Origin of the sequence: uncultured Paraglaciecola sp. (assembly GCF_937123705.1) — a bacterium.
Taxonomy (GTDB): Bacteria; Pseudomonadota; Gammaproteobacteria; order Enterobacterales; family Alteromonadaceae; genus Paraglaciecola.
This window is the reverse complement of record NZ_CAKZKO010000010.1, coordinates 1-115,343: the sequence shown is the minus strand read 5'-3', so window position 1 is coordinate 115,343 and position 115,343 is coordinate 1. Positions and strand designations below refer to the sequence as shown.

Annotated in this window: 100 protein-coding genes and 1 pseudogene (1 of these 101 running past the window's edge); 33 read left to right on the top strand and 68 right to left on the bottom strand. The window is 42.2% G+C overall.

Annotated elements, in window-relative coordinates; all coding sequences use genetic code 11:
* On the top strand, positions 1-164 hold the final stretch of the coding sequence (locus Q0688_RS01765; protein ID WP_299072337.1) for an EAL domain-containing protein. The gene continues 1,759 nt to the left of window position 1, outside the view; the window shows 164 of its 1,923 coding nt (coding positions 1,760-1,923); the start codon falls outside the window, past its left edge; its stop codon occupies positions 162-164.
* A 21-nt stretch (positions 165-185) separates the two neighbouring features.
* Here the strand turns inward: Q0688_RS01765 and pmbA are convergent, their stop codons facing one another.
* Positions 186-1,511 carry a metalloprotease PmbA gene (gene pmbA / locus Q0688_RS01760; protein WP_299072334.1) on the bottom strand — a complete coding sequence of 442 codons (1,326 nt, stop codon included), beginning with the start codon at positions 1,509-1,511 and terminating at the stop codon, positions 186-188.
* Positions 1,512-1,651: 140 nt separating this feature from the next.
* On the opposite strand from pmbA, the gene yjgA reads away from it, so the two are divergent.
* Together yjgA and Q0688_RS01750 are read left to right on the top strand one after the other, a co-directional pair.
* Positions 1,652-2,191, top strand: a complete 540-nt coding sequence (gene yjgA / locus Q0688_RS01755) for a ribosome biogenesis factor YjgA (protein ID WP_299072329.1) — start codon at positions 1,652-1,654, stop codon at positions 2,189-2,191.
* A gap of 5 nt (positions 2,192-2,196) precedes the next feature.
* Positions 2,197-3,987, top strand: coding sequence for an Ig-like protein, group 1 (locus tag Q0688_RS01750; RefSeq protein WP_299072325.1), 1,791 nt, complete (start codon positions 2,197-2,199; stop codon positions 3,985-3,987).
* 158 nt (positions 3,988-4,145) lie between these two features.
* Here Q0688_RS01750 and tldD read toward each other — a convergent pair whose 3' ends face one another.
* The 26 genes from tldD to Q0688_RS01620 form a co-directional block, all read right to left on the bottom strand.
* The gene (gene tldD / locus Q0688_RS01745) at positions 4,146-5,588 is read right to left on the bottom strand and encodes a metalloprotease TldD (protein ID WP_299072322.1); all 1,443 of its coding nucleotides are present in this window, start codon (positions 5,586-5,588) and stop codon (positions 4,146-4,148) included.
* On the bottom strand, positions 5,581-6,399 hold the full coding sequence (locus tag Q0688_RS01740; RefSeq protein WP_299072459.1) for a carbon-nitrogen hydrolase family protein: 819 nt from the start codon (positions 6,397-6,399) through the stop codon (positions 5,581-5,583). The genes tldD and Q0688_RS01740 overlap by 8 nt, the downstream gene beginning before the upstream one ends.
* Before the next feature lie 28 nt (positions 6,400-6,427).
* Complete coding sequence (locus Q0688_RS01735; protein WP_299072319.1) at positions 6,428-10,336, bottom strand: YhdP family protein; 3,909 nt, start codon at positions 10,334-10,336, stop codon at positions 6,428-6,430.
* Positions 10,337-10,347: 11 nt separating this feature from the next.
* Positions 10,348-11,811 carry a ribonuclease G gene (rng, locus tag Q0688_RS01730; RefSeq protein ID WP_299072316.1) on the bottom strand — a complete coding sequence of 488 codons (1,464 nt, stop codon included), beginning with the start codon at positions 11,809-11,811 and terminating at the stop codon, positions 10,348-10,350.
* Complete coding sequence (locus Q0688_RS01725) at positions 11,801-12,370, bottom strand: nucleoside triphosphate pyrophosphatase (RefSeq protein ID WP_299072312.1); 570 nt, start codon at positions 12,368-12,370, stop codon at positions 11,801-11,803. The genes rng and Q0688_RS01725 overlap by 11 nt, the downstream gene beginning before the upstream one ends.
* A 2-nt stretch (positions 12,371-12,372) precedes the next feature.
* Entirely contained in the window at positions 12,373-12,849 is a 477-nt protein-coding gene (gene mreD / locus Q0688_RS01720; RefSeq protein ID WP_299072309.1) for a rod shape-determining protein MreD, read from the bottom strand.
* On the bottom strand, positions 12,846-13,706 hold the full coding sequence (gene mreC / locus Q0688_RS01715; protein WP_299072306.1) for a rod shape-determining protein MreC: 861 nt from the start codon (positions 13,704-13,706) through the stop codon (positions 12,846-12,848). The genes mreD and mreC overlap by 4 nt, the downstream gene beginning before the upstream one ends.
* A 57-nt stretch (positions 13,707-13,763) precedes the next feature.
* On the bottom strand, positions 13,764-14,810 hold the full coding sequence (locus Q0688_RS01710) for a rod shape-determining protein (RefSeq protein ID WP_299072303.1): 1,047 nt from the start codon (positions 14,808-14,810) through the stop codon (positions 13,764-13,766).
* Positions 14,811-15,040: 230 nt separating this feature from the next.
* Positions 15,041-16,912 (bottom strand): SUMF1/EgtB/PvdO family nonheme iron enzyme, encoded by a 1,872-nt coding sequence (locus Q0688_RS01705; RefSeq protein ID WP_299072300.1) that lies wholly within the window; start codon positions 16,910-16,912, stop codon positions 15,041-15,043.
* Between the two features lie 178 nt (positions 16,913-17,090).
* On the bottom strand, positions 17,091-21,032 hold the full coding sequence (locus Q0688_RS01700; protein ID WP_299072298.1) for a DUF6701 domain-containing protein: 3,942 nt from the start codon (positions 21,030-21,032) through the stop codon (positions 17,091-17,093).
* A complete protein-coding gene (locus Q0688_RS01695) occupies positions 21,025-21,462 on the bottom strand; it encodes an MSHA biogenesis protein MshP (protein ID WP_299072296.1) in 438 nt (145 codons plus the stop codon). The genes Q0688_RS01700 and Q0688_RS01695 overlap by 8 nt, the downstream gene beginning before the upstream one ends.
* On the bottom strand, positions 21,452-22,303 hold the full coding sequence (locus Q0688_RS01690) for a PilW family protein (protein ID WP_299072295.1): 852 nt from the start codon (positions 22,301-22,303) through the stop codon (positions 21,452-21,454). Before Q0688_RS01690 ends, Q0688_RS01695 begins: the two co-directional genes overlap by 11 nt.
* Positions 22,303-22,878 (bottom strand): prepilin-type N-terminal cleavage/methylation domain-containing protein, encoded by a 576-nt coding sequence (locus Q0688_RS01685; protein WP_299072294.1) that lies wholly within the window; start codon positions 22,876-22,878, stop codon positions 22,303-22,305. The genes Q0688_RS01690 and Q0688_RS01685 overlap by 1 nt, the downstream gene beginning before the upstream one ends.
* Positions 22,868-23,398 carry a prepilin-type N-terminal cleavage/methylation domain-containing protein gene (locus Q0688_RS01680; protein WP_299072291.1) on the bottom strand — a complete coding sequence of 177 codons (531 nt, stop codon included), beginning with the start codon at positions 23,396-23,398 and terminating at the stop codon, positions 22,868-22,870. The genes Q0688_RS01685 and Q0688_RS01680 overlap by 11 nt, the downstream gene beginning before the upstream one ends.
* 97 nt (positions 23,399-23,495) lie before the next feature.
* On the bottom strand, positions 23,496-24,020 hold the full coding sequence (locus tag Q0688_RS01675; protein WP_299072288.1) for a prepilin-type N-terminal cleavage/methylation domain-containing protein: 525 nt from the start codon (positions 24,018-24,020) through the stop codon (positions 23,496-23,498).
* Positions 24,021-24,326: 306 nt separating this feature from the next.
* Positions 24,327-24,953 (bottom strand): type II secretion system protein, encoded by a 627-nt coding sequence (locus Q0688_RS01670; protein WP_299072454.1) that lies wholly within the window; start codon positions 24,951-24,953, stop codon positions 24,327-24,329.
* A gap of 80 nt (positions 24,954-25,033) precedes the next feature.
* On the bottom strand, positions 25,034-25,564 hold the full coding sequence (locus Q0688_RS01665; RefSeq protein ID WP_299072285.1) for a hypothetical protein: 531 nt from the start codon (positions 25,562-25,564) through the stop codon (positions 25,034-25,036).
* 4 nt (positions 25,565-25,568) lie between these two features.
* Positions 25,569-26,789, bottom strand: a complete 1,221-nt coding sequence (locus Q0688_RS01660; RefSeq protein WP_299072282.1) for a type II secretion system F family protein — start codon at positions 26,787-26,789, stop codon at positions 25,569-25,571.
* Positions 26,776-28,632: an ATPase, T2SS/T4P/T4SS family gene (locus Q0688_RS01655; protein ID WP_299072280.1), complete on the bottom strand. Its 1,857-nt coding sequence runs from the start codon at positions 28,630-28,632 to the stop codon at positions 26,776-26,778. Before Q0688_RS01655 ends, Q0688_RS01660 begins: the two co-directional genes overlap by 14 nt.
* Positions 28,629-29,744, bottom strand: coding sequence for a tetratricopeptide repeat protein (locus tag Q0688_RS01650; protein ID WP_299072277.1), 1,116 nt, complete (start codon positions 29,742-29,744; stop codon positions 28,629-28,631). The genes Q0688_RS01655 and Q0688_RS01650 overlap by 4 nt, the downstream gene beginning before the upstream one ends.
* Positions 29,741-30,649, bottom strand: coding sequence for an AAA family ATPase (locus Q0688_RS01645; RefSeq protein WP_299072275.1), 909 nt, complete (start codon positions 30,647-30,649; stop codon positions 29,741-29,743). Before Q0688_RS01645 ends, Q0688_RS01650 begins: the two co-directional genes overlap by 4 nt.
* A gap of 3 nt (positions 30,650-30,652) precedes the next feature.
* Complete coding sequence (gene mshL / locus Q0688_RS01640; RefSeq protein WP_299072274.1) at positions 30,653-32,308, bottom strand: pilus (MSHA type) biogenesis protein MshL; 1,656 nt, start codon at positions 32,306-32,308, stop codon at positions 30,653-30,655.
* A complete protein-coding gene (locus Q0688_RS01635) occupies positions 32,298-32,657 on the bottom strand; it encodes a hypothetical protein (RefSeq protein WP_299072272.1) in 360 nt (119 codons plus the stop codon). The genes mshL and Q0688_RS01635 overlap by 11 nt, the downstream gene beginning before the upstream one ends.
* Positions 32,658-33,329, bottom strand: a complete 672-nt coding sequence (gene gspM, locus Q0688_RS01630; RefSeq protein ID WP_299072269.1) for a type II secretion system protein GspM — start codon at positions 33,327-33,329, stop codon at positions 32,658-32,660.
* A complete protein-coding gene (locus Q0688_RS01625; protein ID WP_299072266.1) occupies positions 33,322-33,936 on the bottom strand; it encodes a hypothetical protein in 615 nt (204 codons plus the stop codon). The genes gspM (Q0688_RS01630) and Q0688_RS01625 overlap by 8 nt, the downstream gene beginning before the upstream one ends.
* On the bottom strand, positions 33,936-34,673 hold the full coding sequence (locus tag Q0688_RS01620; protein WP_299072264.1) for an MSHA biogenesis protein MshI: 738 nt from the start codon (positions 34,671-34,673) through the stop codon (positions 33,936-33,938). Before Q0688_RS01620 ends, Q0688_RS01625 begins: the two co-directional genes overlap by 1 nt.
* A gap of 700 nt (positions 34,674-35,373) precedes the next feature.
* Here Q0688_RS01620 and Q0688_RS01615 point away from each other — a divergent pair.
* Positions 35,374-37,401, top strand: a complete 2,028-nt coding sequence (locus tag Q0688_RS01615) for a TonB-dependent receptor (RefSeq protein ID WP_299072261.1) — start codon at positions 35,374-35,376, stop codon at positions 37,399-37,401.
* 366 nt (positions 37,402-37,767) lie between these two features.
* Positions 37,768-38,913, top strand: a complete 1,146-nt coding sequence (locus Q0688_RS01610) for a helix-turn-helix domain-containing protein (RefSeq protein WP_299072258.1) — start codon at positions 37,768-37,770, stop codon at positions 38,911-38,913.
* 82 nt (positions 38,914-38,995) lie between these two features.
* On the opposite strand, the gene Q0688_RS01605 is transcribed toward Q0688_RS01610, so the two are convergent.
* The 4 genes from Q0688_RS01605 to Q0688_RS01590 form a co-directional block, all read right to left on the bottom strand.
* Entirely contained in the window at positions 38,996-39,694 is a 699-nt protein-coding gene (locus tag Q0688_RS01605; RefSeq protein ID WP_299072255.1) for a DUF642 domain-containing protein, read from the bottom strand.
* Between the two features lie 200 nt (positions 39,695-39,894).
* Positions 39,895-40,470 (bottom strand): single-stranded DNA-binding protein, encoded by a 576-nt coding sequence (gene ssb, locus Q0688_RS01600; RefSeq protein ID WP_299072252.1) that lies wholly within the window; start codon positions 40,468-40,470, stop codon positions 39,895-39,897.
* Positions 40,471-40,482: 12 nt separating this feature from the next.
* Positions 40,483-41,820, bottom strand: coding sequence for an MFS transporter (locus Q0688_RS01595; RefSeq protein ID WP_299072249.1), 1,338 nt, complete (start codon positions 41,818-41,820; stop codon positions 40,483-40,485).
* A 137-nt stretch (positions 41,821-41,957) separates the two neighbouring features.
* On the bottom strand, positions 41,958-43,322 hold the full coding sequence (locus Q0688_RS01590) for a DUF1254 domain-containing protein (protein ID WP_299072246.1): 1,365 nt from the start codon (positions 43,320-43,322) through the stop codon (positions 41,958-41,960).
* 184 nt (positions 43,323-43,506) lie between these two features.
* On the opposite strand from Q0688_RS01590, the gene uvrA reads away from it, so the two are divergent.
* Both uvrA and Q0688_RS01580 read left to right on the top strand, forming a co-directional pair.
* Positions 43,507-46,341 carry an excinuclease ABC subunit UvrA gene (gene uvrA / locus Q0688_RS01585; RefSeq protein ID WP_299072243.1) on the top strand — a complete coding sequence of 945 codons (2,835 nt, stop codon included), beginning with the start codon at positions 43,507-43,509 and terminating at the stop codon, positions 46,339-46,341.
* Positions 46,342-46,347: 6 nt separating this feature from the next.
* On the top strand, positions 46,348-46,749 hold the full coding sequence (locus Q0688_RS01580; RefSeq protein ID WP_299072240.1) for a thioesterase family protein: 402 nt from the start codon (positions 46,348-46,350) through the stop codon (positions 46,747-46,749).
* On the opposite strand, the gene Q0688_RS01575 is transcribed toward Q0688_RS01580, so the two are convergent.
* Both Q0688_RS01575 and Q0688_RS01570 read right to left on the bottom strand, forming a co-directional pair.
* Entirely contained in the window at positions 46,746-47,219 is a 474-nt protein-coding gene (locus tag Q0688_RS01575; protein ID WP_299072237.1) for a DUF3299 domain-containing protein, read from the bottom strand. The genes Q0688_RS01580 and Q0688_RS01575 overlap by 4 nt on opposite strands.
* 202 nt (positions 47,220-47,421) lie before the next feature.
* Positions 47,422-48,549 (bottom strand): MFS transporter, encoded by a 1,128-nt coding sequence (locus tag Q0688_RS01570; protein ID WP_299072452.1) that lies wholly within the window; start codon positions 48,547-48,549, stop codon positions 47,422-47,424.
* A 271-nt stretch (positions 48,550-48,820) separates the two neighbouring features.
* Between Q0688_RS01570 and Q0688_RS01565 the strand changes: the two genes are divergently transcribed.
* On the top strand, positions 48,821-51,880 hold the full coding sequence (locus Q0688_RS01565; RefSeq protein ID WP_299072234.1) for an SO2930 family diheme c-type cytochrome: 3,060 nt from the start codon (positions 48,821-48,823) through the stop codon (positions 51,878-51,880).
* Between the two features lie 93 nt (positions 51,881-51,973).
* Here Q0688_RS01565 and ppa read toward each other — a convergent pair whose 3' ends face one another.
* Positions 51,974-52,522, bottom strand: a complete 549-nt coding sequence (ppa, locus tag Q0688_RS01560; RefSeq protein ID WP_299072231.1) for an inorganic diphosphatase — start codon at positions 52,520-52,522, stop codon at positions 51,974-51,976.
* Positions 52,523-52,836: 314 nt separating this feature from the next.
* Here ppa and Q0688_RS01555 point away from each other — a divergent pair, with 314 nt between their 5' ends.
* Together Q0688_RS01555 and Q0688_RS01550 are read left to right on the top strand one after the other, a co-directional pair.
* Complete coding sequence (locus tag Q0688_RS01555; protein WP_299072228.1) at positions 52,837-54,831, top strand: sodium-translocating pyrophosphatase; 1,995 nt, start codon at positions 52,837-52,839, stop codon at positions 54,829-54,831.
* Positions 54,832-54,941: 110 nt separating this feature from the next.
* On the top strand, positions 54,942-56,789 hold the full coding sequence (locus Q0688_RS01550) for a DUF885 family protein (RefSeq protein WP_299072225.1): 1,848 nt from the start codon (positions 54,942-54,944) through the stop codon (positions 56,787-56,789).
* Positions 56,790-56,859: 70 nt separating this feature from the next.
* On the opposite strand, the gene Q0688_RS01545 is transcribed toward Q0688_RS01550, so the two are convergent.
* Positions 56,860-57,828, bottom strand: coding sequence for a class 1 fructose-bisphosphatase (locus Q0688_RS01545; RefSeq protein WP_299072222.1), 969 nt, complete (start codon positions 57,826-57,828; stop codon positions 56,860-56,862).
* Positions 57,829-58,072: 244 nt separating this feature from the next.
* Between Q0688_RS01545 and mpl the strand changes: the two genes are divergently transcribed.
* The 3 genes from mpl to Q0688_RS01530 all read left to right on the top strand — a co-directional run bounded on the left by mpl (position 58,073) and on the right by Q0688_RS01530 (position 62,155).
* Complete coding sequence (gene mpl, locus Q0688_RS01540) at positions 58,073-59,428, top strand: UDP-N-acetylmuramate:L-alanyl-gamma-D-glutamyl-meso-diaminopimelate ligase (RefSeq protein ID WP_299072219.1); 1,356 nt, start codon at positions 58,073-58,075, stop codon at positions 59,426-59,428.
* A 12-nt stretch (positions 59,429-59,440) separates the two neighbouring features.
* The gene (locus tag Q0688_RS01535) at positions 59,441-60,217 is read left to right on the top strand and encodes a S1/P1 nuclease (RefSeq protein WP_299072216.1); all 777 of its coding nucleotides are present in this window, start codon (positions 59,441-59,443) and stop codon (positions 60,215-60,217) included.
* 120 nt (positions 60,218-60,337) lie between these two features.
* Positions 60,338-62,155 carry an alkaline phosphatase family protein gene (locus Q0688_RS01530; protein WP_299072213.1) on the top strand — a complete coding sequence of 606 codons (1,818 nt, stop codon included), beginning with the start codon at positions 60,338-60,340 and terminating at the stop codon, positions 62,153-62,155.
* Positions 62,156-62,167: 12 nt separating this feature from the next.
* Here Q0688_RS01530 and hemE read toward each other — a convergent pair whose 3' ends face one another.
* Entirely contained in the window at positions 62,168-63,232 is a 1,065-nt protein-coding gene (hemE, locus tag Q0688_RS01525; RefSeq protein WP_299072210.1) for a uroporphyrinogen decarboxylase, read from the bottom strand.
* 259 nt (positions 63,233-63,491) lie between these two features.
* Positions 63,492-64,328: an NAD(+) diphosphatase gene (gene nudC, locus Q0688_RS01520; RefSeq protein ID WP_299072208.1), complete on the bottom strand. Its 837-nt coding sequence runs from the start codon at positions 64,326-64,328 to the stop codon at positions 63,492-63,494.
* Positions 64,329-64,468: 140 nt separating this feature from the next.
* On the opposite strand from nudC, the gene Q0688_RS01515 reads away from it, so the two are divergent.
* Both Q0688_RS01515 and Q0688_RS01510 read left to right on the top strand, forming a co-directional pair.
* The gene (locus Q0688_RS01515; RefSeq protein ID WP_299072205.1) at positions 64,469-64,918 is read left to right on the top strand and encodes a transcriptional repressor; all 450 of its coding nucleotides are present in this window, start codon (positions 64,469-64,471) and stop codon (positions 64,916-64,918) included.
* Positions 64,919-65,182: 264 nt separating this feature from the next.
* Positions 65,183-66,364 carry an OmpA family protein gene (locus Q0688_RS01510; RefSeq protein ID WP_299072202.1) on the top strand — a complete coding sequence of 394 codons (1,182 nt, stop codon included), beginning with the start codon at positions 65,183-65,185 and terminating at the stop codon, positions 66,362-66,364.
* A gap of 50 nt (positions 66,365-66,414) precedes the next feature.
* Here the strand turns inward: Q0688_RS01510 and Q0688_RS01505 are convergent, their stop codons facing one another.
* Together Q0688_RS01505 and Q0688_RS01500 are read right to left on the bottom strand one after the other, a co-directional pair.
* Positions 66,415-66,822: a hypothetical protein gene (locus Q0688_RS01505; protein WP_299072197.1), complete on the bottom strand. Its 408-nt coding sequence runs from the start codon at positions 66,820-66,822 to the stop codon at positions 66,415-66,417.
* A 90-nt stretch (positions 66,823-66,912) separates the two neighbouring features.
* Positions 66,913-67,623, bottom strand: coding sequence for a DUF1499 domain-containing protein (locus tag Q0688_RS01500; RefSeq protein WP_299072196.1), 711 nt, complete (start codon positions 67,621-67,623; stop codon positions 66,913-66,915).
* A gap of 101 nt (positions 67,624-67,724) precedes the next feature.
* On the opposite strand from Q0688_RS01500, the gene Q0688_RS01495 reads away from it, so the two are divergent.
* Positions 67,725-68,522 carry a sterol desaturase family protein gene (locus Q0688_RS01495; protein ID WP_299072193.1) on the top strand — a complete coding sequence of 266 codons (798 nt, stop codon included), beginning with the start codon at positions 67,725-67,727 and terminating at the stop codon, positions 68,520-68,522.
* A 14-nt stretch (positions 68,523-68,536) separates the two neighbouring features.
* Here Q0688_RS01495 and Q0688_RS01490 read toward each other — a convergent pair whose 3' ends face one another.
* From Q0688_RS01490 to Q0688_RS01465, 6 genes are read right to left on the bottom strand one after another with little or no spacing between them, the layout of a single operon-like run.
* A complete protein-coding gene (locus Q0688_RS01490; protein ID WP_299072190.1) occupies positions 68,537-69,028 on the bottom strand; it encodes a DUF3617 family protein in 492 nt (163 codons plus the stop codon).
* Between the two features lie 31 nt (positions 69,029-69,059).
* Complete coding sequence (locus tag Q0688_RS01485) at positions 69,060-69,674, bottom strand: CDP-alcohol phosphatidyltransferase family protein (protein WP_299072187.1); 615 nt, start codon at positions 69,672-69,674, stop codon at positions 69,060-69,062.
* A gap of 23 nt (positions 69,675-69,697) precedes the next feature.
* On the bottom strand, positions 69,698-70,351 hold the full coding sequence (locus Q0688_RS01480) for an ATP-binding cassette domain-containing protein (RefSeq protein WP_299072183.1): 654 nt from the start codon (positions 70,349-70,351) through the stop codon (positions 69,698-69,700).
* Entirely contained in the window at positions 70,335-71,951 is a 1,617-nt protein-coding gene (locus tag Q0688_RS01475) for an ABC transporter permease (protein ID WP_299072180.1), read from the bottom strand. The genes Q0688_RS01480 and Q0688_RS01475 overlap by 17 nt, the downstream gene beginning before the upstream one ends.
* The gene (locus Q0688_RS01470; protein ID WP_299072178.1) at positions 71,927-73,090 is read right to left on the bottom strand and encodes an ABC transporter substrate-binding protein; all 1,164 of its coding nucleotides are present in this window, start codon (positions 73,088-73,090) and stop codon (positions 71,927-71,929) included. Before Q0688_RS01470 ends, Q0688_RS01475 begins: the two co-directional genes overlap by 25 nt.
* Positions 73,091-73,102: 12 nt before the next feature.
* Complete coding sequence (locus Q0688_RS01465; RefSeq protein ID WP_299072175.1) at positions 73,103-75,244, bottom strand: FAD-dependent oxidoreductase; 2,142 nt, start codon at positions 75,242-75,244, stop codon at positions 73,103-73,105.
* 306 nt (positions 75,245-75,550) lie between these two features.
* Here Q0688_RS01465 and Q0688_RS01460 point away from each other — a divergent pair, with 306 nt between their 5' ends.
* The 7 genes from Q0688_RS01460 to Q0688_RS01430 all read left to right on the top strand — a co-directional run bounded on the left by Q0688_RS01460 (position 75,551) and on the right by Q0688_RS01430 (position 81,257).
* Positions 75,551-76,453 (top strand): phosphoribulokinase, encoded by a 903-nt coding sequence (locus tag Q0688_RS01460; protein WP_299072169.1) that lies wholly within the window; start codon positions 75,551-75,553, stop codon positions 76,451-76,453.
* Positions 76,454-76,654 carry a hypothetical protein gene (locus Q0688_RS01455; protein ID WP_299072166.1) on the top strand — a complete coding sequence of 67 codons (201 nt, stop codon included), beginning with the start codon at positions 76,454-76,456 and terminating at the stop codon, positions 76,652-76,654.
* A 138-nt stretch (positions 76,655-76,792) separates the two neighbouring features.
* A complete protein-coding gene (gene ompR / locus Q0688_RS01450) occupies positions 76,793-77,518 on the top strand; it encodes a two-component system response regulator OmpR (RefSeq protein ID WP_299072163.1) in 726 nt (241 codons plus the stop codon).
* Positions 77,519-77,532: 14 nt separating this feature from the next.
* The gene (gene envZ / locus Q0688_RS01445) at positions 77,533-78,834 is read left to right on the top strand and encodes a two-component system sensor histidine kinase EnvZ (RefSeq protein WP_299072160.1); all 1,302 of its coding nucleotides are present in this window, start codon (positions 77,533-77,535) and stop codon (positions 78,832-78,834) included.
* A gap of 36 nt (positions 78,835-78,870) precedes the next feature.
* Positions 78,871-79,983: a c-type cytochrome gene (locus tag Q0688_RS01440; protein ID WP_299072158.1), complete on the top strand. Its 1,113-nt coding sequence runs from the start codon at positions 78,871-78,873 to the stop codon at positions 79,981-79,983.
* 72 nt (positions 79,984-80,055) lie between these two features.
* A complete protein-coding gene (locus Q0688_RS01435; RefSeq protein WP_299072157.1) occupies positions 80,056-81,045 on the top strand; it encodes a hypothetical protein in 990 nt (329 codons plus the stop codon).
* Positions 81,045-81,257 (top strand): SlyX family protein, encoded by a 213-nt coding sequence (locus tag Q0688_RS01430; RefSeq protein ID WP_299072155.1) that lies wholly within the window; start codon positions 81,045-81,047, stop codon positions 81,255-81,257. Before Q0688_RS01435 ends, Q0688_RS01430 begins: the two co-directional genes overlap by 1 nt.
* A 136-nt stretch (positions 81,258-81,393) precedes the next feature.
* Here the strand turns inward: Q0688_RS01430 and Q0688_RS01425 are convergent, their stop codons facing one another.
* Positions 81,394-81,600 (bottom strand): YheV family putative zinc ribbon protein, encoded by a 207-nt coding sequence (locus Q0688_RS01425; RefSeq protein ID WP_299072152.1) that lies wholly within the window; start codon positions 81,598-81,600, stop codon positions 81,394-81,396.
* 133 nt (positions 81,601-81,733) lie between these two features.
* Here Q0688_RS01425 and Q0688_RS01420 point away from each other — a divergent pair, with 133 nt between their 5' ends.
* The 4 genes from Q0688_RS01420 (at position 81,734) to Q0688_RS01405 (ending at position 85,457) form a co-directional block, all read left to right on the top strand.
* Complete coding sequence (locus Q0688_RS01420) at positions 81,734-83,644, top strand: ATP-binding cassette domain-containing protein (RefSeq protein ID WP_299072149.1); 1,911 nt, start codon at positions 81,734-81,736, stop codon at positions 83,642-83,644.
* A 25-nt stretch (positions 83,645-83,669) separates the two neighbouring features.
* Entirely contained in the window at positions 83,670-83,876 is a 207-nt protein-coding gene (locus tag Q0688_RS01415; protein ID WP_299072449.1) for a DUF3565 domain-containing protein, read from the top strand.
* Positions 83,877-84,159: 283 nt separating this feature from the next.
* A complete protein-coding gene (locus Q0688_RS01410; RefSeq protein WP_299072146.1) occupies positions 84,160-85,215 on the top strand; it encodes a hydrolase in 1,056 nt (351 codons plus the stop codon).
* The gene (locus tag Q0688_RS01405; protein ID WP_299072143.1) at positions 85,212-85,457 is read left to right on the top strand and encodes a YheU family protein; all 246 of its coding nucleotides are present in this window, start codon (positions 85,212-85,214) and stop codon (positions 85,455-85,457) included. Before Q0688_RS01410 ends, Q0688_RS01405 begins: the two co-directional genes overlap by 4 nt.
* Before the next feature lie 11 nt (positions 85,458-85,468).
* Here the strand turns inward: Q0688_RS01405 and Q0688_RS01400 are convergent, their stop codons facing one another.
* Genes Q0688_RS01400 through nudE form a run of 3 tightly spaced genes read right to left on the bottom strand, consistent with a single transcriptional unit; the run spans position 85,469 to position 87,478 of the window.
* Entirely contained in the window at positions 85,469-86,041 is a 573-nt protein-coding gene (locus Q0688_RS01400) for a YceI family protein (RefSeq protein ID WP_299072140.1), read from the bottom strand.
* A 28-nt stretch (positions 86,042-86,069) separates the two neighbouring features.
* Positions 86,070-86,915, bottom strand: a complete 846-nt coding sequence (gene cysQ, locus Q0688_RS01395; RefSeq protein ID WP_299072137.1) for a 3'(2'),5'-bisphosphate nucleotidase CysQ — start codon at positions 86,913-86,915, stop codon at positions 86,070-86,072.
* The gene (gene nudE, locus Q0688_RS01390) at positions 86,915-87,478 is read right to left on the bottom strand and encodes an ADP compounds hydrolase NudE (protein ID WP_299072134.1); all 564 of its coding nucleotides are present in this window, start codon (positions 87,476-87,478) and stop codon (positions 86,915-86,917) included. Before nudE ends, cysQ begins: the two co-directional genes overlap by 1 nt.
* Before the next feature lie 113 nt (positions 87,479-87,591).
* Between nudE and yrfG the strand changes: the two genes are divergently transcribed.
* On the top strand, positions 87,592-88,275 hold the full coding sequence (gene yrfG, locus Q0688_RS01385; protein ID WP_299072133.1) for a GMP/IMP nucleotidase: 684 nt from the start codon (positions 87,592-87,594) through the stop codon (positions 88,273-88,275).
* 53 nt (positions 88,276-88,328) lie between these two features.
* Here yrfG and Q0688_RS01380 read toward each other — a convergent pair whose 3' ends face one another.
* From Q0688_RS01380 to gspC, 12 genes are read right to left on the bottom strand one after another with little or no spacing between them, the layout of a single operon-like run.
* Positions 88,329-89,072, bottom strand: a complete 744-nt coding sequence (locus Q0688_RS01380; RefSeq protein ID WP_299072130.1) for a type II secretion system protein N — start codon at positions 89,070-89,072, stop codon at positions 88,329-88,331.
* The gene (gene gspM, locus Q0688_RS01375; protein ID WP_299072128.1) at positions 89,069-89,548 is read right to left on the bottom strand and encodes a type II secretion system protein M; all 480 of its coding nucleotides are present in this window, start codon (positions 89,546-89,548) and stop codon (positions 89,069-89,071) included. Before gspM (Q0688_RS01375) ends, Q0688_RS01380 begins: the two co-directional genes overlap by 4 nt.
* Before the next feature lies 1 nt (position 89,549).
* Entirely contained in the window at positions 89,550-90,758 is a 1,209-nt protein-coding gene (gspL, locus tag Q0688_RS01370; protein WP_299072127.1) for a type II secretion system protein GspL, read from the bottom strand.
* Between the two features lie 47 nt (positions 90,759-90,805).
* Complete coding sequence (gene gspK, locus Q0688_RS01365; RefSeq protein ID WP_299072126.1) at positions 90,806-91,819, bottom strand: type II secretion system minor pseudopilin GspK; 1,014 nt, start codon at positions 91,817-91,819, stop codon at positions 90,806-90,808.
* Complete coding sequence (gene gspJ / locus Q0688_RS01360; protein ID WP_299072123.1) at positions 91,816-92,448, bottom strand: type II secretion system minor pseudopilin GspJ; 633 nt, start codon at positions 92,446-92,448, stop codon at positions 91,816-91,818. The genes gspK and gspJ overlap by 4 nt, the downstream gene beginning before the upstream one ends.
* A complete protein-coding gene (gene gspI / locus Q0688_RS01355) occupies positions 92,448-92,849 on the bottom strand; it encodes a type II secretion system minor pseudopilin GspI (RefSeq protein WP_299072121.1) in 402 nt (133 codons plus the stop codon). The genes gspJ and gspI overlap by 1 nt, the downstream gene beginning before the upstream one ends.
* The gene (gene gspH / locus Q0688_RS01350) at positions 92,839-93,465 is read right to left on the bottom strand and encodes a type II secretion system minor pseudopilin GspH (RefSeq protein WP_299072118.1); all 627 of its coding nucleotides are present in this window, start codon (positions 93,463-93,465) and stop codon (positions 92,839-92,841) included. The genes gspI and gspH overlap by 11 nt, the downstream gene beginning before the upstream one ends.
* A gap of 22 nt (positions 93,466-93,487) precedes the next feature.
* Positions 93,488-93,934, bottom strand: coding sequence for a type II secretion system major pseudopilin GspG (gene gspG / locus Q0688_RS01345; RefSeq protein WP_299072116.1), 447 nt, complete (start codon positions 93,932-93,934; stop codon positions 93,488-93,490).
* Positions 93,934-95,154, bottom strand: a complete 1,221-nt coding sequence (gene gspF / locus Q0688_RS01340) for a type II secretion system inner membrane protein GspF (protein ID WP_299072114.1) — start codon at positions 95,152-95,154, stop codon at positions 93,934-93,936. Before gspF ends, gspG begins: the two co-directional genes overlap by 1 nt.
* Positions 95,155-96,717: a type II secretion system ATPase GspE gene (gene gspE / locus Q0688_RS01335; RefSeq protein ID WP_299072112.1), complete on the bottom strand. Its 1,563-nt coding sequence runs from the start codon at positions 96,715-96,717 to the stop codon at positions 95,155-95,157.
* A gap of 2 nt (positions 96,718-96,719) precedes the next feature.
* Positions 96,720-98,777 carry a type II secretion system secretin GspD gene (gene gspD / locus Q0688_RS01330; RefSeq protein ID WP_299072110.1) on the bottom strand — a complete coding sequence of 686 codons (2,058 nt, stop codon included), beginning with the start codon at positions 98,775-98,777 and terminating at the stop codon, positions 96,720-96,722.
* Complete coding sequence (gene gspC, locus Q0688_RS01325) at positions 98,774-99,727, bottom strand: type II secretion system protein GspC (protein WP_299072108.1); 954 nt, start codon at positions 99,725-99,727, stop codon at positions 98,774-98,776. The genes gspD and gspC overlap by 4 nt, the downstream gene beginning before the upstream one ends.
* 116 nt (positions 99,728-99,843) lie before the next feature.
* Here gspC and hslR point away from each other — a divergent pair, with 116 nt between their 5' ends.
* The 4 genes from hslR (at position 99,844) to Q0688_RS01305 (ending at position 104,721) form a co-directional block, all read left to right on the top strand.
* Positions 99,844-100,242, top strand: coding sequence for a ribosome-associated heat shock protein Hsp15 (hslR, locus tag Q0688_RS01320; protein WP_299072106.1), 399 nt, complete (start codon positions 99,844-99,846; stop codon positions 100,240-100,242).
* A 17-nt stretch (positions 100,243-100,259) separates the two neighbouring features.
* Positions 100,260-101,150, top strand: a complete 891-nt coding sequence (gene hslO, locus Q0688_RS01315) for an Hsp33 family molecular chaperone HslO (protein WP_299072104.1) — start codon at positions 100,260-100,262, stop codon at positions 101,148-101,150.
* Positions 101,151-101,809: 659 nt separating this feature from the next.
* Entirely contained in the window at positions 101,810-102,301 is a 492-nt protein-coding gene (greB, locus tag Q0688_RS01310; protein WP_299072102.1) for a transcription elongation factor GreB, read from the top strand.
* 95 nt (positions 102,302-102,396) lie between these two features.
* Complete coding sequence (locus tag Q0688_RS01305; protein WP_299072100.1) at positions 102,397-104,721, top strand: Tex family protein; 2,325 nt, start codon at positions 102,397-102,399, stop codon at positions 104,719-104,721.
* Positions 104,722-104,848: 127 nt separating this feature from the next.
* On the opposite strand, the gene Q0688_RS01300 is transcribed toward Q0688_RS01305, so the two are convergent.
* The 6 genes from Q0688_RS01300 to Q0688_RS01275 all read right to left on the bottom strand — a co-directional run bounded on the left by Q0688_RS01300 (position 104,849) and on the right by Q0688_RS01275 (position 113,112).
* Positions 104,849-105,763 (bottom strand): putative metalloprotease CJM1_0395 family protein, encoded by a 915-nt coding sequence (locus Q0688_RS01300; RefSeq protein ID WP_299072097.1) that lies wholly within the window; start codon positions 105,761-105,763, stop codon positions 104,849-104,851.
* Between the two features lie 18 nt (positions 105,764-105,781).
* Positions 105,782-106,105, bottom strand: coding sequence for a hypothetical protein (locus Q0688_RS01295; protein ID WP_299072094.1), 324 nt, complete (start codon positions 106,103-106,105; stop codon positions 105,782-105,784).
* A 370-nt stretch (positions 106,106-106,475) separates the two neighbouring features.
* A complete protein-coding gene (locus Q0688_RS01290) occupies positions 106,476-108,134 on the bottom strand; it encodes an alkaline phosphatase D family protein (RefSeq protein WP_299072090.1) in 1,659 nt (552 codons plus the stop codon).
* Between the two features lie 95 nt (positions 108,135-108,229).
* A complete protein-coding gene (locus tag Q0688_RS01285; RefSeq protein ID WP_299072087.1) occupies positions 108,230-111,490 on the bottom strand; it encodes a TonB-dependent receptor in 3,261 nt (1,086 codons plus the stop codon).
* Positions 111,491-111,601: 111 nt separating this feature from the next.
* A complete protein-coding gene (locus Q0688_RS01280) occupies positions 111,602-112,552 on the bottom strand; it encodes a FecR family protein (RefSeq protein WP_299072084.1) in 951 nt (316 codons plus the stop codon).
* Entirely contained in the window at positions 112,552-113,112 is a 561-nt protein-coding gene (locus Q0688_RS01275) for an RNA polymerase sigma factor (protein WP_299072082.1), read from the bottom strand. Before Q0688_RS01275 ends, Q0688_RS01280 begins: the two co-directional genes overlap by 1 nt.
* A gap of 214 nt (positions 113,113-113,326) precedes the next feature.
* Between Q0688_RS01275 and Q0688_RS01270 the strand changes: the two genes are divergently transcribed.
* On the top strand, positions 113,327-114,004 hold the full coding sequence (locus Q0688_RS01270; RefSeq protein WP_299072079.1) for a ComF family protein: 678 nt from the start codon (positions 113,327-113,329) through the stop codon (positions 114,002-114,004).
* Between the two features lie 32 nt (positions 114,005-114,036).
* On the opposite strand, the pseudogene Q0688_RS01265 reads toward Q0688_RS01270, so the two are convergent.
* A pseudogene (locus Q0688_RS01265) lies at positions 114,037-115,343 on the bottom strand (peptidase M14); the annotation flags it as partial.

Here is a 115,343-nt window from a genome sequence, read left to right as displayed (position 1 = left end):
AAAGCAACGAAATGTGCCGCGCCTTGATTAATGTTGCCAAAGGCTTAAACATAGACGTGGTTATTACAGGTATTGAAAATCAGGAGCAATTACAGCAATTTAGGTCTCTTAGGGCAGATGGCTACCAAGGTTATATTTCCGCCCCAGAAGATGTTTTACAATAATACATTTTAATGCAAGCGGGGTTATTCACCCGCCACTTGCATATTCTCAATCAGCACTGAACCCGTTTGTATACTGCCGCGGGTTTCTTGCTCTGCACCTATGGCCACAATATTCATCAGCATGTCGGCTAAGTTACCGGCAATAGTGATCTCGTGCACTGGGTATTGAATGACGCCATTTTCTACCCAAAAACCTGCTGCGCCTCTGGAGTAATCACCCGTCACTATATTTACCCCTTGGCCCATTAATTCGGTGACCAATAATCCCGTCCCTAATTTGGCGAGCATTTCTTTATCGGTCTCGCCGGTATGTTGAATAAACCAGTTGTGAATGCCACCAGCATGACCCGTGGTGTTCATCTTCAGTTTACGGGCAGAGTAGCTGGTTAATAGGTAACTATTGAGTATCCCTTGACTTACCACCTTTAGATCCTGGGTTCTCACGCCTTCATGATCGAAAGGTGAGCTGGCCAGTCCTTTTAAAATATGGGGACGCTCACTGATGTTAAACCAACTTGGCAATACTTGCTGCTCTAGCTTGTCTAACAAGAATGATGATTTTCGGTACAAGCTACCACCACTAATGGCACTGATAAAGTGCCCAAATAAACCCGCAGCGATTTCGCGATCAAACAACACCGGCACCTTGCAGGTTTTTACTTTGCGGGCACCTAGTCTGTCTAGGGTAAATTGTGCCGCTTCTTGGCCTAATTGTTCTGGACTGGTTAACAGATTGGCTTGACGGCTTACCGAATAACTATAATCGCGCTGCATATCGCCGTCTTGCTCGCCTATCACCACGCAGCTCATGTTATAGCGACTACTGTTGTAACCGGCTAACATGCCGTGGCTGTTACCATAGACTTTTGCGCCTAAATTGGCGTTATAAGAAGCGCCATCTGAATTAGTGATCCGGGAGTCTACATCTAATGCGCTGGCTTCGGCGGCAATCACTTGCTGTATGGCCTGTTCAGTATCTAGCTCTATGGGATGAAATAAATCTAAATCGGGATATTCAAATGCCATTAGCTCTTTTTCAGCTAAACCAGAGCAATCATCGTCACTGGTGTGCTTGGCAATTTCAATGGCTTTTTCTACGGTTAGAGTTAAGGCTTGAGGTGATAAATCTGCAGTAGAAGCGCTTCCTTTTTTATTACCTTTATAAACAGTAATGCCTAAGCCACCATCATTAGTAAATTCAACGGTTTCCACTTCTTTTAAACGTGAAGACACCGCAATGCCTTCGATTTTAGACATGCTTGCCTCGGCCTGAGTTGCCCCTTTGTCTTTGGCTAATTTTAAAACGTCTTCTACTATGCTTTGAATTTCTGCTAATTGTTGTTGCATAAGGCCTTCATTATTTGACTACACATTACTGCTTAACGACCTAAACATAAGGTACGCCATGCTTCTAGTGATTTTCCGTGTAGTTTATTCTCGCTGTGGAGGTTACAATCTGACAATAGTGTATCACTAAAGATAATGACATGGTCGCCCCGAAAAGAAACAAAGACGTCGAAGATGCATTCGACTTAAATGAAGAGCACGAGTCTCTCAGTAAAACTCAAATTAAAGCGCAAATGCTAGAAATGCAAAAGCTAGGCGAGTCCTTAGTGCATCTTGGACAATCCTCTTTAGCAAAAGTCCCAATGGAGCCAGAATTGCTTGAGGCAGTCATGCTGGCACGTAAGATATTACGCAAGAAAGAAGGCTACCGCCGACAGCTGCAATTAATTGGTAAAATAATGCGCAGTGTCGATATTGAGCCTATCGAGCAGGCCTTAAACAACATTAAGTCTGCTCATAAAAAAATAAATGATGCCTTTCATGAAATTGAAATTCTCAGAGATGACATTTTGCGTGAAGGTAATGACAAAATTGAGGCAACTATTGCCGATTATCCACAGCTTGATAGGCAAAAGTTACGACAATATGTGCGACAGGCCAATAAACAGCAAGCTGAGAACAAACCGACGAAAGCCTCCCGAGAGCTTTTTCAATACTTAAAACAAATCATAAACGGATAATACTTATGGGTATACGTATACTATTTTTTGCCTCTTTTTTGACACTTTTCGGGCTTAGCGGTTGTGGTGGTGTTTCTGGTGAAAATGGTAGCGATCCATTTAATAACGAACAATCAGCAACCAGCAGCATCATAAAAATTGGATTTTTTACACCCTCTGGTGAATTTATAGAGGGCAAAGTTGGGGTATCGATGCCATCTGAAAACGGTGTGTTTGAAATAAGCGCTGGCGGCTCTATCGGTCTCAATATCGCTTTAGTCGATACAGATAATCAGCCTGTGCCTGAGGCTTATGTAGCAAATTTCAGCTCAAATTGCGTGATTGCGCAACAAGCCGTACTCAATACCGACCTTAGTACGGTTAATGGTGAAGCAACCAGCACCTATACCGACCAAGGTTGTGCCGGAGCTTCGGGGGCTATTGATCAAATAACGGTAACAGTTGAAACCACTACCCAAACCTTAACCGCCACGGAACAAATTAGCATTAGACCCGAGGTAATTGGTGGCATCAGCTTTTTATCAGCAATACCCGAAAGCCTAGTATTACAAGGGGCAAGTGACATAAGTGCGTCTCACTCAACAGTGAGCTTTGTTGTAAGTAATGACAGAAACGCCCCTTTAGCCAATCAAGAAGTGGAGTTTTCTATCACTTCAAACGCCGGCAATTTGAGCTTAGAAAGCTACCGCGCTATCAGCGATGAAAACGGCGTAGTTTCAACAAAATTGATGGCGGGCACCGCACCAGTATCAGTAAGGGTCAATGCCAAGGTAGTGGCAGCATCAGGTGAGACTATTCGCACCCAGTCTGAGGCACTCTCTATAACCACAGGTTTACCTAACCAGCGTAGTTTTACCCTTAGCGCCGATGTGCTAAATCCTGAGGCCGGTAATTATAACGGTGAAATTGTGAGTTTGACGGCGCGCTTATCCGACACTTTTAGCAATCCAGTTCCCAACAATACCCTTGTCACTTTTACCGCCGAAGGGGGAACAGTAGAGTCCAACTGTGTCACTACTGATGGGGCCTGCTCGGTTACTTGGATAAGTGGAGAGCCTAGACCCGCAGATGGGCGAGTAACAATATTAGCCACTGCAATAGGCCATGAAACCCTGTTTGATAGTAATGGTAACAATGTATTTGATGATGAAGATGGCGGCGCAATAGCTGAAGATCCTCAAACGGATAGTGGCTTTGGAGTCACCCCAGCCGGTCAAACAGGTTTTGTTGATTACTCAGAGGCTTGGCTCGACGACAATGAAAATCTGCAATGGGATCCCACAGAGCGCTTCTTAGATTACAACAATAACCAGCAATTTGATGAGGCTGATACACTATTTAACGGCACCCAATGCCAAGCCACTGATATATGTGGGCAAGGCGCGGCAGCTACTTTGCAAGTGCGAAAAAGTCTAGTCTTAGTCATGTCAGGCAGCGCGTTATTAGGCAGTGTGTTTGATAATAATGATGACTTGTACGCCAGCAACAACCCAGATTTTAACAACGCCAATGTCAGTATAGCGGCAGATGCAAAGCATAGTTTCACAGCGGTTTTTACCGATAATCACGGTCAAGTTCCAGCATTTGGTTCTAATGTCTCTATCACCAGTAGTGCGGGAACAGTCACAGATATCAGCTCAACTGTTATCCCCAACACCAATAAAGAACAAGCATTTACCCTATCTTTTGCCATTGAAAATACCGAAAGCGCCCCCGTTACGGCAACGGTTAAGGTGAGTATCACATCAGCAAAAGGGATTGTGAGCACAGTAAGCTTTACTGTGGATCTTTTGTAACGTTGCCCGAACTTACAATAGAATAGCTATTACTTCATTCGAGCGCTTTGATTAGGTGCTTTTAAATCTCGCTGAGTAAGCAATTATTAAGATGAATTGGTATAAGATTTGTTGCTAAAGAGCATATGCTCTTTAGCTGCTTGCAGGGTGTTAAGGGATTAAGCCGTGCCGCCTACTGTTAATTCGTCTACCTTAAGGGTAGGCTGGCCAACACCTACCGGTACACTTTGGCCATCTTTACCGCAGACACCCACCCCTTTATCTAAGGCTAAATCATTCCCAATCATAGAAATTTTTTGCATAGCTTCAGGACCGTTACCAATCAGAGTGGCGCCTTTAATGGGCGTAGTAATTTTGCCCTTTTCGATTAAATAGGCTTCCGAAGTAGAAAATACAAACTTACCTGAGGTGATATCAACCTGACCACCACCAAAGTTAGGGGCGTATATACCTTTATCTATGGACGCTATGATCTCTTCTGAAGAATGTTCGCCCCCAAGCATATAAGTATTGGTCATACGGGGCATAGGTAAGTGCGCATAAGATTCGCGGCGGCCATTGCCGGTAGGGGCCACGCCCATTAGTCGGGCATTGAGTTTATCTTGCATATAGCCTTTAAGGATACCGTCTTCGATCAGTACATTGTACTGAGTAGGTGTACCTTCGTCGTCTACCGAAAGCGAGCCTCGTCTGTTATCTAAAGTACCATCGTCTACCACAGTGCAGCCTTTAGCTGCTACTTGCTCACCGATGCGACCTGAGAAGGTCGAAGCGCCTTTACGATTGAAATCGCCTTCTAAACCATGACCTACTGCTTCATGTAACAACACGCCCGGCCAGCCGTTACCTAGCACCACTGGCATCTGACCCGCAGGAGCAGCCACAGCTTGCATATTCACTCTGGCCATATGTATGGCTTCATCGGCTACTTGTTGGAAGCGAGGGCGACCATCGTCATCGGCTAGAAAATATTCATAGGCAAAGCGTCCACCCGCACCTGAGCTACCTCGTTCACGGCGTCCGTCTTTTTCCATCAATACCGAACAGTTAAAGCGGATAAGTGGACGGATATCGGTACAAAAAGTGCCGTCTGTGGCGGCAATGAGTATTTCTTCGTATACACCACTAATACTGATAACCACTTGGCTAAGGGCACTTTCTTGTTGGCGAATATATTCATCTGCTGCCCGTAATAAGGCTATTTTTTCTTGCTCTTGCATGGCTAAAAGTGGGTTTTGGGCACTATAGCGGCTACTAGGGTGGCTTTGCTTGAGCGCAGATATTTTATGTTTACCCCCTAAAGCTGAAATACTCCGAGAAGCTCTGGCCGCTTTTAATAGGGCTTCTGGGGAAATTTCATCTGAATAGGCAAATCCGGTTTTTTCACCACATACCGCCCGTACACCTACACCCCGCTCAATATTGTAACTGCCCTCTTTAATGATGCCGTCTTCTAATACCCAGGTTTCATGTTGGCTTGACTGAAAATACAAGTCGGCAAAGTCGTTGTCGTGTTGATATATGGAATCTAGTGCCGTCTCTAATGTGGCGCGAGTAAGATCTGATGCATCTAGTAAGTTTTCTTCTACCAAATTAGACAAGGTGACTCCTGAATGTGTTGTGCTGATAAACTGGCATATTGGCGCGAATATCGGCGAGTAAGTGGTGATCAATGGGGGCATGTATCATGCCGGTATTTTGGGGCAACTCTAGCAGTTTTTCGCCCCAAGGCGAGATGATACAGGAGTGACCATAAGTTTGCCGCTTATTCCTGTGTGTTCCAGTTTGGTTGGCGGCAACCAGATAACATTGGTTTTCTATGGCGCGGGCAGTCAGCAAGGCCTGCCAATGGGCTTGCCCAGTTTTAAAAGTAAAGGCAGCAGGTAAGGCTAATATATCTAATTGGGCGATTTGTTGCATGGCGGCAAACATGCCAGCAAAACGAATATCGTAACAAACGGCTAAACCAAGGGTGCCAAAAGGCGTATCAATAACGGCTAATTGACTACCGGGATGGGTATAACGGGACTCAAGATAGGTGCCGGTATTATCCGCTATTTGTACATCAAAAAGATGTATTTTTTGGTATTCAGTAACAGTCTCACCTTGGTCATTTATCAACAAACAAGAAGCAGTGAATTTATTAGGATCACGGTTTTCTTTTGAGGAACAAACAATAGGCAAGCTGCCAGCCACAAACCAAATACCATAGTGTTTTGCGAGTTGCTTAAGTTTTTGTTGGATCGGCCCACGCCCCAAAGGTTCGGCAATCTCCAGTAATAATTTGTCGCCACCACCAAAACAGGCGAAACATTCTGGAAGTACCACTAAACAAGGCCTTTGTTTGGGCAATAACGCAAGCTGCTGCTCTACAAATAACAGATTGTCGGCTACCTGAGGTGACGAACTCATTTGCAGTGCGACCACAATAGGATTAGTGCTATCCACTGAGGGGGATCTCGTCAGGTGCTTGAATATCAATGGGTGTGTCTAGTTGTTGATCAATAGGTTGACTTGGTTGCTCGACTTCAGGTTTGACACTGGCAGGTAAAGACACCTCTTTGCTGTTACGGCCGAGTTCTTTAAGCTGGGGATCATCTAAAGAGCCGGTAAGTGAGAATTTAATATTGGATATCACTTTAGCTGAGGTCAACATTTGATCCAGCGCCAATGCAGCCAAAGCCGTTGCGGGATTAACCATCCAAGCGACTATTACCGGTAAGCTAGAGGTGACATTAGGTGAAAACTCGATTTGGTAATTAAGTTGTTGTGCGTTTAGATCGGTATAGCCTTGCATGGTCAATTCGCCTGCCCCGCCATCTACAACAGTATCTTTGGTATGAACAACGCCATTTTCTACCTGAAAACTACCGTCAATTTTGTCGTAGAAAAATCCCTTAGCAAAAATATCTCTAAAATCGAGTTTCAGTTTACGAACTAAAGAATCAAGGCTTAACAAAGTAAATATGCGTGAGCCTTGGTCACTGACTTCAGTTAAGTAACCATCCGACAAGCCCCAGTCAATATGCCCCTTAAGCGTCTCGAAGTTAAACTCGTAAGGTGCCTGATCCCAACTTAAATCAAATTGAGCACTGGCTTTGGAATCTTTTATCCCCGAGTCCAATTTGTAATCTTTCAAAAAAGCCCCAAAATCAGAGCTGTTAAACTCCCCGGTTAAATGGGTACTGCTTTGATTTTTATCTAAAAACCAATCGCCTGAGCCGTAAAAAACACCATGGGCGTTATTGAATCTTAGTTGCTCTATTTTCATTCCCGAAGCTGCGCGAGATAATTTAAAATCCACCTTCCCAAGGTCGTTGTCTAAAAACCGGCAACGGGCACAGGAAAAGTTTATGGGAGGTAAGTTGTCTATGTCAGCTACAAAATGATTAGCATCAGAAACCTGACCGTCAATACCTGTTGGAATATCTTGCCAACTAGCTAAATCAATAAAACTTGCATCAATATTTACACCTTTACTTAACCAATCTTTAGACAAAGCAAGGTTCACCCGAGCTTCTGTTGCGTTGATATCAAACAGCCAACTATCGCTGGTATTTTTAACTACCATCTCAAGCCCCGTCAGTCGTTGCGCCGCTATCACTGCACTATCCGCATTAACAAAAATACGTTTTGGTGCGCTAATCAGCGATTTTTCGCTGTTGTCAGGAAGGTCATCAACCAGGGTATTAATAAAGGTATACCAAGGGCTAACATTCAATTCTGGCAAAGTGGCTGAAATGCTAAATCCTAACCCCATTCCCATTAAATCTGCTTGGCCTATTGCCAAATGGGCCCGAGAAAACTGCATATCTTGGTGGGGTAAATTACCGTTAAATTCTATGTCTTTCCCCAAGGTAATTTTAATCAAAGAGGCTTGTTGATTGCCTTGGCTAGTCACTAATAATGGTAAGGATTGATCAGCGGTTTTAGCAAAAGGCTTAGGTAATTTTGATCCTAAGTGAAGAAGGTCACTCGATACCTCTGCGAAATACTGGTATCCACCTTGAGTGGGAAGCGTCAAGGCAATATTGGCGTTCCAATTACTCGATCCAGACAGATATGTTTTTAAGCCACCAGCAAAAGTCTCAAGTAAAGGGTCTACTTGCCATTGCCCTTTTACATTAATGTCGGTTTGATAACCAATGTCTTGTTGCTCTCCCGTCAAAGAGACGCGTATTGGCTGGCGTAATAATTGCCCTTTAAGGTCGTTTGCTGTGACCTCACTATTAACAAAACTCACCGTACCATTAGTTTGTTGTAACAGAATATCTAAGCTCGGCAGTGCCACAATATTATCGCTTAACTGCACTGAGCCTGTTGCTACTATAGGTTGGTCATAAAGAGGAATATGCAAATTGAGCTTTGTTGCCAAAGAACCACTTACTTGAACTTGTTGCAATGTCTTTCCTAAGGTGTCTGCTAGGCTACTTTGCAACATTAAGTCGGTTACTTGTTGCCCATTGGCTTGGGCATTAATATCTATTGAGAGTAGCGCATTGTTGGTAAGCTCAGTGATACTTGCTGACAACTTAACCAGCTCTACATCCAATAGCCGACCTTTCTGGCTAGTCATAGTCAAGTCGGCGTTTTCGAACAGTAGATTTACATCAAGATTACTCAAAGTGGGCCATTGCTTGTCAAATTTCAGCTCAGCTTCAACCACTTGAAGCTGAGCTTGAAAAACCCCTTGATTCTGATCAAAAGGAAAAGAATCTAATGATCCATGCCATATTAGTTGACCATTGATAACTTGACCTTGTAACAATGAGTCGACCAAATACTTTTTGGTTTTAACCCCCATAAGTTGTGAAGGATAAAGTTGAGGTAATGTTGCCACATCAATCCTATCGACTGTTGTTGCAAATGCTAAAAATTTATCTAGACTTCGGTAAAAAAAATGAGGACGCAGACTAACAACATCGCTCTTAAACAAAATGTCCTCTGCCAAAATACTGAAATTTTCAGAAGCAGTATGGATATACAAATCTGCATAAAAGCGTTGATAATCAATATCATTTTCCAGCAGTTTATCAATCAATAGTCGTCCAGATTTGGCTTTTAAATTTAAACGTCCGTTACCATTATACCAATTTAATTCTGTTGCCAGCCCTGCCATGCCTGGCATAAATTCTGTTTGTTGCCACTGTATATCGCTCAACGAGGCATTGACAGCCACCTCTCCACTAAGGGAGCGGAAGATGTCTATTGAGCGCAATGTTGCTTGGGGGTGCAGTGATTCGAACACCGATACTTGACTAGGCGCCAAGGCAAGGTTCAGCATGGGGAGTACTGGGGCCAATTTTAGCGGCTGTTTATGTTGTAATGTCATGGCTCCTTTTGGGTCAATTTTACCTACCCAGTTTGAAACCAATACATTGTCATTAATCTGCATAGTTAAATTATGAAGATTAAACATCCACTCATTATTTACAGGAATTGCATTGACTTGGCCTCCTAGTATCACTGCGTTTAGGTTATTTTCTGGGGTAGCATTGTCTAGACTTTGCCAATTAAAGTGGCTATTTGACAAATCCAGTTGCAGTGATTGCAAGGAGTTTTCTTTTATGGCTGCCCACATCACAAAACTACCACGACTCTCAACTAGCTGTTTGTCACTTGGTAGCAATTGTTTAATCCAAGGAGATAGATCGACCTCTTCTCCTTTAGCGAAAAAAGTACCATATAAGTTTTCCTGATTACCATATAAATCAAGCACAAAGGATGCTGAATTTCGAGCTATTTCTTCTACCTGTAGCTGTCCAACTCCTTGGTGGTGATCACCTTTATTCACCCATGATACTTGGTCAATAAGTACAACTTGTCGATGCTTGTTTCTAGTGTTGATGATTATTTTGCTTTGACTAATAGAAAACAGCTGTAACTGTTGCAAAAATAATGTTTCTAAGGCGTCGACAATTGGATATTGATTATTCTCTTGTTCCAATGATGCGATATCTATACTGACTTCCATCTGTCGCAAATCAAATTTATTCGCTTGTATTTGCCTAGCTCGAACAGACTCCCAGAAATTGACCTCTATGGCAGTTTCCGCAATATTGAGACTAATAGGGGACTGGGCGTTTTGGATCAACTGGATATCACGAAGTACAATAGCAGGACCTATCCCCTGCCATTTTGCGCTGATTTCTCCTATTTCTATCTGGGCGCCAACTTGCCCTGACAACCATTGTTCTAGATAGCTTTTTTGATCATTCAAATAAGGAAGTGAATAACGCACCACGCTCAAAGTAACGGCCACCACAACCAAGCTCAAGGCAACCAGTGCCCAGAGTTTTTTTATTAGATAAGCGACATAATATGACGCACTTTTGGTTTTGGTATTCACGTTTAGATTACTTACATCATGACAACATCAAATTTGTCTTGGTTGTATAGAAGTTCAGTATGGACCTTAATTTGTTTGGTGACGAATACTTCCAGTTCAGCCAACATATGAGACTCTTCACCCAGCAAAGCTTCCGCTACAGCGGGAGCTGCATAAACGACAAACTTGTCAGCATCATAGGCACGATTAACCCGTACAATTTCGCGCATGATTTCAAAACAGACAGTTTCAACTGTTTTAACCGAACCACGTCCTTTACATACCGGACACTCACCACATAACACATGCTCTAGACTTTCTCGGGTTCTTTTGCGGGTCATTTCAATCAAGCCTAAAACCGTAAAACCATGAATATTGATTTTGGCTCTGTCTTTATTACTTGCCACCTCAAGGCTATGCAACACTCGTCTTTTGTGGTCCTCTACTGTCATATCAATAAAATCGATAAGGATCATCCCACCCAAGTTACGCAATCTAAGTTGACGGGCAATGGCTTGAGTCGCTTCAATATTGGTATTGAAAATGGTTTCTTCTAAGTTGCGATGACCCACAAAGGCACCAGTATTAATGTCGATTGTGGTCATGGCTTCGGTTTGGTCGATGATCAAATAACCACCAGATTTTAAATCGACTCGTCTTTCTAAAGAGCGCTGACACTCATTTTCTACATCGTATAAATCAAAAATGGGACGTTCGCCTGGATAATACTCCAAAAGTTTATGTAACTCCGGTACATACTCCTTAGTAAAATGTTGCAGCTCTTGCAAAGACAATTTTGAATCAATTCTAATTCGATCTAATTCTGTACCTACAAAGTCTCTAAGTACACGGCGTGCTAAAGGCAAGTCTTCATACAAAATATGGGACTTGTTTTTCATACGTGAACGTATTTTTTGCCATAGACGTTTTAAGAAATCCGCATCTTGAGTTAGCTCTTGTTCTTTAACACCTTCGGCCGCTGTACGTAAAATAAACCCCCCATCGTCACTACAAAAGTCTTGAACTATGGATTTAAGGCGATCTCTTTCTGCCTCATCTTCAATGCGTTGCGATACCCCAACGTGCCCGACACTTGGCATAAAAACCAAGTAGCGTGATGGAATGGTTATGTCAGTGGTTAACCGCGCCCCTTTAGTGCCAATTTGATCTTTAACCACTTGCACCACAATATTTTGCCCATCTCTAACCAGCTCTCGAATATCACGTTTTTCAATATGCTGAGGTGAAACATCTTCCTCAACTTCACTGTGCATGGCAATGTCAGATGCATGTAGAAATGCCGCCTTGTCTAACCCAATATCCACAAATGCCGCTTGCATACCAGGTAATACTCGACTGACTTTACCTCGATATATATTCCCCACAAGACCGCGCTTGGTGTGCCTTTCTATATGGATTTCTTGCAAGATCCCATTTTCAATCAAGGCCACGCGTGACTCAGAAGGGGTAACATTGATTAATAGCTCAGCACTCATTCATGACCCCAAATTCAGTTAATAACATTCTTGTTTGATATAAAGGTAGCCCTACTACCGCGCTATAACTACCTTCAATGTATTTCACAAATTGCCCACCTAAGCCTTGAATACCATAACTTCCGGCTTTATCTTGTGGTTCACCCGTTTGCCAATACCATTGCATTTGTTGTGTTGTTAGAGGCCCAAAACAAACTTGAGTTTCAAGCACTATGGATTTTTGTTGTTGGCCATTGGTTATCGTCACAGCGGTGAATACTTGGTGAATGTTATCAGACAACATACTCAGCATACGTATGGCATCCGACTTGTCTTTAGGTTTTCCCAGAATATTACCCTTAGCAACAACTATGGTGTCTGCACCCAAAACCGCCTGAGCACTATTATATTGTTGATAACCTAGAGAGGACTTTTCCTGTGACATACGCCGTACATAATCTATTGGTGCTTCATGATTTTGTACAGTTTCGTCAATATCCACTGAATATTGACTGAACACTACCCCTATTTGGTTAAGTAGTTCAGCCCGCCGCGGAGACTGAGAAGCAAGAACTAGCATGACTAACGTAAACGCAGTTGGCGACGTACTTTACGTAAAAGCCAGAACATCCAAGGCCAAATCACCATAGAACTGGCTACGGGCCAAAGATAATCAAATAAAAAGTAAATATCGGTAATAAGATGTTGCAGCCAAAAAATAATCAAATTAAACAAGGCTGAGATAATGCCAATAATAACGGACTGCTGCCAAACCGAATAATTACGTAAGCGTTTATAGTTTGCCACCAAAACATAAATACATAGGCACATCGCAAAACTATGCACCCCAATACTGGTGCCTAATAGTATATCGAGTATCAGTCCAGTAAAAAAAGCCACACCTACATTGACGCGATTGGGCAATGCCAACGCCCAATAACTCAAAACCAATAAAACCCAATCTGGGCGATACAAATCAGCCCAGGCTGGCATTGGCATAATCTGCAATACCAAAGCGACAATAACGCTAAGGGCGATAGAATAATGGCGTAATCTCATTTTACCGAGATCTCTGCTGGTGACGTTTCCTCAATCACCCGATCTGACCAAAGCAATAATAAGTACTTTAGGCGATCTAGCTGTGCAACAGGTTTAGCCCTGACTTGTGAAAATGGCCTACTTTCGTCTCTTAAAATGGATGAAATTTCGGCAACCGGATAACCCTCGGGAAATACATTGCCTAAGCCTGAGGACAATAAAAGATCCCCTACCTTTAAATCACTACTATGAGCAACATGGGGGATCAAAAGCTCACTTAAACTTCCTGAGCCTGAAACCACCAAACGTACATTGTTACGAGCAACCCGAACAGGGATAGCGTGAGTAACATCAGCAATCAGCAACACTCGACTATTTGTTGAGCTCACCTGCATAACTTGGCCCACAATACCTTTGTCATCTAACACAGGCTGGCCTTCAAAGACGTCGTCAATAGCACCTTTGTTGATAACAATTTGATGACTGTATGGATTGTTATCTACCGCCATAAGCTCAGCAACTACCTTACGGGTACTATGTTGCACAGGAGAATTGAGTAAATTGCGCAACCGTGCATTCTCTTGTTGTAAAAAAGTGAGCAACTGCAAGTCGCCATTCATCAGCACAGCATCATGGGTTAACTTGGCGTTTTCGCTAAACAAACGATCATGGGATACTAAACGACTCGCGCTAGAATTCAGTAATTGGCCGGGTAAATTCGCTAGATATTGTAATGGGCTGACTAAGGAATTAAGAAAAACACGGGTGGTGCCAAAACCATCAAACTTGTGATCAAATACAATCAGAAACACAGAGAGCAATAACGCCAGAGCTAACCTGTTAGGCAGAGAAGGACCGCTTGAAAACATTAAATTCATTATTGTCTGCCTAAAGGCGACTAAGTGCCGCCTTGTTTACTTTAAAGTCGGGTATGGTTATTCGTAACTAAAGAGATCGCCTCCGTGGATATCGATCAGTTCAAACGCTTTACCACCGCCTCTAGCAACACAGGTTAAAGGATCATCGGCAACAACTACGGGAATACCGGTTTCTTCCATAAGCAGACGGTCTAAGTCTTTTAATAAAGCGCCTCCGCCTGTTAACACCATGCCACGTTCGGAAATATCGGACGCCAACTCTGGGGGGGATTGTTCAAGGGCTACCATCACTGCTGAAACAATACCGGTTAACGGTTCTTGTAAAGCTTCAAGAATTTCATTGCTATTAAGAGTAAAACTGCGAGGTACACCTTCCGCTAAATTACGGCCACGTACTTCAATTTCTTTTACTTCTTCACCGGGGTAAGCGGCACCAATTTCATGTTTGATGCGTTCTGCGGTTGCTTCGCCTATTAGCGAGCCAAAGTTACGTCTAATATAAGAAATAATCGCTTCATCAAACTTGTCGCCACCAATTCTAACTGAAGACGAATAAACGATACCGTTAAGAGAAATGATCGCTACTTCTGTGGTACCACCACCTATATCGACCACCATTGAGCCCGTTGCTTCTGATACGGGTAAACCAGCGCCAATAGACGCAGCCATTGGCTCGTCGATTAAGTAAACTTCACGAGCCCCGGCACCTAAGGCCGATTCACGGATGGCACGTCTCTCAACTTGAGTTGAACCACAAGGTACGCACACTAACACTCTGGGGCTAGGGCGCAAAAAATTATTATCGTGCACTTGTTTGATAAAATGCTGTAGCATTTTTTCGGTCACATAAAAGTCTGCAATAACCCCGTCCTTCATTGGACGAATAGCTTTTATATTACCTGGGGTTCTACCTAACATTTGTTTAGCTTCACGCCCGACTGCCGCAACACTTTTGGGGCCTCCTGAACCGCGCTCTTGACGAATAGCAACAACAGATGGTTCGTTAAGGACAATACCTTGATCTTTAATATAGATAAGCGTATTTGCAGTACCGAGGTCGATTGATAAATCGTTGGAAAACATTCCTCGTAGCTTTTTGAACATGTAAAAACCGCACTTTGATTGAAAAGAAAAATATTGCGCTAACTGTACCAATGCACTGAGATTTCGGCAAGTACAGAGCATCAACCAAGCAATAAAAATAGTAGTTTAAGAGGGTTTTTATCTATTAATTGCTAAAACAGACAATCTGTCTTGGTATTAGGCTTGTTATTAGCCCATAAAAAATCCCGATACTAAGTCGGGATTTGTAGAAATCACAGGGGCTGTATAGGTTATTGCTCCCGTACAACTCTAAAACCTATATAGTTAGAGCGAAAACTGCTATCGATCTCCATACGTGTCGAAACACGCGCTAATCGAGGTGCAAAGTTCCAAGCACCGCCTCGCACTACAGAGTGGCCATCCGATTGATTGCTAGTGGTCCATTCCCAGACATTACCTACTGTATCAAAAAGGCCAAAATCATTGCGCTCAAATGAACCCACAGGCGCGGTACTGACATTTGACCATTGGCTGCCACACCAACCACAATTAGCGTTATCGGTACTCACACCCTCTCCCCACCAATAGTCTGTTTCTTTTCCTGCTCTTGCAGCGTATTCCCAACGAGCTTCGCTAGGTAATTTATAGGCTTGGCTGCTGGCTTTAGAGATCCAATCAACATAAGCCTTAGCATCATGCATACTAACGCATACTACTGGATTATCAGCATTTTGGACGAAACCAGGAGAACGCCAATTTCTATCGTCCTTCCACACAGCTTGGCCATCTTCATATGCGGCACAACCTTTTTGTTTTTCAGCTTCGGTAACGTAACTTGTTGCATTAACAAAAGTCTCAAAGGCTTTAACGCTTATTTCTGTTTCACTGATACCGTATGACTGTTTTAGATCTTGCGATTGTACAGGGCGCTCGTTTTCAAGACCTACTCCTGTGATATCACCCATGCGAAAACTGCCTGCTGGGATCACCACTAAATCGGGACCGGCAATGTCTCCGGCTAAAATATCCTGAATTCGCTCACCTTTACTAAAAGTGTACTGTGAACGTGCCAGTTCAATTTTTAAGGTTTTTGACTCAGACAGCGCCACTTTTTGACGTTTTGATTCAAAACCACGTTTTACCACTTCTACGTCATGCTCACCTGAAGGCAACATAACTTGTAGCTTAGTCGAACCATAACTGACTCCATTAATAAAAACTTCATCATCAAATACATTTGAACGTACAGTTAACTCGTACATCACTGATTCATCAGTGGCCATAGGTAAGGTGCTGATGGCTGCAACTTGAATCGCATCATTGGCCTTAAAATTAACACAGTAGCGTCTATCTAATCCCAACAGCTCACAACCTTGAGAGCGTTTTAAATTGCCTTGCAGCTCTAAATTCATTTTAACGTTAAAATTACCTTGGCCGCTAAAGTTGCTCTCAGCCACTTCACTGCGTAACACTTGTACCGAGGCATCAGAGGTTTGTCGTCTTTTTTCTGCTTCTGCAGATTCACTTAATCCACTATAAATACTATCTAAAAATCGCTTTGACGCTTTCTGCTTGGCTAGGGCTTTGCCTCTATCACTACATTTACCAAAAGTTTCGTCTTTGTCACAGCTAATGTTATGGCTAACAGCTACCATTTCTTGACGATTGAACTCTTGGTATAAACGGTCGATTCGTACGCTATTTAGTTGCTCTTTTAGGCCTTCTATGGTGTTGAGTAAGCTATGCTTTGAGACCTGCATTTGCTCTACTTCTTGTAACTCATCTTGCCATTGGTTGTATTTGTCGGTAATAGCATCTTTGATCATTTTATGGGTTCTTACGGCTTGTGCGTAAGTTTTCATAAACTGAGAGATATCCAATTCTGGATCATCAATCACTTTCTCATATTGTAGATTCATTTCAATTAACGATGCCTGCCTATCCGCATCGGCTATTGCTGCATTTTGACGCAGTTCCGAAAGCTCAATTTCTGAGCTCGCTGCACTAGCAATTTGAGCCTCAAGTGAGCTGTTATAATTGTCGTATTCGGTTTGTTTTACAGATATTTTGTTTTCAACGTCTGCAACCGATAAATCGGCGGCCAGAATACTTTGGCTAAACGAAAGAGCTAAGATAAGAGTAAGTTGAGCTATAGGGTTCATTATTCGGTTCCAAACGGGTTGCACAATGGCAACTATTTTTATTGTGATGATATTAATCTGGCATAACCTAAGCAGATCACAACTTTGCGAGGCCTATGCTATTGAGTTACAACAAAAAGCGCAAGCATGTTGAATAGGCAAACGTGATTTTGTTCACATTTACCTCTGATAATTTGAGTTAATTGTAAACTTCTCGCCATTGGATGATACTGTCATTCCCTCTGAACAAGCCAAAGGTAACAGTAGCCTCAGGCGAATCTTCAGAGTCAATAAATCCATCGCCATTCCAGTCATAATTTAGATACTGCGTCCAATCGACATTTAATGCTTCAGGGTCTAAGGATACCTTTACTTGGCCTTGAATACCGGGTCCCAACAGACTTTCACCAGGTGCACTTAGGGCAAATTGATCATCTACCGATTTTCCTGAAAGTAATTCACCTGTACTTTCAATCTCACCCAATAAATTAGTATCATAGCCATCAATAGGCGTAACAATAATTTCCCCTGCAGCTTCAGTAAAAGCAATACTAGTACAATTATCTTCGGTGTTGGTGAGCCATTGCCCATTATCATAGTATTCTGCTTTTATGGGGACATTGAGTTGCTCATTTTCCGGTCCATAGGTACTTTCTAACTTTAATCTTCCATAGCGCATTTGGGTACCGGTGACATCCACAATATCCCAGCCTAAACAAGTGTTGTCGTTATAACTCAGTTGATAACAAATAGCGTCTTGGTCACCGTTTTGATCGGTAAAAGTACTAGTAAAAAATTGCTGAGTGAATGCAACTGTAATATTGGCTTCAAACGGACTTACAGGGACAAAAGCGCTGTTGTCATTGGGGCTAACTTTGTTGTACCGAAAGCGCCCATTGATAATAGAGACGGTTCCAGTGCCATCATAATTATCATTATTGCTCACTATTGGCGCATCGCCTAAATCAATCACACTGGCCGAGTTGTCTGCTGCATAGACTGAGCTGTCGAGGTAACTTACATTGCCCTCTAAAATCAGTTCATCAGGAAAATAATTCCAATGAGCACCACTATAATTATTGGTCTTTGCATCCAGTGCATTGTAGGCACTTAAAGTAAATTCTGGAGCACTTACAAAGCCAATATTTTGCCCTATATAACTAAAGGTGTTATTGCAGGTATGGGCCAATACTGGTTGCTCAGACAACTCAACCTTAAAATAGGCTGGATAAAAATCGCCTAGCAGTAACTTATCTTTTGATGAGATAAGATTCCCTAGATAATCGGCATCTCTTAGGTCGATTTCGATGCGTCCTACTTCAGTATAATAAGCTTGGGTAAAACGGTATTCACCGGCTTCAAAATGCCCATCACCACTTATATCAGCGATATTTGAAAAAGCGCCATTACTTGCTTTTTGCCCTGTGACGGAATATCTAAACCGCCCATTGTCACCTACATTGTTTGGTATGACCCTAGTAACTTGTAGTTGCGGCGTTTCGGCATGATAGTTAGGTAGCAATTGATCATTTACACCATAAGCCCCAACCACAAAAGTAAAGTCTTCACCTGCCACATAGTTATTTTGATTACCTACGCCACTGAAGAGCAATTCGCTTTGGGTTACGCCTAAGGCCAAATAGCTAGGATAAACGTCAACAGGCTCTTGATCTGAGTGATTAAATGTCACGCCATCGACTGTTGCTGCAACACTGATCGTTATGCGGCCGGCATCCGGGTAATTCAGTACATCTAAACTTGCCACGCCAGCGCCATCAAACTCTACTGTTATCAAACCTGAGTTCACGCCTGTGCCATCACCCACAACAGCGATGCCATTAAGGGGCGTAACACATTGGTTAGGCGAAACACAATCATAAGACAGCTCAATTTCCTGCGGGCCTTGCAATAAAGCTTGGCAGACATTTTCAACATTTCGAACCGCACGTACGTTCACATGCACAAAATCAGCAGCGGCTAGTTGATCAGGCAATGGCTCAGAAAAATTTGCTCCGTATATCTCAAAACCATCATTTGAAAAGCTGATGTCGCAAGTTTCATTGTCACCATTGAAACAGTGTAAATCGGCCTCTGGAATTGCACTGACTTTAGATAGAGTGAAAGTGCCTTCATCCGTTATTTTTAAGCTAATGGTATGCTCACCAACAAAAACAAAAGGATTTTCACCTTCCCACCCTAATGGCGACAACTGAATCGCGGTTTCTTGATCATACAGAATGTCACAGTTTTCATCGGCACAGGCTTTTATGATCATTGTTTCTGCTTCGCAGGTAAACCCTTGGGCGTCATGCTCTATTCGATAATGGTGCACACCCGCTTCTTGACCACCACAAAAATCCCCATATTCAGTCGCTGCCATTTCCTCATCTTTATAGGTGATAGTTGACTGGCTTCCTAGGTCAATATTAGCAGCGCTAACCGCACCAAAAGCGTAACTTGATGAACCCATTGATAAATCGCCGGCCACGTATAAGCTGCCGCTAAAAGTACTATTGTTATTAAAATTTACGTCAGAGGAAACATGCATTGCTAATTTGCTGGCGTCACCACTAGAGTTGATTGAAGGAGAATTTATAAGGCCGGGGGATGGAAAATTAACACTTTGATTAACATAAATTAGTGCCGTTCCAGTACCTTGAATAATGATCTCAGATTGACTATTTAAAGACAATTGATTGAACCAATAAGTGGCCCCAGCTTGAAGGTACAAAGTATTTTTGAAGCCTAATACCAGTCTATCAACAAAGTATTCACTGTGAGAATTTGAGAACGTAATACTTGCCTGTGAAGCGCCACCAGCGTTGATATCCTTGAATTCGTTACTGGCAAAACTGCCGCTGCCTATTTCTACTGATTGTTTAAACCCTAATGGAATATTTTTGTCACTAGAGCTGTTCTGAAACACCACTTCCGAAGTGTCTGATGGCGTACCTCCAGCTTCACAGTCACCTGCTGAATCACAGGTGTTTTTATTTGATCCACCATTTTTACCGACAGTGCCAGTAGCCAGCAATTTGTCATCGCTACCAAGGAGCTGTGAATTATACCCAAAAAATATATTACCACTGTTACTGTGTGTGGATGCCCCATTGGGAAAGACCCCCAGACACTGAGAAGGTTCTGCTGTATTTTTGGTAAAAGTGATTTCACAGCTAGTACCATTTAAGTCATCTACGCACTTAAATGGCCCTTCTGGTACAGGATTTTGGATTGCGAGTACTATGGTTTGTGGAGTAAGAACATTTAGATTAGTTGTCGCTTGTCCATTGATAAAATTTAACGCAGTGTTGCTAAAATTGCCCTCACCCAAGGAGAGCACAATATCTGCACCTGCTTGTTCAGATAGCAATATAGAACAATTTGAATTTGCACAAGCTTTGATAACGATTGCTTGAGCTTTACTAATATCTCCACTAGCACTATGTTCAATTTGAAAATGGCTTAAAGTAGCGGCTTCATTGTTTGAATAGCCAGGAGTAGTTTGACCGTTGCAACCAGCTTGCCAGTCATCACTTACCCCTCCATTACTAACTCCATCAGCCACTGTGCAGGCTTGATCTTCATTGCCATTTTGACGGATTTCATCTGCATAATCTGGATACTTTTCAACACAATCGTACTCAAATTTAGGGTTATTCTCATTGCCGTTACCTATGTAGTAAACTAAATTCCCGTCGGCATCTAATAGTAAAATTTCCTGCCTAGTGTTGTGAAGTGAGATCTCGGGAATGATGAATAAATTAGTATTCTCCATCAGTATTTCGTTATCAATTGCAGCTTGAATACTGGCATCTTGCGTAGAAGATGCAAAAATTATAAATCGTCCCTCTGCTGTATTGTTATTCCAAGGGATCGTCACATCACCTATAGTAACAGTAGAGTCATTATTACCTGGACCTCTTAAAATAAATTGCCAACCGTTTAAATTTTGTGGTCCATCATTTACAAAAATTTCTATCCAGTCGTGGTTAGCGCTTTCACCATGATAACTAAATTCGTTTACTATCACCTTACCGGCAGTGGCTGCAACTGGTGCTGGGCAAGTCAACCCTTTTGGTGGTTTTGCAGCAAAAGTAGGAACAGCGAAAAGTAACATTACTAAAAATAAAATTTTAATCATCTTGAATGCCATCCACATACACTGTTCTGTTTACAACAGTACTGCCAGCTTTACATTTTCCGGTACTTGAAAATGTCCAATAAGTAAGGTTTTTTGCCCCGTCAACAATTGTTTTTGGCCCATTCATCGCTGCACTGTATTCACAACCTTCAAGCCCTGCCACCCCGTCAAATACTCTTAAATTGGGATGACTACAGCCTGCACCAAACTCATTGGCTACAGCACATTCAACGCCAGCCCTTGCTGCATTTAGTGCCCTTTGGCCTAACACTTCATGAATAATAGTGTTTGATGATGCGGACAATAATCGCGTCATGGTTAAGCCTAACAACGCAAACACGATGATCACAAACAAAGCAATCACCAGCATACTGCCTTTTTGACAAGAATGACGCACTAATAAATGAGTTGAATTGAGTTCAAGGGACATTGGGAATATGCACCTCACTGCTGTAATTGATGATTTCTTCATTGCGCTCAAAGGCCAAAAGAATGTGCACCAAACTATTTTGGGTCAAGGTTGCCTGATATACAGTAAACAAGGCTTCATTTACATTATCAAAGTCATTGTTGATATGTTCGGCCATTAAAGTCCCCGTCAAATAAACAGTTTGCTCTTGAGTAAGGTTACCTTCATTGCGATAGATACTACGATTACTTTGGCGGGCGCAGTAGCTCACTGTTTTACGGGCAATAAATAAACGCGAAGCGGGTGAATGGTCGGTAAATGCACCGCTAACGGTTAATCTGGCGATGCCCCCAGGGTCATCTGCTGTTTCACAATCAGTATCGGCACCGTTATCTTCGCAGCTGTTTATTTGTTTGCGCTTACCCTTGGTTAAGTCATATACGTCATGTTTATCAGTAGGATACACAATGGCAAAATCACCAGCAGTTAACCTAAATCCAATAGGATTATTTGCAAACTCAACTATGTTGGCCGAGGTTGAGGTATCCGGGAAAACAGATAAATGGCTGTAAAAACTCACCCACTCTGCAGGCACAAACTCAATACACTGGATACTGTTACTGTCGTTTGACTTTACCCGCACACTGTTAGGAACAGCCATACGTAATTCACGTGTGAGTCGCTCCATCAAAAAGCGACTATCACCTAATAATTGATTGCGCTCTGTGGTATCTGTGTATATTTCGATGCCAGTACGAATAAATCCAGATATGCCAACCGACACCACACCTAATACTATAATGACAGTAATCAGTTCAATTAAGGTAAAACCTTTATTATTTTTAGTGTCAGAGCGCAGCATCAGTAATTGCTCCGAAAGCTTGAAAATACGATAGCTTCTTCACTGGGAGTAGTGATGGTTAAGGTAATCAATTTAGTGTTGCCTATATAGCCACTGCCGCCAACTATGGCATCATCGATTCCATCCATGTTGTCGTCGTACACCACTGTCACTGTTGCTGAAAATCCTTCATATAAGTTGGCACCACCTAGCGAGACACTTTGGTTTAAGGTGTTTTTTATATCCCCCCCTGATTCTGATAATCCATGATAATCATCAACATCATCGAAACTTTCACGGTTGTTACCGCCTTCTTCAGGGCCCAAATTTCCACTGGTTGTACATAAGGGAACGATATTGCTTGAGCACAGTTCAGACTCTCCGACACGGTTTGATGCTTCATCGAAAGATTTGCTGAAAATTTCACTCATGAGGGACTGACCTAACTCAGTGGCACGCACTTGGTAAATAGGTTCGATACTTCGAATAGCCTGAGGAACAATTAGCGACATAAACAACACTAAAGCAACGGCAAACACTATGATGCCAATCACCAGTTCCATCAAAGTAAAGCCCTGTGTATGTTTAACACCCATGGATATATCCTTGAGATTCAATACACACAGACACCGCAGACTCACCTGTTAGGGTTATTTTACACTGGCTTGCACAAGCAATCTGGCCATCTCCATCAATGGGGCGACCTAAGCCGTCAAAATTAATAAAATCTCGATCGGATGTTAAACTAACACCTTCATCACCCATTTCGGTGGCACTAGTAGCCAGATACTCTGGATTACTAAAGTCAATTTCGCTCGAACATGTGGCGACTGCAGCATTAGGCGCGTCACTGATATAATCCAAGATAGGAGGACCAAAAGCAGCTTGGGTTTTATCGAAGTTTAATTGGAAGCAATAGCCAAGCCGGTTGTCGTGCATGGCGCGAGTTTGCATATTGCGAAGTGATGAAATTAACCTTGCTTGATAGGTGTGTTCTGAAAAGCCAGCCGTACCTGAAAATCGGCTAAATACGGATACCGACAACACACTAATCAAAATAATAACAATAATCAGCTCAATAAGCGTAAAGCCAATTGATTTTTTATAGGATGTCACTGTATTCACTATCATTTTTGCGTAGGCATAAAATGACCATACACCTAATCAAACCAAATATGGGCGCTATTTCTCCCATATTTGGTTGGTTATTTTCTTAGCAGCCCGCAACATTGGCAACGATTTCGGGAGAATCATTAGCGTCAGCAGCATCGGTATATGATACTTGGCAGCGCGTATCAGGGTCATTACCTGCTGGTGCGGCAGCAGCGGCAACACCTAAAGGGGTAATGGTAAAAGAGCCCGCAGCAGGAAAATCATCGGTTAAGGCCCAATCACCGGTATTAGCGGTAAAGTTTAAGTCAACCCAACTATTAATCATGAGCTCTGTCATAGTGTCAGCATCGGGGTAACCAAAATCGGTGTTTACCGTATTGCCGCCAATAACCACTCTAGATGCATCATCGTCAGCGGCCGCATTTTTTTGTTCCCCAGCTATAGCAGATTTTGCAAATACTAGTTGCGACCCCCCTTGCAAAGCAGCTTTAACGCCTTGCATTGTTGAAGCCGTTGCGTCCCCCTGAAGATCTATAAATTTAGGTGCCGCAGTAACAGCTAAAATACCTAAAATCACTATTACTATAATTAATTCAATTAATGTAAAACCACGTTGTTGTTGCATTTGTTCGTCCTCAAAGGATTATTTTAAACTAAGTCCATGAAATATTAGGTGTTATATACCATTAAAACACCAGTTAACGTTAAAATCTTCTACTATTCAATACTGCTTTAGTTGTATTGCTTAAAATATGGGAATAATTCTTGCGCATTGAGCTAAAAGATAAAAACTTATTCGCACTAAGAACACGGAGCGCTTCGCTTCACAGAGAAAAGTAGTTTTTATTCGTTTTACGTCTTGTTTCTCTGTGTGCTCTTTGTACTTTCAATATCTTGACTGTTGCTCGTAGCTCGAAACTCACAGCTGTTTTTAGTTATTACTAAACACTATAACTTGGCCAATTCTGGGATCATAAACAAAACCGTTGCCAGCTAGGTTGTCTAGTGGTTCATTTGTGCGATTTTTAATTGTTTGAGTGAGGTAGTAATAACAGACATCATTGCCACCTGAACCTACGTTTTTTCTTACATTTGTGAAATAGCGAAAATCCTCAAAAGGGCGCTGGTTCCAATCAGAAGAAATAGTGGGCGCACTTTGCATAATCAGATTAAAAATGCTCTCGCAGTCCAAAATACTAATTTGATCGTCTTCACTGCTGTTATCGGTATCAAGCTGCCCTGTTGGGTAACCTGTATCTTGATCGATCCCCACCTGAATGCTTTCAATGGTCACAAAGCTGGAGTTGGTCCCATTATTTTCAGTAGGTCGTCCTTCTAACTCCCATTGTGCTCGCACTAAGCCAACTCCAGTTGCATAACCTCCGGCTACACCATCCACAGTAGCATCTTCAGCATCTGCGGTGACGTCGAGCAATCTTGGTAGGGCCGTCGCCGCCAATAAGCCCAAAATAACCACGACAATAACCAGTTCAATTAGGGTAAACCCCGAAGACATGCGGTAGCTAAATGGAGTTGTGGCTGTGGTTTTACTTTGCATGTTTGGCACCATATTTATATTGGCTTGGTTCATGGGTGTACTCCTACAAGGTTTGTTACTTGTGATCTCATTTAGTTGATTCATTGTTTGACCTTTAAAACCTGCCCCAAAAATACTTTATATTCAAAGTAAGGGCCTGTTGATAATCGATATCGGCATACAGACTCTAGGGCGTTGTTGTTGGTTTTTAAACCGTCATAATATTCTGCAAAAACTTTAAAGCCTTCAATATCCATAGGGATATTCAACACCATATCCCAAATTTTGGCACAGCCATTTGAGCTAGGTTCAGCCTTTGGCCAACCTAATCGACTCATAAAAATGGGCTTACGGTCTTTTTCGACTAGGGTGTTATTTTCGCCCAGCTTACTTCCATAAGTGACTAGCATAACGATTGGAGGACGACCTTCACCTTGCCATTGCCAGTGAGCATTGCTGACGCTTGTTGAAAATTGTTCTGCTAAATTTTCTAAAGCAACACGCTTAATATTGGTAGATCCTTCATTCAAATACAGGATAAAACCCAACATCAAGCTAACAAACACTACTATGACGGCGATGTTCACAAATAGGCTGCGGTTTTTCTCATTTGCTGACTCTAACTTGTTCATAATGTTAGCCTTTAATTGCTCCCATCATATCCCACATTGGGGTGAAAATGCCTAATGCTAGGATCAGTACCATACCGGCCACTATGCATATTAAAATCGGTTCAATTTTTGATGTTAGACTTTTTAAATCATAGTCGACTTCTCGTTCGTAGAACTCAGCAACTTCAGCCAATAACTCGTCGACACGTCCTGTTTCTTCTCCTACATTAATCATTTGTAATACTAAGGGCGTAAACAATTGGCTGCTACTCGCTACGCGCGATAGACTTTCACCTTTTTCGATATTTTTTCGCATACCCAAAATTCGATCTGCCATGTAGGCATTATTGACCGCTTCTGCCACTAAATTAAGTGCCGAAGTCAAAGGTACGCCTGACACCAACATTATCGAAAAACTTCTCGCAAATCTGCCCAACAAGGTGCGTTCAAAAATGCTGCCCACAACAGGTAATCGTAGTTTAGTTCGATCCCATTTATAACGCCCACTTTCAGTACGAAGGTACCGAATAGTTAACACAATCACTAGGCCAATACCTATCACCAAAAATGGCCATTTGGTAATAAAAAATTCAGAGGTGGCGAGTAAGATCCGCGTCATCAATGGTAGTTCTGCACCAAAAGATTTAAACATATCCGCAAATATAGGGATAACAACTAAGTTCATGATTACCATAGCAATAACAATGGCGATCATCACAAATGTTGGGTAACGAGTGGCCGCTTTAATTTGCTTGCGGGTTTCCTGTTCTCGTTCCAAATAAAATGAAAGTTGCATAAATGCTTCATCTAATTTGCCGGTATTTTCACCCACGTGCACGATACTAACAAACAAACGACCAAATACTTGATTGTGCTTGTTAAGCGCTGATGAAAGCGTGCGCCCTCGCTCAAGTTGATCGGCAACATCAGCCAACGCTAGAGCCATACGTTTAGAAGCCGTGGTTTCTGCCAAGCCTTTAACGGCCCGCAAAATAGGAATACCCGACTTAACTAAAGAATACATTTGCCGTGAAAACATCACTAAGTCTTCAAGTGAGATTTTAGGAGTAAAAAACGACAATTGTGATGACTCAGAAGTGTGCTCTATATCGGTTTCTACAATCTCTAAAGGAGTAAAGCTTCGCCCAACCAAAATTTGCGCCACAGATGCCGCATCGGCCGCTTCTAATACGCCCCTAGCCAACTCGCCGCTAGACTTTCTTGCGGTATAATTAAATTGCGCCACCATCGCCCCCTGGTGGTTTGTATTCTGGCTCTAATTCCAGTGAAAATTCAGCAACGGGTGTTGTTGCGTCCTGAGCCGTAGGCGGGGTTTGCTGTGTATCTTGTTGTAATGGCGACTCTGGTTCGATTTCTTCGATGGCAACTTGTTCATCAGCGACCATTTCAATTAGTTTTAGTACCTCATCGACTGTAGTTACGCCCATTTTTGCATACATGAGTGCCACTTTTGCTAAGGGTACAAACCCTTGACTTTGTTGTGCCGCCTCTGAAAAAGTCACAGTATCGTTCACTTTTAGTGCATTCATCATGCTCTCGGTCATTTCGAGTAATTCAAATACTCCAATTCGACCTTTATAACCGGTAGAATTACAGCTTTGACAACCCTTGCCGCGCTTAAAATTAATATCTTTTAAGTTGCTATCTAAGCTGTTTAACCAAAGCAGTTCTTCGGTATTAAGTCGATAATCTTCACTACAACTGCTACAAATTTTACGTACCAGTCTTTGGGCTACAACGGCTCGCAACGAACTCGCCACTAAATAACCTGGCGCACCCATATCTAATAATCGAATGGCGCTGCTGATCGCATCATTGGTATGCAAAGTAGACAGCACTAAATGCCCCGTTAATGCACCTCTTAAACCAATTTCTGAGGTTTCCCTGTCACGCATCTCGCCTACCATGATGATATCTGGATCTTGCCGCAAGGTGGTACGCAACACATTGGAAAAAGACAGTCCGATTTTGTTGTTAATTTGTACCTGATTGATTCTAGGAATTCGGTATTCCACGGGGTCTTCAACCGTAATGATTTTTGAGGCGGCTTTATTTAATTCACTTAATGCACCGTACAAAGTGGTAGTTTTACCCGATCCCGTAGGGCCGGTTACCAATATCATACCGTGAGGACGATGTAGCAAACTTCTAAAGCGCGCCAACAAATTATTGGGCATACCGGTTTGATCAAGAGAAATAAGCCCGGCAGATTGGTCGAGCAAACGCATCACCACCGATTCACCTGCTTGAATGGGCATAGTTGATACCCTTACATCAATGACATGACCTTTTATGCGAACGCTGGTTCTGCCGTCTTGAGGTAGGCGTTTTTCAGAAATATCTAACCCTGACATTAGCTTCAACCTAAGTACCAATGCAGAGGCGATGTTTTTTTCTTGGATAACGTTCTCTTGCAAAATACCGTCAACCCGCATCCGGATCCGCAGCGATGTTTCTTCAGGCTCTATATGAATATCAGACGCTTTGGCTTGCACTGCGTCTTCAAAAATTGATTGCAACAGTCTAGCTACGGCTGTGTCTTGTTCATCACCTACACCTGAGTCAAAATCAAATTCGGTTTCGTCCTGATATTCTTCAGCAAGTTCTTGAGCAAATGACGCAATCTCTTCGGTGCGGCGGTAAAAATTATCATAGGCCTGAATCAACTGTGAATCACTTACCACCACCACATCGATAGGCTTAGGTAACATTCTAGATAATATATCAAGGGCGGCTAAATCAGCTGGATCGCTCATGGCTACCAGTAAGCTATCTCCTTTGTCTTCAAGCACTATTGCACGATGCCGACGAGCTTGTACCTCTGGCAACAAGTTAACAGCCGCTACTGAAACATTATGCTGATTGATATCCACTAAAGGCACATTGAGGTGTTGCGACAAGAATGTTAACAGCTGGTTTTCTGTTACAAAGCCCAGCTCTATTAGCATAAAACCTAACTTGCGCCCCGACTCTTTCTGCGCAGAAAGAGCCTGCATCAGCTGTTCTTCGCTGATAATGTTTTCTTGAACGAGTAAATCGCCTAGGCGTATCTTGGCTTTGGGTTTCATTGTTCGCCTGCTAATACTAAAATGCGTTGTTGAATAAAATCACTCACTGGCGCATCCAATGGCCCAAGTGAATTTGCGTTCTTGTAAGCTTGCCGCGCTATATCCTTTTCACCCAATTGATCTTCTGCTATGGCTAGACCTAACCACCATTTTGCGTTAGTGGATTCAATCTTAGTAAGTTTTTTATAGTCTGATTTTGCCAACTGTGATTGTTTAAGTTGCTGCGCCAACGCTGCACGATAGGCCAAATATTCAATTTGTTGGTTTGAGTCAGGTTGAATTTCTGTCAATAGGCTCATGGCTTGAGTAGGTGCGTTTTGTGTCATGTACAGCCTAGCCAACATCAATCTTAAGTCGCTACTTGTTGGGTGTAAATCAATACCGCTAAGAAGTAACTGTTTAGACTGTGCATCATTTCCTTGGGCAAAAAGCAGCGAAGCGAGCTTTTTTCTTGCTTTGATATTATCTGGTTCTGCGTCCAATAATTGTTGTAAAAGCGAGCGAGCGACTTCAACAGAGCCGTTATTAAGACTCTCTGCAATACGTTGTTTTAAACTACTGCGTTTACTCTCTTGACTGCTACCTGTCATGCTAAAACTAGAAGTTTGTTCTGGTACTACAGCTTTAACTGACTCTGAATTGTTTTGGGTTAGTTGTTGCTGATCTTGAGTGTCGGTGACGGGTTTCACGCCCACATCATCTAAAAGTTTGTTTGACGTTATTGGTTGGGTGCTTAGATTATCGATAGGAGCGGGCGTTATTTTGGCGGTACTTGCCACTAGTTCACTCACAGCTTTGTTTGTTTTTTCAGAGGCAGGTTGTAATTTTTTTTGCCCCAGCGCCAAATCATCGGGTACCTTAGCCATTTTTATAGTCGGTTTAGAACGTGCCGTTAATTTAGGCTCAACAACATGCTTTTTGCTTTCAGTGATGCTAAACATCTTATCAGTATCCATCAATGCGAAAGCAATGGCTAAAGTTGCTAATACTAACAGCACCACAAGCAACAACTTCGATTGCTTTTTTGGCGGGGCTTGGTAGTCGGCACTTATCTCATCAGATTGAGACTGCCGGTTTTCTAAGTCCTGTAGCATTTTGTTGACGACACTCATTTTGCCAGCCCCAACCAAGCAACATAAGCCAAGCTTAAAGCGACCAGCACCACTAACAAACCGACAGAACTCATTTGCGTCATACTTCTAGGTTGCAATGCTGCTTCGGTATCTTGCACTGCAAGTCTCACATGTTCTGAGGTGACTTTTTGTTTGCCCTCACCATAAGCTAACATCAGCGCTTTGTGACACAGTACATTAACTATCCTTGGCGTGCCTTTGCTCGCTTTAAAGAGCAACGAACAACATTTCCGGTCGAACAATTCACCACCACAATACCCAGCAACATTCATACGATGTTTCACATATTGATAAACCTGATCGGCATCCATAAGCTGCAAGTTATAAGAAAAAGTGACCCTTTGTTTTAATTGCCTTAATTCTGGCAAAGACAACTTTTCATTCAACTCTGGTTGTCCAAACAATACTACTTGCAATAATTTTCGGGATTCAGTTTCTAAATTAGTTATGAGTCTAAGGGCTTCAATGCTCTCAACGGGTAAAGCTTGGGCTTCATCAATAATAAGTACCACGCCTTTGTTTTCTTGGTGAATATGAATAAGACGTTGTTGAATACGTTGAGTGAATTCTTGCTGGTCGGCGTGGTCGGTGAGCGCCACATTGAGTTCACTGGCCACCGCGCGCCTTAATTCGGTTGGTGTAAGGTAAGGATTAGGAATATAAGCCGCTACAAATTGTTGCGGCAATTCGTTTAATAACTTACGGCAAATCAAGGTTTTACCTGTACCCACTTCACCCGTAACTTTTATAAAACCTTCACCGGTTTTTAGTGCAGTCAGTAACACTTGAATCGCCTCTTTATGACTAGGCAACCCAAAAAAATAACTGGTGTTAGGTGTTAAGGTAAAAGGCAGTTCTTTAATACCGTAGTGGTATAGATACATGATTTAGTCCACGTGCAACCAATCGGCCATTTGATCCCTGCTACGTCGTAACTGCTGTTTCCAGGTATCTTTGTCTACTACCGTTGGTTTAATCAAAATCACCAATTCCTTTTTAATTTCACTATCCCGCTTATTCTTGAACAAATTACCCAAAATTGGGATATCACCAAGCAAAGGTGTTTTGGATTCGGTATCAGAAACAATGGACTGCATAAGCCCGCCAATTACCACTATTTCTCCCGACTTGGCGCGAATGACGGTGTCGGATTCGCGAATATTACTTTGAGCAAGAGGTAAAACAAATTGCTCTTGATTTAAGGTGACAACTTTTTCTTGTTCTTGAGTTTCAATAACCGATGGATGTACATGCAATAACACCATGCCAGCTTCATCAATTTGCGGCGTCACATCTAAAGCTATACCTGAAAAGAAAGGCGTGAGTTCAATATTGGGTACCACAGATGTAGTACTACTGGATATGGTGCTTTGACTAGAAACATCAGTAACAAAATACTCATCATCGCCGACCTTAATCACCGCTTTTTGATTATTGATGGCAGTGACACGGGGACTAGATAACACTTGCACATTCCCTTGAGTAGACAGCAAAGACAACACCCCGGAAAAGTCTTTATTAATAAAAGACAGACTAGTTACATTACCTAAAGCAGCACTGATGCTATCGCCTATTGTGCCCGAGCTATTGGAAAACTGAAAATCAGTGGAGCCACTATTAGCTAATATTTGCCCCCAATTAATACCTTGTTGATAACCATCATTTAATGACACTTCAATAATTCTGGCCTCAAGAATAACTTGCCGCTGAACAATCTCCTGAGAAACATCTAAAAAGGCTTTAACCGCTCTAATCTCTTTTGGCATGGCGCGCACTGTCACTAAACCTGCTTGAGGCGTCACCATCACACTTTTACCTTCTCCGTCACCAATCATAGATTCAAGGGTTGCCAATAGTTCGGCCCAAAAATCTGTTTCGGTACGGGTAGAAATATTGGTGCCATTACTATTATTGTTAGAGCCAAACGTACTGTTATTTCCAGAGTTGCTTGAATTACCACTAAATGCATTTTGGGAATTATTGCCCCCCCTATTGTTACCAGACTCTTGAGAGACACCGCCCGAAGTAATACTGGTTTGCGTGGCTCCATTGCGGATCATCAGTAAGTAGTTAATAGGGAAGGTTTCAGTACGCATACCCGCAGGGTAAATACGGTAGATATTTTGTTTACGTTCGATTTCATAGCCATATAACTCAGCCACCAAATCAAAAACATCTGCAAGCGCCACCTGTTTTAAATCGAGTGAAATCTCTCCTTTAACGTCTGGATGGATCGCAACACTGTATGGCGTACCATTAACTATGCTGCTGAAAAAAGCGGTAGCTGCTACTTTTTGGGCATTAATATCATATTTAGATTCACCAAAAAGCTGGTTTGAAGTATCAGCTTGTTCAGGCAACAATGCCTGACTCACTTCGTCTGGTATAGTTACCGGAAGATTGTCTGAGGTTGGCTGGCTGTCGTTTTCATATTCGGCAATGGCTGACTCTAGTGAATGAGCCACTGCTGTATTTTTTTGTGGACTTTGGCAAGAGCAGATAACTAAAGTTATGCTCAGAAATAGTATTTTTTTAAAAACCATTATGTGTGTCTTTTTTAATGTTGTTGTTATTGACAAAAAGTGTCTTCCTTCCTTCTAACCCATCTAATATCACGTGATTTTTGCCGATCAGGATCACTTTGTAGCCTTGTATTTGTTGTCCTTGTATTAAGCTTGTTCCATTAATTATAGCTTGCATACTTTGATTATTATTGATGATAGCAGTTAATCTTAACGCCATAGGAGTCATCGCTGCGGCGTTTTGGTTGCTATGCAAACTTGGTTTGCTAGGATGAGGTTTAGTAGGGTCTTGCAGTGTTCTAGCTTGCACATGAGATAAGCAAAAGCAAAAGCAAAAGCAAAAACAAAATAGAATGAGTAGCGGTTTCATCTAACTCCCTATAAATTCTTTGTTGGTGCTGAGCGTATATATTTCTAACTCAACGCTGGCAGTTGGATAATCGCCCACTAGGTAGTCAAATTTTTCCCAATAAAACTGCCAAGGCAATAACTCTAACTTTTCGAGATATTGTTGAATATCGAAGTAACTGCCTTCAAACACTAAGGTTACTCCGTGTTGATATAAACCTGCTTTTGGGTCGTCCTCTTTAGCTGTTTTCCCTGCTAATACGGGTTCAGGTGCAATAGATTGCAACTCGATCAGTTTCAGTCCTTGGCTTTCTTCCAATACGCTTTCTAACATCCCAGCCATTTTATTTGCTGGTACTAAAGTGTTTGTTTGGGTTTCTAGTTGCTGGGTAATGTCTTGAATTTGCCGCGTTAATAATGCGATTTTTTTATTTACGGATTGATTGGGATCGTCATTTAGTTTTTCAGTTAATTTAGCCGTTCGCTCATCCAAAGTAGATATGTCATTTTTAGCACTGAGGCTATTTTCTTGAAGCCTAGTGGTAGTGTTTAGCATAGGCTCAAATAAAAAGGTGTACACCAGCAATACCAACACCACTAATCCGCAAAGTAAGATTAAAACCTGTTCTCGTAAGCTCACCTCAAGGAACTTAGTTGCCAGTTTGTTATATTCGTTTTCAAAAGAATTACTCATTACTACCCTCTTTTTCTTGCAGCTCTGGGTTTCCCGTTGATATGGCGAAATTGAGTTGTTGTTCTGCGTCTCGGTACAGCCTAGTGTCGGCAAATTTCTGCCCGTTAAAATAGTCAGTTTTTCCTATAAAACTCAACCATTTGGGGACAAGAGTAGAATCTGTAGCAGCACCTTCTATTACCACTCTGGCGCCATCTAATGTGATACGCTGTAGCCACAATCCATTTTGATTATAACTGGCGAGATCTAACATTAGATTTGAATAGCCCTTCGATTTTAATTGCTCTTGTGCTGTTAGTTCATTTAACACTCTTTTCTTCAGATCAATAAGCTGCTGACTTTCTTGTACTTGTTTAAGCAGTTTAGGATCAACCTTTCGGTTGTCTAGGGCGTTTTGCAGTTCATTCACCAATAATTCCTGCTGTTGCTTATTGTGTTGTACCTTGGTCAGATCGGCTTTAAGAGCTTGCTGTTGATTTGCCAAAAAAACATAAATTAAGCCACATACACAAAGGCTCAATACCCAACAACCTATTACGACTGGCAAAGTGAGCAGTTGCAACTTTGGATGAAACTCTGGGTGATAAAGATTGACTCTATTTTTCATTAGGCAATCAAACTTGTGCTATCAATTGCGGCACCTAAACTTGCGATACTTGATGGTTTAATAGGCATACTAGAATCTTTTGCGATATTGGGGACAAATGATTCTACCGTTACAAAAAGCACGTCCTTTATAAATTCTGCGAGTGGCACCTGGTGAGGTGTATCGATTGAAAGATAAACTTTTTTGACGGGAGCTTGCCTTAGCTGACTCTCAAAATAATCCATAGAGCGCTGAATTTCCAAACTTAAGTTATCCACTACTCCCATTTTTAATTCTTCTGGCGATAAATTAGCGAGGTTTTCATACCCCCGCAAACGTCTAGAAAAAAATAATTTATTTTGCTTCACAATATTTAGACTAAGTTGCCCACTCTCATCTTGCTTTAAGGTAATGACGGCTTCATCATTTTCTGGCAATAAATTACAGTTTGCCAGCTCTTCAATACCTATCATATTAAGCATTAAGCCAGCCCCCAAAATACCATCACGAATATCGAGTATATCTTGTGTTTTAATTGCGACTACATTTAACTTTTTAACATTAGATGTGACAACAGGAAGATCAAAATAGTCAATAACATGTTGCTCATCTGTAGATAGATGCTCTTTTGCAGCCCATTGTAACGCTTGATTCAGCTCTTCATCTTTTACTTCGGGCCTATCAAGCTGAAATAATTGATATTTTGAAATTGAGAGTGCGATATTACACTGTGTATTGCCGAGCTGATTTTCTATCACGTAACTTTTGAGTTTACTTTGCCAATTATCTATTGTTGTAGAGTGTTGTTTTACCCAACTAAGCTGGCCTTTAGTTTTGGCTAGTGTGGCTATTTGAAATTGACTGACGCCAAATTCAATCCCTACAGAATGAAATTTTGAGGCTTTTTTAAATCTATCGTTAATAAACTCGCGCCAACCAATTTGCATATCATAGGCTTAAATGCTTGAAATTTGTCCCTAATTACAGCAAAAAAACCCGCCTAACGCTAGTCTTATAATACTAATTAACTATATGGTTGATTTAACCTAAACTCTGGGTAAGAAATGTCGAGAAATAAAAATTTATACCTATATTTCAAATGGTTACTTTAATCTCATTTAAAGCAATCATGCAATTATGGGTAAGTAGGACGAGTTTTGTTCATATCGAAGCGTTCATAAGGGTGTGTCGTCACTCTACATCCATGATGGATAACTAAGATAAGGGCAAGAATCGCGCGACTTACAGGCGTTGCTTGTTCAGACTTGAGGCATTAAAGTTACCCTTATAAAATCACTAGATAAGTACGACATTCAAATCATAGTTCTAGTTGGCTTAAGTACAGCGGTAAAAGTGCAAAGGTAAATTTAATATTACATTTTGATCGTAGGCTTAGCAGATACAATACTTTACTATCCCGCCACAAATTTACATTGAACGATTATTTTCGGAGTTGTTTTGAACCCAAACGTTTGTTTTTTAACATTAATGTTAGTTAGTACCGCAGTATTAGGCCAAACTAGCCCCCAACCAATTGAGCAAATTACAGTCACGGCTACGCGCACTAGCCAGAGTATTTTAGATGTGGCTGGAAACATTAGTAGCTTAGACGACAAGAGCTTAAGGCAAATCGAGCAACAGCATATTAATCAAACCTTAGTGCGTATTCCTGGCGCTTGGGTTAGCCGTGGCAATGGCCAAGAGCACCTAACGGCTATCCGCTCACCCGTGCTGACAGGAGCTGGCGGCTGCGGGGCGTTTTTTCTTGCTCAAGATGGAATTTCGCTTCGTGCCCCAGGGTTTTGCAATATCAATCAATTATTTGATGCCAATACTGAACAAGCCGCGTCACTCGAAGTATTACGAGGACCTGCCAGCACAATTTACGGCTCTAACGCGGTACATGGGGTGATCAATGTACTCACCCCCAACCCTTTTGAAACTGATCGTTCAAGTCTATCATTGGCTATTGGCCCTCATGACTACACCCGTGGCACCTTTAGTGTGTCAAAGGCCGGTGAGCAACATGGATTTTTACTTTACGGCAACCTCACTACAGATGCTGGCTACTTAGATAATAGTGGCTTCGACCAGCAAAAAGTTAACCTTATTCATCAATATCAAGATGCTAACTGGCAGGTTAAAAATGTCATCGCTGTGACTAACTTAAATCAAGAAACCGCAGGCTTTATTAGTGGCTTTGAAATGTATAAAGATGCCATCCTAAAAAAGCAAAATCCTAACCCAGAAGCTTTTCGTGATAGCCAGTCCATGCGGGCTTATAGTCAAGTTAGTTATGTGGCTAACCACACTTCTCGTTTTACCGTTACGCCTTATATCAGGTGGACAGATATGCAGTTTTTACAGCATTACCTGCCTTGGCAACCTCTTGAAGAAAACAGCCAGTCGAGCGCCGGTGTGCAAGTTCAATTTCAAAAAGATTCCGGTGATTTAAGATGGTTGAGTGGGGTGGATATTGATTATACCCAAGGACAATTAACTGAAACCCAGGAGCAAGATTTTTCACCTAGCTTACCTGCAGGATTTCACTATGATTACCAGGTAAACGCCAGTGTGTACTCGCCTTTTGCGCAGTTACAATGGCGTGCCACCCAACACTTACTGTTAAGCGCTGGGCTGCGTTATGAACATACTCAATATGATTACGATAATCGCTTAAGTACTGGCAGCGCTTGCGCCCAAGATGTCGACAACTGCCGATTTACTCGTCCTGAAGATCAAGTGATTGAGTATGATGAATGGTCTTATCAACTTAACGCCAATTACGCTTTAAACAAAGACAATCGACTCTATGCACAATACTCAATAGGCTACAGAGCTCCTCAAGCCACTGAGTTATTTAGGCTACAAGCCGGGCAAACCGTGGCTGATTTAGAGGCGGAAAATCTAGACGCCTTTGAACTAGGGGTAAGAGGTCAGGATCAGGCTTTTTTCTATGACCTAACCTTATTCGCTATGGAAAAAGATAATTTCATCTTTCAAGATACCAATAAACAAAATGTCAGTAACGGCGAAACGTCTCATAGAGGTATAGAGCTAGCATTAAGATATCAGTGGCAACAATTTTACCTATCGGGCAATGGCACCATAGCAAAACATAAATACGACTCCAATTTGACCCTAAGTCGAACTAATATCAAAGGCAATGAAATTGATACCGCACCAAAACATATGGGCAGCGTGCAACTAGGTTGGCGTGTCGACTCAGGCGAATTTATTGAGCTTGAATGGGTGCATCAAGGTAACTACTTTCTTAACCCAGAAAACACTGCCGAATATAGCGGCCATAATCTACTCAACCTGCGAGCAGGATGGCAAATAAACAATCAGCTAAATATCAGTGCTAGGATAACCAACCTTAGCAATGAAGATTATGCCGAGCGGGCCGATTTTGGATTCGGCAGTTACCGTTACTTTGTGGGAGAGGCTAGGGCGATTTATGCCACAATCCAATATGATTTTTGAGCAGACGAATACGTAAATAACCTGATGTGAATACATAGAAAGCTATTAACTGGCTTCTTATTGAATCAATATTGCCTTTAACTATCTTGCGATTTGTGACCAGCACATCTAAAGCCTCGATATCTAAATTCAACAAAATTAGGCGTCGAGTTTTGGCAGCGTCAATTTGCAGGCTATTTTTCACGCAGTTCGTCAGGTTTTTATCGTTAAATCATTAAAATAATGTAAAGTAAAGATTCTCAAAAATTAGATTTTCAACAGAGGTTAGGTCTGTTAAAGGTTTGTGGCGGACTAATAGCCTGTCACACTCTATTTGGAACAGTTGATCTTTGCTGAATGATTTTGCAGCCAATATAGGATGGGGAAATGGACAACCTGTTAATTACCGAAGCAGTCAATCGCTTACTGCATGATGCGGACCTACCTGCTTCATTAACCATTGAGCAAAGTGCGTTTGCTTTGTCGATGAGTATGACGTCATTTAGACGTAAACTCGCCCAAGAACAAACCAGTTACAAACTCATTCAAAGTAAGTTTTTAAATGAACTCTGCGTTAGAGCATTACTAACAATGCAAATGAACGTAGAGGAGCTGGCAATTAAGCTAGGATATTCAGAGCGAGCAACCTTTGAACGTGCGTTTCGCAATAGATTTGGCACCACTGCATCAAAATTTCGCGAGTTATCTTTGGTTGGTTCTCCTGAGGCCAACAATCAAAAACTGACGGAAATAGCTAAAAATATGCCTCCTATGCCTACCAGTTGCCAACAATTGCTAAGTGAAAAAAAGCTAGGTGATCTGAATTTAGAAAGAGTTGCTGAAATTGTGAGCCAAGATCTTGTGTTTTCTGGGCGCATCATGGGGCAAGCAAGCAAAGCCATATACGGTAGAACACCCAAAAACCTAAGAGATGCGATAGGTCGAAATTTGGGCATAAGTACAGTTATTAACTTTGCGGTTATTTTTGCTGTAAAAGATGCGCTAAACGATCATGTAGAACAGGTCATTCTCAACCGATACACACCAGCAATACTATTGGCTCCCCGCCTATTTCAGTGCGTTCGAAAGTTACTGGTAATAGACTGCGAATTCGACATAGAGATAACAGAACAAGTGCTGCTGTTTTCGCTATTGGGCATATTCTTACTAACCCACCAAAATACCCCTAAACACGAAATGATGCGCTATGCATTGCATGGTATTGATGATTTACACTCCCTTAATCAACATGTTCGACCAGCAATGGAAATAAGTGTTTACTCTGCATCGTCATTGATATTGTCGATGTGGCATATTGATGCGAGTGTGGTGAAACAATTAAATCATATCGACAAAGTGAGCCAACTAGTCACCAAAGGTAATGAACAAGAAAAGTTAGTATTGTTTATGCTGTCTTGTTTATATGCTGCAGCGGCACGGCATACTGATTTTACCCCGTTAGAACAACAAGCTGAGCGATTAAACATTCAAAATTTTGAGGAGATAAAACAGTTATTGGGATCTATAAATTAGTGATAAATTTGATGTGCTTTCTTGGTTTCTTAGCGCTGGGGAAAAGCGCTTAACCAAGAAAGTCACTCAAAGCATAATTAACTTACTTTGCACGTCGCATTGAGAATAAACCAAATGCAGCCGCAAAAAATACTCCTAAGGTCGATGGCTCCGGAACTGAAGTTGCTTGGACCAAAGACACATTATCAATCAAACCACCTAAGGTATTTTGCTTACCTACTGAAGCGAAGCTTAAGTCCATCGAGGTTGCAAGTGCAGTAAATGAAACAGTCTGCAATGCCCAGTTTTTAGTTTCCTTGGTGGTACTATCGGCTATGTATACAGCCGTCATATCCCAATCAAATTCAACGGCTGTATCGTACCAATAAACATTAATACCATTATCGTTGACGGTATTAGTACGAGGCTTGTAATAGAACTCTAATAAATAATCCGCGCCAACAGTGAGTGAATCTAAGGACTGGGTCATGACTGAATTTGACGAGCCGTTCATATGAGAATCTAACTCAACGTGATGTTGACCATCTTGCGAGCTGGTTACTACACCTTTTTGCAATTCAATGCCATTGCCAAAAGTAGTTGTCCAACCTGGCAAATCATAAAATATATCCCAAGTACTATTCTTATCCTCATAAGCACTCAAGAGGGTATTATGCACTTCACCTTTTATAAGTAAGCTGGTTTGCTCAAAACTGCCATTGGTAATAAGTGAGGCTTGTGAAACTGAGCTTAATGTCAGTAATGAAACCGCTAACACAACTTTGTTTAAATAAGACGACATAATGCAATACCTGATTAACGTTGGAGATTGCAGCTATATTAACTAGGTAACAAAAAAGAAAATATGGCCAAACTGTCCAACACTAAACTTTTAACTTATACCATTCTCCATCAACATACTTAGGGAACGACAGGGCAATAAAAAGCCGCTTAATAGCGGCTTTTATAGTTATTTTTCAACATTTAACATTTTGTCTTTGGTCAGAACGGAATATCATCATCAAAGTCAAAATCAGGTTCAGCCATTGGGGCTGCTTGGCCTTGTGCTGGGGCTTGATTGAAGCCTTGATTTTGCTGTTGGGGCGCACTTTGGGCTGGTGGCTGTTGATATTGCTGATTTTGCTGAGGTTGTTGTTGATAACCTTGATTCTGCTGCGGAGCCGCTGCAGGGCGTTGTTGCCCTTGAAAACCGCCTTCGGATTGACCACCGCGACCACCTAACATTTGCATCACACCGTTGAATGGGTCTAGCACTACTTCAGTTGAGTATCTGTCTTGGCCTTGTTGATCTTGCCACTTGCGAGTTTGCAATTTACCTTCTACGTAAATTTGGCTGCCTTTTTTAAGGTACTCACCAGCAATTTCGGCTAGTTTTCCAAACATGGATATACGATGCCATTCGGTTTTTTCTTGCATTTGACCGCTTTGGTCTTTCCAGCTCTCAGATGTGGCTAAGGTTAAATTGGCAACGGCTTTGCCGTTTGGGGTGTACCTTACTTCGGGATCTTTACCCAAATTACCCACTAAGATTACTTTGTTTACGCCTTTGCTCGCCATTGTTCCTCCTCATTAATCTTTTGAATTCAGTACAAGCCGCGCTTGCTGAATGTCGAAATGTTGTTCTGCTTTTACATACATTACTTGTTCACTAGGCACCACAGTGATGTCTACTACACCTGCTAATTCAGATAGCTGTTGCAAAGTCAGATTACTAGTGTGCTTATTGGTATTAAGTGTATACCGTTTCAGTCTGTTAGTCCCGCTCAAACCTCTGATCAACAGCAACCAAATACAACATAAAATACTGGCTAGAATAAACACCCATTGAATACCTAAAATATCACTAATGCTTCCAGATAATACCCCACCAATAAAGGCGCCCATAAATTGAAAGCTAGCGTACACTCCCATGGCAGAGCCTTTTTTCCCTGCGGGGGCGATATTAGAAACCATGGCAGGAAAATTTGCTTCCAGATAATTAAAACAAGTAAAAAACAAGCTAACTAAAATCATTAGATATAACAGCGAATTTTGGCCAAAAATTAGTAAAGCAAAAACCATAGCCATACCTGTTACACTAAATTGCAGCACAGCTTTTTTAAATTTTCCCGCCAAGGCCATTAGTGCAACAAGGCCCACAACCGAAGCAACCAACACTACAGAGTAGGCTTTCCAATGCATCGCAAGAGGCCAGTTTAAATCAACCAGAAACACTGGGATTTGCACAAAAAGTAAGGTGATCAACATATGTAGTAATAACACGCTGATATTAAGGCGAATTAACTCTGGGTGTAAAAAGAGCGTTTTTAGGTCTTCAACAACGGGGAGTGTGTCTCCCTTCGGAGCAACATTGGTGGCACTTGGCACCACAAATAGTACCAATAAGATACATAGGCATGCTAAAACACCCGTCATTAAAAAGATGCCACTTAGACCAAATTTTCCCGCAATAATCGGCCCTAAAAGTAACGCGAGATAAAAAGAAAAACCAATAGAGATACCAATAATTGCCATCACCTTAGGGCGCTGTTTGTCACGACTTAAATCACCAGCCAAAGCCATAATGGCGCCAGCTATGGCTCCTGCGCCTTGTAAGAAACGCCCAACCACCACCCAAATTAAACTATCGGCTGTAGCGGCAACTAAACTGCCTATAGCAAAAATCAATAGACCGCCAGCAATCACAGGTTTGCGGCCAATTTTATCTGAAAGCACGCCCATGGGAATTTGCAAAATGGCTTGCGTTAAGCCGTAACCACCAATCGCTAGTCCAACCAAAAAGGCTGAATAATCGGGATAATGTTTAGCGCTAATGGCGATCACAGGCATGATCATAAATAGGCCTAGCATGCGTAGGACATACACAAAGGCAAGAGAAAAGGCGCTGCGAAGTTCGGTTGAGTTCAAGGTTTAATCTGTAGTTAAGAATGAAAAGTTAGGCGTTAAATCGGCACCAAGTTTAGCATAGAATTTTTTTTGAAAAAGCACTTATGCGCTTAAATCATATTGCTAACTTAATACCAATTCGCTTAATTTTGCGGATACTACTTACGTTCTAGAGGTGGTAATTTCCAGCTACCATCGGTAAAAGCCGAAGTGGTATCGTACAGTCTTAAGAGTATCGAAAATTCTTCAGCTGGGGCGGGTAACCAATTGGAGAGGTTTTCTTTGGGTTGTTTATGCTGGATCACTATAGTTAACGAGCCATCTTCATTGAATTTTAAATCATCTGAGTTGTTAACAAGATAACGATTAATAGGGTTTTTTATAAGATAGCCATCGGTGTTGTACATAGTCAGCGACCAAAACGCATTAACAGGTGGTAGTTGCCCTGCTTTGAAATGCAATTCATACTGGTTACTGCCGTGCAAATTTTCACCGTTAATATCAGCATCTGCACTTGGATAAGCCGCTTCTTGTGCCGACAATGCACCCAGTCCACCTAAAGTGACACCTGCCCGCACCGTATAATTTGTGCCGTATTCACCTAGGGTATCTCGCCACACTATCCAGCCGTTTTCTTTGGGAGATGTACCTTTAGATTGCAACGCAGAGTGCAGTTTATCGTTTGCCAATTTTGAACCAATAGCGATTAAAAAGCGTTTTATAGGGTTCACGTCTGCCAAGTCAAATTGATTTTCTTTGTTAAGGCCTAATGCGGCAAAATTGTCAAATTCGCCTTTATCTCTGGCATGGGCTGGCTGTTTGGCCAGTAGTTTCGCAAAAGAGCTAAAAAACTCAGTTGGCGTTAACTCATCAACTTGCGCTTTAGGGTTAACAGGATTGCTATTTAGATTACTTGGGGTCACTGTCGCTGGCATAGGTATTTGCGATGACCATTTTGATAAAGCAGTGACGTGAATGTTGTCTTGAATTTGTGCCACATTGGAAATGTCGTGTTCCCCATACACGTGAATTCTGCCAATCATCCACACCATATTTGTGGGTGCTGTAATTCGCTGGATGTTGTCAGGCAACACACCTTCAAAATCTGGACCTACTAAGGCGTAGTCACCGGCTTGATTACCTGTAGTTCGAGAGCCAATAAACCCAAATACATTGGTCCAAGCATCCATAAATGGTAATACATAATAACGCTCTATATCGGGTACTGAAATAATCATCGGCTCTTGGCTTAAATCAAACCAAGCGTTACTGTACAAAGTGTCGTTATTAGGGCGCACGACCTGACGAAAATCGTGATTTGGAAAGTCTCTAAGATGATTAATCTTATTCGTACCCATTTTGTCTACCATTGACAACCGAGTGAATTCCATCACATTGATGGGGTAGGCAAAAATATAAGCTCGAGCGGCACTTTTCACCACATTAAGAGAGTAAAAACCAACCACCAATAATATGGCAACAGTGAGTAATAAATAGGTGCGCTTTTTCTTCAATATAGCCAAAATTGTTACCTTGTTTTTATCTGAAAATGAATGAAAGTCCTAAACGGTAGAATATAGCAGCGTAGTGATAAAGCAATACGCTGCTATATTCTAAGCCTGCTGAGTAAAAGATAATCTGAGTTGCCGTAGAGCTGATTTCAAGAGTGTGTAATAATTCTTCTTTTGCATTCGATACAAGTCAAAAATGGATAGAATTGAAGTACGGGGTGCCCGCACCCACAACCTAAAAAACATCAATCTCGATATTCCCCGCGACAAACTCACCGTTATCACAGGTTTGTCTGGCTCGGGTAAATCGTCTTTGGCTTTTGATACCCTATACGCCGAAGGGCAAAGGCGTTATGTGGAGTCGTTGTCGGCCTACGCACGGCAATTTTTATCCATGATGGAAAAGCCCGATGTAGATCATATCGAAGGGTTATCGCCGGCCATTTCTATCGAGCAAAAATCAACGTCACATAATCCCCGTTCAACTGTGGGCACCATTACCGAAATTTATGACTACTTACGTTTGCTGTATGCACGTGTGGGTGAGCCTCGTTGTCCTGTTCATCACGTACCTCTTGATGCCCAAACGGTCAGTCAAATGGTTGATCGGGTGCTAGATATGCCCGCAGATACCAAACTGATGTTATTAGGCCCAGTGGTGCAGGCTCGTAAGGGTGAACATCTTAAAACCCTAGAAAATTTATCGGCTCAAGGTTTTATTCGCGCCCGAATTGACGGCAATGTATGTGATTTGTCAGATCCACCCGAGCTCGACCTACATAAAAAACACACCATAGAAGTAGTGGTTGACCGTTTTAAAGTGCGTGAAGATTTAAAACTGCGTTTAGCTGAGTCTTTCGAGACCGCCTTAAATTTATCCGGCGGCACGGCAACTGTGGCTTATATGGATCAGCCAGAAAAAGCCGAGCTGGTGTTTTCGTCAAACTTTGCCTGCCCCCATTGTGGCTACAGCATGGCAGAACTAGAGCCGCGCTTATTTTCATTTAACAATCCCGCGGGCGCTTGCCAAACTTGTGATGGTTTAGGTACTAGGCAGTTTTTTGACCCCCATAGGATCATTGCTAACGATGAAATTAGTTTAACCGGCGGTGCCATTCGAGGCTGGGACAAACGCAGTTATTACTACTATCAAATGTTACAAGCTGTGGCCGAACATTATAAATTTGATTTAACCGTGCCTTTTGCAGAGCTCGATGAAAAAGCCAAAGATATAGTGTTGTATGGCAGCAAAGGCACCTCCTTGGCCTTTAAATATATCAACGACCGCGGCGATATTATGGAGCGTAAACATCCCTTCGAAGGGATCATTCCGAATATGGAGCGCCGTTACAAAGAAACCGAATCCAATGCGGTACGTGAAGAATTATCTAAATATCTCAGCAAGCAACATTGTTCTAGTTGTTCGGGTAGTCGCCTACGCTTAGAAGCCAGAAACGTGTTTGTAGGTGATACCCCGCTTAATACTATTACCGATATGTCAATTGCTGAGGCGCTGGCGTTTTTTGGCGATCTCACTCTTACAGGTAAACGCCTGAAAATTGCCGAGAAAATATTTAAAGAAATCAACGATAGATTGACCTTTTTAGTGAATGTTGGCTTAAATTATCTCACGCTATCTCGCAGCGCCGACACCCTATCGGGCGGCGAAGCCCAGAGAATTCGCCTTGCCAGCCAGATTGGAGCTGGCTTAGTGGGGGTGATGTATGTGCTTGATGAACCCTCTATTGGCTTACACCAAAGGGACAACGAAAGACTGTTAAAGACCCTGATCCACCTAAGAGACTTAGGCAATACCGTATTAGTGGTTGAACATGATGAAGATGCCATTCGCGCCGCCGATTTTGTGTTGGATATTGGCCCAGGTGCAGGAGTACACGGCGGCGAGGTAGTGGCCCAAGGCAGCATCGAAGACATTAAAAACAGTGAACGCTCACTAACGGGTAAGTACCTATCTGGCAAAGAAAAAATTGAAATTCCAGCCAAGCGTACCGAAATTAACCAAGAAAAATGGGTGGAATTAACCGGGGCAACGGGCAATAACCTACAAGATGTCACCTTTAGAGCGCCAATAGGTTTGATGACCTGTGTAACAGGTGTATCGGGTTCGGGTAAATCGACGCTGATCAACGATACCTTTTACCGCATCGCCCACCGAGAATTAAACGGTGCCACTACAGGTGAGCCCGCCCCCTATAAAACCATCTCTGGTATGGAATTTATGGATAAGGTAGTGGATATAGACCAAAGCCCTATTGGCCGTACACCGCGCTCAAACCCCGCCACTTATGCCGGTATATTTACCCCAGTGCGAGAATTATTTGCTGGCACCCAAGAAGCCCGATCCCGTGGTTACAAACCCGGTCGCTTTAGCTTTAATGTGAAAGGTGGCCGCTGTGAAGCCTGTCAAGGTGATGGGGTGATCAAAGTAGAGATGCACTTTTTGCCCGATGTGTATGTACCTTGTGATATTTGTAAAGGTAAACGCTACAACCGCGAAACCTTAGAAATTCAGTACAAAGGATTAAACATCCACCAAGTATTGGAAATGACCATAGAAGAAGCTCGTCCTTTCTTTGATGTAATACCTGCCATCGCCCGTAAATTACAAACCTTGATGGATGTAGGTTTATCTTATGTGCGATTAGGCCAAGCGGCGACTACCTTGTCGGGTGGTGAAGCCCAACGGGTCAAACTCGCCAAAGAATTATCCAAACGGGATACCGGCCAAACCTTATATATATTGGATGAGCCTACAACTGGCTTACATTTTCATGATATAAAATTGTTGTTAGAGGTGCTGCACAGGCTGCGCGACCATGGCAATACTGTGGTGGTAATTGAACATAATTTAGATGTGATCAAAACCGCCGATTGGGTCATTGATTTAGGTCCAGAAGGCGGCTCAGGTGGTGGTCAAATTATTGCCCAAGGCCGTCCTGAAGATATTTGTGGTGTAGCCGAGTCGCACACCGCCCGTTTCTTAAAACCCTTATTACAACAACAGAGATAAAGCGAAATGTTAAGCGAAAAATTTAATGTGCGTTTTTACGAAACCGATGCCTTGGCTCATGTAAGCAATACCGTGATAGCCGGTTGGTTCGAAAGTGGCCGCGAGCCAATTTTCCGCATATTTACCCCAGAACTCGATCTTAAAAACTGGCCTTTGATACTCGCCAGTTACAAAATTGATTTTTTAGAACAACTGTTTTTAGGTAAACCAGTAGAAATTCGCACTTATGTGGCAAGATTAGGCGGCAGCTCCTTCGATACCTACCAAGAAGTATGGCAAGACGGCAAAAAATGCGCGTCGGGCACCTCCACTATGGTGAAATTTGATTATAAAACCAGTAAAGCAGTGAAACTATCTGATAGCGAACGTAAATTATTGAATGAACACTGGATAGACACCACGAATTAGCCATCGAATGGCTGAATTTTAATCCCTTGTAATGAATAGCCCACAGTCGCCACATCGCCCTCCCAGCCTTTTGTGCTCAGGGTGCCCGTCACCCAAACGGCATCGAAGAGATTGTCTACAGGCACGGCCTTAGCAAACTTCACATAGATAATTTGATTGGCGGGCGGGGGCGGTACATGGATACAGGCACCAAAATAAGGCACTAACAAAAACTCACTGGTGGTTTCGTTATCGCCTTCAAGTGGCACTACAAAACCCGGCACTTTCACTAATTTACCATCTAAACTGCTAACAACAGGTGCATCAACACCCATTTGCATCATGCTACCGTTGTGATCCATAGGTACTTCCGGTGTTTCATAATCCGGCGGCACCATATCTTCCCAATAAAGCTCTAATGGCCCATTAGCAAAAGAAATATGACTAGAGAGGATAAAAAGTAAGCAAGCAGTTTTCACAAGTTTTTTCATAGTTTTTTACTGACCTTTATTTGCCCATTTAAGAGGGGATTTCATAATTCTGATAACTAGGGTGGCAAATTTAACGCTAAGCACTGATTCTGCGCCGCTGTAAAATAACACATAGGGCCTATTTGTGCAGTGTGCGAAAGTGAATTAGGTCGCTTTGCTGGAAACTTAGATATCGATTTTTAACCTGTTGATTACGAGCCCCTTAAAAAGGGCTCTTTACCGCTTCATTACCAATAGCGGGGGTATTAGGAATATTGAGCGCTAAACATAAGGAACACAGCGCAAATCCTGCGCCTACGTAAAATACCATGCTAGGTGAGCTTAACCACAAAATACCTAACAAGGCTGGAATAACCACTGCAGCAATGTGGTTGATGGTAAAACTGACCCCTGCTGTGGACGCAAAGTCTTTTTCATCGGCAATTTTTTGGAAATAGGTTTTTACTGCAATCGCCATGGCAAAAAATAGGTGGTCAATCACATATAACCCCGCGGCTATTTGGCTGTTTTCTACTAAAGCGTAACTTATAAACACAACTAGCAAACCTACATATTCTATGGTCAGCGCCTTACGTTCGCCTATTTTACTGATAAATTTACCAATTTTGGGGGCAAAAAATAAGTTGAATACATAGTTGATGATAAACAACAGGCTGATATCACCTACCGAGTACCCAAACTTCTCCACCATCATAAAAGAGGCAAACACCATAAATATTTGCCTGCGGGCACCACTAAAAAACACTAAGGCATAATACAGCCAATAGCGTTTTCGCAAAAACATGTGTTTATGCTGGATTGAGCCATGGCTAAAGTTATCAAAACCTGTCCACAGTAGAGCAACGATTATCAAACCCACGCCACCAGCAAGCATGTACATTGCGGTGTAAGAGACCGCAAACCATTCCATTAAAATCCAAATCGCGCCGAAAGCTAACAAGGAAGCAAAACTCTTTACCGCCAATTGTTGACCCATAAAGTGCGCCGTTTTGTCTCTATCTACCCATTGTAAGGTTAAGGATTGATTGATGGTTTCGAAGTAGTGAAAGCCAATGGACATCAGTACTGTGGTGCAATACAAACCGAGTTCAAATGGCAGCCAACCCGTTGCCGCCACGCCTATACACATCACCGCTAATGCCACTAGGGCTAGGGTTTGTTCTTTTAACACCAACAATAAAAATACCGCGGTAAAAGCTAAAAATCCCGGTACTTCGCGCAAACTCTGTAACATGCCAATTTGCGCACCATTAAACTGGGCTTTTTCAACCACAAAATTGTTTAACAAGGCATTCCACACCGAAAACACCAAGGGCATCACAAAGGCCATAGCTAGCAGTAAAAATTGAGGATTTTGACGCAACTGTGAAAAGCGAGAGTTGTTAAACAAAATTGAGTTTCCAGAGAATGAATACAACTAATCATCCCATAGATATCAGCCCTAGTTCTAATAAAACTGTTAATAATTAGTCACTTTGGGACTTGCCGAGATTAAGCAATTCAATTAATGTAAATTAATTGTTGATTTTTTGTGCGCTAAGTAAGGTTAACCCCACTGTATGTTTTTTGTTCGATAAATAACTCATAACTAAGGAAGTTCTATGACTAACGTGATCAAGCCCGCCTTAATCTATGCTGCATTGCTACTAATTACCGCCTGTTCGTCAGACGATAATGATGATGTCGGCGAACTTAGCGATGCTAATAATGCAACAAATCAATTTAGTGATGACAGTGAGCCAAATAGCGCAGTAGGCATAACTTTAAACGCTGAAGACTCAGACGAAGATGATAGCGTAAGTTATTCATTGAGCAATGATGCCAATGGCCTTTTTCAGGTGGATGCCAGTAGCGGTGTAGTCACATTAGCTGCGAGTATTGCCGATGTGGTAGCTGCGGGTACAAGCACATTTACCATAGAGGGTGTAGCCACAAGCTCAGACGAGTCAACCTCTGAAGCTACATTTACCCTAGACTTTGCCGTCAACAATCCAGTTGGCGACATAACCGATGCTAATACCACTGCTAACGGCGTGAGTGAAAATGCCGTTAATGGAGACAGCGTGGGGGTAACTGCCTTAGCAGTGGACGCATCAGCCAACAATAGCGTCTCATATGTGCTTGCTGATAACGCCGGAGGCCGCTTTGCTATTGATGCAAGCTCAGGAGTTATTAGCGTGGCCGACGATACTATGCTCGATTACGAAACCACCACAAGCCATAGTGTTGAGGTAACGGCGACCAGTAGCGATGGCTCCACTGCCACTGAATCATTCAACATCAACGTCTTAGATGAAACCTTTGCAAGTGGTGGTGATGACGAAATGAAAATTGTCATTGCCGCTACCGAGTCATTTGAGCAAGATTTGCTTACCGCCTTAATTACCGCACCTTCTAAGTCAATCATTCAGTTACCAGCCGGTGAGTTTCAAATGATGGGTGAGCTTAGTGTGTCTACCGATAACATTATATTGCGCGGCGCAGGCATGGGACAAGGAGGAGGGTTGCCAAGCACCGAAGGATTCAGCCCGAAATTATTGACCAACATTAGCTCTATCAATGCCACCGTCTTGAAGTTTGACAATCAAGTCACAGGCAGCCAAGGCTTAAATGTAACAGGCAACAATTTTGTTGTAGAAGACCTAGCCATCGAAAACACCATAGGCGATGCCATTAAAATAACTGGGACCAGCGGTGTTGTTATTCGTAGGGTACGAGTTGAATGGACCAGTGGTGCTAATACCGATAACGGTGCTTATGGCTTATATCCAGTGCAAACCAAGAATGTATTAATTGAAGATAGCCTAGTGCGTGGCGCGAGTGATGCTGGTGTGTACGTGGGTCAATCAGAAAAAATCATTGTACGCCGTAATTTTGTGTATGAAAACGTTGCAGGGATTGAAATTGAGAACTCGAAATTTGCCGATGTGTATGAAAACGAAACCACGGCCAATACCGGTGGCATCTTAGTTTTCGATTTACCCGGTCCACCTGTGCAAGGGGGAGAAGCGACCCGAGTCTTTAATAATATGATTTATGACAACAACACCCCTAATTTTGCTCCTGCAGGAAATATAGTCGGCCAGGTACCTGCGGGAACTGGGGTAATGATTATGGCAAATGACGATGTACAAGTATTTGAAAATACTATTACCGGTAATATTTCTGCCGCAGCAACTGTGGTGAGCTATTACATTGTTGATGCCACTGTAAGTAAGCCTACCTACGACCCTGTACCCGAAAAAATCTATTTCTACAATAATGAGATGGCTAACAACAGCACCGATCCACAAGGAATGTCATTACAAATATCCGCTGGTATTTTTGCGCCACAAGGTGTGCCAACAGTAGACATCTTTTACGATAGTTCAGGCGTCAATGCTGCTTTGGGTTTGCTTAAAGAGTTTCCAGCTGGATTACCTGAATCACGACGAATATGTATTCAAGAAGCGCAAACCACCACTATTGGTGGCATAAATGCCGCTATCGCTTTAGGTGGCATAGCCATGGATCCTAATTTCACCATTAATCCAGACGACTTCAATTGTGCTCACGCATCACTTCCTGCAGTGGTTTTAGATCCACTCGACCCCGACAGTGTAGGCGAAACCGTAGTCGATACTCAGGCATTATGTTCAGCTCAAGGCTCAGGTGTTAATAAAGATGCTTTTGTGGCCGATTGCCCTAAATTGTCTGACTATCGTTTGTTTGCAGATAAGACAAATCCTCGCCAAGGCCCTAATGGACAAGGACTTATGTACGATTTAACCACTCCATTATTTACCGATTACGCCTCTAAATATCGCTTTGTATTTGTGCCAGATGGCGCTAAAGCCGCGTTTCGCGCTACAGAGTCAATGGACTTCCCAATTGGCACTATCATCAGCAAAACTTTTACCATTCAACAAGACTTGCGCGCACCTGATACCCAAACAGATGAGCTAGTTGAAACCCGTTTAATGATAAGAAGAGCCGAGGGATGGGAGGCCTTGCCTTATATTTGGAATGCGGATAAAAGCGATGCGACCTTAGCGGTAGCCGGTGGTACCCAAGACGTTGCTTGGGTTGATGTGAATGGCGAAGCCCAAACGACTACCTATGTTATTCCCAATAAGAACAACTGCGCTAACTGCCACGGTGAACAAAATATTCAACCCATAGGCCCAAAAGCCAAGTTACTTAACAAAATGGTTAGCGTGAACGGGGAGCTTATCAACCAACTCAGCCATTGGTCGCAAAGCAATATATTAAACTCGGTACCAACAGACAGGGCCGCCATTGATGAGGCAACTATTCCAGATTATAGCGATACTGACGCCAGCTTGGATGCCCGCGCTAGAGGGTACTTAGATATTAACTGTGCCCATTGTCACTCTGCCGAAGGGGCCGCTAGAACATCTGGGTTATTGCTGACTTACAATCAAGGGACCGACTTAGAAATCGGAAAATGTAAACCACCGGTTGCTGCAGGTGATGGTGCTGGTAATTTATTACACGACATTGTGCCAGGTGATGCATCTAAATCTATCTTGGCTTATCGCTTAGATTCAAATGAGTTAGATGTACGGATGCCAGAATTAGGTCGTTCGGTGATCCATACAGAAGGTGTACAACTGATTACCCAATGGATTAACGCCATGGAAGCTGATAATTGTGAATAAGTGAAAACTGTAAAGCAGACCTAGATTTTAGCAACCTATAAAAAACGCCCTATGAAGTTCATAGGGCGTTTTTTTTATGCAAACAAATAACCTTTAAAAAGCAGGTTTTTCTTCTGCGGCTTCGTATAACTTCACGCTATTCACTAACTCAGCTTTAGCGGCGGCGGCGTCTTCCCAACCTTCAATTTTCACCCACTTGTTAGGCTCTAAATCTTTGTAATGCTCGAAGAAATGTTGAATTTGTTGCTTGGTCAGCTCAGGGATTTGATCAATATCAGTAATGCCACGGTAAATAGTTGATAACTTATCGATAGGCACGGCCAAGATTTTTGCATCGATACCTGACTCATCAGTCATTTTCAACACCCCTACTGGGCGGCATTTAATGACCGAGCCAGCCATAAGTGGGAAAGGGGATAACACCAAAACGTCTGCTGGATCGCCATCTTCAGATAAAGTGTGGGGTACATACCCATAGTTAGTAGGGTAATGCATACAAGTAGACATAAAACGGTCTACAAAAATCGCACCTGAATCTTTATCTACTTCGTATTTAACAGGATCAGAGTGGGCAGGAATTTCGATTATTACATTAATTTCTTCTGGCAAGTTTTTACCAGCGGGTACGGCATTGAGGCTCATAGTATTACCTAAAGTTGCTTAAATTTATGGGGCGAGATTATAGAGGGTAGACGCTCAATTTGAAACTCAACAAGGTGATTAAAACGTACACTTAGGGCAATTAATGATTAAAACTTGAACTAAATACAAATATCTCGTTATAGTGGCATTAACAATGTTAATAATTTGTAAATAAAACAATAAAATAGCCAAATACTCATGAAAGTTGTAGGCAATGAGGAATTGGCGTAACGGGTATACAAAACCGAGCTGTTTTTGTGTTGTTCAAAGATACTTGGCTTTGTGTGATTACTACATTAACTCTGGGAAACTTTATGACTGAACTATTCTATCTGCCACCTATCTTGGGATTGGCAGGCCTAATTTGTGCGTTTGTTATATATATCATGATCAAAAATTCACCGGCGACAGATACCAGCATCACCAAAATTGGGGATGCTATTCATCATGGTGCCATGGTCTTTATGCACCGCGAATATAAAATGCTGTTTATCTTTGCCTTAGTGGTGGGTATTGCCTTGTTTTTTTCGCTAGGAAAATACACCACTTTAGCCTTCACGGCGGGAGCTTTATGTTCGGCTTTTGCAGGCTATATGGGCATGTTTACCGCCACAAAAGCTAACGTACGTACCACCCAAGCAGCACATGAAAAAGGGCCGGCGGCAGCATTAACTATCGCCTTTATGGGCGGCTCGGTCATGGGGTTGTGTGTGGCATCTATGGGGCTGCTTGGTTTAGGTTCACTGTATTGGTTTTTTGGCGGTGATCCTGCCACCGCTCATATCATTCACGGATTTGGCATGGGTGCATCTATAGTGGCTTTATTTTCTCGAGTGGGCGGCGGTATTTTCACCAAAAGTGCCGATGTGGGCGCTGATTTAGTGGGCAAAATTGAAGCTGGCATTCCGGAAGACGACCCTCGTAATCCAGGGGTTATCGCCGACAATGTAGGTGACAACGTAGGCGATGTAGCCGGTATGGGGTCTGATATTTTTGAGTCTTACTGTGGCTCCATGATTGCCACTATTGCCATTGCCTCGACTATGGTGATAGGAGTGCTGGGGAGCCGCGAATCGTTAATGTTTTTGCCTTTGGCTTTGGCATCTACCGGTTTATTGTGCTCAGTGGCAGGCATAGTGCTGGTTAAATTAATGTCTTCCAGTAAGCCTGAAGTCGCGCTGCGTGCCGGCACTATGTCGGCGGCGCTTATTTTTATAATAGTGGCGTATTTTGTGGTGGCCAAACTTGGGGTGAATACCAATGTGTGGTGGGCCGTGGTAGCAGGCGCTGTAGGCGGTATTATTATAGGATTAGTGACAGAATATTACACCGCGTCTAAACCTGTGCGCCAAATTGCCGAATCCGGTGAAACCGGCCCAGCCACTGTGATGATTACCGGCTTGGCGGTCGGCATGCAATCTGTGGTTATTCCGGTGCTAACCATTTGCGCGATTATTTTTGCTTCAACCCAACTATCGGGTTTATACGGCGTAGGCATAGCCGCGGTGGGCATGTTAGCCACTGTGGGGATCACTATGGCGATCGATGCTTATGGTCCGGTTGCTGATAACGCCGGTGGCATAGCAGAAATGGCCGGATTAGGTGAAGAAACCCGCGCTATTACCGACTCACTCGATGAGCTGGGCAATACAACCGCAGCCATTGGTAAAGGTTTTGCTATAGGTGCGGCGGCTCTTGCAGCCCTTGCTATTATTGCCGCTTTTATCGAAACTTTGGTGCACAAATACCCAGATTTCACCTTAAATTTGGGCAATCCAATGGTTTTGATCGGATTATTTATCGGCGGCTTGCTACCGTTTTTAATTGCCTCTATTACTATGACAGCTGTAGGTGATGCCGCATTTGAAATGATCAAAGAAATTCGTCGTCAATTTAGAGAAATTGACGGATTAATGGAAGGCACAGCAGAACCCGATAACGGCCGATGCGTGGATATTGCCACCCAAGCAGCACTGAAAAAAATGATATTACCGGGTGTGATAGCCGTTGGTGTACCTCCCTTGATTGGATTTGGATTAGGCGCCTATGCCCTAGGCGGCATGTTAGGCGGAGCGTTATTAGGCTGCGTGCTGCTGGCACTGATGATGGCTAACGCTGGGGGCGCATGGGATAACGCTAAAAAGTACGTTGAAAAAGGCAACTTAGGCGGCAAAGGCTCCGACACCCATGCCGCTGTAGTGGTAGGCGATACTGTTGGCGACCCCTTTAAAGATACCTCTGGCCCTTCAATGAATATCTTAATCAATGTCATGGCCATAGTGAGCTTGGTAATAGCACCACTATTGTAATTAAACCTTAACTTCAGGGGCTGACAATCATTTCAGCCCCTTCTTCAATATATTCTGTTAACCTTTATCGTTATCCCAAGAAAAACTAAAAAATCAAGTAGGAACAGTTAATGAAAAGACTTTTAAAAGTTTTACCTTTAGGTGCGCTCGCTATTGCCATAACCGGGTGTTCGCCGCAAACAACTGAGTCAACACAAGTGGCTGAAGTCACGACAGAAGTGTCACAAACCCTAAATCAAAATGATTCCGAAAAGTTAGCGCAGTATTTCGCAGAGATGTATCAAACAGACTTAAAACGATCACCTCAAAGTCAAAGTTATCGTGGTTACAAATGGGATTACGACAAGTGGGATGATATATCTGAAGCCACGAAGAATGAAACCAGAGCACTGTTAGAAAAACGCTTAGTCGATTTACAAAAGTTTGAAATGGCCAAGCTAAACGCCCAACAAAAACTCAGCATTAAAGTAGCCATAACAGATATCAAAAGGCGATTAGCAAATGATGAATTTCGACACCACACCTACATCATGCATCAATATCGGGCTTTTCATACCTTAGTACCGAGTTTTTTGATCAATATTCATAGTGTGACAAATATGGATGACGCCAAAGCCTATGTCGCTCGATTGAATGGCGTGAACACCATGTTTACTCAAGTAATCGAGCAGTTAAGAACCCGTGAAAAGTTAGGTGTGTTTCCGCCTAAATGGGCTTATGACAAAATGATACAAGCATCGCAAAATGTGGTCGCTGGCAAGCCTTTTGATGAGACATCTCAAGACTCGACCATTTGGGCTGATTTCAAAACTAAGGTCAATGCACTTGAGCTAACCGCAACTGAAAAATCAACATTAATGGCAGATGCCGAACGTGCGCTGAATCAATCTGTTTTTCCTGCCTATCAAAATATGATCCAAGAATTAAAACAGCAACGCCAATTGTCTCCTGAAGGAGATGGTGTTTGGCGTTTACCTGAGGGTGATAAATGGTATAAAAACCGTTTGGCTTGGTTTACCACCACAGACCTAGATGCAGAACAAGTGCATCAACTTGGTTTACAAAACGTGGCACGTATTCATGATGCCATGGGTGAAATCATGCAGAAAGTAGAATTTAAGGGCACCTTAAATGAATTTTTCTTATTTATGAGAAATGCCGACGAGTTTAACTACCCCAACACAGATGCGGGGCGTGAAGCCTACATGGTTGAAGCAAAAAATTTGATTGATATCATGGAAGCTAAAATTCCCGAATATTTTGGTTTAACACCCAAAGCCCGAATGCAAGTCAAACGCGTCGAAGCGTTTAGAGAAAAATCAGCCGGCAAAGCATTTTATCAAAGTCCTTCAAAAGACGGTTCCCGCCCTGGCACTTATTACGCAAACTTGTACAACATGCAAGATATGCCAAATTATCAGATGGAAGCTTTGGCCTACCATGAAGGCATTCCTGGGCATCATATGCAACGGGCTATTGCGCAAGAATTAGAAGGGATCCCTGAGTTTCGAAAATACGTATCGTTTACCGCCTATACCGAAGGATGGGGATTATATTCAGAAGAATTAGCCAAAGACATGGGATTTTATCAAGATCCCTATTCTGATTTTGGCCGCTTAGCCATGGAATTATGGCGAGCCTGTCGATTAGTGGTAGACACTGGGATTCATGCTAAGAAATGGAGCCGCGAACAAGCTATTGAATATTTGATAGCCAACACCCCTAATCCAGAAAATGACTCAGTTAAAGCCATTGAACGTTATATCGCCATGCCAGGGCAAGCCACCGCCTATTTAATCGGTAAACTAAAAATTATGGAACTAAGGGCCACAGCTAAAGAAGCCTTAGGAGAAAAATTTGATATTCGTGGTTTTCATGACGAAATCTTAAAAGATGGACCGGTGCCTTTAAATATTCTCGAAACCAAAGTACAGAGTTGGATTAAATCACAACAATAGCGTGGGTTAAACTAAAAAAGGTGAACCTTGGGTTCACCTTTTTTACGTTACTTAATGCTCTATGTTTAGACTAGTTATAATATTCTAAACACGCCTCAACTTCGTCTTTTGAACCAATTAATACCGGCACTCGCTGATGGATTTCAGTCGGCATGACCTCCATAATTCGCCCTGCTCCGGTATTGGCTAAACCACCGGCTTGTTCGACTAGAAAGGCCATAGGATTGGCTTCATATAACAAACGTAATTTACCCGCCTTAGTTGGATCCCGCTTGTCGTATGGGTACATAAAAATACCGCCTCGGCACAATACGCGGTGAATGTCACCCACCATGGCTGCTACCCAGCGCATGTTGTAATCTTTTTCTCTTGGGCCTTCTGTTCCTGCTAGCAAATCATCGATATAGGCTTTAATCGGTGGCTCCCAATGACGTTGATTTGAGGCATTGATAGAAAATTCAGATGTTTGTTCTGGCACTTGGATATTTGCCTTTGTAAGTAAAAACCCTCCATGGGTTTTATCTAAGGTATAAATATGCGTGCCACGACCAGTGGTTAAAGCTAACATCGCCGAAGGGCCATACAACACATAACCCGCGGCAACACTTTGAGAGCCGGGTTGTAAAAAAGCAGAAGGATCATCTGCATCCATCCATTGTGGTGCATGGGTGATTGAAAAAATTGTTCCAATTAGGCTGTTGATATCGGTGTTTGACGAGCCATCTAAAGGGTCAAAACTCACCAAATATTTGCCTTCTGGGTTACAAGCAACCACATCGTCTTCTTCTTCAGAAGAAATGGCTTTTACATAACCTGACTCACTTAGAATGTCTTTTAGAATTTGATTAGAAATAACATCTAGCTTCTTTTGCGTCTCACCTTGTACGTTTTCACTTAAGGTTGATCCCAATACACCCGCTAGTGCACCTTGACTCACCCTAAAAGAAATTTCCTTACAGCCCGCTAATAATGTTCTTAAAAGCAGGATTAGCTCCATCGGGGCGCCATCTTCTTGAAGTTGCGAATTAAGTCTTTTCATTTCGGAGTCAATACCTTTTAGTGTTAGGGTTGCGACAAATGGGTTTTAAGTAATTTTGTACTATCGCTTTGATTGTACCTACAAAAATCAAGAAACTCAGCAACCAAAACGTATTCTTTATAACCTAAGTATGAAGTGCTTTTAGATATCGTTGCCTCAAAGACGTACTTTTTTACATTGTTGATTGGGTAAGGGATCTTTGATCTGGTAATCTATCCTCCTTAGACATTTTTTACGGCATTCTATGCATCTACATATTTTAGGTATCTGCGGCACCTTTATGGGCGGCATCGCAGCTATCGCTAAAGAATTAGGACATACAGTCACAGGCTCTGACAGCAACGTATATCCACCTATGAGCACACAGTTAGAGTCATTAGGCATTGAGTTATTTCAAGGGTACGACCCAAGCCAATTTGATAACGAACCCGATATAGTAGTGATAGGTAATGCTTTGTCTCGCGGTAATGAAGCGGTTGAGTATGTACTCGATCGCAACCTTCCCTACACCAGTGGCCCCCAATGGCTGCTTGAAAATGTACTTAAAGATCGTTGGGTATTGGCCGTATCTGGCACCCACGGTAAAACCAGTACTTCGAGCATGTTGGCGTGGATTTTAGAGTATGCCGGTCTCAAGCCAGGTTTTTTAATTGGTGGCATTCCACAAAATTTTGATGTGTCTGCACGTTTAGGTGAAACCCCATTTTTTGTGATTGAAGCAGATGAATACGACAGCGCCTTTTTTGATAAGCGCTCTAAATTTGTGCATTACCGCCCGCGTACGTTAGTCATGAATAACCTTGAATTTGATCATGCCGATATTTTTGATGATTTATCTGATATCCAAAAACAGTTTAACCACCTCCTACGCATGGTGCCGAATAATGGTTTAGTGCTCTTGCCTAAGTCAGACAACAACTTACGTAAGGTGTTAGATTTGGGATGTTGGACTCCAGTCCAATACACGGGCGGTGATTGGCAAGTACAAAACTGCAACGCACAAGGCAGTGCTTTTGAGGTGATGTTTAAAGGTGAAAGCCAAGGCATAGTAAACTGGGACTTAATAGGCGAGCATAACGTAAACAATGCTCTGATGGCCATTGCCGCCGCCAAGCATAGTGGCGTGAAAAGCAACGTGGCGATTGAAGCCTTGAGACAATTCGTCAATGTAAAACGTCGTATGGAAGTGAAAGCTAAAGTACATGGCATGACCATATATGATGATTTTGCCCATCATCCCACCGCTATAGCCTACACAGTCGATGGACTGCGAGCCAAAGTAGGGGAAGCACGTATTTTAGCGGTACTAGAGCCCCGTTCCAACACAATGAAAATGGGGGTTCACAAAGATACCTTAGCCGGCTCTTGGGACAATGCCGACCAAGTGTTTATTTTTGAACCTTCAAATTTAACTTGGTCAATGGATGATTTGCTAGCGCAAAGCAAAGTCACTGCCATGGTATATACAGAAATAAACCATTTAGTAAAATCTATAGTATCTTATGCTCAACCAGGAGATCACATCTTAGTGATGAGCAATGGTAGTTTTGGTGGAATACATGAGTTACTGACAGAACAACTCGAACAATTGAATAAATAAAAGAGATAAAAAATGAAAATAAAAAAACTGATTTTTGGCGTAGCCGCGGCGGCCATAAGTTTTCAAGCGTTAAGTTGGGGAAAAACAGGCCATCGCGTAACGGGTGCTATTGCGCAGCAACATCTCACATCTAAAGCGCAACTCGCTATAGATAAATTACTAGAAAATGAAACCTTAGCCGAAGTGTCGACCTATGCCGACGAAATGCGCTCCCACCCTAGCAAATTTTGGCAAGAAACAGCCAGCCCTTGGCACTACGTCAATGTGTTTGACGGTAAAACCTATGCTGAGGTAGCGCCGCCACCTGAAGGCAACGCTGTCACCGCGTTAGAAATGTTTACCAAGCAACTAAAAAGTAAACAAACCAGTCTTGCCGAAAAGCAAACTGCGTTAAAATTTATTGTCCATATTATTGGTGACTTACATCAGCCATTTCACGCCGGAAATGGCAAAGATAGAGGCGGTAACGATGTAAAATTAAAGTTTTTTTGGGAAGATTCCAATTTACACAGAGTTTGGGACTCTGGTTTGATAGACCAGCAAAAACTGTCTTATAGCGAATGGACCGATATATTAAACCGTAAGATTTCTGAAAAACAAGCTAATCAATGGAAAGAAATCGATCCAAAAGTATGGATAGCAGAAAGCGCTAAAATCCGCGCCCTTGTTTACCCTGACCAAGACAAATTATCATGGGAGTACCAATATCAGAACTTGCCAACAGTAAAACAGCGTTTACAAATGGCTGGTGTTAGGATTGCAGCCTATCTTAATGCTGCACTTCAATAACTTGTTTTAATTACTAGATGCCTACTGAGTTTGACAGAAAATATCTCATCTGAATTACCAAAAATACTTGCCGGACCTATAGTTCGGCGAGCCTCTACCAAACAAGTTTGCTTTTGGCTAATGACCAATCAAGCCTACGCCTTTTCTGTAAAATTGTTTAATCCTCAACAAAAAACCACATGGTTTTCTGGGCGGTTAGACGAACAACAACTATCACAAGTACAAGTAGGGACTCACGCTTTTGTTAACTTAATCACCTTAACCCCCACGTCAGAAATTGCATCTAACAGTCGAGTGAGCTACGACATTCAGTTGCACCATATAGATGGTAGTCATCACAATCTATGTGAGTTAATACCCGCGCTACTTTATAAAGGACAATCCTCTCCCAGCTTTGTAATCAACAAACAGATTGGGAAAATGTTACATGGCTCTTGTCGTAAACCTCACCATAATAGTGATGATGGGTTAGTAGTAGTTGATCAGCAAATTGAGTTAGCAATAGCTAGACAAGTTGAATCCCCTGACTTACTAATGATGTCCGGTGATCAAATTTATACTGACGATGTGGCGGGACCCACTCTAGTGGCAATTCAACAGACCATTGAGAAATTAGGTTTGTTTCACGAAGAACTTGAAGGGGCCACAATCAACAATAGTCAGGCGCTATTTGACCACCCTCACTGCTTTTATCAGCGCCCAGAATTATTGCCAGACGATCCCAGCACCGCTAACACTTATCGTCAATTTTTTGCTGGTAAACGCAAGCCTATCTTTACTTCGGTTAATGCCAGTAATCACTTAATTTCTTTTGCCGAAGTAATGGCCATGTATATTCTCACTTGGTCGCCTGAAATGTGGCAACAAGTACAGATTTCTAGCGACGCTATACCCATAGCATTTAAACAAAAATTTGACGATGAACACGCCATCATTCAACATTTTGTGGCTGGGTTAGATAAGGTCAGACGAGCATTGGCCCATGTACAGGTGTATATGATTTTTGATGATCACGATATTACCGATGATTGGAATCTAACTCGCGGCTGGGAAGACGCGGTATACGGTAACCTATTTGCTAAACGCATAGTCGGCAATGCCTTGGTTGGCTATTGGTTATGTCAAGGCTGGGGCAACGACCCTGCGAAGTTACACCCCTTATATAAATCCTGCCACACACATTTTACTGAAAATGGTATTGAGCAGCATGACAAGCTAGTGCAGCAGGTACTCGACTGGGAACACTGGCATTACAGCTTAGAAACTACCCCTAAATTAGTTGTATTAGATACCCGAACCCAACGCTGGCGATCGGAGTATAGCCTAAGTAAACCATCAGGCTTAATGGATTGGGAAGCCTTAACTGATTTGCAGCAAGAATTAATTGGTCAAGATTCCGTGATTATGGTCTCGGCAGCACCTATTTTTGGGGTGAAGTTCATCGAAACCATACAGCGCATTTTTACGTTTTTTGGCAAAGCGCTAACAGTGGACGCAGAAAACTGGATGGCCCACAAAGGCACCGCCAGTGTGATGTTAAATATTTTTCGGAATCGCAAAACACCTCCTAACTTTGTGATCCTATCGGGAGATGTCCATTATTCTTTTGTGTATGATATTCGGCTGAGATTTAGGCAAAACAGTCCAAGTATCACCCAGATAACCAGTAGTGGTATTAAGAACGAGTTTCCCGATAGATTACTAAAATGGTTCGATAAGCTTAACCGCATTTTTTATAGTAAATATTCACCCCTCAATTGGTTTACTCAAAGACGAAATATGCGAGTGAGGCACCGTAAACCTAATGGTCATAAGCTAACAACACTTTCAAATGGCGCAGGTATTGGTTTACTTAAAATAGATCAATCATGCAGCAAGGTTGAGGCGCAACAATTGTGCGCCTCGGGCGAAGTGGTGACCTTTACCAAAAAAGTATGAGTGTATTCTTAATTATAGATGGAAAGGTTTACTCAATTTATGCACCGCATCAATAAACACTTTGGCGTTCTCTGGCGGTACATCTAAATGAATACCATGGCCAAGGTTAAATACGTGACCATTACCTTTTCCAAAGCCATCTAATATTAATTGCACTTCTTGCTCAATGCGTGCAGCAGGGGCATATAACATAGACGGGTCCATATTGCCTTGTAGGGCTACTTTGTCGCCAATACGTGCTTTGGCATCTGCCATATCCACAGTCCAGTCTAAGCCTACCGCATCACAACCGGTAGCCGCGATAGATTCCAACCATAAACCGGCATTTTTAGTGAACAAAGTCACAGGCACTTTACGCCCGTCATTTTCGCGAGTCAGGCCATCGACAATTTTGTGCATATATTGCAAAGAAAATTCTTGGTAATCGCGACCCGACAACACCCCGCCCCAAGTATCGAAGACCATAACCGACTGAGCACCCGCCGCAATTTGCGCATTAAGGTATAAAATGACCGAATCGGCCAACTTATCGAGTAATAAGTGCAAAGCTTGGGGATCGCTAAAGGCCATTTTTTTGATTTTAGTGAAGGCTTTACTTGAGCCGCCTTCGATCATGTAGGTGGCTAAAGTCCAAGGACTGCCAGAGAAACCGATTAAAGGAACGCTGCCATTTAAGTTTTTGCGAATGGTGCGTACCGCATTCATTACATAACCCAGCTCATCTTCAGGATCCATTACGGGCAATTTTTGAATGTCGGCCATACAAGTTAATGGGCGCTCAAACTTAGGGCCTTCTCCCGCTTCAAAATATAAACCCAATCCCATGGCATCAGGGATAGTTAAAATATCTGAAAACAAGATAGCCGCATCAAGATCAAATCTACGTAATGGCTGCAGGGTGACTTCGCAGGCCAATTCGGCATTTTTACACAGGGACATAAAATCGCCCGCTTCCGCTCTTGTGGCTTTGTATTCTGGTAAGTAACGCCCTGCTTGGCGCATCATCCATACGGGTGTCGTGTCTACGGGTTGGCGTAACAATGCGCGTAAATATCGATCGTTTTGTAATGGTTGCATTGATTTCCTCAAACTGCAGTTAACTTGCCCATAATTAGGCTGAAGGACTATAAAGGGCGGTATTGTAGCGATTTTATCCACTGAAAAAAGGTCAAATTGGACTATATTTCGCAAAAACTTGCATGCTGGGAGTTTTCTCTGCTATAACACTGATGCGAAAGCAACCAAAAAACAAGAATCTCGTCAACGAGACCAAAGACGCTAAAATATTCAAACCCCACGCAAGTGGGGTTTTTTATGCCTGATGATAACCCTAAGACTAGGAAGGAAAAGTGAGGTTTTTCTGCTGCTTTATTTCTTCTAAGGTATGCTGAATCAGTTGCCCAGCAATAGATAACTTAGGCGGAATATTCGGCAGTTTGTCTGGGGAATACCAATGAGCTTCGAGTATTTCTTTACCATCCACTTGTATATCGCCTGAGTCAAAATCGGCTAAAAAACCTAACATTAACGAGTGCGGGAAAGGCCAAGGCTGACTCGCAGCATAGCGTAGGTTTTTCACTTTTATGCCAACTTCTTCAAACACTTCTCTGTGTACCGCTTGTTCAAGGGTTTCGCCACTTTCAACAAACCCAGCTAAAGTCGAAAACATCTGCCGAGAGCGTTGTGGTTTACCTTGCGCCAGTAATATTTTGTCGTTGTGGCGAATAGACACAATAATGCTTGGCGAAATTCTGGGGTAGCAGCGATGCCCACAACGTGAACACTGCATCGCCATTTCCCAATCAATTTGTTGCATCGCACTGCCACATTGCCCACAAAATCTATGAGTACGCATAAATAAAGCAATCTGCCATGCCCGCGAGGCAATACCAAAAAAGCTGGTATGGTTTTGCATAAGTAAGGCTAGCAAACTAACGCGGGTGAGCTGCTCATGCTCCACATGCTCCTTGCCCATGTCGATAAGAAAACATGGCAAATCACCATGGTTTCCTATTCTAACAATTTGCTCTTGATAGGCATGAGCAAAACCAAGTGATCCCCAAGTATCTTCCATAAATCCTTCATTTTCAGTTGATTGAAGAATTTTATCACCACTAATAATTAACCAAATTGCGTGAGTATCAGTTGTCACTGTTATATTTTGTTCGATCATATACTTACCGGAGTTCAAATGTTCTAACCTAAGTTAACACAGTAAAACACCCCATTTAAATTGTTTGGATGGATCGCTAGAAAATAAGCCAGAATGACTAAATTAGTGGTACTATATTGTTGTTTTTTAAAGGAGTGAAAGTGACAGCTACTTGCCAACATTCTATTGCCTCTCAGGTATATAACGCTAGACAGTTTTGTGAAGACAAAGGCGCTAGGTTCACCTTACTTAGAGAAAAGGTATATGCCTTATTGTTAGAACAGCAAGGTGCAGTAGGCGCCTATGAATTGTTGGACGCATTAAAACTCACTGAAGCCAATGCAAAACCTGCCACTGTCTACAGAACGCTCGATTTTCTATTAGAGTTTGGTTTAATACACAAAATCGAATCCACCAATGCGTTTGTTGCTTGCCATCATTTTGATTGCAATCACCCAGTGCAATTTTTGATTTGTGATACCTGTGGCAATGTCAAAGAAATCCAATCTGAAGGTTTAAAAGAAACCCTAGATAACCAAGCACAATCAGTTGGTTTTAGTGTGATTAAACAGACTATTGAAGCTCATGGAACTTGTGCTGCCTGCCAATAATACCAACTGACATAAATTAGCAACCCCACTCTTTTGAATGCTGCTTAGCAGCCCTATATTGCAATTTCAGTTAGGCTCCTCCACTGGGCAAGCAAATAAAAACGCAGGCCTAAAAAAGGAGCAACAACAGCTTTGATGTGGCTATACCCATAGCTCATAACCTATTTTTATAAAATGGTTGCTATAAAAGTATGAATATATATATGATCGTATTAAATTACATTCCAACCTAATTTAGCTTGAGTTTATGAGGAACCAATTAAGATGAAAAAATTACTGCTTATAAGCGCTATCGCTCTGGCTTTTAGCGCAAACGTACACGCTCAACAAAAGTCTAAAAATGATTATAAGTGGGTGACCGGGTTTGGTGAATATTACAAAGCTGAGAAATCAAAAGAGGATAGTCCTAAATATCTTAACGATGGTTTTGGTGGGGGGGTTGAGCTTGGTTTTCAACTCACTCCAGAATGGGCTGCCAGAATAGAAGCATCCTATTTAGAAATAGACGTAGAAAATGCGTTTTTAGATGAGCCTTCGAGCCGCGTTGGCGCTGACGCTTTATATTTTTTGTCCGACGATATGGCTTACGTATTTGGTGGATTAAAGTTAACCAAAATTCATGATGCCGATGTGATGGCCAATATCGGATTAGGTAAACATTGGGATATAGGTAAATTAGGTGAGCGTTGGGATTTCGCTAATCATATTAAACTGGTCACTGAAGTAGCGGCTTACCAAAGTATTGGAAGTAGTAATAGCGTTACCCATATGGGCCTTAAATTAGGTTTAGCTTATGCTATGGGTGGTAAAACGGCCTCAACTAGACCAAAAGATGCTGACAATGACGGGGTTTCCGACAAGAAGGACCAATGCCTAGACACGCCTACAGGCATCCAAGTTGATGCTAATGGCTGTACTTTAGACGATGACAAAGACGGCATTATTAACCGATTAGATAACTGCCCAAATACATCTGCAGGCACTCAGGTTGACAGTTATGGTTGTGTGAAAGAACTTGACGAAGCAACTGATTCCCTTGTTACTGCGAATACATTACAGGCAGAACCACAGGGCGAGTTAGAGCAACCAGTAACCACCAGCATACAAGTACTATTTGCTCACAATAGCGCGGTCATTAGCGATGCGAATTATGGCGTACTGCAGAAATTTGCTTCTTTTATGGAGCGTTTTCCAACAACAGATGCTGTGATTGAAGGCCACGCTTCAGCGCCTGGCAGCGAGAGCTACAATCTAAACTTGTCTCAAAAGCGTGCTAATTCGGTTAGAACGTTACTTATCAATGAGTATGGTATTGACGCTAAACGCATCACAGCTATAGGTTTTGGTGAATCTCAATTACTAGACACCTCTAATACCGCAGCGGCCGATAAAGTAAATCGTCGTATTACCGCTAAGGTATCGGCACGTAGCCAAGCCGAACAATAGAGTCAAAAAATGACAAAAAGAGATGCAATTTGCATCTCTTTTTTTTGCCTTTAACTATATTTCGCATCTATCTTTTTAAGAGATCGTAAAAACAAACCTAAACCACCTACAGCCAGTACTAGAATAACTACCAGTTCAAAAGTGGTCATGGTTCTTAAGTTAAAGCGAACCGATGAAATCACCCCAAATATCAATGCCGACATTGACCCCAGCGTTAATAACCAACCCAATATATTCCTAGCGTTAAAAAAGACTAAACCCACCCCAAATATAAAAGGGATCATGATCATGCCCCCGGTAACGCCAAAGTTATTTCCCATCCCAAACAACCGAGAGCTGAGCCCAAAATTTGAAGAAACGGTGATGGCGTTGAGTAACATATAAAAGCCACCACACATCATAATAACGCCGATAAAAAAATGGCCAATACCGCCTGAACTTCCACCTGCTCCATTCATATTTATTGCCTCATTCAACTAATGGGTAACACTTTTCATCATATATGTTGAGAATACCTGCCTTCTCATTCAGGCAGATGCACAACAAAGTTAATTTAGGTTGTTTTTAACACCAGCAATCAAGTCACGCAGGCGCTCAGCATTTTTTCCAATGTCGCTCATACCTACTCGAGACTTACTACGAGCATCAAGAATGGTCTTTTGGCCTTGGTTTTGAATACGAATAACCACATCATCAATAAAGCCAAACCAAGTTGTGGTGTCGTAGGCTTCTATCAAACCCAGTGTTTTATCAGAATTCACCACTTCAAATCCCATATTATTTACGCTGGCTAAAGCCGCATCAAAAACCTGCTCAGTGGTTTGCTGAAATTGTTGGGTTTGAATATCTGGGTAAGCTTCACGCTGTTGTCTGGCTATTTCTTCACCCTGATACTCGGCAGGGTTTGGTGCATCGGCACGAAGTGCTAGGATAGCGACAAACTTTGGAGGATCGACTAAGTCTGTGGTTATATCGTGGATAGGCGGGACCGACTGAGCCTTATTCATCATACTAAGCGGCATAAAAACAGCAATACCAGCACATAAGATAGCAACACCTGTTGTAGACCATGAAATTGTTTTACGCATAAATAACATTTGAATTAACGCCAAAACTATCGCTACAACACCCAGAATCAATGCAATACGCATAGCTAAAAACGCATTCATTAAACCCAAAATTTCTGCCTGATATAATGGCCCAGAGAATGCCAATAATAAAAGCGCTAAAACCCCTGCAATTAACGTAAGTGTTTTCATAAATATGATGTCCTATATAAGTTGCCTGTAATCCAATGATAATATAGAAGTTAAAAGCATACTTCTAATTGATTTCACTTTCAGGGTAACCATCACTCACTATGATTAATGACACATGGATCAGACTAGGTGTATTTATTACTGTACTGACAGTAATGATGGTCTGGGAAAGCACTAAGCCCAATCGTTTGTCAGCGATCCACTTAACAACACGTTGGCTGTGCAATTTCACCTTGATGGTATTAGGTGCCTTGTTAGCTAGGTTAATAGTGCCTACAGGCTTGGCTTCTATTGCTATTTTTGCACAACACAACCAACTAGGTTTATGCAACCAAGTTTCACTTCCTGTTTGGTTAAGCGTACTAATCTCGGTCGTGTTATTTGATTGTTTAATTTACTGGCAGCATCGACTGTTTCATCTAGTGCCCATGTTGTGGCGAGTTCATAAAGTGCATCATGCCGATCCCCACCTCGATGCCTCAACTGGACTGAGGTTTCACCCATTAGAAATAGCATTAAGCTTGCTAATAAAAGTCGCGGCTGTGTTGCTAATGGGGGCTCCAGTTGTAGCCATCTTAATTTTTGAGATCCTGCTTAATGCCACCTCCATTTTCAGCCATAGCAACATTAAACTCCCAATAAAAATCGACCACTTATTACAAAAAGTAATAGTGACCCAAGCCATGCACCGCATCCATCACAGTCAATTGACCTCTGAATCAAACAGTAATTTTGGTTTTAATCTATCGGTATGGGACAGACTGTTTGGTAGTTACATTAGCAACGCAAAAACGGGGGACAGCGGCATTAAGCTAGGGCTAACGAAATATGCTTCAGAACAATCCAACGCTCACCTGAAAGCGTTATTGTTAATGCCTTTTAAGGGCAAGCCTGATTGATTCTCTAAAAATGACTAAATACCAGCAGGGCAAGTGGCAGATTTCCATACACCTATAGTTTTAATATTGTTTTGGCCGATACCAGCTGTGTCGGTTTGGATTTGGCTTTCGTGGCGCTTGGAGTTTATTGATTTGGTTGTAATAGTGACTTTTGTGCCAGTGTCTTGGCAAGTTACCACACCGTTAAATTCTTGAGGGCTACTTTTGATCACTTGCAAGGCACAGTCATTTCCTGATGTTTTAGCGGTTTCCATTAACTTAGCCTGCATGTTTTTATAGGTTTCTTGGGTGATACACTGTTTAACAACAGGTATTTTCATTTTTCCAGACATCATTTGACGCATCATCGCCCGTTGCTCTTTAGGAACTTTGGCGAGCATTTCATCAAAGTTCATTTCGGTAGTTATTTCCCAATAACCCAGCTCCATATCCAAAGGAACAAAGTTAGCATCGCCTTTAGCCCCACTAGACATAGCAATGAGCAAGCACACAACAAGTTTCTTCATGGTAATCCCCCAACCAAAATAAATATAACTATCAGCCTAGTCTATTAAGTGTTTGATATCCAGTGACTATTCTAGCGGCCGCTGTGATGTAACAGGCAGCTGCATAGACTAAGGCAATCACCACAAAATGCTCGGGCAATAAACAAAATAAACACAATACCACTATGGTTTCAAACCCTTCGGCTAACCCGCCCATATAGTGCATACTTTTATTGGGGTAATGCGGACTGTCGATATTGTGCTTACTGGCCATAATAGCAAAGGCCAAAAAACAACTACCGGTGGCGGTGAACGACAACATTAATAAGCTACCCGCTACGGCATTTTGTTGTGGATGACTCACAATAAAGGCAAAAACAATGGCCGAGTAAAAAATGAAATCTAAGCTGATATCTAAAAAGCCCCCCGCGTCTGAAGGGCGAGTTTGCCTAGCAATCGCACCATCTAAACCGTCACACAGGCGATTGATGACAATCAAAATTAAAGCCAAGGTAAACTGCTGGGCAATAATGGCAGGCACCGCCAATAGACCCAATATAAAACCGGCTATTGTGACCTGATTTGCGCTGATCCCAAGGCTAACAAATGGCTTGGCTAAAAATGCCAGTGGCGGCCTAACTAATTTGTTCAGTAAAGGGTCAATCATGGGGTATTCCTCTGGCGTTTTAATTAAGTTGATACTTGCTGATAATAGTCAGCCAAGTTAATTTGAATGGCTGAGGCCGGAATATCGCTACTATCGTGGGTCACCATAATACTTGGGATATTTTGCTGCGCCAGTTGTTGAAATGCCCAGCTAGCAACTTGCTCTCGATTAGTTGGATCCAAAGCGGCAAAAGGCTCATCCAGCAACATCATTTTTGGCTTGTTGGCCAAGGCCCGCACTAACCCCACTCGTGACCGTTCACCGCCACTTAGATATTGCGGATAGCGCTTACTAAGATGGGCAAGGTCTAGTTGCTCTAGCATCCCTATGGCATGGTTACGGCGCTGTTGTTTTGAGCTTAATTCGGTCACCTTAGGTAAGGCAAAACAGATATTGTCTTGCACCGTAAGATGCGGAAAAAGATACACATCTTGCATCAACAAACCAATACGCCTGTGCTCAATGGCCAATTGACTGAGGTCGATATCATCAATGCATATCTGCCCACTGATGTTCACATAACTAGGAATATTGCCCAACAACCAGTGCAACAAGGTAGATTTGCCTATACCACTTGGGCCAGTTAACACCAACAATTCACCTTTAGCTAACTGCACATTGGGCAGTATAATTTTCCACTGTTCTCCGACTATTTGGCCATCAGTGAGTTTGAACATCGACACTTCCTCGAAATTTTTGCGCCAGTAGCGCCGCCGCTAAAAACGCCACAAAAGGTAATACCGATTGCAATAACATATACACAGCCATGACGTCCTGCTGACTTCCTGTACCAATGGATACAGCCTCTGTGGTGATAGTGGCCACTCTTCCCGCGCCTATCATCAAAGTAGGAATGTATTGGGCAATACTCACCGAAAACGTAATGGCAAAGGCCGAAAATACCGCAGGCAGCAGTAATCGCAGTCGAACTTTGTACCAAGATTGCCAAGGCGAATAGCCAAAACTGGCGGCCAAAAGCTCAAAACGTGGATCGATACTTTGAAACGGGCCTTTTAACACTAAATAAGCGTAAGCAAAAGTAAAAGGCAGGTGCGATAGGATAATCCAGTTAAGGTTGTAGCCCGCCTCTAAGGCAATATGTAGCACCTGCCAGCCTAGAACAATACTCAGTTGCGGTAATAAAATCCCCAGTAGCCAAAAATAATCGGGTAAGTAGCGTTTTCTCTGGCGCTGTAACGCCAATGCCAACAGCGCACAGGCTACCCCAAATAAGCCAGCAAACACTCCAATAATCACAGAGTTTTGCAAAGGCTCAGAAACAAATAACCATTCATCTTGCCATAGCTGTGTACTGAGCTTTGCCAGTACACTTCCTTCAATCTGCCAATTTGCCCCTAATGATAAAAGGGCAAACACCATCACCATTAACAGTACTAAAACGCCGGTAACTGGCAACCAAGCTACAAAGAGCTTATTTACAACACCCAAACGAACAGGACTGCCAAGCACCGCGCCATGTTTACAGGCAAAATTAACGACTTTTTCGTGACCGTATAGCAGCAAAATTGAAAGCATTAATAGCCCCAACAGCAGCACATTTGCCCAAAATGCTAGGGTTTGATCCCCCACACTAAAACTGGTTTGCCAACGATACATAGCCACTGCGAACAATTCAGGAATATTGGGGCCTACCAAAAAACTAATATCTACAACCGACAAGGTGTAAGCCGAAGCCGCTAATAGTGCCAAACGAGATTGTTTAAGTATCGCTGGAAAGACCAGTAACCACCAGCAGCAATGATCTTGGTAGCCTAAGGCCTTACCTTGTAACAGCCAGTATTTGATCGGTAATTGCCGGGCTATGGCACTAAAAATCAGCAAAAAAAACGGTACTTCTTTAAGGATAATGGCAATAATCAGGGTCGATAGTCCTTTACGTGGTAAGCCAGCATCGACAAAAAACACACCACCATCGCTGAACAAAAACACGCACCCTAAGGCGATAGCTAAGTGGGGCAATGCCAGAAAAGGCGCTAGATATTTTTCAAAAGACTGCAAACGGCGACTTTGGTGATATTGGCTAAACACCATAAAGCCAATATACAAGGATAATAAGCTACTAAAGACTGCGGTAAATAAGGTCAGAAGCGCCGAATAACCTAAACTTTGATAAGCCAAAAATGATTTCAAAGAGGCGAGTGTCACGGGCTCTTGTGGCCACAACCCTATAGCTATACCAATAATAGGCAATATCGAAATAACCGACACCAGCAGCCAAGCGCTGGCTAGTGCTAACCGCCGTATCTTTGTTGCCATGCGTCTTCAATCAATACATGCCAAGAACTGTGTAACTCGGGATGGGCAGGCATAGTGGTTTTGTTGTCAAACAAAGCACTAATCACCGAAGGATCGCCCCATACTCCCGCTATTTTTTGTTTTTGCGCCTTTTCACTCAGCATAAAATTGATCACCACTTTAGCGGCATTTGGGCTAGGTGCTGTTTGGGGAATAGCCAAATTATGACTATTCGTGATAGCGCCATCTGTAAAATAACGCCTGTTGCTGGATGCTGATATTTGTTTGCTGGCTTTTTCTTTTGTCCATTGATTTGGGTTAAAACTCACAGTCATAAAAAGCTGCTGTTGTTGATACAACAATAGTTGTTCGGCAGCTGAATTAGGGAAAGCTGTACCTTGCTGCCATAAAAGCGGGTGGAGTTTATCTAGGTATTGCCAAAGTACCGCTAACAACTCATTTTTAGCTTGTTCGGTAGCAACCTTATACAGCCGTGCATCTCCTTGAGTTAAGTTCACTAACAACTGCTTTAAAAAAGTGGTGCCATGAAATTCTGGTGGCCTTGGGTAGCTCATAGTGCTTGGGTTTTGCTCGGCGATATCCAGCAGTGACTGTGCGCTAACCTTAGATTGTGAATACACAGCGGGCTCGGCAATAAGGTTAAACTGACCAATTCCCCAAGGCACTTCAAAGCCGTCCATCGGTTCACCAAAATCAACAGTGATTGGCAACTTATCAACCGCAAGGTGAGCTGTATTGGGAATAGTTGACCAAAGATCTCCCAGTAGAAACCCTTGTTGCTTCAAAAATGAAAAGTTTTCACCATTCACCCAAATTAAATCAATGGCACTGGTGCGGCCGTTTTCGGCTTTGAGCCGCGACACGGGCTCGGCAGGATCGCTCACCTTCACTTGGATGAGCTTTATTTGGTATTGCCTCGCAATTTCGCGACTCGCCCATCTAAGGTATTGATTCACCGCTTTTGAACCACCCCAAGCATAAAAATACACCGATTGGCCTTTAGCGGCTTTTAGGGTTTGTTGCCACTGCTGGCTATTTTCAGCTATGGGCTTATGTACTTCTTTAGCATCGGCGACTGTCGCAAAAATCACCCACAGCCATGCAAACAAGACCCATAATCTCGTTGTGAGTTTAGTCATGCTACCCACCATTTATGAGCGTCGCCATTTATGAAAACCCTCAACATAGGACAACAGTTTCTCTGGAGCATGGGCTTTTTTCCACACGCCGGCAGTATTTTTAGTGGCTTCTGCCATAGTGGGATAGATGTGAATAGTGCCCAGTAATTTATTCATGCCTAAATTGTATTTCATGGCTAGTACAAACTCTGCCAATAATTCACCCGCGTGAGCACCTACTATAGTGGCCCCTAAAATTTTATCCTTACCGGGTAGGGTTAACACTTTTACAAAACCACGGGCATGATCGTCTGCTAAAGCGCGATCTAAGCCGCCAATATCGTAGCGCGTGACTTCATAATCGATATTTTGCTCTTTAGCAGCGGTTTCATTTAAGCCAACCGTGGCGATTTCAGGATCGGTAAAGGTGGCCCAAGGGATCACGCGATAATCGACTTTAAAGGTTTTAAAAGGTCTAAACAGTGCATTAACTGCCGCATACCAAGCCTGATGGCTGGCAGTATGGGTAAACTGATAAGGCCCTGCCACATCACCCGCGGCCAAAATATTGGGGTACTTAGTTTGTAGCAGTTGATTGGTTATCAGGGTTTTGTTGGTTTCGATCCCAAGTTCTTCTAATCCAAAGCCCGTTAAGTTAGCCTGACGACCCACTGCCACAAGTATTTGATCAAATTCTAGTTTTTCTTGATTGCCGTCTTTTTCGAGCACAATCAGTTTTTTATCTGAGCTTGATTCTATAGCAATAGCTTTGGTGTTAAGTCGCACATCTACCCCATCCTTGATGAGCTGCTCATATAAATGCTGGGCGGCATCTGAGTCTTCTTTGGCTAACAACTGAGGCAACATCTCAACTTGGGTAACTTGGGTGCCTAAGCGCCCAAAGGCTTGTGATAATTCACTGCCAATGGGACCGCCACCTAGTACCACTAGGCGTTTGGGCTGCTCGGTTAGCTCCCATAAATTTTCTGCCGTTAGATAATCTATATCTTTTAAACCAGGAATTGGCGGCACAAAAGCACTGGCACCCGTGGCTATCACAATATTTTTGGTGGTCAGTGATTCAAGGCCATGTTCGGTTTGAATATCCACTTGCCAGGGCGACACAATAGTGGCATTTCCTGTGACAACTTTGACGCCAAGGGACTCATAACGCTCGATGGAATCATGGGGCTCAATGGTTTTAATCACCTTGTGTACTTGAGCCATCACCGCCTTAAAATCAATATTTGGCGCGGCATATGTCACCCCTGTTTGCGACGACACTTTATGCACATGCGCCAGTTTACTGGCATGCAACAAACTTTTAGACGGCACACAGCCAGTGTTGAGGCAATCACCACCCATCTTATTTTTTTCAACTAACGTCACCGAGGCTTTTACGGCAGCGGCGATATAAGCTGTCACTAAGCCGGCCGAACCAGCCCCTATCACCACCATATTACGGTCGAAACTCTTAGGTTTTTTCCAACCAGCATAGACCCTACGCTGTTGCAATATGTTGATAATAAATTTTGCAATAAGCGGAAATAACCCAAGTAAAACAAAAGATAATATAAGATCAGCCGAGACAATATCAGCTAGGGTGTTTATCTCTACTAATTGCAGACCTGCATTCACATAAACCGCCGTGCCAATTAACATTCCAACTTGGCTTACCCAATAATAGGTAAGGGTGCGAATGCTAGTGATACCCATCACTAAGTTAATCACAAAGAAGGGAAATAAAGGCACCAATCTTAAGGTTAGTAAGTAAAAAGCGCCGTCTTTTTGAATGCCTTCATCAATGGCTTTAATTCTATTGGCAAAGGTGGCCTTAACCCAATCTCGTAATAAAAACCGCGACACTAAAAAGGCACAAGTAGCACCAATGGTAGAGGCAAACGAGGCCAACACTAGCCCCCAACCAAGCCCAAATAGGGCACCTGCACCTAAAGTTAAAATTGCCGCGCCGGGCAAACTAAGGGCCGTAACGACAACATATAAAACGAAATAACCGACAAAAGCTTGTAACCAGTTTTGTTGGATAAAATCGGCTAGTGCTTGTTGGTTTGATTTGAGGCTGTCTAATGTCAAAAATTGCCCTAAATCGAATACAAAAAAAGCCCCGATCAAACCGGCGATTACGACTAAAAGAAGTCCGCGTTTAAAATTCATAATAATGTTGTACCTTAATTTTTAAAATCCAAATCAACTTTTAGCTAACATGAAAAAACAATACGCATTTAATACCATTTGCGTTCAGCAAAGACCAAAACATTCACACTTTTATTTCATGATATTAGTAATACCATTCCATATAAATAAGTGACCACCCTTGATTAAGCCCTTTTAAATTCTCGCTGAGTGAGCACTTATTTATACGGATTGGTATAAATTTAATCTGTGCAAAAGGAACTAACACTTGACCAGTGTGCCAAGCTTGCTTATAAATGACATCCAATTAGCAGCTAAGTGTATTGAATGTCAGTAAAACACCCCATAATCGCTATCACCGGTTCATCTGGTGCGGGCACCACTATGACCACCAATGCTATACGCCATATTTTTCGAAATTTGTCGGTTAACGCTGCAGTAGTCGCAGGGGATAGTTTTCATCGATTTACTCGTCCCGAAATGGAAGTCGAAATTCGCAAAGCACAAGAGCAAGGCCGACACATCAGCTATTTTGGCCCTAAAGCCAACGATTTTGAAATGCTCGACTCCTTATTTACCGAATACGGCGAAACGGGTATGGGCAAGCATAGACAATATCTACACACCTTTGACGAAGCCGTGCCTTTTAATCAAATGCCCGGCACTTTTACCCCTTGGCAAGACTTACCAGAAAACACCGATGTGTTGTTTTATGAAGGCCTGCACGGCGGCGTAGCCAACGACGAAGTAGACGTAGCCAAGCACGTTGATTTGCTCGTAGGTATGGTACCTATAGTTAACTTGGAATGGATCCAAAAAATTGTCCGCGACACCAACGACCGTGGCCATTCTCGTGAAGCTGTTATGAGCAGCATAGTCCGTAGCCTCGACGATTATTTTAAATACATCACTCCGCAGTTTTCACGCACCCATGTTAATTTTCAACGTGTACCTACAGTAGATACTTCTAATCCATTCAGCGCTCGGGAAATACCCAGTCAAGACGAAAGTTTTGTGGTGGTACGTTTTCGCCGTGAAATGAAAAGTGTTGATTACCCCTATTTACTTAAAATGATTGATGGCTCGTTTATGTCACGCATCAATACCATAGTGGTACCCGGTGGTAAAATGGGATTAGCCATGGAGCTGATATTGATGCCGCTTTTAGAAGAATTACTCGATAAAAAACGCCGCGCTGGCTTTCAAATGGATTGGGTAAGCGAAAAATAAATGAACAATGAGCCAAAACTCCCCCTTAAAATTCGCATCTTAATAGGCATCATTGCTATCCCTTCATTAATTTTAGCCGCCATGATCTTGTCTATGCTCATCAACCAAACCCCTGGCGAAATTAACTATTTTGAAGTGGTGTACTCCTTAGTAGGGGTGTTTGCTATGTATGTGGCGTTGACGGGTAAAAAATTCTTTTAGACTCAGCGTTATTTTTAATTTTTCTGCCTGTGACAAACTTTGTAACAATCCAACCCCTTTGCTTGCAATGCCAACCTTTTGAATTAACAGGCTTTCACATATAGTGTATCTAATCAAACAAGCGACTTGGATTCAGATATGGGACAGGAAACAACAAAAATTTTAGTGGTAGATGACGATATGCGTCTACGCAGCCTGTTAGAGCGCTACTTAGTTGAGCAAGGTTATCAAGTGCGAACCGCAGCCAATTCTGAGCAAATGGATAGACTGCTAGAGCGTGAAAACGTGCATCTATTAGTGCTTGATTTAATGTTGCCCGGTGAAGATGGCTTATCTATTTGCCGCCGCTTGCGTCAAAAAGAGAACGAAATACCTATCATCATGCTGACCGCAAAAGGGGATGAAGTAGACCGTATTATTGGCCTAGAAATGGGCGCTGACGATTATCTGCCTAAGCCTTTTAACCCCAGAGAGTTACTGGCCAGAATTAAAGCCGTATTGCGCCGCAAAACCACTGAAGCCCCCGGCGCACCATCACTTGAAGAACAAATTATTGAATTTGGTAAGTTTTCACTCAATCTTGGCACCAGAGAAATGACCACTGAAGGTGAAGCCATGACCTTAACCAGTGGTGAATTTGCGGTACTAAAATCTTTAGTCACTCATCCAAGAGAACCATTATCTCGAGACAAACTCATGAACCTTGCTCGTGGCCGAGATTATAGTGCGCTAGAACGCAGTATTGATGTACAAGTTTCTCGCTTGCGCCGTATGCTTGAGGAAGATCCTGCCAACCCTCGTTATATTCAAACGGTGTGGGGCTTAGGTTATGTGTTTGTGCCAGACGGTGGAAGTACGGCTTAGGCGTTTTTCGGCCCGTGAGATTTTTACCTAAAAGCGCCTTCGGCCAAACCGTTCTGTTGATCAGTATTTTGCTGTTTATCAACCAAGTTGTGTCTTTGGTTTCGGTCACCTTTTATTTTGTTAGCCCCAATGTGCAACAAATCAATAATTTGCTGGCCACACAAATCAAACTGGCCTTTGTTGAGAGCGTAGACAGCCAAAACCCGCAGCTAGATAAGCGATTTAGCCAAGTCGCTGGGATGCAAATATATAATCAAGCTGGCGCTCTTCAACGTGGTTTAGAGCAAGCCACACCTTATCAGTCTTGGTCGCAGCAGATGTCCGATAGTTTAGGTGGTCCCGCCCAAGTTAGGATCACCCATGGAGAGCCTTATTTATATTGGATTAACCCACCACAAAACCCCGACATTTGGATAACAATTCCCATGGTGGGGTTAGGTCAAGGCGATGGCTCGCCTCATTTAGTGTTTCTTTTGATGATTGGGGTATTAAGTGTAGGGGGTAGCTTGATATTTGTACGGCGCTTAAACCGCCCACTAAAAGCCCTGCAAGATGCCGCTTTGTTAGTTGGGAGGGGGCAAGTGCCAAAACCTCTAAAAGAAGAAGGCTCCAGTGAACTCATTGCTGTGACCCATGCTTTTAATCAAATGTCTAAAGGCATTAAACAACTTGAAGATGACAGAGCCTTATTAACCGCGGGCATTTCCCATGATTTACGCACTCCGCTGACTCGCATAAGGTTAGCATCAGAAATGCTACCTGAATCACAAGATTGGGTAAAAGATGGCATAGTTCACGATATTGAAGATATGAACGAAATCATCGATCAATTTATCGATTATGTGCGCCAAGACCAGCAAGAGTGCATGGAGGCCAGCAACTTAAATGATTTAATCCGAGATGCAGTACAAGTCCGCAACATTCAAGAAAATCACAAAATTACATTGGATCTTGCCCCTCTCCCCAAAACACTTATTCGCCGGGTCGCGCTAAAACGAGTATTAGACAATCTAATTGAGAATGCATTTCGCTACGGCAGTGACGAAATTGAAATCAGCTCTCGCCACAATAAAAAAGACAAACAGCTGTGTTTTGCGATCCGCGATTTTGGCCCAGGTATTCCAGAAGAACAAATTCAAGCTTTGTTTGAACCTTTTACCCAAGGCGATAAAGCGCGGGGTAGTTTAGGATCTGGATTAGGCTTAGCCATCATTAAGCGCATAGTCGAGATGCATTCAGGCAAAGTAACATTGCAAAATCACTCTCAAGGGGGCTTAATGGCAACTGTATTTATCGGTTATCAGGCTATAGTTTAAGAAACTAACAGTCTCAGTTATTTTAAGGATTGTCTAATGCACCCGCTTTTGAAGCTCACTTTACTCAGTATTTCCTGTTTAATTTTAGCAAAGGTCGCATTCGCAAATAAAGTCTATGAAAAACAAGACCCACCTCGTGAATTAACAGTTGAAGAAGCAGAAGTAGCCGCGGCAAACTACAAAAAGTATTGTGTGTTATGTCACGGTGAAAATCGCGAGGGCCACAAAAATGACCATGCACCGTCACTGCGCTCTAAAAGTTTGTTCGAATCGGGGGTTCCTCACTCAATCTTACGCCCTATTTCCTATGGCCGCCAAGGCACTGCTATGGGCGGCTATTTAGATGAAATTGGCGGCCCCATGACACTCGATGAAGTATGGAACTTAACCTATTGGTTATTTTGGCAATCGGGAGCCGAGCGCATAAAACTTTCTGAAAATCCAGTAGCGGGAGACATAAAAAAAGGCGAAACCTTATACCAAGCTAATTGCTCTAGCTGCCATGGCGTGAAGGGTGAAGGCATTACCGCACCAGCCTTGAGCAATCAAGCCGCCTTGGCTCACAATAAAGACGACTTTATTCGTTATGCCATCGAACAAGGTCGCCAAGACACCCCTATGCCGGCGTTTGCAGACACCTTAAGCGCAACAGATATAGATGATGTGACTGCTTTTATTCGAAGTAAAGCCAGCGGTTGGAAAGTAAAAAAAGTGGTATTAAGCGCCCTACCTACACTGGATAAATACGTGCTGAATCCAGACAATGATGACCCCGATTTTACCTTAACAGATGATATCTATGTATCGTCAGAGGATCTTTTCGAAGCCATAAAACAAAACAAAAAAATGATCCTACTTGATACTCGTGTTGCTTCTGTGTGGCAACGAGCTCACATCAAAGGGGCTATTCCGTTTCCCTATTACAGTGAGCTAGAAAAGCAAGTACAAGGCCTACCCAAGGATGTGCAAATTGTAGGCTATTGCTCATGCCCACGAGCTGCCACTGAATATATCATTAAGCAGTTGCGTGAAATTGGTTACACCAAAACCGCGGTTTTATACGAAGGAATATTTGGTTGGATGAATTTAGGTTACCCAGTTATGCGTGCAGAAGGAATAATAGATGACGAAGCAGAGCCGCTGCATTAAAATGCACTTTGTAACAACTCACCAATAGATTGCGAAATTTTATTAAACAACATTATGTTTATGAAAAACCCAATGTGTAAACCCAGTAATATTGCCCACTTTGCGATCTGGCTATGTGCCTTAGCACTAACGAGCTGTGGTGGCTTAAACGACACGCCAGTTAGTTCCGTTAGACACGCAGAAGAAGGCAGTCACGCCTCTCATATATCCGCAGACAATTCAATAGCGGTTGTTTCCACTATGGAAAATGGCATTACGGTATGGGATTTAGCCACCAATGAAAAACAATTTGTGTGGCGTCATCAAGACGATGGCAATAACACCGTCACCAATATTCATATTGCCTTCGATAATTCTTATGTGGTGACTTCTGATAGAGAGGCCTTTGCCCTATGGAGTCTTGAAGTGGGTGAGCCAGAAGGGTTTTGGCGTATTGACGAAGCCAGCATTCGCGATATAGCCGTATCAAACCAAGGCCGCGGCATATTAGTGGGCCGCGGCAACGGTAAAGTGATGTTCTTCGAACCTAAAACTGGCAGGCGTTTAGAATTTTTGGGTCACCAAGAAAAGGTTAACAGTGTAGACATTTCACCGAATGGTTTTTACGCCTTAACCGGTGGTAATGATTACCTAGCTTATTTATGGGACACCCGCACAGGGCAAGTGATCCATAAATTTGACCACCCCAGCCGTGTCACTAAAGTGGCCTTAGATGATCAAGGGCGCTACGGTTTTACCGCCGACAGTAAACGCGATGCCCGTGTGTGGGACTTAGCTACAGGCCAAGAAGTCAGTAGCTTACAGTATATAGCAAGACAACGAATATTCACTACTGCTGTATTTTCTGATGATGGTAAGTACCTACTAACGGGATCGCCAGCCAGAAGAATCAACCGCTGGGATGTGCAAACAGGCAAAGAGTTAAACGAATGGCGGGTATCCGCCCGCGAAGGCAGCAAACCCGCCTCTGCCGTGGTACACGACATAGGCTTTATGACTGATAACACTATAATTTCAGAAAGTAGCAGTGGCCTACTAGAAACGTGGAAAATAGAAAATTAATGAATAACCTAGAAACAGATATCGAACAACTTCAAATGAAAGTGGCTTTTCAAGAAGACACCATAGAAAGCCTTAACCAAGCACTTATCGAACAACAAAAACAAATGGACGATTTGCAATTTCAACTCAAACAAATGTCCTCAAAACTCAGCGCCATCGAACCCAGTAACATGGCATCAGAAAAAGAAGAAATGCCACCTCCGCATTATTAAACAAAAATATCAATGGGGTCAGAGCATTTGATTTCAATTTGTCGGGCTATATGGTTGAAATGTCTGAATTCCAGAAAATTGATGGTGGTGGCTTAAGTTGTTTGTCATTCCGGTTTTAATGGTAATACATTTTTAGCTACTCAGGCTTAAACACCCCAATCACACTTTCACTGGCACGCGTAGCCTTAGCCACTTTTTTATCGGCTTGGGATTCAGAATAGTTACATTTAACACACTGTAGTTTTTCGACGTTATTTTCAAAATACAGCATGATGGTGTCTAGTGCGCGGCACTTTGGGCAGGTTGCGCCTGCGACAAAACGTTTTTTAATTTTATTAACCATGGTTTAGGGGATTTTTTCGGTGGTTCATCTTGCTATGATACCCCCTTTCAAAATTGAGTGTTATCTTCAGGCGTTTTATTTGCCATTTATAATGAATTAATCGAGATAACTAAAAAGTTCATAACAGGTTTTCATGATCCAATTTTCTGATGTTTCCTTAATGCGTGGCAGTAAAGTGTTACTGCAACAGGCGAATGCCACTGTGTATCCCGGCCATAAAGCTGGGCTAATTGGCGCTAATGGTTGTGGTAAATCCAGTTTATTTGCCCTGATCAAAGGCGAGTTACATACCGAGCAAGGTGATTTTAATATCCCGAAAAATTGGACCATAGTGGCGGTGGCCCAAGAAACCCCAGCGGTTGAACGTTCGGCATTGGATTATGTGATAGATGGCGATACCCAATACAGAAAACTGCAGGCACAATTAGTAGAGGCAGAACAAGCCCACAATGGCGAGAAAATCGCCCACCTTCATGGCTTGTTAGAGCATGTTGGCGCTTATGATATCGACGCTCGTGCGGCCACTATTTTGGCGGGTTTAGGTTTTGCTAACGATGTAATGAAAAACCCTGTCTCGGCGTTTTCAGGTGGTTGGCGGATGCGTTTAAATTTAGCTCAGGCGTTACTTTGCCATTCTGATTTATTGCTACTGGATGAGCCAACCAACCACCTCGATTTAGATGCGGTGATTTGGCTAGAAAAATGGTTGCAACGTTACACCGGCACCTTAATGTTGATATCTCACGATAAGTCATTTTTAGATAGCACAGTGAACGAAATTATCAGCGTTGAGCAACAGCAATTGATTAGTTATACCGGCAACTACGATGCCTACGAAAAACAGCGGGCCGAGCGTTTGCGTTTACAAAGTTTGCAATATGCGAAACAACAAGATCAAATTGCTCATTTAGAGTCTTTTATCAATCGTTTTGGGGCAAAAGCCAGTAAAGCCAAACAAGCACAAAGCCGCGTAAAACAACTGGCTAAAATGGAAACCTTATTGCCAGTAATGGCCGCCTCTGAATTTAGCTTTGCGTTTTTTACTCCACCTAAATTGCCTAATCCACTTATTAAAATGGAACAGGTAAAAGTGGGGTATGGCGAAACCGTAATCCTTGAAAAATTGCACCTAAATTTAGTGCCAGGCAGCCGTATTGGTTTGTTAGGTAAAAACGGCGCGGGTAAATCCACCTTAATCAAATTATTAGCCGGTGAAAAATCCCCCATGGAAGGTATTTACGAAACCTCAGCGGGTTTGCGCATCGGGTATTTTGCCCAGCATCAACTAGAGTTCTTACGAGGTGATGATTCCGCGATGGCACATATCCAAAGATTGGATAAAAAAGCCACCGAGCAAAGTCTACGGGACTATTTAGGTGGTTTTGGTTTTAGAGGTGACAATGCTCTAAGCAAAGTTGCCCCAATGTCGGGCGGCGAAAAAGCCCGCTTAGTATTGGCCTTAACGGTTTATCAAAAACCGAACTTGTTATTACTTGATGAGCCAACCAACCATTTGGATTTGGATATGCGCCATGCACTGAATATGGCATTGCAAGGCTTTGAAGGCGCCATGGTGCTGGTATCTCACGATAGGTTTTTATTGACTTCAGTGTGTGATGATTTTTATCTGGTTGATTCTAAACAAGTGCAGCCCTTCGATGGCGATTTAGATGATTACAAAGCGTGGATTTTAAAAGGCGACAAGGCCGCAGAAGCAAGCACCACTAAAAGCAATGTGAAGCCTGACCGCAAAAATACTAAGCGCTTAGAAGCAGAATTTAGACAAGCCACTAAACCACTACGAAAATCCATCGAGCAGTTTGAAAAAAGCATGGCTGATGCCCACAAAAAATTGCAAAAATTCGAACAACAGCTAAGCGACACCAACATTTATAGCGCCGAGAACAAAGTGCAGCTTAAGCAAATTTTAAGCGAACAAGCCACAATTAAATCCTCTCTGGAAGAAACCGAAATGGCATGGCTCGATGCTCAAGAACATCTAGAAATAAAGCAACAGCAGTTTGCTCTAGAAAGTGGCGAGTAATGCTGTATGCCGAGTGTGAATGAGATTGAATAACCCAATTACCGGTTATCACAAAGATGAGGAAAACCACTGGGTAGCCGAACTGGCCTGCGGCCATTTTCAACACGTTCGGCACGACCCTCCGTGGGTTAGCCGACCATGGGTGGTATCTGAAGCAGGCCGAAAATCAATGTTAGGCCACCAACTATCATGCAAAAAGTGCGATGAAGGCGCACCTGCGGATTACATGTAGGGCTAACATTCCAAAAAATATTAACCACAGAGATCACAGAGCGCTGCGCTTACACAGAGGAAAAGATAGTTAAGATTTGGATGGCTTTTCTCTAGGCTCTCTGTGGTGCAATTTTTTTGCTTTTATATGCTTGGGCTTGTTGTGAGCCTCGATGGATTCCCGATAAGAGCACTCGGGAATGACGAACGTGGTTATCGTCATCCCTGCATGCTTGGATTTGATTTTTATATTTTCGATTATTTACTGTATCCTGTTTTGATAATCGTTCAGCTATTTGTAGTACATGCCTTACAAGTCTCAAACTCAACAAAATGTTCGTTATGGTGAAATCGTTAAAAGTGATTTTACTGCGCCTTGGTGGGCTAAAAATCGCCATGTGCAAACGCTCTATCCGCGACTAGCTCAAAAACGCCGAAAACTTGATTATCACATCGAAAAGTTACCTTTACCTGATGGTGATTTTGTTAATTTAGTGATGGCTGGCGATTTTGAAAAGGCCACTGGCATTATGGTGATGTTTCATGGCTTGGAAGGCTCAATTAAGTCTCATTATGCCAATGATATGGCGGCAAACTTTTTGGCGCAGGGTTATGCCGTAGTATTAATGCATTTTCGCGGTTGTGGTGGCGAGCACAATAATACCCATCGCGCTTATCATTCAGGCGAGACCCAAGATGCTTGGTTTTTATTAAACTGGCTTGAAAAGCGATACCCGCAAAAACGCAAGGCTGCAATAGGGTTTTCTTTAGGTGCAAATATGTTACTTAAACTCTTGAGCGAGCAGCCTTCCCAGAAGATAGTTCAAGCGGCTATTGCCGTGTCTACCCCCTTTAACTTAGCTGCATGCACCAAGAGTATTGGTCAAGGTTTTGCAAAAATCTATCAAGCTCATCTGATGAAAAGTTTAGTTACTAATATGCTGTTTAAAATGAAAAAAATGGACTTTAGCGGCCTACTAAAAGTCACTGACTCTCAGGTTAAACAATTTAAAAGCTTTCGTGAATTTGATGAACATGTCACCGCGCCCTTACACGGTTTTTTAGGTGCAGACGATTATTATCAAAAATGTAGCGCTCAGAGTTTCCTTAAAGAGATCTCCACTCCAACCTTAGTTTTACATGCCAAAGACGACCCATTTATGCACGAAAGTATCATTCCTAGCGCCGATGCTTTATCGTCAAAAGTATGTATCGAAGTAAGTGAAAACGGTGGCCATGTTGGCTTTATGCAAGGCACACCTTGGCGCCCCAGCATTTGGATGCAACAACGCGCTAATGACTTTTTTGCACCCTTTATGGCATGCAAGCCCAAGCAATTATCAAGCGATAGTCCATTATGATTATCCCCATTAACGACTTGGCTGAAGAGACTTTGCTTAATATTATTGAAGGCTTTGTACTACGTGAAGGCACAGAATATGGCGAGGCAGAGGTATCTTTACAAGATAAAGTACATCAGGTGTTAAGTCAGCTAAAAATGGGCGAGATACTCTTGGTTTATTCTGAATTGCATGAAACGGTAAATATTATACCCAAGCAGCAACTTGGGGAGTTTGAACAGTCAGAAAAACAAACTGACTAAGGCAAAAACACTCAGTGTTTTGCAAAGACCAAATTAAAGTTAACCGGTACGGTATAGCCAATAGAATCTAACCCTGCTATGGCAAGTAATGTGTCAATGCCTGTATCAAGACCAAAATCTACCGCCGAAATCAAGATAGGTTGAGTGCTTGTGGCCACAATGCCATCGTTAAGCTGTCGCGTAACTTGTACTGTTACATTAATCATTTTACTTTTACCTATAAGGCTTAGCTGCGCTGCAACTGTTATTAATTCAGAACTACCTATTGTTTGTTTTAGCACGCTGTTGGGTAATTGAGCCGTTAACTTAGCCACAGCAAAATCTTCTAGCAAAAACAGATTTTCACGCATACGGGTATCTCGAATTTCGATACCTGAATCGATACTGGCAAGATCAATCTCAAGCTGAAATTTACCCTCATGGCCAAATTCAGCTTTGAGTTTTGTAAATTGTTGCACTTCACTGATGTGTTGATTTTTGGTGGACACAAAACTCAGGCTAGACTCATCTTCAATTAAGGTCCAATGGGCTTTGGCAGATAAAGAAAAAACAATAAAGATACTGGATAATAGTGCAAATTTCATGGGCATTCCCTTTAGTTAAGTACCACAGTTAATTGAGCTGGTTGTTATTGCCATATTGGTGTTTCACAATACTTTGCCAATCAACGTTTTGATCACCCATAATAAAAAAGTCAGGATTGATCACACTTTCTCGCAAATTATAACTTAAAGGGGCGAAATCATGAGCCAGTATTTTTCCACCCGCTTCCACAACTATGCATTGTGATGCGCCTGTGTCCCATTCGCCGGTCACCCCAAAACGCAAAAACACATCGGCTTTGCCTTCGGCAATAAAACAGGCTTTGAGTGAACAACTACCGGCTGGTAGGGTCTGGTAGACACGATCTTTACTTAAGCTATTCATTACTTTTTCACGGGCTTGTCTACGGCTAATGGCAATAATCAAAGGGTCTTGGCTAGGCGCTTTTAATGGACGCACAAAAATTTGTTTGTGCTCCACTGGACATTCTTTAAATGCACCATTGCCTTTTAGAGCAGAATACAAAGTTTCGCCGGTTGGCCAATAAATCACTCCCATAATAGGCACATTGTTTTCAATCAGCGCGATATTCACCGCAAAATCTCCACTACGAGCGATAAATTCTTGGGTACCATCAATGGGGTCGATTAGCCAATAACGGTTCCAACTCTTACGCTCGTCTAAACGGCCAATCTCTGTCTCTTCAGACATTATAGGAATCTCTGGTGTGGCCTGATGTAACATCTCCATAATGACTTCATTGGCTTTGTAGTCAGCGCTAGTTACAGGGGATTCATCGTCTTTCTGAAAGCTGGTAAAATCACCGCTGTCGTATATTTCCAATACAACTTTACCTGCTTTAATTGCCGCCTTTTTTGCCAAATCAAAAAGTTGTTGTAGGTCTTCATTTGCCATTAGCGCGCCCCCTTCCATTTTTCAGCCAGTAACAAAGCAGCGATACACCTTGCCTCAACAAAATCCTCTTTAGCAAGTAAGGCATCAATCTCTCGTATCGACCATGTAACCACTTCAAGAGGCTCTGGTTCATCTCCTGGAAGTGCTTCTGGATATAAGTTTTCTGCGATAAAGATATTCATTTTGGCGTTAAAAAATCCCGGAGCCATATTTATGCTTTGCAAGGGATGTAATATTTTTGCACCAAATCCTACTTCTTCCTTTAACTCTCTATTGGCGGCGATTTCAGGTGACTCTCCGGGATCGATTAAACCTTTTGGAAAACCTAATTCATAGCTATGGGTGCCTGCAGCATATTCTCTAACCAACAAAAATTCATGTTCATTGACAAAAGGCACTATCATTACCGCCCCTCTGCCACTACCGGCCATGCGTTCAAAGATACGAGTTTCACCATTTGAAAACTCTAAACCAACTTGTTCGATCTTAAACAGGCCACTTTTAGCCACCACTTTGCGGGAGTGGATCTGAGGCAGTGATTTTGTATTGTCTGTGTTTCTCATGAATATTTCACGTTAATATAACTACCGATTAGCTGTGTTCAAACTCAAATGAACGTTAAATCGATGAATTTTAAAGTGTTTTAAATATACCTGTTAAATAGAGGACATGCCACTTGTCAAAGCTTGCTTGGAAAGATATTCACACCGTATTGCTCGATATGGACGGCACTTTGCTCGACTTACATTTCGACAATCATTTTTGGCTAGAGCATCTCCCCAAAAAGTTGGCTGAAAAACATGGTATATCCGTGTCTGCAGCCAAACAAAAAATGGCCATTGAGTATGAGCAGGTAGTTGGGACGCTAAGCTGGTATTGCTTAGATTATTGGGCAGAAAAACTGGATATTGACATTGTTGAGGCAAAGCGTGAAATTAATCATCTGATTAGCATCAGAGAAGACAGCCTGCCTTTTATCGATGCGTTAAAAGCCTCTGGGCGAGAGGTGATTTTAGTGACCAATGCCCATCCCGAGAGCTTGTCGCTAAAAGTAGAGCATACCCAGCTTGACCAACATATAGACCAACTGATCTCGACCCACGAGTTTGCGGTCACTAAAGAGTCGCAACTTTTGTGGCAAAAACTTCAAGAAAAACTTGGTTTTAACCCGCAACACACCCTGTTTGTAGACGACAGTTTAGGAATTTTACAAGCTGCGCAAGACTATGGCATTAAGCATTTATTGGCGGTGAGCAATCCTGATAGCCAACAGGCAGATAGAGAAATATCACAATTTCACGCTATCCAAGATTATCGATATTTATTAGATGAGATTAAGGCCAACCCTTTTGCTGGTTGAAATATAAAAAAACCAACCAACAAAAGTGATTATCTAGAATTCACGGTGATTAATTAAAATTTAATTGGGTAATAGCCGTTAGCGTCGGTTTTACCAAAAAATTGCGCCGCTTGGTGCACTTCTTTGGGAAGGTTAGCATTAGGCTTAAAGCGTCCTTCAACTTTAAAATTCAGATTGGCTGGTATCAAGGCTTTTGCAGTTAACCCAAAACTATTAGGCTGCTTTACATCGACAACGATATTACCTTTTTGACAACCTAAATCGGCATCAAAGTTACCTAAATCTATAGTTCCAGCTGTGCCAGTATAATTGGCATTTAGCCACTGTCCTTTACCTAAGGCAGTTTGACAACCCGCCTTATAACTTAACTCATTAAGTTGCACTTTAAGACGTCCACCAGCTTGTACGGGTACGGGCAGTGTTAACATGCTTACTACTAAATCTGTAGGTACGTAAGCCACAACGTCTTCTGCTTGTATGCCTTGAGATGAAACACTGACGTGTCCATTAGCTGATATTTGTTCAATATCCCTTACATTTCCGGCCTTAATGTCGGCGCTGACTTCTCCTATCAACAAAGGAAAAAACGACAGCTGCCAACTTAAATTACTAATAGGTAATCCATTGGCTTGAGCGCGTTGCATTTGACCATTCCAGATAGAACCTGAGATTCCACCGACATTAACCCCAGCTGGTAGCTGAATATTTGATATCACATGAACAGCAGGTAGTTTTGCTATCAAAAAAACAACATACACTAACAATCCTAAACTGCTCCATTTCAAAGCTGACTTCATAATTTTCCTAGCTTTAAACGACGAATTTTAACTTGTCCCGGCACATCAGATTCGGCAATGTCGATATCTAATATGCTCACCCCTGTCTTCTCTAAAGATTGCAACCAACTAAGCAAGTCATTAAAGGGAGCTTGATCAATCCATACTTGCAATTCATCCCCTTGAGGCTGCATTCTTGAAATAGCAATTTTCATACGACTAGCCGATTGGTTAACCGCTTGTGGCAAAGAGCCTGATAGTGACGTACTTGCGTTGCCACTACTGCGTAACTGCATCGCTCGGTTAGCATTTTTTTGGACCCAGACCAACAATTCAGTTTGATTTTTCACAGCCACTTTATCCCGTTCAAGGGAGGCATTAAGTGGTGACCAAATTCCCCAATAAAAAATTGCGAATAACACCAAAATCGCCGACAACATTATCAAACGTTGCTCTTGGCTACTTAGTTCTAAAAACATTTTCTTTAGTTTGTCCATATTAACTCCTGATCGTCAACGAGCCGATCACTTGATTATCTTCTTGGTTAATTGAACCTTGATCTACCGTAAACCCTTGGGCTTCAGCTTGACGTTTAAACTTATCTAAAGCATTAAAGTTAGTGGCCATGGCTTGAATCCGTAATTCGGCTCGCTTACTGTCAAAACGCAATGTTTGAGGTTTAACCTTCGACTCTGCAAAGGCGGGCTTAAGTTGATTCAACATCACCAATACTGATGTACTTGCACCGTTTTGATCTAAGGCTTTCATCTGCCTAGTCATGGTTGCCCTAAGGTCGCGGTATGCACCTGCATTAGGAAATGCTCGTTTATATTCATTTTTAACCTGAGCTTTTAAGTCCACCAGCTGATTTTGCAGTCGGTTTTGCTCTATGCTCTTATCAATCAAGCTAGTAAATAATGCAATCACGGCTAATATCGCGGCTAAACGCCACTTTTTCCATTCACCTGCAACCTTATTGCTGACTTTATACTTACCTTGTAGCAAGTTAAATTTTGCAGATTTCACACCTTGCGCCAGTACTTTCATAGGCAATTCTAGTGGCTGTACCGATACATCGATATTTTTTATACTTGCTAGGTCTGAGCCAGAGTAATCATTTACTACAAGTGCTTGGTCGTGTTGTTTTACATGTTGGCGCGCCAGGTGATCTATAGCTTGAACCAGCCAATCTCTTTCACCTTGTAATCCTGCCCAATTGTCTTTACGCACCAAGAGCTGTTGCCCGAGCTCCAATACAGACCAAGAATCTTCATCAGCCAAAGGCAAGGCTAAAACATCAGGTATAAGTTGATCACAGTCTAAGCCTGCATCCTCAATGATCGTTAGCCAGCTTTGTAACTTTTCTTTGTTCACAATAGCAACAGCTTGAAGATTACCTTCTTTGGGGCCTAGCGCGAAAAATTGCTGAGCAATATCACCACTTATTTCTTCTTCTAACATAAAAGGAATAGCGGCTAAGGCTTTGCGCCCGGCTTTAGGAGGCAACTCAACCCATTTCAGCAAAATGTCACTGGTAGGCACTAAGGCACAAATCGGCCTGCCACCCGCTCTGTCGGCTAAGGTAACTAATTGTTTTGCATCGGGTAATTCGCCCGATGCAATAATTTCGTCTTGTTGACTAGACCACACTATCCAATGAATCGCTTCATCTGCATTGGCGCCTAGGCGTACTACTAACTGTTCCATAAGGTTTAGGTACCTTGTTGCTTGTTATGGATTAAATAATTCAACTACTAAAAACCACTAAACTCACGTCGGATAATGCTGATTTTTTTATTGGAATCGACTTTAAACAACGTTTGCATCGCAAAAGTTGCATCATTGTACTTGGTCTTTGTATGCAAAATAAAATGTGATGTTTTGACATCAAACCAGTCTTTTTGCGCATTTTTAAGCTTTAATGCTTGGATACTAGGATCATCTAAAAATTCTTCAACTTTTTGGTAACCCTCAGCTCCACGATTAGCCAATATTGACTCTGCGTCTGAACGTGTTAGTCCAGTCGCGGCGGCAATAACCGCTGCGTTTTCTTCACTCACAGTATTGATATTAATTTTAAATAAGCTGTCATTGGGTAGTACACAGACTAATTTTAGTAATTCGTTTAACCAGGGTACTTCTACCCCTTTAACTAAACGTAGTTCGGATTTATGCACCATAAAGTTATTAGCGGCCACATAGGGAAACTGTAGACTTTCGTACTCACTGTCTTCAGCGCCATAATCTGTTGTTCTACTGTCGTTATCTAACCAGTCAACCAAGGAATCACGGAGTATATCAATATTATACCCAGGGATCGCGGGTTCCACTTCATCTAACAATCGCTTAAAGGCGAGTTTGCGAGCGGGTAACAAAGGATCATTGTTATTTGAATTGTTGTTATTGACACTTGGAGCAGGGCTATCTGGTTCGACCAACGCATTCAAGTTGAAACAGCTTTGCATATCCACTAACTGCGCCTGAATTCCGCCACCTTCAATAGGATAGGCAAATTCTTGATCCCACTGCTGATCAAGATGGATTACATCACCGTCATTATCAATTAATAGCTTTAAGGATTTTCGAGCATACTGCTCTGCTCCCATGGCATACCAGTAAGCTTGGTTATTTTCCTTTATATTAGAGGCGCGTTTAACTTGCAATTGCATACGGCCACCCATTTCGGTGGCAAGCACGCTAACTATGGCCACAATCAATAGCACTATAATGAGTGCCACGCCTTGTTGATTACGTTGTGAATTCATCATTCGCCGTTTGCCAACATAAATTCTCGGCGAATTTCACCAAAAGTTTGACTGACTAAAGTGACAGAAATGGCAATAGGCAACTTGGTACTAGCGTATTCATCTTGCCACTTTTTAGGCTCTTCTAGTTGCTCAACTTGGGTTAAGAAGCTCACGCGAAAATCTTTAATATCTGACAATAGAATTTTTACTTTAGGCTCGTAGCCGATGACGTTGTCGACATAATTGCCATACAAACGTTGCAGCTGCTCATCTTTCACACGATAACCCACAGCCTGTAAGGTACTACGGGGTAGCAACATTTGTGGATTATGCCAACCTCCCCTTACAAAGCCAAGGCCATCGGCATCACTATCGAGTACATCCACACCACCAGTGGTCACTGCGCTAACCAGCTCGCTGTTGACGCGCGCTGCTCGCGGCACAATCTGTGAAATATCTCGCTCTAGGGTGAGCATGGCTCGCTGTAATTCTTGCAATTTTGCAAAGCGTTGGGTTGATAACTCATCACTATTAATCACCGAGGTAAGCACCCCTGTACTGGCCAACCCAATAACAGTAAAAATGGCCATAGCCACTAGTATTTCTATTAGGGTAAACCCAAGACCTTGGGTAGTAGTTTGAGGTTTCATTATTTTGCTTGCTTGGCAATAAAGGTGCTGACCGATGTCACTGTTGTTTGTAGTTGCTCATCTAATCCAACAGAGACTTCTACTTGCACCATATCATTATCGCTGGTTTTTGTGACTTGCTGCCGCCAATACCATTTTCGGCCCGCCATTTCTTGTTCACCCTTTTTTTTATTTTTAACCGGCCAGGTGTTATCAATGTGCAGTTGGGTAAGGCGGTTATTAGCCACCCAAGTAGCAAAAGTGATATCTTCAATTTGACCTACACCAATTAAGTGCTCGCTTGCCGACTTCATAATGGCGGTACCGGTTACCGCAAAAATAAATAGCGCGACCATTACCTCGAGTAAGGTCATTCCGTGAAGATAGCGAGGATGTGCGAAATAGTGCTGGCTAGGGCGCATCTAATGGCCCTTCAGTCGTTAAAGGTGTACTGTCTTGACCGTTGACTCGGTAATAGGATGCTAAATCGTTACTAAACTCTGGCTCGTAAGCTAAGGTGATGGAAAACGGCGTGATTTCACCACTTGAAAAAATAAATATCTGCGGTGGATCGAGTTTTTTATCTTCCTCATTGCCTATTTCCACGCGATCATAAGATAATGACAATTCTTCATCAAAAGCATCGCTACTGAACAGGCTTTCTTCAGTTTCCCAAGGAAGGTCGGTTAAAGTTAGATCTAAGCTGAAATATTCCGGTAGGCGATGTTCTGAATAGGTATTATCTAATTCAAGCTTTTGCCATTCTTGTTCTTCATCTAGGTACATAAAGTAGTAACTGTTGTCTTCTTTATTGACCCGTAATCCCAGCTGCCTTTGGTTTAATACCGCATAGTCCGATGCCATATTAAATACCACTTGGATACGCTGACTTTGTTTTTTGAGGATATCTTGACCGCTTTCCCCAGAATAACTAAGCATTACGGCCCCCGTTGCCAATCCCATAATAAGCAGCACCACCATGATTTCAATCAAGGTAAAACCGCTTTTTTTGGAGAAGACTGGGTAACGAGTATTCATCTTATGTGGCGTTCAAATCAACTTAGTTTAAGTAGTCGTTGATATTCCAATTACCAATATCGTCTTCGGTGCCTGGTTCGCCATCTGGGCCATTAGAAAAAATATCAATCTGACCTTGTTCACCTGGATTAAGCAGCTGATAAGGGTTGTCCCAAGGATCGTTCGGTAGTCGAGTAATGTAGCCATTTTGCCTGTAGTTGCGCGGGATAGGATCCACTGTCGGCTCGTTTACCAAGGCATCTAAACCTTGTTCTGTGGTTGGAAACACATTGTTGCTTAATTTGTATTGAGTAAGGGCATTTTCTAAACTTTGGATATCAATGGCCGCAGTTTTAAGCTGGGCTTCTTCTTGATTACCTAAAATTTGCGGTGCAATCATGCCCGCCATAATACCAATAATCAGTAATACCACCATAACTTCAATAAGGGTAAAGCCGCTATTTTTACGAGAGGGATGTTGTTGTTTCATTAGATATTCACCATAGAATTTAAAGCTAAAATAGGTTGTATGATCGCCAAAACGATAAAGAGTACGACACTTGCCATAGTCACAATTAAAATGGGTTCGAATACTTTGAGCGACATACCCACTAAAGATTCAAATTGTCTGTCCTGATTATCGGCGGCGCGGGCTAACATTTGTTGTAATTCGCCACTGCGTTCGCCCGATGCAATCATATGCATCATCATAGGAGGGAACATTTTAGTTTGCTCCAGAGATGCTCGCAAACTAGAGCCTTCTTTTACAAATCCCGCGGCCGTTTTAACGGCTTCTCTTATTTGTAGATTCTCAAGTACTTCACTGGCAATACGCATACTTTCCAATAGTGGCACTGAGCTTGAAGTTAAAATACTAAGTGTTCGGGCAAACCTTGCGGTGTTTAGGCCTTTGGACAATTTACCAATTAGGGGAAGGTCTAGAATTAGTTTGTGATAGCGCTTTTTCATTGCAGGCTTTTGTAGCATGCTATTGATTATCACTGTAATAGTCATTATTACCACGGCTAAGGCTAAACCATAGGCTCGTAAAAACTCACTCATATCAATTAATATTTGAGTGATAGTGGGCAACTCCTGCCCCATATTTTGAAATTGCCCTACAATTTTAGGTACCACCACAGTCAGTAGTAATATCACTATGGCAAAGGCAAAAAACATCATAATGCTTGGGTAAACCATAGCTTGGGTAATTTGGCTTTTGGTTTGCTGACGCTTTTCGGTGTAATCGGCCAAACGGTTAAGTACGGTATCCAGATGCCCAGATTTTTCACCTGCCGCCACCATTGCCCGAAACAAATCATCAAATACATGGGGAAACTCTGCCATGGCATCGGCGAGCGTATGGCCTTCCACCACCTTACTACGCACCGCTCGCATCATGTTTTTTTGACGCGGTTTTTCGCATTGCTCGGCTACCGCCAGCAAGGCCTCTTCAATAGGTAATGACGCTTCAACTAGAGTTGATAGTTGCCGAGTAAGCAGCGATAAATCGGCGGCAGATATGGTGTTTTTAAATAAGGTAAAACCGGCTTGAGACTTCCGTTCCTTTTCAGCCACTTGGTCAACTTGCATGGGTATTAACCCTTTCTCACGCAATTGCTGACGTATTTGCCTAGGGTTATCTCCCTCTAACACTCCGTTTTTATTTTTGCCACCTTTGTCCATGGCCTGATATGCATAAGCCGCCATTTAATCTTCCCTTGTGACTCGCAACACTTCTTCGAGTGAAGTGAGACCCAACAACACTTTGTCACAGCCATCATCTCGAATACTCGGGGTGTTTTGGCGAATATACTTTTCGATGGCTTGTTCGCCGTGGCCATTATGGATAAGCTCTCGAATGCCTTCGTCGACCACTAATAATTCGTGAATACCTGTTCTGCCACGATAACCCGTTTGATTACATGCGGCACAACCTTTTGGCGCCTGAATAGCATGATCTGCAACATCTTCGGCCTTAATGCCTAAAATACTGCACTCTTGTTCACTTGGTATATGCGGAACTTTACAGTCTGGGCACAAAGTACGCACCAGTCGTTGCGATAATACCGCTAATAAACTTGAGGATAATAAAAAGGGTTCGATACCCATATCTTCCAAGCGAGTAATGGCTCCAGCGGCGGTGTTAGTGTGCAAGGTAGACATCACTAGGTGACCGGTTAAACTGGCTTGCACACTGATTTGCGCTGTTTCCAGATCTCGAATTTCACCCACCATCACTACATCAGGATCTTGACGTAATATAGCCCGTAAGCCGCGGGCGAAGGTCATATCAACTTTGTCGTTTACTTGGGTTTGACCTATACCTTGCAAATCAAATTCGATGGGATCTTCAACCGTTAAAATATTGCGGTCTTTAGAGTTGATTTCGCTCAAACCTGCGTACAAGGTTGTGGATTTACCCGAACCTGTAGGGCCGGTAACCAAAATAATACCATGGGGTTTATGCACTAAGCTGGAAAAGAAGCCCCGATTGGTTTTGGTCATACCTAAATCAACAAGATTCAAGCGCACGTTGTTTTTATCGAGTAAACGTAATACTACCCGCTCACCGTGGCTCGACGGCATAGTCGATACCCTTACATCTACCGCTCGACCTGCTATTCGCAAAGTAATACGGCCATCTTGGGGTACCCGTTTTTCTGCTATGTCCATTTTCGACATAACTTTGATACGAGATACCAACATCGAGGCCATCTTACGATTAGGACGTAAAATTTCTCGCAATACGCCGTCTACTCTAAAACGCACCAAGAGCTGCGATTCAAAGGTTTCGATATGAATATCAGATGCGCCTTCTTTGATGGCTTCACCTAACATGGCATTAATCAGTTTGATAATAGGCGCGTCGTCTTCGCTTTCGAGCAAGTCTTCGGTATCAGGTAGTTCTTCGGCAAGACTAAACAGGTCACTTTCGTTGCCTATGTCTTCCATTAATTGCTTGGCTGCCGATGAATCTCGTTGAAAGGCATTGGTTAATATGGACTCAAACTTATCGAGCTCGATTTCTTGTAGCTGAAATTCAGCTCCCAAGAAACGTCTAACCTCAGCAAACACTTGAAATTCAGTATCTTGGGTATGATACAAAATGGCCGGCGTAACACCTGTGTCCAGCAGCACTTGATGGCGCTTGGCAAAACTAAAGGCAAGTTGCTTGTGTTCAGGCTCATCGACTGGAGTGTCGAGATCGGTGCCAGATTCAAGCAATGCCTGTTCTTCAGCTTCTGCGACGCTTATTTGTGAAGCTGACATAACTAGTCGTTACCTTCTTTCTTTTCTTTTTCGATATAATCTTCAAATGAAGGAGGTAGGCTTAAAGACTCATCCCACTCTGGCAAAGACGGCCCTTCAGAGAAAGGCATCAAGGGAATACCTTGAGACTGACGCTTAAGCTGTTCAGCACGAATATATTGATACTTTTTCTGACTTATCTCATTCATGGTCACGCCATCACGAATAATAGTGGGGCGAATAAATACCATCAGGTTACGTTTTCGCACGCTAGTCGAGGTGGACTTAAACAAGTGTCCTATGAGTGGGATATCGCCTAATAATGGCACTTTAGAAACACTTTCTTGCACATCTTCATCAATCAATCCGCCCAGCACAATAGTGCCGCCATCATCGACTATTACAGAGGTTTTTATTTCACGCTTATTGATAAGAATATCCACAGAGGTAGCACCACTGACGCTCGATACCTCTTGCTCTATCAACAGCTGTACCGCGTCACCTTCATTAATTTGTGGTGTGACTTTTAACTTGATACCCACTTCTTGACGCTCAACCGAGGTAAAAGGATTTGAGTTACTCGAACCTGTGGTAGAACCCGTGATAATAGGCACTTCTTGACCCACAATGAAAAAGGCTTCCTCATTGTCCATAGTCGTTAGGTGAGGCGTAGCCAGAATATTGGAATTGGTATCGGTACTGACCGCTTGTAGTACTGCACCCCAACCGTCTTTCACGCCTCCAAGTAAGAAGCCATTTACACCACCTAACAAAGCACCAAGGGTACTTAAATCACCAAGCTGAGTTTTTTCGGTTGGCACTACCACAGTGTCACCGTTAGACGTGGTAGTTATGGTATCGACAATGGTTTTATCTTCTGCTTGATTAACCCCAACAGCAAGAGAACCAATGCCTACTACACCATTAGTAAACTGGGTGCCACCGCCTTTTTCGTTGGCCCATTGTACCCCTAAGGTTGTGCCGTCACCTTCAAATACTTCTACCACTATGGCTTCAACTTGTACTTGTGCGCGGCGCACATCTAACTTGCGGATCACGTCTTCGAGTGAGCGCATCATATCGGGCTCTGCGGTTATCACTAAGGCGTTTGAGTCTTGATGAGCATCAATACTGATATCACGGCTTTTGGTTTGACGATTCTTAGCCGCACCTTGCGTTTCGGCTGCAAGGCTGGCACTGACCCCTTGCAAGACTTTGACTAAATCTTCTGATTTAGCATAATTCAAAAAGATAACACGGGTATTACCGTTAGATTCTAGCTCAGAGTCCATGCGCTCTATTAAATTAACCAAACGCTTACGGGCCTTAATATCTCCGCTAACAATAACACTGTTGGTTCTGTCATCGGCAACCACTCTAGGGGCTGATTTACCTGCCGCATTGGCTTTGCCACCTTGAGATTTATTGATACTTTCAACAATTCGCACCAGTTCAGTGGCTGATGCAAATTTTAATTTTACGATTTCGACTTCTTCGTCACCGGCCTTATCAACCCGTTCGATTATTTCTACTAAACGATTAACCACAGCGGCGCGGCCAGTAAGCATCATCACATTAGAGGCATCATGGCTAACAACATTTCCACCACCAGCTGTGTCGTTAAGCTGACGCAGTAAAGGAGCAAGCTCTCTTACTGGAACGTTATACACAGGCATCACGCGGGTGATCATCTCATCACCGTCAAAAGGATTACCTTCAACCACTGGAATATTTGAGGCCTTAGCATCTTTAGAACGGATAACCTTAATCACACCACTAGGCATAGTCACTGCTGAATATCCGTAAACTTGTAGCACGTTCAGGAAAAACTGGTAGTACTGCTCTTCGTTTAATAAATCATAGCTACGTACAGTTATTTTACCCCGCACATTAGGATCAACAATAATGGTCTTTTCTAAGTTTTTACCCACTATATTGATAAATTCACCGATTTCAGTATTTTTGAAATTTGGAGAATAATCCGCTGCGGCTACTAGGCTCGAAACAGCAAAAAGCGCACTTCCAATAGCTAGGAATAGTCCTTTAATTACATTGGAGTGATTGCGTGACGTACAGATCATGTTTCTGGTTCCTCTTCCCCTTTGGGTAGATCAAGGTAAATAGTAATAAGTTCATCTTTGCGTTGAACAGACATTTGCAAAGATTGCATTTCTTTGAACATATTCATCGCTTCTAATGCTTGTTGTATATTGGTTAAATCTAAACCGTTAACTTCGGTGATTACATCACCGGATTTTAGCCCTGCGGCATTAAACAACGCTGGATTTTTTCCTGGTCTCACACGGTAGCCTGCCAATTCACCACTAGGGCGATGTGGCGATATAGCAATGTAGTCAGCAAAATTAGTTGGTTGGCTTTGTAAGTCTCGACTAGCTTGGGCAGCAGCATCTGATAACGTTCTTCGCTCCGAATTACTATTGCTAGCCTGAATGGGTGCAACAGGCGCTTCGCTTGGTTGACTAACTACTTTGACTACATTTTTTTTGTATTCCACCCCATCTAACATCAAAGTTTCATTAGATAGACCATTTTTGATAATCACGCGGTCCGAATACACTTCTTTTAATACTGCATTAGTACCGTCGATTTTTTCGCCCACACCATAAGTCTGCTGCAGCTTTTGATTTTCGATAATCGCTGCTCCTTGATCTTTAGTCGAGCTGGCGACAACCCCTGTTAAGGTCAAACTTAAACGAGTAACAGGCGCATCAATAACGGCACTTTCTTCAACTACAATAGGCTTGGCATTATAATCACCAAACAAATTAAGACGCTTAAGATCAGCCAAATTTAGGCTGCTATTGGTATTTTTTGATGTAATCGGCTGCGCCCTAAAGATATTCTCTACTTTATTATTTCCAGCAGGTTGTGGCCATAAACGCCAGGTGAGTTCAGCTGCATAAGAAAGCAGAAAGATAGCCAATAGCACAACCAGCAAAAAATTTACTTTCTGTTGGTTTTTGACTAATTGGAGCCATAATTGATTAGCGGTATGATTAACGACTGTCATTGTCTCTCGGTGGGATGTATAAAGCCTAACTTGCCAATGATAACGAGTAGGCGCTAGTGGAACAACCTTAATTCGTCGATCGTTACAAAAAGATACAAATTTAAAGGGTATAGCCTATGCAAAAAAACTTAGAAGAACACCTTAAAGTCAGACTTGATAAATGGCTTTGGGCTGCCCGTTTTTATAAAACTCGCTCTTTAGCCAGAGATGCAGTGCAATCTGGCAAAGTACAATACAATGGACAACGCAGTAAACCCGGCAAAATAGTAGAGTTGGGGGCAAGCATAAAAGTTCCCCAAGGTTATGATGTAAAAGATATATTTGTATTACAATTAAAAGAACAGCGCCAAGGAGCGCCTTTAGCACAATTAATGTATGAAGAAACCCAAGCCAGTGAAAATCTACGTGCAAGCAATGCAGAAGCACGTAAACTAAGCGCCTTTCATAGCCCTAAACCAGATCATCGCCCAGATAAAAAACAGCGGCGTCAAATTATTCAATTTAAACAACAGTAATTCGCAAGGTAATTAGTATGTCATTTGACCAACTTCATCGATATTTATTTAATCAAGGTAATGTAAGAGGCGAAATGGTTCGTTTAGAAAAAAGCTTTCAATCCATTTTAGACTCTTACCCTTATCCACCTGTTATTCAGCAACTGTTAGGTGAATTAATGGCGGCCGCCAGCCTATTAACCGCCACATTAAAGTTTGAGGGTGACATCGCCATTCAAATTCAAGGTGAAGGCCCTCTTAGTTATGCGGTAATCAATGGCACCCACAATCAACAATTAAGAGGGGTAGCTAGATGGAATGAAGAGCTTGAAACCTTGCCAACAAAATTTAACCAATTGGTTCAAAAAGGGGTATTGGTTATCACTATTACGCCAGAAAAAGGAGAACGTTATCAAGGCATGGTGGCACTTGACAGGCCCACCTTAGCAGAGTGTATCGAAGGGTATTTTGAACAGTCAGAGCAATTGGCCACTAAAATGATTTTGCGCACTCAAGTGACCGCAAACGTAACAAAAGCCTGTGGCATGTTTTTACAAGTACTGCCAACTAGTAGCCAATCCACGGCAACTGCAGACACCGATTTTGAACACCTATGCAAGTTGACTGAAACCATAAAAAATGAAGAGATCTTCGAATTACCTGCTGAAGACATATTGCATCGTCTATATCATCAAGAACAAATAGAAGTATACCCAGCCACAAATGTAGTGTTTAAATGCAGTTGCAGCAAAGAACGCAGCGCAGCAGCTTTAACTGGAGTCAGTAAAGAAGAGTTACTTGCAATAGCCGCTAAAGACGGTGACATTAAGATGAATTGTCAATATTGTCATACACAATACAGCTTCGACACTATCGATATTGAGAGTATCCATGCTGGTACGTTTAATATGCCAGCAGGGCAAGGTTAAAGCTGCAATGACAACTTTAGTTTGGCAATAACAAGTTCTAAATATCACAATAAAAACTTGAGTTTTACGTACCTACAAGATACAGCAAATAAAAAGCCGGCCACGTTTCCGTGGTCGGCTTAACTTTATCATTGTGATAATCAGCTATTCTCCATGCTGAACCTTATTCCCTGACTCTGTTGCCCTTCAAAAGGGCTATTTATCCCGATTGAACCGGGTAATTTAAACTCTGATTTTTATGTCATTTCGACTAAATATTGTTGCAACTTTATATGTTTGGATGTCGTTATTTACCTCAAATCAAGTGTTGCCAAGTTCAAAGGTAGTATGACTTTCTCTCTCATTTCAGTTGGCTCAATAAATGGCGTAATAAAGGGCAACTCTTTTTTACGCTAGGTTCATCAAAGTGCCTTTTAAATGGGCGTTGTAGTGATTTTTAGCTAAAACCCTACTTCACTTTGATTAATGTTAAGCATAGCCGAAAACCCTATTTTTACACGACTAACTATGGCTATTTCTTGTAATAAAATGCACTAAAAATCTGATTTTTATTACCACCTGAAGTGATATTATTTTCCTATTAAAATTGATGCTTTGGTATAAGCTTTAGAAAACCTATAATTGCCCTTGCCAAACAACTTATTGAGTTAGATTGAAGATTGAAAACAAAGTTAATCACACCTGAGGGCTATAAAAAACTATACGATGAACATGACTATTTATGGACCAAAAAGCGCCCTGAAATAACCAAGATTGTTACTTGGGCAGCGAGTCTCGGTGATAGATCTGAGAATGCAGACTATCAATACAACAAACGCTTATTGCGACAAATTGATAGCCGCGTTAGGTTTTTGAGAAAGTTACTTCCAGATCTTCAAGTTGTTCATTATGCCCCCGCCCAAGATGGCAAGGTTTTTTTTGGCGCTTGGGTAGAAATTGAAAATAGTCAAGGTGAGGTGATGAAGTTTCGTATTGTGGGCCCAGAAGAAATTTATGGAGAAGATAAGGCTTTCATATCCATAGATTCACCTATGGCCAGGGCTCTGCTTAAAAAGAGTGTTGATGATAATTTTCAAGTTAATACGCCAAGTGGCACACAACAATGGTTTATAAACACCATTGAATATAAACAGGCCTTTGAAAAAGATTAATATTGTTGCCAATTATGTGGCGCTATCACTGGTAATTCTTGGTTCGCATCCCTATATAAGGCCTAGATAAAAATGAACGACATACAGGTTCTTTGATGAAAATAGTAGAAAAAATTGCAGTTGAGCTGCAAGTTCAAGCAAAACAAGTTCAAGCTGCGATTACTTTGCTTGATGAGGGGTCAACTGTCCCTTTTATTGCCCGCTATCGAAAAGAAGCCACCTTTGGCTTAGACGATATTGAATTGAGAAAACTTGAGCAACGCTTAACCTATCTGCGGGATTTAGAAGACAGGCGTAAAGTCATCATCAAGTCGATTGAAGATCAACAAAAGATGACCACGCCATTAAAGGCAAGTTTGCTTGAGGCAGAAAACAAAACAGAACTAGAAGATATTTACCTGCCCTTTAAGCCTAAACGTCGTACTAAAGGACAAATAGCCATTGAGTTAGGACTTGAACCACTAGCCAACGATTTATTCAATAATCCACAACTAAACCCCGAGTCTGAAGCTATGGCCTACGTCAATAACGATACCATAGCCGACACTAAATCAGCATTGGATGGCGCAAAGTTTATCTTGATGGAGCGGTTTGCCGAAGATGCAAAATTACTCCAAAAGGTGCGTCAATTTTTAAATAAACATGCTCATATAAAAAGCCAAGTCATAGCAGGTAAAGAATCAGAAGCGAGCAAATACAAAGACTATTTTTCACATACTGAATTATTGAGAAAAGTTCCTTCTCATCGATCATTGGCGATGTTTAGAGGTAGAAACGAAAAATTTTTACAGGTCAATTTGGATGCCGATCCTGAGAAAGATGAGGGGGATAGAAGCTCATACTGCGAACAGATTATTGCCGAACATTTCAATATTAAACTTGCCAATAGACCCGCAGACAATTGGTTATCGTCCGTGGTGCAGTGGACTTGGCGAATCAAAATACAACTCCATATGGAGAATGAACTATTCGGCGCCGTGCGTGAGCAGGCAGAGCAAGACGCAATAAATGTATTTTCAAAAAACCTAAACGATCTATTAATGGCCGCGCCGGCGGGCCCTAAAGTAACAATGGGGTTAGATCCTGGACTGCGCACAGGTGTAAAGGTAGCCATAGTAGATGCCACAGGCAAAGTATTGGCTACTACAACAATTTTCCCCCATGTGCCGCAAAATCAGTGGGATAAATCACTGCGCACCCTAGCCACTTTATGTAAGCAACACAAAGTACAACTTATCAGCATAGGTAATGGCACGGGCTCTAGAGAAACCGATAAACTGGCCGCCGAAATGATCAAATCCCACCCAGATTTGGGTGTAACTAAGATTATTGTCAGTGAAGCCGGCGCATCGGTGTATTCTGCGTCAGAATTAGCGTCAAATGAATTACCTGATATGGACGTATCTTTACGCGGTGCAGTGTCTATCGCTAGGCGTTTACAAGATCCACTCGCTGAATTAGTTAAAATTGAGCCAAAGGCCATAGGTGTAGGGCAGTATCAGCACGATGTTAGCCAAAGCAATTTAGGAAAATCACTGAGCACTGTGATTGAAGATTGTGTAAATGCCGTTGGCGTAGACATAAACACAGCATCGGGTGCACTGCTTAGCCATGTGTCCGGTCTGAATCGCACTTTGGCTAACAATATTGTGAGCTATCGCGATCTACACGGTGCATTTAAGCGCCGTAAAGCCTTACTTGATGTAGAACGATTAGGGCCAAAGGCTTACGAGCAAGCGGCAGGATTTTTGCGCATTATGGGTGGAGATGACCCACTTGATGCATCAGCAGTACATCCAGAGGCTTACCCGGTTGTTAATTCAATTGTCGACCATGCTTGTATTGCCATGCATGATATTGTTGGCAACTCAGAAGTATTAACTAAACTTAATCCTGAAAACTTTGTAACTGACGTATTTGGTTTACCGACAGTCACCGACATTATTCGCGAACTCGACAAACCCGGCCGAGATCCTCGCCCTGAATTTAAAACCGCTAACTTTAAAGACGATGTCCAGTCTCTAAAAGACCTTAAAGTAGGTATGATTTTGGAAGGCGTAGTGAGTAACGTTGCCAACTTTGGAGCCTTTGTGGATGTAGGGGTTCATCAAGACGGATTAGTGCATATTAGCGCCATGACTGATAAGTTTATTTCTGATCCTAGAGACATTGTCAAAACAGGTGATATTGTCAAAGTAAAAGTGATGGAAGTGGATGCTGTCAGAAAGCGCGTGTCTTTTACAATGCGTTTGGGCGATACCCCTAATCAAACCGCAAAACCATCGACACAACAACACCATACAGACAAAAAATCTCACAATCGAGCCACTAAGACTAAGCAGGGCCAAGCGCAAGCTAATCAGTCGAACCAAATGATGGGGAACGCTTTTGCGGATGCCTTTGCAAAGGCAAAAAAATAGTAAAAAGTACGCCCCCCTAAAACCAACAAGCCCTCTTTTTGAGGGCTTGTTTCATTCTATTATAACCCGAATACGGGATAAGGAATGTCTAAGAATTATAATTTACACCTATATTTCAAAGATTTACTTAAGCAGAATGCCGTATTCCTTCTGAGCGAGGAGCAGTAACCTGCTGATAAAAGTTTTCAATCACCGACACTCTACGTGTTATTTCTAAGTCTCGTTTGGCCAGAAACTCCCTCGCACCATCAAACTCTCGGTTAGGTATCTCAACGTCTAATCCATCTACAGTGTCATCAAGGCTAGGGCTTTCCTTAAAGGCAGAACCCTGCTGCGCTACTTCACCTTGACGAGTTTCAGAAATCGCTTGATCATATGACGCTTGCGCCGCTTCAGCTTTTTCGTTGGCTAATTCAGTACGGGCTTCAAGAGCCATTTGAGTGGCTTCACTGGCCACTCTTAAATCTTGTGAGCTTGGCTCTGCGGGAGCTAAAGCAGCCGCTTTGACTTGCTGTGCTTTACGAATAGTTTCTTCAGGTGAAGCTTCTTCTGATATATCGATTGAGACTTCACCACCAACAGCATATCGTTTGCCATCAGGTCCAATTTCATATTCATACTGAGGTGAACTGGCATATTGCCCTCCTAAAGAGGCATGGGCTTGCTCGTGCGCTCTGACTTCTGCATCTCGCTGCTTTAAATCTGTAAGTTTCTGCTGCTCGGCTTGTTGACGTTGTTGCTCTTCAGCATTTTCTTTACCGGCACTGGCATCTTGACCGTTGTCTTTGGCAGAGTCATTTTGGGTATTGAGTTGCTGACCCAATTGCGGAACCGGCTTTTCGTAGGTGAGTGGAGGTGGTGCTTGTCCGGGAGTTTTAACTTTATCCGCATCAGAGCCTAAGCCGGTTTCAGCCGCAGATTTTTCATTGGCGGCTAACTGAGGTACTGCCTCACGTTGGCTATTATCCCTGCGCACTGACTCGGTATTAACGGTGCCAACGTTAAATACTGTAGGAGTGGGGACGGGAGGAACAACATTCATAATCTGTAATGCCTAACGTTAGGCCAAAATGTCCAAAATCGTGCCAACTGTATCGTTGGCAGTGCCTACAACTTTTGTTGATGCTTGTGCATTGGCTAGATTAACAGATAAACCAACTAAGTCAGAGGTGATCCCGTCGCGAGCCTGAGGAAGAAGTTGCTTACTCGCACTAAGTTGATTTAAAGAAGCATTGGCTAAAAACTCTTGAGGATCAGTCGAAGGCGCTGACACAGCAGACAAGCCGGCAAGATTTAACGCATTTTGCGAAATACCATCAGATGCCCGTTTAATACCTAAAGCGCCACTAACAATGGCTGAATTTACATTATTGCTTATGTCCATCTACACTACCTCTACCACCCTCTCCTGTTTAATTATTAACCATTTTTGATTTTAATTAAAGCTTTAACTGACTTTGCGTGTCGATATTTCAATGATTTGCAATAAGTTATTTAAAATACCACTGGATTCAGGTCAGATTGTTAGGGTAAATGTGTCTATCTAAAAGATTAATGGTTAAGCTAAAATTACCTTACCTATTTTAGAGCTTATTATTTCAAATTAATTTTCTAAGTTTACCTACAAACCTCCGACACTTAACTAAATATTTGAATTTAGGATTAACCTGCAACACCAAAGCACTTTTCTAATTGCTAAACACTTTATTATAGATAGCTGCGTCTACAATTTCTTTTACTTTAAAGGCTTTATGCTAAAAGGAATACTCTAAGCCTTTGTTACTATGTTCAATCGTCATACTTCGCTGTATAAAACTCTCAGTACTTCGCTCAGTAACAGTTCGCATTGCTATGTAGTCCACTTTTGCATGCTTGGCAGTTAACCGCGTTTTTACATAACCTCTATGTTCACAATTTGCCCATAATACTTCCTCATTTTGCTCTCTAAGCAACTCTTCGAATTTACGGGTGTATGGGCCAAAATATGCAAAACTTCCAGGAGAAGTCACACTAGTAGTGCCTATTTCAAAACCCATTTTTGTGCCATTTTTAGAATGTAGTTGATTTGCCCAAAAGCAATGGCTATCCCCAGTGAACACTAATAAGTCTTCGGCGTGCGCAGTTTGGCATAGATTATAAAACTGCTCTCTAGCGGCACCGTAACCATTCCAAGTATCTAAAGACACAGGTAAATGCCATTTTCCTATTTGCATAGCCTTCTTTAACTTGTTTTTTTGATTACTGGAAAAATCAGAATGCTGAGTATTTATGTGTCCGCGTATATCCGGCATCATCACTCTAGCCATCGGGATTTGATTACCAATCAATCTCCAAGGCTGTTGTTTAGATTTTGATTGGGATAATTTATCGACTAAAAATGCTTCCATTTCGGCATGCAGAACCTTACGAGAGGGATCATAAATTTGCTGCTCTACGAATTTGTCCCGCGAATGTTGATCTTTTATGTCAGCTAACTCAGTGTCATAACTAAGTTGTTTACTACGGCCGGTATGTCGTGTTTCTAGTGTGACTAAACTGGCAAGGTCACCAAACTGAAAATGACGCCATAACTTAGCCCTATCGCTATCCCTCTTGGGGTCGCGTATCGGCATCCATTCAAAATATGCCTGTAAAGATGCCGCTCGCCTTGTGTACCAATCGCCCTCGTTTTTTTGATGGTTTTTAGCACCATGTAGATAGGGATTATTAGTAGACTCGTGATCGTCCCAAGTAGGAATGAGTGGATGTGCTGCGTGCATTAATTTAGACCCATTATCTGTCTTGTATTGAGCATGACGCGCACGATAATCGGCAAGGGTAATGATTTCATTGGCAGGCACATGTTCACGATCTAACAGTACCCCAAAAGCGCTACCCCAACTTTTTCGACTGTATTCGTATATGTAATCACCTAAGTGCAAAACAAAATCAATATCATCGTCTTCAGCTATATGTTCATAAGCATTAAAATAACCAAATGGGTAATTTGAACATGACACAACCGCAAAACTCAGTTTATCTAGATGCCCTACTGTAAGAGTTTTAGTACGTCCAGTTTCCGATTGCACTTCACCGACTAAAAAACGGTAGTAATAAACTTCACCTGGAGACAACCCAGTTACATCCACCTTAACCGTATAGTCGGCATAGCCATTGGCGAGCCTCTCGCCTTGCTTAACTATTTGACTAAAGTCAGCGTCTTTAGAGACCTGCCAACGAACAGTGGTAGCTACAATCACCGATATTCGAGTCCAAATTATCAAGCTATCTTGAGTTGGGTCACCACTCGCTATACCATGAGCAAACAGTCTATTTGCTTGGAGTTGGGCTTCCTGACTATTACTACTTGATGCAGCGGCAATAAGAGAAGCCGATGCACCAATTAAAAAATGTCTACGAGTAGTTGAGTTCACAAAATCTGATCCTCTTGTTTTACTTTGAATTTACACATTAAGCCAGCACCCAAAATAGCGATTTATCCTAGTTACTTTCAATTAATGTCTAGGGATTAGTCAAAATTGTAAGTTAACTTGGTATACAAATAACGCCCCGAAATACTATGAACTCGCCCAAAAGTACCAAAGCTTTCATCGGCTAGTGGAGGGTATTTGTCGAACAAATTTTTAACACCAAAAGTTAAGCGTAATCCCTTCAACATGTTCTCTTTAAATTTGTAACTCACATAGGTATTAACTTGTTGCCAAGAATCAATTTTCCATTGTTGTTCTTCTTCTCCAACCGTAATTGTGGCACTTGATTCCTCAAACTCTCCTACATATTCCCAAAACAATGCACTGGTCCAATTGCCTGTTTTCCACTTAATTGAAGCATTGGCTTTCCACTCAGGACGACCATTAATGCCTACTAGTTGTCCAAGAGTATTCACTGACAATCCAGCGTCGATTAGAGCCTGAGATTCGTTGCCAGCAAAGGATTCAACACCTTTCAATTGTGCAGCTGACAAATTATAAGTAAATTGCCCCAATTGACCGTTAGAGATATATTGAGCCGTATAATCAATACCACTAGATGCTCGACGATCTAAATTCATATAGGGGTCGTAAATACGCAATATTTCACCCGCTGCAGACATATTGGTACCCTCAAACAATGCAATATCTTCGGCGGTTGGATCTGCTCTAACTACGTTAGTATTGTTGAAACCTTCCATCAAATATATACGGTCCAACTCCGATTGATTGTCAGCACTTAATACCCCTACTACATCTCTTTGCACCGCTTCCCAGTAATCGACTGCCAAAGTCAAATTTTGGATTGAACTTGGGGTTAATACTAGTCCTAAGCCTCGGTTATAAGAGGTTTCTGAATCCAAAGCTGAGGACTCTCGAATGACAGCTACTTGGTTGCCTTTACAATTAGTGTAATTGCCTTCAATAATGCCTTTTTGCAACATGGCCTCACAACGAGCGTAATCAACGGTTGATGATTGTCGTTGCACTGCTTGCGCATTGGTTTGCACTAAGTTTGGGGCACGAAACCCTTTAGACCAACTTGCACGAATCATGGCATCATCATTTAACGCCCATGATGCTGCTATACGTGGTACGGCCACACTACCAAAATCTGAAAAGTCTTCGTAACGCGCTGCGGCCTGCACATCTAGCGCCTGTACTAGTGGAATTGACTGCTGTGCTGAGACGACAGGTATTGCCATTTCAACAAATGCTGAAAACACGTTACGATCACCTGCTGTATCGTTGGTCGGGCTATCACCCAACGAATCACTTTGATGTTCTGCTCCTGTAATAGCGTCAACATATGGAGCACTTCCATCAAGGCGAACATCACGATCATCACTAAAACTTTCGTACCTATATTCAAGACCTGTCGCAAATCCCACATCACCACTGGCCAAACTAAACAGTGCGCCGTTAGACAATTTAAAATCTAACAAAGCAACTTCAGTATCCCCTTCTTTATACAAGTCCTCATAGATTGAGGAAACCACCTCTGGTGAGTTACATGCCCCACAATATGGGTTATATGCATCAGCTGTGGTTTTATTAATGGCTGCTTGCAGTTTACTCACAGACACGGCGTATTCAGTTTTATCTTTACTGATCGCTGTTGAATACATAGCTGCCGTATCAAAATCCCAATCACCAAATTGCCCATTAAGGCCAATTAAGGCTCGATAGGTTTCATTAGTAACAACACCAAAACGTGGGATTTCGGTATCAATTACTCGATAAGAACGCAGGTGCATATCTATGCCTTCTTCAGGTAATCCTGTGGTATTTCCAATTCGTCTAGGGTTCAGGCTTCCATCATTGAGATAGGTGGAACCAAGAGGATTCCAATAAGCATCTTTTGAAATAGTAATATACTGATTTGTTAAAATTCTAGCAGAATCGCCTCTGCGTTGAGTCTTTGCGTAATACGCTCCTAACTCACCATAAAGTTGTAATTCATCAGAAATGTCATAAGTAACAACTGAAAATAAATTGCCTCGATCTCGTTCTGAGAATAAATCACGTTCACTTTCTAAATCATGATACATGCCATTGTCATTACTGTAGCTCCAATAGCCGTCATCGATGCAAATATCGTCACTGATACTTGCCAAACATCCGCTATGACTTTTTGGTTGAACGTGAAAACGACCAGAAGAATTGGTTAATACCGTGCCGTCATCAAGTGTGATTACGCCAGGTTCTAACATATCAAAATAGCCATGACCACCTATAGAAGTACGGTTGTCAAAAGCATTATTGCCAGCGAACTCAGTGTTTTCTAAAAACGGAACCCGATTTGCAACAGCATATTTATATTTTGATGAAGGCACTGAATTTCTTTGGTTATAACCACCATAGAATGAAATGTGCCCTTTTCCATCTGCGAATTCATTGCCGCTGGCAAGAGTAAAATTAAGATCTTTTTTGCCTAAGGTTGTTTCTTTACCATATCGTAAAGTGACTTTAGTACCCTCATAATCATCTATCATCACCGTATTGATAACACCAGCAACTGCATCTGCTCCATACAAAGCAGAAGCGCCATCTCGCATAACTTCTAGTCTCGATACACCCGCAGTTGGGATAGTGTTTGCATTATAAGTTACCACTGGAACAGAATTACTATTTTGCCATCCAGGATGTACCGCCATTCGACGCCCATTTATAAGCATTAAAGTATTTCCGGTACCCACTGAGCGCAAATTCACTGAAGCAATATCACCTCGAACAGTATTCACGCCTCCAGAAAAATTGGTTTCGTTAAATTCAATGTCACCAGATTGTGGCAACATCCTTAACAATTCGGCACCATCAGTTGCGCCAAAAGCAGCGATATCTTCACTCCCTATTACTGAAATAGGCAAGGTCGCAGTAATATTTGCACCAGGGATATATGAACCAACAACCACAATCTCTTCTATAGGCTCTAAAGGCTCTTCTTTATCTTCTATCACTTTTTCAGTAGATGGAGACTCTGGGGTAGCTTCAACTTTTTTCATAATAACAATGGCGCGGCCAGGTCTTTGAGTCGCGATATATTGACTGCCTTCTAAAGCAGCATTTAACGCATCGACTAAATTGCTATACCCTGACACCGCAGCGATAACTATTTTTTCATTAATATCTTCAGGAGCAACAATTACCTGATCATATTGCTGAGACAGCGCGGTAATAGCATGACCTAATGGTTGAGATTCAATTGCGAAAGTATTTGCGGCAAATGCTGGCTGCGCGCTATGTAAGGCTAACGCAATAGCTGCGCCTAAAAACTGTGGGCGATGATTTTTAAACATCTGTTCATACTCCAACGTTATTTAGTGATTGATTGGGCTTATTTACTTAAATGACGTATGGGGACGCTATCTGTTTCAATATACTTGTCGGTTTCACAAAAGCTTCATAAACTAGATTTTTAACCAAATCACATCATTGGTATCTATATGCCAATTCACCCCATGACTTACTTCAAGGGCATCTAAAAACTGATTTAACTGATCTAAACGAAAAGAAGCGGAAACACTTCGATGACTAATCTGCGGGTGAGAGAACTTTATTTGCGTACGACGATAGCGATTTATAACTTCAACTATTTCCGCTAAAGATGCTTGTTGAAAGGACAATCTCTTTTGTCGCCACATCGCAAATTGTTGTGGGTCAGTAAGAGAAATATCAGAAAACTCTCCTCTAGCATTAACAGTCAGTTTATTGGCAGGGCGTAATTCGGCTCTTTTTGAATCTTTCGATACTGCCACTAGCCCTTCATTCACGCCAATCTGAACAGCTCGATTACGTTTAAGCACTTCAAAAACCGTACCTAATACGGTTATTTCAATTTCGCCGGCCGACACAATAAAAGGCCTAGAAGAATTTTTTGCGACCTTATAAAGTACATCTCCAGTAATTTGTGAAACCAAGCGTTTGCCGTCAGTAAATTTCACTACTACGTGACTTTCTGCTCCTAATATTAACTCAGAATTATCTGGCAATAGAAACTCCGATACTTCTCCTCTTACAGTTTTGTATTCGATCGAAGGTTGAACTGTCGCCTGTTGAAACATCAAAAAAACCGATAGAAACCCAATACTGGCTGCAAAAAGCCAAGATACTCCACGAAAGTACCGCTTTTTACTATTGCTCTTATGTTTGACAATCGCTGCTTCACCTAAAGAGCTATATCGAGTTTGCTGGTGCAATGTTTCCAACTCTCGTAAACACTGAGCATGTTGAACATTCTGACTCAAAAACGCCTTTATCTCTTGTAATTGACTTTGAGTATACTGACCTGAATGAAGAAAAAGGTGGATCTCTCTTGCTCGTTTATATACCTCTGCACTATAACCTTGTTTTATAGTCATTAGACTCTTTCCTTCAACACCAATCTTAAATTCGATAAGGCTGAATGTGGCTCCTCTTGGAAATTGACAAACTCATCGATCAAATTTTGCGCGGCACTAATAGTTCGGCTGATATTTGAAATTGGCAAACCTGTGTCAGTCGCAATTTGGCGATAACTTTTCCCCTCCACAATACTCATTGTCATTAATTTATGTTGTTTTTCATCCAGTTTAGCTATCGCTTTTTCAATAAGTCGATTTCGTTCAACTTTCAAAGCCGCCTGTTCGGCCGATACTTCAACCATGGGCTCCATGCCCAATTCTATGAAAATCTTTTCAATAACCAGCTGTTGCTTTTTATTACGCCGAAACTGATCAATAAACAAATTGCGAGCCATTGTATAAATAAAAGCCCGAGGGTTTTCTATTCGATGTTGCCCACTTAGTTCCGAATACTTTACAAACGCCTGCTGCGCAATATCTTCTGGATCAGGCGGTCCTGAACCAAAACGATGCTGTAATTTTGCACATAGCTCTGGCCAAAATTGCTGATAGAGCTGAGCAAAAAGTTGGGATTTCATTAAAATTACCGTCATATCAAAATTTTAAATAAAGTAGTCGTTTAACATTACATTTTGATTAAACCAGCCTTAAGCTTACCAAACATCTTAATGACGAGTAGAAAGCCATATTGTTTCGGTTTTATGTAAATTAAAAAATATTGGTAATTGCTATGCTCACCAACAAATCTTCTACACTTAACTAAATATTGTGAAGTAAATAGGCCGTAACGCCATGCTAACAAAGCTGTCTCAAAGTTGTTTAGTGTGTAAACAAACAACTGACACTTCAATTTGCCATTACTGTATTGATGATCTTTCGCTATTTGACGTAGAGCGATACCAGCACAATCTGATGTTAGCACCTAAAGTTGCGCTAGGATTAACCAAAGTAAACTTTAATCAGGTATTGGCGCTAGCAGATTATCAATGGCCATTATCGAAATTATTGACTGGATTAAAGTTTTCGAAACAAATCCCAAATGCTTATGGACTAGCATCGTTATTTGTAAAACGCTGTTTAACTTCTATGCCCGAGTTACCACAACTGGTTATCCCTATGCCTTTACATAATAATCGGTATCTATTTAGAAAATTTAACCAAAGTATTGAATTAGCACGGCAGATTTGCAAATTAAGTGATTTACCAATGGACACATCCATCATCAGAAGGTGCAAATCTACCTCAGCTCAAACTAATCTATCAGCAGCTCAAAGACGTAAAAACTTGCGACAAGCATTTAGCATTAATGAAACTGCCCATAAGCGACTTAAAAACATTGACCATATCGCCCTATTTGATGATGTCATCACCACAGGTAGTACTATGAACAGTGCCTACTGTAATTTACGTAAGCACTGTCCTCATTTAAAAGTGGATGTTTGGAGTATTTGCCTTACCCTTGTTCATTAAACCAATTCCCTGGTAGTTTATCTCGCTTCGTTCTAACCCTTTGCGTTGATAAAGCCAGCCATAAATATAGCATTACTCATTAAACGGCTTGTGCCATACCACACACCGCGAAAATTGACGTTTGTTGCAAAGCCTATCACTTTACCCTTGCCAAAATTATGGGACACAATAGCAGCGCTGCCGCCAATAACATGCTGCAACTCTTTAGCCGTATATCCCGCCATTAGGGGTGATTGGGTATAACTTGCTACAGTCGTAAAAGCTTTGTCTGGTTGTTGCATTACATGTGTACTGTTTCTAAACATCGGCAATTTTGGAGAGCTCAAACCAAAGGCAAGAGGATGGCTAATATCTATATTTGTTTCAAATACCGCGCCTGCAATTCTTTGTTTGGCTTTTAGCGCTTCTTGGTTTTTATAGGCCATGCCTGTGGTATCAAACGCCGATTCTATATCACTGCTACTTTTAAAATCCGCCTTAAGCCATTTGTTATCTGAAAACCAATTTGCCGCAGATTTTTGACCAATTAAGATGCCGCCATTTTTTACCCATTGCTCAATATCTTTGACTGTTTTGTCTGGTATATTTTTGTATCGACCTTCAACCCAAATCATATGGGTATAGCTTGATAATGAAAGCCTAGCTAGCTGGGATAAGTCTGTTATGGACGCTGGCATATCAAGATGTTGATCTAAGTAATGCCATACTTCTCCTATTTCATACTGAGAGGTACCGCGTCCGCCCACTAACAACACTTTAGGCTGTTTGATGTTGCGCATCTTGCGACTACCAAAATCAATACCTTGGCGCGTTAGTCCTGAGGTAATTGAATGAATTGCCATACCGATCCCGCTGTTTTGGGCTTTTATGATTTCTAACAAATTGCTTGGTTGCTCTAAAGCGGCCGGGATAATCACCGCACCAGCAGAAAAGTTGATACTACCTTGAGCGGTTTGTGCTGAAAACGCATCGCCCGCTAACTTCACTTTTACGTTATTGGCTAATAAACGCTGCAACAACTTAGGCGCTTGATAATCCTGCCAAGAAAACGCATAAGCATAGGCGTTAGATAGCAATTTTGGATAAAGGGTATCTGCTTTATTCACAGGCTGTTTGTTCAGTTTGGGCTGCCGCTCAACGGCCTGATATTGAATATTAAATGCTAAAGGAAGGTTCCAATTCGATACATCATAAAAGGTATTGTCATCAAAAGACTTACGAGTTGAAAACAGTGACTTTATTAATCGATACTGTGGTTGGTTTAAAGGTACAAACATACTGTGTTTAGTATCAAATGTCTGCCCATCTACCTTGACTGCTTTGCTAAGGGGCCAATACT

Coding starts and splice junctions, on each gene's coding strand:
- Q0688_RS01275 (WP_299072082.1), bottom strand. CDS start 113,112: ATGAAATCCCAACTTTTTGCTCAGCTCTATCAGCAATTTTGGCCAGAG.
- Q0688_RS01665 (WP_299072285.1), bottom strand. CDS start 25,564: ATGAACAAGTTAGAGTCAGCAAATGAGAAAAACCGCAGCCTATTTGTG.
- gspI (WP_299072121.1), bottom strand. CDS start 92,849: ATGCGCCCTAGCCAGCACTATTTCGCACATCCTCGCTATCTTCACGGA.
- Q0688_RS01750 (WP_299072325.1), top strand. CDS start 2,197: ATGGGTATACGTATACTATTTTTTGCCTCTTTTTTGACACTTTTCGGG.
- Q0688_RS01430 (WP_299072155.1), top strand. CDS start 81,045: ATGAATAACCTAGAAACAGATATCGAACAACTTCAAATGAAAGTGGCT.
- Q0688_RS01645 (WP_299072275.1), bottom strand. CDS start 30,649: ATGTATCTATACCACTACGGTATTAAAGAACTGCCTTTTACCTTAACA.
- Q0688_RS01725 (WP_299072312.1), bottom strand. CDS start 12,370: ATGCTAGTTCTTGCTTCTCAGTCTCCGCGGCGGGCTGAACTACTTAAC.
- Q0688_RS01565 (WP_299072234.1), top strand. CDS start 48,821: ATGACTAACGTGATCAAGCCCGCCTTAATCTATGCTGCATTGCTACTA.
- hslR (WP_299072106.1), top strand. CDS start 99,844: ATGCAAAAAAACTTAGAAGAACACCTTAAAGTCAGACTTGATAAATGG.
- mshL (WP_299072274.1), bottom strand. CDS start 32,308: ATGGTTTTTAAAAAAATACTATTTCTGAGCATAACTTTAGTTATCTGC.
- gspH (WP_299072118.1), bottom strand. CDS start 93,465: ATGAATACTCGTTACCCAGTCTTCTCCAAAAAAAGCGGTTTTACCTTG.
- Q0688_RS01555 (WP_299072228.1), top strand. CDS start 52,837: ATGACTGAACTATTCTATCTGCCACCTATCTTGGGATTGGCAGGCCTA.
- Q0688_RS01480 (WP_299072183.1), bottom strand. CDS start 70,351: ATGTTCAAACTCACTGATGGCCAAATAGTCGGAGAACAGTGGAAAATT.
- Q0688_RS01470 (WP_299072178.1), bottom strand. CDS start 73,090: ATGACTAAACTCACAACGAGATTATGGGTCTTGTTTGCATGGCTGTGG.
- nudC (WP_299072208.1), bottom strand. CDS start 64,328: ATGATCGAACAAAATATAACAGTGACAACTGATACTCACGCAATTTGG.
- uvrA (WP_299072243.1), top strand. CDS start 43,507: ATGGATAGAATTGAAGTACGGGGTGCCCGCACCCACAACCTAAAAAAC.
- nudE (WP_299072134.1), bottom strand. CDS start 87,478: ATGAGAAACACAGACAATACAAAATCACTGCCTCAGATCCACTCCCGC.
- hemE (WP_299072210.1), bottom strand. CDS start 63,232: ATGCAACCATTACAAAACGATCGATATTTACGCGCATTGTTACGCCAA.
- Q0688_RS01545 (WP_299072222.1), bottom strand. CDS start 57,828: ATGAAAAGACTTAATTCGCAACTTCAAGAAGATGGCGCCCCGATGGAG.
- Q0688_RS01425 (WP_299072152.1), bottom strand. CDS start 81,600: ATGGTTAATAAAATTAAAAAACGTTTTGTCGCAGGCGCAACCTGCCCA.
- Q0688_RS01475 (WP_299072180.1), bottom strand. CDS start 71,951: ATGGCAACAAAGATACGGCGGTTAGCACTAGCCAGCGCTTGGCTGCTG.
- Q0688_RS01655 (WP_299072280.1), bottom strand. CDS start 28,632: ATGAAACCCAAAGCCAAGATACGCCTAGGCGATTTACTCGTTCAAGAA.
- Q0688_RS01505 (WP_299072197.1), bottom strand. CDS start 66,822: ATGAATGGAGCAGGTGGAAGTTCAGGCGGTATTGGCCATTTTTTTATC.
- Q0688_RS01280 (WP_299072084.1), bottom strand. CDS start 112,552: ATGACTATAAAACAAGGTTATAGTGCAGAGGTATATAAACGAGCAAGA.
- Q0688_RS01305 (WP_299072100.1), top strand. CDS start 102,397: ATGAAAATAGTAGAAAAAATTGCAGTTGAGCTGCAAGTTCAAGCAAAA.
- Q0688_RS01495 (WP_299072193.1), top strand. CDS start 67,725: ATGATTAATGACACATGGATCAGACTAGGTGTATTTATTACTGTACTG.
- Q0688_RS01455 (WP_299072166.1), top strand. CDS start 76,454: ATGAACAATGAGCCAAAACTCCCCCTTAAAATTCGCATCTTAATAGGC.
- Q0688_RS01690 (WP_299072295.1), bottom strand. CDS start 22,303: ATGCTGCGCTCTGACACTAAAAATAATAAAGGTTTTACCTTAATTGAA.
- Q0688_RS01685 (WP_299072294.1), bottom strand. CDS start 22,878: ATGGGTGTTAAACATACACAGGGCTTTACTTTGATGGAACTGGTGATT.
- gspD (WP_299072110.1), bottom strand. CDS start 98,777: ATGATCTGTACGTCACGCAATCACTCCAATGTAATTAAAGGACTATTC.
- Q0688_RS01510 (WP_299072202.1), top strand. CDS start 65,183: ATGAAAAAATTACTGCTTATAAGCGCTATCGCTCTGGCTTTTAGCGCA.
- gspF (WP_299072114.1), bottom strand. CDS start 95,154: ATGGCGGCTTATGCATATCAGGCCATGGACAAAGGTGGCAAAAATAAA.
- ompR (WP_299072163.1), top strand. CDS start 76,793: ATGGGACAGGAAACAACAAAAATTTTAGTGGTAGATGACGATATGCGT.
- Q0688_RS01550 (WP_299072225.1), top strand. CDS start 54,942: ATGAAAAGACTTTTAAAAGTTTTACCTTTAGGTGCGCTCGCTATTGCC.
- Q0688_RS01440 (WP_299072158.1), top strand. CDS start 78,871: ATGCACCCGCTTTTGAAGCTCACTTTACTCAGTATTTCCTGTTTAATT.
- yjgA (WP_299072329.1), top strand. CDS start 1,652: ATGGTCGCCCCGAAAAGAAACAAAGACGTCGAAGATGCATTCGACTTA.
- Q0688_RS01465 (WP_299072175.1), bottom strand. CDS start 75,244: ATGAATTTTAAACGCGGACTTCTTTTAGTCGTAATCGCCGGTTTGATC.
- ppa (WP_299072231.1), bottom strand. CDS start 52,522: ATGAGCCTCAATGCCGTACCCGCTGGTAAAAACTTGCCAGAAGAAATT.
- Q0688_RS01270 (WP_299072079.1), top strand. CDS start 113,327: ATGCTAACAAAGCTGTCTCAAAGTTGTTTAGTGTGTAAACAAACAACT.
- Q0688_RS01635 (WP_299072272.1), bottom strand. CDS start 32,657: ATGAAACCGCTACTCATTCTATTTTGTTTTTGCTTTTGCTTTTGCTTT.
- Q0688_RS01300 (WP_299072097.1), bottom strand. CDS start 105,763: ATGAATGTTGTTCCTCCCGTCCCCACTCCTACAGTATTTAACGTTGGC.
- gspJ (WP_299072123.1), bottom strand. CDS start 92,448: ATGAAACCTCAAACTACTACCCAAGGTCTTGGGTTTACCCTAATAGAA.
- Q0688_RS01705 (WP_299072300.1), bottom strand. CDS start 16,912: ATGAACCCTATAGCTCAACTTACTCTTATCTTAGCTCTTTCGTTTAGC.
- Q0688_RS01710 (WP_299072303.1), bottom strand. CDS start 14,810: ATGTTCAAAAAGCTACGAGGAATGTTTTCCAACGATTTATCAATCGAC.
- Q0688_RS01460 (WP_299072169.1), top strand. CDS start 75,551: ATGTCAGTAAAACACCCCATAATCGCTATCACCGGTTCATCTGGTGCG.
- Q0688_RS01575 (WP_299072237.1), bottom strand. CDS start 47,219: ATGAAAAAACTTGTGAAAACTGCTTGCTTACTTTTTATCCTCTCTAGT.
- gspG (WP_299072116.1), bottom strand. CDS start 93,934: ATGAAACAACAACATCCCTCTCGTAAAAATAGCGGCTTTACCCTTATT.
- Q0688_RS01695 (WP_299072296.1), bottom strand. CDS start 21,462: ATGTCCCTTGAACTCAATTCAACTCATTTATTAGTGCGTCATTCTTGT.
- Q0688_RS01435 (WP_299072157.1), top strand. CDS start 80,056: ATGTGTAAACCCAGTAATATTGCCCACTTTGCGATCTGGCTATGTGCC.
- Q0688_RS01490 (WP_299072190.1), bottom strand. CDS start 69,028: ATGAAGAAACTTGTTGTGTGCTTGCTCATTGCTATGTCTAGTGGGGCT.
- Q0688_RS01380 (WP_299072130.1), bottom strand. CDS start 89,072: ATGAAGTCAGCTTTGAAATGGAGCAGTTTAGGATTGTTAGTGTATGTT.
- Q0688_RS01740 (WP_299072459.1), bottom strand. CDS start 6,399: ATGAGTTCGTCACCTCAGGTAGCCGACAATCTGTTATTTGTAGAGCAG.
- Q0688_RS01610 (WP_299072258.1), top strand. CDS start 37,768: ATGGACAACCTGTTAATTACCGAAGCAGTCAATCGCTTACTGCATGAT.
- Q0688_RS01420 (WP_299072149.1), top strand. CDS start 81,734: ATGATCCAATTTTCTGATGTTTCCTTAATGCGTGGCAGTAAAGTGTTA.
- mpl (WP_299072219.1), top strand. CDS start 58,073: ATGCATCTACATATTTTAGGTATCTGCGGCACCTTTATGGGCGGCATC.
- Q0688_RS01535 (WP_299072216.1), top strand. CDS start 59,441: ATGAAAATAAAAAAACTGATTTTTGGCGTAGCCGCGGCGGCCATAAGT.
- hslO (WP_299072104.1), top strand. CDS start 100,260: ATGTCATTTGACCAACTTCATCGATATTTATTTAATCAAGGTAATGTA.
- Q0688_RS01675 (WP_299072288.1), bottom strand. CDS start 24,020: ATGCAACAACAACGTGGTTTTACATTAATTGAATTAATTATAGTAATA.
- Q0688_RS01400 (WP_299072140.1), bottom strand. CDS start 86,041: ATGAAATTTGCACTATTATCCAGTATCTTTATTGTTTTTTCTTTATCT.
- Q0688_RS01485 (WP_299072187.1), bottom strand. CDS start 69,674: ATGATTGACCCTTTACTGAACAAATTAGTTAGGCCGCCACTGGCATTT.
- mreD (WP_299072309.1), bottom strand. CDS start 12,849: ATGAGATTACGCCATTATTCTATCGCCCTTAGCGTTATTGTCGCTTTG.
- Q0688_RS01530 (WP_299072213.1), top strand. CDS start 60,338: ATGACCAATCAAGCCTACGCCTTTTCTGTAAAATTGTTTAATCCTCAA.
- Q0688_RS01285 (WP_299072087.1), bottom strand. CDS start 111,490: ATGTTTAAAAATCATCGCCCACAGTTTTTAGGCGCAGCTATTGCGTTA.
- Q0688_RS01570 (WP_299072452.1), bottom strand. CDS start 48,549: ATGGCCTTTGTGATGCCCTTGGTGTTTTCGGTGTGGAATGCCTTGTTA.
- Q0688_RS01670 (WP_299072454.1), bottom strand. CDS start 24,953: ATGCAAAGTAAAACCACAGCCACAACTCCATTTAGCTACCGCATGTCT.
- mreC (WP_299072306.1), bottom strand. CDS start 13,706: ATGAATTTAATGTTTTCAAGCGGTCCTTCTCTGCCTAACAGGTTAGCT.
- ssb (WP_299072252.1), bottom strand. CDS start 40,470: ATGGCGAGCAAAGGCGTAAACAAAGTAATCTTAGTGGGTAATTTGGGT.
- Q0688_RS01500 (WP_299072196.1), bottom strand. CDS start 67,623: ATGAAAACACTTACGTTAATTGCAGGGGTTTTAGCGCTTTTATTATTG.
- cysQ (WP_299072137.1), bottom strand. CDS start 86,915: ATGGCAAATGAAGACCTACAACAACTTTTTGATTTGGCAAAAAAGGCG.
- Q0688_RS01700 (WP_299072298.1), bottom strand. CDS start 21,032: ATGATTAAAATTTTATTTTTAGTAATGTTACTTTTCGCTGTTCCTACT.
- Q0688_RS01580 (WP_299072240.1), top strand. CDS start 46,348: ATGTTAAGCGAAAAATTTAATGTGCGTTTTTACGAAACCGATGCCTTG.
- gspM (WP_299072128.1), bottom strand. CDS start 89,548: ATGGACAAACTAAAGAAAATGTTTTTAGAACTAAGTAGCCAAGAGCAA.
- gspK (WP_299072126.1), bottom strand. CDS start 91,819: ATGATGAATTCACAACGTAATCAACAAGGCGTGGCACTCATTATAGTG.
- gspM (WP_299072269.1), bottom strand. CDS start 33,329: ATGAGTAATTCTTTTGAAAACGAATATAACAAACTGGCAACTAAGTTC.
- Q0688_RS01405 (WP_299072143.1), top strand. CDS start 85,212: ATGATTATCCCCATTAACGACTTGGCTGAAGAGACTTTGCTTAATATT.
- gspL (WP_299072127.1), bottom strand. CDS start 90,758: ATGGAACAGTTAGTAGTACGCCTAGGCGCCAATGCAGATGAAGCGATT.
- Q0688_RS01605 (WP_299072255.1), bottom strand. CDS start 39,694: ATGTCGTCTTATTTAAACAAAGTTGTGTTAGCGGTTTCATTACTGACA.
- pmbA (WP_299072334.1), bottom strand. CDS start 1,511: ATGCAACAACAATTAGCAGAAATTCAAAGCATAGTAGAAGACGTTTTA.
- Q0688_RS01410 (WP_299072146.1), top strand. CDS start 84,160: ATGCCTTACAAGTCTCAAACTCAACAAAATGTTCGTTATGGTGAAATC.
- gspE (WP_299072112.1), bottom strand. CDS start 96,717: ATGTCAGCTTCACAAATAAGCGTCGCAGAAGCTGAAGAACAGGCATTG.
- Q0688_RS01625 (WP_299072266.1), bottom strand. CDS start 33,936: ATGAAAAATAGAGTCAATCTTTATCACCCAGAGTTTCATCCAAAGTTG.
- gspC (WP_299072108.1), bottom strand. CDS start 99,727: ATGACAGTCGTTAATCATACCGCTAATCAATTATGGCTCCAATTAGTC.
- rng (WP_299072316.1), bottom strand. CDS start 11,811: ATGAGTGCTGAGCTATTAATCAATGTTACCCCTTCTGAGTCACGCGTG.
- Q0688_RS01650 (WP_299072277.1), bottom strand. CDS start 29,744: ATGAGTGTCGTCAACAAAATGCTACAGGACTTAGAAAACCGGCAGTCT.
- Q0688_RS01295 (WP_299072094.1), bottom strand. CDS start 106,105: ATGGACATAAGCAATAATGTAAATTCAGCCATTGTTAGTGGCGCTTTA.